99 protein-coding genes, 1 pseudogene and 1 riboswitch (2 of these 101 only partly in view) are annotated in these 114398 nt (G+C 64.8%); of the genes and pseudogenes, 43 read left to right on the top strand and 57 right to left on the bottom strand.

The annotated features are described in order from the left end of the window. From AC0YKC_RS00745 to AC0YKC_RS00730, 4 genes are all read left to right on the top strand, one after another. A protein-coding gene (locus AC0YKC_RS00745; RefSeq protein WP_488509198.1) for a sarcosine oxidase subunit alpha crosses the window boundary here: on the top strand, positions 1–1433 show its end. It extends 1549 nt beyond the left edge of the window; the window shows 1433 of its 2982 coding nt (coding positions 1550–2982); its start codon lies off the left edge, out of view; its stop codon occupies positions 1431–1433. Beyond that, complete coding sequence (locus AC0YKC_RS00740) at positions 1426–2052, top strand: sarcosine oxidase subunit gamma (RefSeq protein ID WP_488509196.1); 627 nt, start codon at positions 1426–1428, stop codon at positions 2050–2052. Before AC0YKC_RS00745 ends, AC0YKC_RS00740 begins: the two co-directional genes overlap by 8 nt. A gap of 257 nt (positions 2053–2309) precedes the next feature. Next, entirely contained in the window at positions 2310–4679 is a 2370-nt protein-coding gene (locus AC0YKC_RS00735) for a trimethylamine N-oxide demethylase (RefSeq protein ID WP_488509195.1), read from the top strand. 251 nt (positions 4680–4930) lie between these two features. After that, positions 4931–6640 carry a trimethylamine N-oxide permease gene (locus AC0YKC_RS00730; RefSeq protein ID WP_320294628.1) on the top strand — a complete coding sequence of 570 codons (1710 nt, stop codon included), beginning with the start codon at positions 4931–4933 and terminating at the stop codon, positions 6638–6640. Positions 6641–6692: 52 nt separating this feature from the next. On the opposite strand, the pseudogene AC0YKC_RS00725 reads toward AC0YKC_RS00730, so the two are convergent. The 5 genes and pseudogenes from AC0YKC_RS00725 to AC0YKC_RS00705 all read right to left on the bottom strand — a co-directional run bounded on the left by AC0YKC_RS00725 (position 6693) and on the right by AC0YKC_RS00705 (position 15593). Continuing rightward, positions 6693–8043 (bottom strand): annotated as a pseudogene (locus AC0YKC_RS00725) (LLM class flavin-dependent oxidoreductase). Positions 8044–8288: 245 nt separating this feature from the next. Next, complete coding sequence (locus tag AC0YKC_RS00720; protein WP_488509193.1) at positions 8289–11441, bottom strand: efflux RND transporter permease subunit; 3153 nt, start codon at positions 11439–11441, stop codon at positions 8289–8291. A gap of 308 nt (positions 11442–11749) precedes the next feature. Then, positions 11750–12910, bottom strand: coding sequence for an efflux RND transporter periplasmic adaptor subunit (locus AC0YKC_RS00715; RefSeq protein WP_488509191.1), 1161 nt, complete (start codon positions 12908–12910; stop codon positions 11750–11752). A 55-nt stretch (positions 12911–12965) separates the two neighbouring features. Then, positions 12966–13571 carry a TetR/AcrR family transcriptional regulator gene (locus AC0YKC_RS00710; protein ID WP_320294624.1) on the bottom strand — a complete coding sequence of 202 codons (606 nt, stop codon included), beginning with the start codon at positions 13569–13571 and terminating at the stop codon, positions 12966–12968. Between the two features lie 381 nt (positions 13572–13952). Beyond that, positions 13953–15593 carry an acyl-CoA synthetase gene (locus tag AC0YKC_RS00705; RefSeq protein ID WP_488509188.1) on the bottom strand — a complete coding sequence of 547 codons (1641 nt, stop codon included), beginning with the start codon at positions 15591–15593 and terminating at the stop codon, positions 13953–13955. A 204-nt stretch (positions 15594–15797) separates the two neighbouring features. On the opposite strand from AC0YKC_RS00705, the gene AC0YKC_RS00700 reads away from it, so the two are divergent. The 3 genes from AC0YKC_RS00700 (at position 15798) to AC0YKC_RS00690 (ending at position 20194) form a co-directional block, all read left to right on the top strand. After that, the gene (locus AC0YKC_RS00700; protein WP_488509186.1) at positions 15798–16763 is read left to right on the top strand and encodes a sugar-binding transcriptional regulator; all 966 of its coding nucleotides are present in this window, start codon (positions 15798–15800) and stop codon (positions 16761–16763) included. A gap of 83 nt (positions 16764–16846) precedes the next feature. Then, positions 16847–18901, top strand: a complete 2055-nt coding sequence (locus AC0YKC_RS00695; protein WP_488509607.1) for a bifunctional aldolase/short-chain dehydrogenase — start codon at positions 16847–16849, stop codon at positions 18899–18901. Between the two features lie 225 nt (positions 18902–19126). Continuing rightward, complete coding sequence (locus AC0YKC_RS00690; RefSeq protein ID WP_488509185.1) at positions 19127–20194, top strand: D-alanine--D-alanine ligase family protein; 1068 nt, start codon at positions 19127–19129, stop codon at positions 20192–20194. Positions 20195–20598: 404 nt separating this feature from the next. Here AC0YKC_RS00690 and AC0YKC_RS00685 read toward each other — a convergent pair whose 3' ends face one another. Further along, positions 20599–22113, bottom strand: a complete 1515-nt coding sequence (locus AC0YKC_RS00685) for a winged helix-turn-helix domain-containing tetratricopeptide repeat protein (RefSeq protein WP_434721595.1) — start codon at positions 22111–22113, stop codon at positions 20599–20601. Between the two features lie 125 nt (positions 22114–22238). On the opposite strand from AC0YKC_RS00685, the gene AC0YKC_RS00680 reads away from it, so the two are divergent. After that, positions 22239–22478 carry a DUF1127 domain-containing protein gene (locus AC0YKC_RS00680; RefSeq protein ID WP_434725673.1) on the top strand — a complete coding sequence of 80 codons (240 nt, stop codon included), beginning with the start codon at positions 22239–22241 and terminating at the stop codon, positions 22476–22478. 75 nt (positions 22479–22553) lie between these two features. Here the strand turns inward: AC0YKC_RS00680 and AC0YKC_RS00675 are convergent, their stop codons facing one another. The 3 genes from AC0YKC_RS00675 to AC0YKC_RS00665 form a co-directional block, all read right to left on the bottom strand. Next, positions 22554–23606 (bottom strand): substrate-binding domain-containing protein, encoded by a 1053-nt coding sequence (locus AC0YKC_RS00675; RefSeq protein ID WP_140705080.1) that lies wholly within the window; start codon positions 23604–23606, stop codon positions 22554–22556. Positions 23607–23645: 39 nt separating this feature from the next. Continuing rightward, positions 23646–24641, bottom strand: a complete 996-nt coding sequence (locus tag AC0YKC_RS00670) for an ABC transporter permease (protein WP_488509182.1) — start codon at positions 24639–24641, stop codon at positions 23646–23648. Between the two features lie 69 nt (positions 24642–24710). Next, positions 24711–26222 (bottom strand): sugar ABC transporter ATP-binding protein, encoded by a 1512-nt coding sequence (locus tag AC0YKC_RS00665; protein ID WP_488509180.1) that lies wholly within the window; start codon positions 26220–26222, stop codon positions 24711–24713. 138 nt (positions 26223–26360) lie between these two features. Between AC0YKC_RS00665 and mtnK the strand changes: the two genes are divergently transcribed. The 7 genes from mtnK to AC0YKC_RS00630 all read left to right on the top strand — a co-directional run bounded on the left by mtnK (position 26361) and on the right by AC0YKC_RS00630 (position 34094). Further along, on the top strand, positions 26361–27629 hold the full coding sequence (gene mtnK / locus AC0YKC_RS00660; RefSeq protein WP_488509177.1) for an S-methyl-5-thioribose kinase: 1269 nt from the start codon (positions 26361–26363) through the stop codon (positions 27627–27629). After that, the gene (gene mtnA, locus AC0YKC_RS00655; RefSeq protein ID WP_488509176.1) at positions 27626–28720 is read left to right on the top strand and encodes an S-methyl-5-thioribose-1-phosphate isomerase; all 1095 of its coding nucleotides are present in this window, start codon (positions 27626–27628) and stop codon (positions 28718–28720) included. The genes mtnK and mtnA overlap by 4 nt, the downstream gene beginning before the upstream one ends. A gap of 221 nt (positions 28721–28941) precedes the next feature. Then, a riboswitch (FMN riboswitch) is annotated at positions 28942–29088 on the top strand. 79 nt (positions 29089–29167) lie between these two features. Further along, positions 29168–29635 (top strand): 6,7-dimethyl-8-ribityllumazine synthase, encoded by a 468-nt coding sequence (locus AC0YKC_RS00650; RefSeq protein WP_488509173.1) that lies wholly within the window; start codon positions 29168–29170, stop codon positions 29633–29635. Positions 29636–29794: 159 nt separating this feature from the next. Further along, positions 29795–30859, top strand: a complete 1065-nt coding sequence (gene fba / locus AC0YKC_RS00645; RefSeq protein WP_140675387.1) for a class II fructose-bisphosphate aldolase — start codon at positions 29795–29797, stop codon at positions 30857–30859. Between the two features lie 132 nt (positions 30860–30991). Continuing rightward, positions 30992–31150: a peptide ABC transporter permease gene (locus tag AC0YKC_RS00640; protein WP_488509169.1), complete on the top strand. Its 159-nt coding sequence runs from the start codon at positions 30992–30994 to the stop codon at positions 31148–31150. A gap of 114 nt (positions 31151–31264) precedes the next feature. Further along, positions 31265–31990 carry an MgtC/SapB family protein gene (locus tag AC0YKC_RS00635; protein ID WP_320294613.1) on the top strand — a complete coding sequence of 242 codons (726 nt, stop codon included), beginning with the start codon at positions 31265–31267 and terminating at the stop codon, positions 31988–31990. A 103-nt stretch (positions 31991–32093) separates the two neighbouring features. Next, entirely contained in the window at positions 32094–34094 is a 2001-nt protein-coding gene (locus tag AC0YKC_RS00630; RefSeq protein WP_488509167.1) for a protein-L-isoaspartate(D-aspartate) O-methyltransferase, read from the top strand. A gap of 80 nt (positions 34095–34174) precedes the next feature. Here the strand turns inward: AC0YKC_RS00630 and AC0YKC_RS00625 are convergent, their stop codons facing one another. From AC0YKC_RS00625 to AC0YKC_RS00560, 14 genes are all read right to left on the bottom strand, one after another. Continuing rightward, positions 34175–35398 (bottom strand): VWA domain-containing protein, encoded by a 1224-nt coding sequence (locus AC0YKC_RS00625; protein WP_488509165.1) that lies wholly within the window; start codon positions 35396–35398, stop codon positions 34175–34177. Further along, complete coding sequence (locus tag AC0YKC_RS00620) at positions 35391–37649, bottom strand: DUF5682 family protein (protein ID WP_488509161.1); 2259 nt, start codon at positions 37647–37649, stop codon at positions 35391–35393. Before AC0YKC_RS00620 ends, AC0YKC_RS00625 begins: the two co-directional genes overlap by 8 nt. Positions 37650–37652: 3 nt before the next feature. Further along, a complete protein-coding gene (locus AC0YKC_RS00615; protein WP_488509159.1) occupies positions 37653–38732 on the bottom strand; it encodes an ATP-binding protein in 1080 nt (359 codons plus the stop codon). A 19-nt stretch (positions 38733–38751) separates the two neighbouring features. Beyond that, complete coding sequence (locus AC0YKC_RS00610) at positions 38752–40191, bottom strand: DUF5691 domain-containing protein (protein WP_488509157.1); 1440 nt, start codon at positions 40189–40191, stop codon at positions 38752–38754. After that, the gene (locus AC0YKC_RS00605; protein ID WP_488509155.1) at positions 40188–41588 is read right to left on the bottom strand and encodes an SWIM zinc finger family protein; all 1401 of its coding nucleotides are present in this window, start codon (positions 41586–41588) and stop codon (positions 40188–40190) included. Before AC0YKC_RS00605 ends, AC0YKC_RS00610 begins: the two co-directional genes overlap by 4 nt. 125 nt (positions 41589–41713) lie before the next feature. After that, positions 41714–42427 carry an ABC transporter ATP-binding protein gene (locus AC0YKC_RS00600; RefSeq protein WP_434721583.1) on the bottom strand — a complete coding sequence of 238 codons (714 nt, stop codon included), beginning with the start codon at positions 42425–42427 and terminating at the stop codon, positions 41714–41716. Further along, positions 42424–44142, bottom strand: a complete 1719-nt coding sequence (locus AC0YKC_RS00595) for a branched-chain amino acid ABC transporter ATP-binding protein/permease (RefSeq protein WP_488509152.1) — start codon at positions 44140–44142, stop codon at positions 42424–42426. The genes AC0YKC_RS00600 and AC0YKC_RS00595 overlap by 4 nt, the downstream gene beginning before the upstream one ends. Then, positions 44129–44998 carry a branched-chain amino acid ABC transporter permease gene (locus AC0YKC_RS00590; RefSeq protein WP_488509151.1) on the bottom strand — a complete coding sequence of 290 codons (870 nt, stop codon included), beginning with the start codon at positions 44996–44998 and terminating at the stop codon, positions 44129–44131. The genes AC0YKC_RS00595 and AC0YKC_RS00590 overlap by 14 nt, the downstream gene beginning before the upstream one ends. Positions 44999–45161: 163 nt before the next feature. Continuing rightward, entirely contained in the window at positions 45162–46346 is a 1185-nt protein-coding gene (locus tag AC0YKC_RS00585; RefSeq protein ID WP_488509149.1) for an ABC transporter substrate-binding protein, read from the bottom strand. Between the two features lie 37 nt (positions 46347–46383). Next, positions 46384–47472, bottom strand: a complete 1089-nt coding sequence (locus tag AC0YKC_RS00580) for a CobW family GTP-binding protein (protein WP_434721580.1) — start codon at positions 47470–47472, stop codon at positions 46384–46386. Next, positions 47459–49123: an amidohydrolase gene (locus AC0YKC_RS00575; RefSeq protein ID WP_488509147.1), complete on the bottom strand. Its 1665-nt coding sequence runs from the start codon at positions 49121–49123 to the stop codon at positions 47459–47461. The genes AC0YKC_RS00580 and AC0YKC_RS00575 overlap by 14 nt, the downstream gene beginning before the upstream one ends. Positions 49124–49189: 66 nt before the next feature. Further along, entirely contained in the window at positions 49190–49963 is a 774-nt protein-coding gene (locus AC0YKC_RS00570) for an SDR family NAD(P)-dependent oxidoreductase (protein ID WP_488509146.1), read from the bottom strand. Further along, positions 49960–50757: an SDR family oxidoreductase gene (locus AC0YKC_RS00565; protein ID WP_488509144.1), complete on the bottom strand. Its 798-nt coding sequence runs from the start codon at positions 50755–50757 to the stop codon at positions 49960–49962. Before AC0YKC_RS00565 ends, AC0YKC_RS00570 begins: the two co-directional genes overlap by 4 nt. Positions 50758–50760: 3 nt before the next feature. After that, entirely contained in the window at positions 50761–52152 is a 1392-nt protein-coding gene (locus AC0YKC_RS00560; protein ID WP_488509142.1) for a transaminase, read from the bottom strand. A 161-nt stretch (positions 52153–52313) separates the two neighbouring features. Between AC0YKC_RS00560 and AC0YKC_RS00555 the strand changes: the two genes are divergently transcribed. Then, a complete protein-coding gene (locus tag AC0YKC_RS00555; RefSeq protein WP_488509140.1) occupies positions 52314–53060 on the top strand; it encodes an IclR family transcriptional regulator in 747 nt (248 codons plus the stop codon). A 442-nt stretch (positions 53061–53502) separates the two neighbouring features. Beyond that, positions 53503–56907: an acyl-[ACP]--phospholipid O-acyltransferase gene (locus AC0YKC_RS00550; protein ID WP_488509138.1), complete on the top strand. Its 3405-nt coding sequence runs from the start codon at positions 53503–53505 to the stop codon at positions 56905–56907. 68 nt (positions 56908–56975) lie between these two features. Here the strand turns inward: AC0YKC_RS00550 and AC0YKC_RS00545 are convergent, their stop codons facing one another. After that, on the bottom strand, positions 56976–57878 hold the full coding sequence (locus tag AC0YKC_RS00545) for a LysR family transcriptional regulator (RefSeq protein WP_320294595.1): 903 nt from the start codon (positions 57876–57878) through the stop codon (positions 56976–56978). Positions 57879–57953: 75 nt separating this feature from the next. Here AC0YKC_RS00545 and AC0YKC_RS00540 point away from each other — a divergent pair, with 75 nt between their 5' ends. The 5 genes from AC0YKC_RS00540 to AC0YKC_RS00520 all read left to right on the top strand — a co-directional run bounded on the left by AC0YKC_RS00540 (position 57954) and on the right by AC0YKC_RS00520 (position 61496). After that, positions 57954–58340: a MoaF-related domain-containing protein gene (locus AC0YKC_RS00540; protein ID WP_488509136.1), complete on the top strand. Its 387-nt coding sequence runs from the start codon at positions 57954–57956 to the stop codon at positions 58338–58340. A 54-nt stretch (positions 58341–58394) separates the two neighbouring features. Then, complete coding sequence (locus tag AC0YKC_RS00535) at positions 58395–59291, top strand: MBL fold metallo-hydrolase (RefSeq protein ID WP_488509134.1); 897 nt, start codon at positions 58395–58397, stop codon at positions 59289–59291. A 1-nt stretch (position 59292) separates the two neighbouring features. Then, positions 59293–59682, top strand: coding sequence for a nuclear transport factor 2 family protein (locus AC0YKC_RS00530; protein WP_488509132.1), 390 nt, complete (start codon positions 59293–59295; stop codon positions 59680–59682). Positions 59683–59708: 26 nt separating this feature from the next. After that, positions 59709–60200, top strand: coding sequence for a nuclear transport factor 2 family protein (locus AC0YKC_RS00525; protein ID WP_488509130.1), 492 nt, complete (start codon positions 59709–59711; stop codon positions 60198–60200). A 336-nt stretch (positions 60201–60536) separates the two neighbouring features. After that, the gene (locus tag AC0YKC_RS00520; RefSeq protein WP_488509128.1) at positions 60537–61496 is read left to right on the top strand and encodes a helix-turn-helix domain-containing protein; all 960 of its coding nucleotides are present in this window, start codon (positions 60537–60539) and stop codon (positions 61494–61496) included. Positions 61497–61613: 117 nt separating this feature from the next. On the opposite strand, the gene AC0YKC_RS00515 is transcribed toward AC0YKC_RS00520, so the two are convergent. Together AC0YKC_RS00515 and AC0YKC_RS00510 are read right to left on the bottom strand one after the other, a co-directional pair. Continuing rightward, positions 61614–64118 carry a CoA transferase gene (locus AC0YKC_RS00515; protein ID WP_488509604.1) on the bottom strand — a complete coding sequence of 835 codons (2505 nt, stop codon included), beginning with the start codon at positions 64116–64118 and terminating at the stop codon, positions 61614–61616. A 38-nt stretch (positions 64119–64156) separates the two neighbouring features. Continuing rightward, the gene (locus AC0YKC_RS00510) at positions 64157–65857 is read right to left on the bottom strand and encodes a GMC family oxidoreductase (protein ID WP_434721567.1); all 1701 of its coding nucleotides are present in this window, start codon (positions 65855–65857) and stop codon (positions 64157–64159) included. Between the two features lie 178 nt (positions 65858–66035). Between AC0YKC_RS00510 and AC0YKC_RS00505 the strand changes: the two genes are divergently transcribed. Together AC0YKC_RS00505 and AC0YKC_RS00500 are read left to right on the top strand one after the other, a co-directional pair. Then, entirely contained in the window at positions 66036–66959 is a 924-nt protein-coding gene (locus tag AC0YKC_RS00505) for a LysR family transcriptional regulator (protein WP_488509126.1), read from the top strand. Further along, positions 66934–67209, top strand: coding sequence for a helix-turn-helix domain-containing protein (locus AC0YKC_RS00500; RefSeq protein ID WP_488509124.1), 276 nt, complete (start codon positions 66934–66936; stop codon positions 67207–67209). Before AC0YKC_RS00505 ends, AC0YKC_RS00500 begins: the two co-directional genes overlap by 26 nt. Before the next feature lie 79 nt (positions 67210–67288). On the opposite strand, the gene AC0YKC_RS00495 is transcribed toward AC0YKC_RS00500, so the two are convergent. The 11 genes from AC0YKC_RS00495 to AC0YKC_RS00445 all read right to left on the bottom strand — a co-directional run bounded on the left by AC0YKC_RS00495 (position 67289) and on the right by AC0YKC_RS00445 (position 76820). Next, the gene (locus tag AC0YKC_RS00495; RefSeq protein ID WP_488509122.1) at positions 67289–68248 is read right to left on the bottom strand and encodes a dihydrodipicolinate synthase family protein; all 960 of its coding nucleotides are present in this window, start codon (positions 68246–68248) and stop codon (positions 67289–67291) included. A 186-nt stretch (positions 68249–68434) separates the two neighbouring features. Next, a complete protein-coding gene (locus tag AC0YKC_RS00490) occupies positions 68435–69397 on the bottom strand; it encodes a branched-chain amino acid ABC transporter permease (protein WP_320294586.1) in 963 nt (320 codons plus the stop codon). Between the two features lie 17 nt (positions 69398–69414). After that, a complete protein-coding gene (locus tag AC0YKC_RS00485) occupies positions 69415–70308 on the bottom strand; it encodes a branched-chain amino acid ABC transporter permease (protein ID WP_434721563.1) in 894 nt (297 codons plus the stop codon). 3 nt (positions 70309–70311) lie between these two features. Then, positions 70312–71034, bottom strand: a complete 723-nt coding sequence (locus tag AC0YKC_RS00480; protein ID WP_488509119.1) for an ABC transporter ATP-binding protein — start codon at positions 71032–71034, stop codon at positions 70312–70314. Then, positions 71015–71752 carry an ABC transporter ATP-binding protein gene (locus tag AC0YKC_RS00475; protein ID WP_320294584.1) on the bottom strand — a complete coding sequence of 246 codons (738 nt, stop codon included), beginning with the start codon at positions 71750–71752 and terminating at the stop codon, positions 71015–71017. The genes AC0YKC_RS00480 and AC0YKC_RS00475 overlap by 20 nt, the downstream gene beginning before the upstream one ends. 81 nt (positions 71753–71833) lie before the next feature. Beyond that, on the bottom strand, positions 71834–73042 hold the full coding sequence (locus AC0YKC_RS00470; protein WP_320294583.1) for an amino acid ABC transporter substrate-binding protein: 1209 nt from the start codon (positions 73040–73042) through the stop codon (positions 71834–71836). 64 nt (positions 73043–73106) lie between these two features. After that, a complete protein-coding gene (locus AC0YKC_RS00465) occupies positions 73107–73499 on the bottom strand; it encodes a nuclear transport factor 2 family protein (protein WP_320294582.1) in 393 nt (130 codons plus the stop codon). 17 nt (positions 73500–73516) lie between these two features. Further along, complete coding sequence (locus tag AC0YKC_RS00460) at positions 73517–74311, bottom strand: MoaF C-terminal domain-containing protein (RefSeq protein ID WP_320294581.1); 795 nt, start codon at positions 74309–74311, stop codon at positions 73517–73519. Positions 74312–74324: 13 nt separating this feature from the next. Further along, positions 74325–75113, bottom strand: a complete 789-nt coding sequence (locus tag AC0YKC_RS00455; RefSeq protein WP_320294580.1) for an SDR family NAD(P)-dependent oxidoreductase — start codon at positions 75111–75113, stop codon at positions 74325–74327. 182 nt (positions 75114–75295) lie between these two features. Beyond that, positions 75296–75883: a YceI family protein gene (locus AC0YKC_RS00450; protein WP_488509115.1), complete on the bottom strand. Its 588-nt coding sequence runs from the start codon at positions 75881–75883 to the stop codon at positions 75296–75298. A gap of 40 nt (positions 75884–75923) precedes the next feature. Beyond that, the gene (locus AC0YKC_RS00445; RefSeq protein WP_488509114.1) at positions 75924–76820 is read right to left on the bottom strand and encodes a hypothetical protein; all 897 of its coding nucleotides are present in this window, start codon (positions 76818–76820) and stop codon (positions 75924–75926) included. Between the two features lie 205 nt (positions 76821–77025). Between AC0YKC_RS00445 and AC0YKC_RS00440 the strand changes: the two genes are divergently transcribed. Both AC0YKC_RS00440 and AC0YKC_RS00435 read left to right on the top strand, forming a co-directional pair. Next, on the top strand, positions 77026–78528 hold the full coding sequence (locus AC0YKC_RS00440; RefSeq protein ID WP_488509112.1) for an aldehyde dehydrogenase family protein: 1503 nt from the start codon (positions 77026–77028) through the stop codon (positions 78526–78528). A gap of 4 nt (positions 78529–78532) precedes the next feature. Further along, complete coding sequence (locus tag AC0YKC_RS00435; protein WP_488509110.1) at positions 78533–80122, top strand: GMC family oxidoreductase; 1590 nt, start codon at positions 78533–78535, stop codon at positions 80120–80122. 51 nt (positions 80123–80173) lie between these two features. On the opposite strand, the gene AC0YKC_RS00430 is transcribed toward AC0YKC_RS00435, so the two are convergent. From AC0YKC_RS00430 to AC0YKC_RS00415, 4 genes are all read right to left on the bottom strand, one after another. After that, positions 80174–80743 carry a YceI family protein gene (locus AC0YKC_RS00430; RefSeq protein WP_434721554.1) on the bottom strand — a complete coding sequence of 190 codons (570 nt, stop codon included), beginning with the start codon at positions 80741–80743 and terminating at the stop codon, positions 80174–80176. Between the two features lie 60 nt (positions 80744–80803). Beyond that, positions 80804–81682 (bottom strand): hypothetical protein, encoded by an 879-nt coding sequence (locus tag AC0YKC_RS00425; protein ID WP_488509108.1) that lies wholly within the window; start codon positions 81680–81682, stop codon positions 80804–80806. Between the two features lie 28 nt (positions 81683–81710). Then, complete coding sequence (locus AC0YKC_RS00420) at positions 81711–83201, bottom strand: aldehyde dehydrogenase (protein WP_488509107.1); 1491 nt, start codon at positions 83199–83201, stop codon at positions 81711–81713. 130 nt (positions 83202–83331) lie between these two features. Then, entirely contained in the window at positions 83332–84777 is a 1446-nt protein-coding gene (locus AC0YKC_RS00415; protein ID WP_434721551.1) for an APC family permease, read from the bottom strand. 178 nt (positions 84778–84955) lie between these two features. On the opposite strand from AC0YKC_RS00415, the gene AC0YKC_RS00410 reads away from it, so the two are divergent. From AC0YKC_RS00410 to AC0YKC_RS00395, 4 genes are read left to right on the top strand one after another with little or no spacing between them, the layout of a single operon-like run. Next, positions 84956–85720 (top strand): IclR family transcriptional regulator, encoded by a 765-nt coding sequence (locus AC0YKC_RS00410; protein ID WP_488509105.1) that lies wholly within the window; start codon positions 84956–84958, stop codon positions 85718–85720. 30 nt (positions 85721–85750) lie between these two features. Next, a complete protein-coding gene (locus AC0YKC_RS00405) occupies positions 85751–87010 on the top strand; it encodes a Tm-1-like ATP-binding domain-containing protein (protein WP_488509104.1) in 1260 nt (419 codons plus the stop codon). After that, complete coding sequence (locus tag AC0YKC_RS00400; RefSeq protein WP_488509102.1) at positions 87007–87672, top strand: HAD family hydrolase; 666 nt, start codon at positions 87007–87009, stop codon at positions 87670–87672. Before AC0YKC_RS00405 ends, AC0YKC_RS00400 begins: the two co-directional genes overlap by 4 nt. A 23-nt stretch (positions 87673–87695) precedes the next feature. Then, positions 87696–89051: an aminotransferase class III-fold pyridoxal phosphate-dependent enzyme gene (locus AC0YKC_RS00395; RefSeq protein WP_488509100.1), complete on the top strand. Its 1356-nt coding sequence runs from the start codon at positions 87696–87698 to the stop codon at positions 89049–89051. Positions 89052–89159: 108 nt separating this feature from the next. On the opposite strand, the gene AC0YKC_RS00390 is transcribed toward AC0YKC_RS00395, so the two are convergent. Beyond that, positions 89160–90029: a helix-turn-helix domain-containing protein gene (locus tag AC0YKC_RS00390; protein WP_488509099.1), complete on the bottom strand. Its 870-nt coding sequence runs from the start codon at positions 90027–90029 to the stop codon at positions 89160–89162. Between the two features lie 95 nt (positions 90030–90124). Between AC0YKC_RS00390 and AC0YKC_RS00385 the strand changes: the two genes are divergently transcribed. Both AC0YKC_RS00385 and AC0YKC_RS00380 read left to right on the top strand, forming a co-directional pair. Continuing rightward, positions 90125–91669, top strand: coding sequence for a 4-hydroxyphenylacetate 3-hydroxylase family protein (locus tag AC0YKC_RS00385; RefSeq protein ID WP_488509602.1), 1545 nt, complete (start codon positions 90125–90127; stop codon positions 91667–91669). 25 nt (positions 91670–91694) lie between these two features. After that, positions 91695–92204, top strand: coding sequence for a flavin reductase (locus tag AC0YKC_RS00380; protein WP_320294567.1), 510 nt, complete (start codon positions 91695–91697; stop codon positions 92202–92204). Positions 92205–92246: 42 nt separating this feature from the next. On the opposite strand, the gene hpaR is transcribed toward AC0YKC_RS00380, so the two are convergent. Continuing rightward, a complete protein-coding gene (gene hpaR, locus AC0YKC_RS00375; RefSeq protein ID WP_320294566.1) occupies positions 92247–92651 on the bottom strand; it encodes a homoprotocatechuate degradation operon regulator HpaR in 405 nt (134 codons plus the stop codon). 221 nt (positions 92652–92872) lie between these two features. On the opposite strand from hpaR, the gene AC0YKC_RS00370 reads away from it, so the two are divergent. The 5 genes from AC0YKC_RS00370 (at position 92873) to hpaH (ending at position 97710) form a co-directional block, all read left to right on the top strand. Next, positions 92873–93259 carry a 5-carboxymethyl-2-hydroxymuconate Delta-isomerase gene (locus tag AC0YKC_RS00370; RefSeq protein ID WP_278163235.1) on the top strand — a complete coding sequence of 129 codons (387 nt, stop codon included), beginning with the start codon at positions 92873–92875 and terminating at the stop codon, positions 93257–93259. Positions 93260–93279: 20 nt separating this feature from the next. Continuing rightward, positions 93280–94797: a 5-carboxymethyl-2-hydroxymuconate semialdehyde dehydrogenase gene (gene hpaE / locus AC0YKC_RS00365; protein ID WP_488509095.1), complete on the top strand. Its 1518-nt coding sequence runs from the start codon at positions 93280–93282 to the stop codon at positions 94795–94797. A gap of 12 nt (positions 94798–94809) precedes the next feature. Next, the gene (gene hpaD, locus AC0YKC_RS00360) at positions 94810–95790 is read left to right on the top strand and encodes a 3,4-dihydroxyphenylacetate 2,3-dioxygenase (protein WP_434721545.1); all 981 of its coding nucleotides are present in this window, start codon (positions 94810–94812) and stop codon (positions 95788–95790) included. 244 nt (positions 95791–96034) lie between these two features. Next, the gene (locus tag AC0YKC_RS00355; protein ID WP_488509093.1) at positions 96035–96910 is read left to right on the top strand and encodes a fumarylacetoacetate hydrolase family protein; all 876 of its coding nucleotides are present in this window, start codon (positions 96035–96037) and stop codon (positions 96908–96910) included. Beyond that, complete coding sequence (gene hpaH / locus AC0YKC_RS00350; RefSeq protein ID WP_488509091.1) at positions 96907–97710, top strand: 2-oxo-hept-4-ene-1,7-dioate hydratase; 804 nt, start codon at positions 96907–96909, stop codon at positions 97708–97710. Before AC0YKC_RS00355 ends, hpaH begins: the two co-directional genes overlap by 4 nt. 221 nt (positions 97711–97931) lie before the next feature. On the opposite strand, the gene AC0YKC_RS00345 is transcribed toward hpaH, so the two are convergent. The 8 genes from AC0YKC_RS00345 to AC0YKC_RS00310 all read right to left on the bottom strand — a co-directional run bounded on the left by AC0YKC_RS00345 (position 97932) and on the right by AC0YKC_RS00310 (position 105885). Further along, a complete protein-coding gene (locus AC0YKC_RS00345; protein ID WP_320294560.1) occupies positions 97932–98951 on the bottom strand; it encodes an isopenicillin N synthase family dioxygenase in 1020 nt (339 codons plus the stop codon). 170 nt (positions 98952–99121) lie between these two features. Beyond that, positions 99122–99778: a methionine ABC transporter permease gene (locus tag AC0YKC_RS00340; protein WP_434721542.1), complete on the bottom strand. Its 657-nt coding sequence runs from the start codon at positions 99776–99778 to the stop codon at positions 99122–99124. After that, positions 99759–100850 carry a methionine ABC transporter ATP-binding protein gene (locus tag AC0YKC_RS00335; protein ID WP_488509088.1) on the bottom strand — a complete coding sequence of 364 codons (1092 nt, stop codon included), beginning with the start codon at positions 100848–100850 and terminating at the stop codon, positions 99759–99761. The genes AC0YKC_RS00340 and AC0YKC_RS00335 overlap by 20 nt, the downstream gene beginning before the upstream one ends. Positions 100851–100930: 80 nt before the next feature. Next, positions 100931–101782 carry a MetQ/NlpA family ABC transporter substrate-binding protein gene (locus tag AC0YKC_RS00330; RefSeq protein ID WP_488509086.1) on the bottom strand — a complete coding sequence of 284 codons (852 nt, stop codon included), beginning with the start codon at positions 101780–101782 and terminating at the stop codon, positions 100931–100933. A gap of 209 nt (positions 101783–101991) precedes the next feature. Then, on the bottom strand, positions 101992–102789 hold the full coding sequence (cuyB, locus tag AC0YKC_RS00325) for a cysteate racemase (RefSeq protein ID WP_488509084.1): 798 nt from the start codon (positions 102787–102789) through the stop codon (positions 101992–101994). Further along, a complete protein-coding gene (locus tag AC0YKC_RS00320) occupies positions 102786–104150 on the bottom strand; it encodes a dicarboxylate/amino acid:cation symporter (protein WP_488509082.1) in 1365 nt (454 codons plus the stop codon). Before AC0YKC_RS00320 ends, cuyB begins: the two co-directional genes overlap by 4 nt. A 2-nt stretch (positions 104151–104152) precedes the next feature. Then, positions 104153–104992 (bottom strand): substrate-binding periplasmic protein, encoded by an 840-nt coding sequence (locus tag AC0YKC_RS00315; protein ID WP_488509080.1) that lies wholly within the window; start codon positions 104990–104992, stop codon positions 104153–104155. 203 nt (positions 104993–105195) lie between these two features. After that, on the bottom strand, positions 105196–105885 hold the full coding sequence (locus AC0YKC_RS00310; RefSeq protein ID WP_488509079.1) for an SDR family NAD(P)-dependent oxidoreductase: 690 nt from the start codon (positions 105883–105885) through the stop codon (positions 105196–105198). A 185-nt stretch (positions 105886–106070) separates the two neighbouring features. Here AC0YKC_RS00310 and AC0YKC_RS00305 point away from each other — a divergent pair, with 185 nt between their 5' ends. Then, positions 106071–107186 (top strand): anhydro-N-acetylmuramic acid kinase, encoded by a 1116-nt coding sequence (locus tag AC0YKC_RS00305; RefSeq protein WP_488509077.1) that lies wholly within the window; start codon positions 106071–106073, stop codon positions 107184–107186. Here the strand turns inward: AC0YKC_RS00305 and AC0YKC_RS00300 are convergent, their stop codons facing one another. Then, positions 107187–107612 carry a GNAT family N-acetyltransferase gene (locus tag AC0YKC_RS00300; RefSeq protein ID WP_488509075.1) on the bottom strand — a complete coding sequence of 142 codons (426 nt, stop codon included), beginning with the start codon at positions 107610–107612 and terminating at the stop codon, positions 107187–107189. 157 nt (positions 107613–107769) lie between these two features. Here AC0YKC_RS00300 and AC0YKC_RS00295 point away from each other — a divergent pair, with 157 nt between their 5' ends. The 3 genes from AC0YKC_RS00295 (at position 107770) to AC0YKC_RS00285 (ending at position 109826) form a co-directional block, all read left to right on the top strand. After that, complete coding sequence (locus AC0YKC_RS00295) at positions 107770–108309, top strand: dihydrofolate reductase family protein (protein WP_488509073.1); 540 nt, start codon at positions 107770–107772, stop codon at positions 108307–108309. Between the two features lie 130 nt (positions 108310–108439). Continuing rightward, positions 108440–108859: a GFA family protein gene (locus AC0YKC_RS00290; protein ID WP_488509071.1), complete on the top strand. Its 420-nt coding sequence runs from the start codon at positions 108440–108442 to the stop codon at positions 108857–108859. A 1-nt stretch (position 108860) separates the two neighbouring features. After that, the gene (locus AC0YKC_RS00285) at positions 108861–109826 is read left to right on the top strand and encodes a sigma-70 family RNA polymerase sigma factor (protein WP_488509069.1); all 966 of its coding nucleotides are present in this window, start codon (positions 108861–108863) and stop codon (positions 109824–109826) included. 30 nt (positions 109827–109856) lie between these two features. Here the strand turns inward: AC0YKC_RS00285 and AC0YKC_RS00280 are convergent, their stop codons facing one another. Further along, positions 109857–111035: an MFS transporter gene (locus AC0YKC_RS00280; RefSeq protein WP_488509068.1), complete on the bottom strand. Its 1179-nt coding sequence runs from the start codon at positions 111033–111035 to the stop codon at positions 109857–109859. A gap of 48 nt (positions 111036–111083) precedes the next feature. Here AC0YKC_RS00280 and AC0YKC_RS00275 point away from each other — a divergent pair, with 48 nt between their 5' ends. After that, positions 111084–111623 carry an Lrp/AsnC family transcriptional regulator gene (locus AC0YKC_RS00275; RefSeq protein WP_488509066.1) on the top strand — a complete coding sequence of 180 codons (540 nt, stop codon included), beginning with the start codon at positions 111084–111086 and terminating at the stop codon, positions 111621–111623. Here AC0YKC_RS00275 and AC0YKC_RS00270 read toward each other — a convergent pair. Continuing rightward, entirely contained in the window at positions 111620–112123 is a 504-nt protein-coding gene (locus AC0YKC_RS00270) for a hypothetical protein (protein ID WP_488509064.1), read from the bottom strand. The two genes, AC0YKC_RS00275 and AC0YKC_RS00270, sit on opposite strands and share 4 nt — an antisense overlap. Before the next feature lie 74 nt (positions 112124–112197). Further along, a complete protein-coding gene (locus AC0YKC_RS00265) occupies positions 112198–113043 on the bottom strand; it encodes a class I SAM-dependent methyltransferase (protein ID WP_488509062.1) in 846 nt (281 codons plus the stop codon). Positions 113044–113127: 84 nt separating this feature from the next. Between AC0YKC_RS00265 and AC0YKC_RS00260 the strand changes: the two genes are divergently transcribed. After that, positions 113128–114081: a LysR family transcriptional regulator gene (locus AC0YKC_RS00260; protein WP_488509060.1), complete on the top strand. Its 954-nt coding sequence runs from the start codon at positions 113128–113130 to the stop codon at positions 114079–114081. A gap of 79 nt (positions 114082–114160) precedes the next feature. Here the strand turns inward: AC0YKC_RS00260 and AC0YKC_RS00255 are convergent, their stop codons facing one another. Both AC0YKC_RS00255 and AC0YKC_RS00250 read right to left on the bottom strand, forming a co-directional pair. Beyond that, positions 114161–114352 (bottom strand): hypothetical protein, encoded by a 192-nt coding sequence (locus tag AC0YKC_RS00255; protein ID WP_320294545.1) that lies wholly within the window; start codon positions 114350–114352, stop codon positions 114161–114163. Continuing rightward, on the bottom strand, positions 114339–114398 hold the 3' end of the coding sequence (locus tag AC0YKC_RS00250) for a hypothetical protein (protein ID WP_320294544.1). Its footprint extends 276 nt past the window's final position; 60 of the gene's 336 nt are visible here — the last part of the coding sequence; its start codon lies beyond the right edge, outside the window; the stop codon is at positions 114339–114341. The genes AC0YKC_RS00255 and AC0YKC_RS00250 overlap by 14 nt, the downstream gene beginning before the upstream one ends.

Genomic DNA, 114398 nt, shown 5'->3' with positions numbered 1-114398 from the left:
ACGTCACCGCTTCCGATGTCGAGCTGGCGCAGCGCGAGGGTTTTCAATCGGTCGAGCATCTGAAGCGCTATACGACGCTCGGCATGGCGACCGACCAGGGTAAGACCTCGAATGTCGCCGGCCTCGCCATCATGGCGGCGGTCAGCGGCAAGTCGATCCCGGAGACGGGCACGACGATCTACCGGCCGCCTTACGTGCCGGTCGCCATCGGCGCCTTCGCCGGCCACCATCGCGACGAGAATTTCCATGCGACGCGGCTTACGCCGTCGCATCACTGGGCGGCCGAACAGGGCGCGATCTTCGTCGACACCGGCCTGTGGAAGCGCGCGCAGTGGTATCCGCGCGCCGGCGAGAAGGACTGGCTGGAATCGGTGACGCGCGAGGTCAAGGCGGTGCGCTCAGGCGTCGGCTTCTGCGATGTCTCGACGCTGGGCAAGATCGACGTGCACGGGCCCGATGCCGGCGCCTTCCTCGACCGCGTCTACATCAACGCCTTCTCCAGCCTCGCTGTCGGCAAGGCGCGCTACGGGCTGATGCTGCGCGAGGACGGCATCGTCTATGACGACGGCACCACCTCGCGCCTGGCCGAGGACCATTATTTCCTCACCACCACGACGGCCAAGGCCGGGTTGGTGATGCAGCATCTCGAATTCTGCCGGCAGGTGCTGTTCCCCGAACTCGACGTGCAGCTGACCTCGGTCTCCGATCAGTGGGCGCAGTTCTCGATCGCCGGGCCGAAGACCCGCGATCTCTTGAAGGAGATCGTCGATCCGACCGAGGACCTGTCGAACGAAGGTTTCCCGTTCATGGGCGCGCGCGAGGTCAAGCTGCGCGGCGGCATCAAGGCGAGGCTGTTCCGCATCTCCTTCTCCGGTGAGATGGCGTTCGAGATTTCGGTGCCGGCGCGCTATGGCGAGGCGATGGCGCGCAATCTGATGATTGCGGGAAAACCGTTCGGCGTGACGCCCTACGGCACGGAAGCGCTCGGCGTGATGCGCGTCGAAAAGGGCCATGTCGCCGGCCCGGAACTCAACGGCACCACGACCGCGGGCGATCTCGGCCTCGGCAAGATGATGTCGACCAAGAAGGATTTCATCGGCCGCGTCATGGCGGGCCGCGAGGCGCTGGTCGCACCGAACCGGCAGGTGGTCGTCGGCATCAAGCCGACCGACAAGGCGCGCCGCCTGCGCTCCGGCGCGCATATCATCCCGAAGGGCGAGACACCTGGCCCCGGCAACGACCAGGGCTATGTCACTTCGGTCTGCTTCTCGCCGGTGCTTGACCAATGGATCGGGCTGGCCTTGGTCGAGCGCGGGCGCGAGCGCATCGGCGAGATCGTGGGCGCGCATGATCCGCTGCGCGGCGAGGACTACGATGTCGAGCTCTGCAATTCCGTCTTCTACGATCCGGATGGAGGGCGCCAGCGTGGCTGATTTTTCCTGGGACATCCGCAGCCCGCTCGATCGTGCGCTGGTCGCCGGCTCTTACGGCGCGCAAGGCGACGCCGGCGTGGCGCTGACCGAGATCCGCAATTTCGACCTCGTCCAGGTAATGGCGCGGCGCGGCAAGGCAAGCGACATGGCGAAGGCCGCGCAGGCGCGCTTCGACGTCGCCGCGCCGGAAACGCCCAAGGCGGTAGGGACGGCCGATGCGACGCTGATATGGTCGGGACCGGACCAGTTCTTGGTGCTGTCGAGAGGCGGCAAGCATACGATGGATAGCCTTGCGCCCGTCTTTGCCGGATCGACCTCGCTTTCCGACCAATCGCATGCGCGGGCGCTGATCAGCGTTAGCGGCGACAAGGCGCGTGCGGTGCTCTCGAAGCTGTCGTCGATCGATCTGCACCCCGATGTGTTCGGCGTGGGTGCGGCGGCGGCGACCTCAATGGATCACACCAGCGTGACGCTGTGGCGCGGTGCGGACCGGGCCGCTGGGCAGGCTGTGTTCAATCTCCTAGTGTTCTCTACTTTCGCCGAGAGCCTGTGGCACACCATTCTCGATTCTGCAGCGGAATATGGTGCGACGATCGGTCATTCCGAGGAATTAATGTAGAGGCGCGCGCCCTCCTTCTCCCCTTGTGGGACAAGGTGTCGCCGAAGGCGACGGATGAGGGGTGCTCCAGGGAAAGCCAGCGTCTCACTCCGCTGGAACACCCCTCATCCGTCTCGGCGCTGCGCGCCGATCCACCTTCTCCCACAAGGGGAGAAGGGGAAGTCCCGCCTTGCCAAACCCATTCACCCTGCTATTCTCTCAGCGAAAATAATTTTACACACAGGCAAACTTGTTTCTCGCTCGGAGGAGGGTTTGAGATGAGCCAGTCGCCCTACCCTGCCGTCCAGTCCGGACCGCCGCGGCCGAGCCTGATCCTGCGGCCCGGCCAGATCGCGCTGCCGCCCGGTCTCGAGCGCTATACCGTGCAAGGCAACGGCGCGGTGCTGATCGACGTCGAGGCCGGCGACAGCGTCAGCGTGACCAATGTCGAGGGCGGCCAGCCTTGCGAATTGCTGGCCTGGGACACATCCGGCGCGACCGATCCCGGCATTTTCGGCGAGCGCTCGAACAGCAACGCCGCCGGCATCAAGGCGCTGCTCGCCGAAGGCGACGACAGTCTTGCAGCGCTGCGGCTCAGCCTCGAGCGACGCAAAGTGCAGCTCGACCAGCCGAAGGCGGTGCGCGTGTTCGGCGGCGCCACGCCGGCCGACACCGAGCAGAGTTTTTCCGTTCAACGCGACGGCGCGCTGCTGATCGCTGCGCCCGGCGGGCCGATGCTGGTCGACGGCCACAACACGGCGACGCCGCTGGCCGTGCTGGTCCGCCGCGCCACGATCCGGCTGAAGAACAGGTCGCAGCTTCCCGATCCGCTCGCCGATCCGGTGCTCGATCTTCGCGTGAAATCGGCGACGGCCGAATCCTATTTCGTCAAGGCAGGCGACTACCTGCAGATCATCGATGTCGACGGCCGGCAATGCACGGACTTCCAGTGTTTTTCGGCGCGCAAGCTGGACAAGGGACGCGACCTGCCGCTCGACGTGACCACCACTCGAACGCTGATGGGCGCGGCCTATCCGATGCCAGGCCTGCATTCGAAATATTACGACCAGGACATGGAGCCGCTGGTCGAGGTGGTGCAGGACACATGCGGGCGGCACGACGCCTTCGCGCTCGCCTGCGCCGCCAAATATTACGACGACATCGGCTATCCCGGCCACACCAACTGCTCGGAGAATTTCAACAAGGCGTTGTCCGACAAGGGTGTGACGCCCCGCGCCGGCTGGATGGCGATCAACTTCTTCTTCAACACGGCGATCGACGCGCATGGCGTGATGGTGTCGGACGAGCCGTGGTCGCGGCCGGGCGACTATGTGCTCTTGCGCGCGCTGACCGATATCGTCTGCGTCTCCTCCGCCTGCCCGGACGACACCACGCCATCCAATGGCTGGGACCTGACCGACATCCATGTGCGCGCCTATTCCGGCCAGCACAAATTCTCGCGAGCGATCGCCAGACGCATGAAGCCCGACTCGGAACCGAAAATGACCCGCGAGACAGCCTTTCATTCGAGCTTTGCCAAACACACGCGCGACTTCGTCGAATACAGGGGCTATTGGCTCGCCAATTCCTTCGCCAAGGAAGGGCCGATCGCCGAATACTGGGCCTGCCGGCGGGACGCCGTGATCATGGATCTGTCGCCATTGCGCAAGTTCGAGGTCACCGGGCCGGATGCCGAAGCGCTGCTGCAATACACGCTGACGCGCGATGTCAAGAAGCTCGGCGTCGGCCAGGTCGTCTATACGGCGATGTGTTACGAGCATGGCGGCATGATCGACGACGGCACGCTGCTCAGGCTCGGCAAGGACAATTTCCGCTGGGTCGGCGGCGACGATCTGTCCGGCGAATGGCTGCGCGAAACGGCGAAAAAACTCGGCCTCAACGTGCTGGTCCGCTCCTCCACCGACCAGATGCACAACATCGCCATCCAGGGGCCGAAGAGCCGTGACATATTGAAGGAAGTGGTGTGGACCTCGCCGGTGCAGCCCTCGATCGGCGAGCTCGAATGGTTCCGCTTCGCGGTCGCCCGGATCGGCGGCGGCAATGGTGTGCCGGTCGTGGTCTCGCGCACCGGCTATACCGGCGAGCTCGGGTACGAGATCTGGTGTCATCCGCGCGACGCCGAAAAGGTATTCGACGCCGTCTGGGAAGCCGGTCAGCCGCACGGGCTGAAGCCGATGGGTCTGCAGGCGCTCGACATGGTGCGCATCGAGGCCGGGCTGATCTTCGCCGGTTACGAATTCTCCGACCAGACCGATCCGTTCGAGGCCGGTATCGGCTTCACCGTGCCGCTCAAGACCAAGGCCGACGACTTCATCGGCCGCGACGCGCTGATCCGGCGCAAGGAGCATCCGCAGCACAAGCTCGTCGGGCTCGACATCGATGCCAATGTCGCCGTCGGCCATGGCGACTGCGTCCATGTCGGCCGCGCCCAGATTGGCGTCGTCACCTCCGGCATGCGCTCGCCGGTGCTCGGCAAGAACATCGCGCTAGCACGACTCGACGTCACCCACGCCGAGATCGGCACGGAGGTCGAGATCGGCAAGCTCGACGGCCATGCCAAGCGTTTGCCGGCGCGCGTCGTGGCCTTCGCCCATTACGATCCTCAGAAAACCAAACCACGTTCCTGATACGCCTCCCAAGGCGGATCCGACCCTCGCCGGCCGCCACCGGCGGCGGTCGGATCGATGTTTCGCAAGCGTGATGTGCATGACATTCACAAAACGCTTGACGCGAAAGCGCGCCGGATCAATCTTCACTCTTAAGAAAAAAATACGACTGAGTGGAAACACGACGGGTCGACGCTGATTTGCCGGGGAGCAAGCTTCGCGAGAGCCGAAGCGTCGCTGGCGGGGAACAACAAAAAGGGGAAGACAACCATATGAGCACGATAAGCACGGCCCTCGAGCAGCCTGCCGAAAGCAAGCTGCTCAGGCATATCGACTGGCGTGGCGCCTTCTGGGTGGCAAGCGGCGTTCCAGCACTGGTCCTGTTCTCGATCGGCGGCATTGCCGGCACGACCGGAAAACTCGCCTTCCTGATCTGGACGGTGTCCATGATCATGGGCTTCCTGCAATCCTTCACCTATGCGGAGATTGCAGGCCTGTTTCCAAACAAGTCTGGCGGCGCCTCGATCTACGGCGCTACCGCCTGGCTGCGTTATTCGAAATTCATCGCACCGCTGTCGGTGTGGTGCAACTGGTTCGCCTGGTCGCCGGTGCTGTCGCTCGGCTGCTCGATCGCCGCGGCCTATATCCTCAACGCGCTGGCGCCGATCCCGATCTTCAGCGAAACCTCGCCGGAGGTGGTCGCCTACATAGCGGCGCATGTCGGGACGGCGCCCGCCGACGCCATCACCGCGGTGACCGCCGCCGCGACGCCGGCGATCCGCAACTGGACGCTGTGGGGCCACACGCTCGGCCCGGTCTCCTTCACGCTCAACGCCACCTTCTTCATCGGCGCGGTTCTGATGCTGGTCATCTTCGCGATCCAGCATCGCGGCATCCTCGGCACCGCCAATGTGCAGAAATATATCGGCCTGCTCGTCATCATCCCTATGCTGATCGTCGGCGTCGTGCCGATCTTCACCGGCCAGATCGACTGGGCGAATTTCTCGCCGCTGGTGCCGCTGGCCGCCGCCTACGCGCCTGATCCCGGTTCGTGGAACATTGCCGGCTGGACGCTGGCGCTCGGCGGCATGTTCATCGCCGCATGGTCGACCTACGGCTTCGAGACCGCCGTCTGCTACACGTCGGAGTTCAAGAATCCCGGCACCGACACCTTCAAGGCGATCTTCTACTCAGGCCTGCTCTGCATGCTCCTGTTCATTCTGGTGCCCTTCACCTTCCAGGGCGTGCTCGGCTTGAACGGCATGCTGGCGACGCCGATCGTCGACGGCTCGGGCGTCGCCGACGCGCTGGCCGGCATGGTCGGCGGCGGTAAGATCATCCACAGCCTGCTGGTCATGCTGATGATCCTGGCGCTGGTGCTGTGCATCATGACGGCGATGGCCGGCTCCTCGCGCACGCTCTACCAGGGCTCGGTCGACGGCTGGCTGCCGCGCTATCTCAGCCACGTCAACGAGCATGGCGCGCCGACGCGGGCGATGTGGACCGACCTCTGCTTCAACCTGATCGTGCTGGCCATTGCCTCGGCCGACGCGACGAGCTTCTTCTTCATCCTCGCCGTGTCGAATTGCGGCTACATCATCTTCAACTTCCTCAACCTCAATGCAGGCTGGATCCACCGCATCGACAACGGCCATATCAACCGTCCATGGAAGGCCCCGAGCTGGCTGCTCGGCATCGGCGCGATCTTTGCCTATGTCAACGCGATCTTCATGGGCGCCGGCGCCAAGGTGTGGAACCCGATGGCGCTGTGGGCCGGCCTGATCACCGCCGCGTTGATCATCCCGGTGTTCTGCTTCCGCCACTACATCCAGGACGGAGGCAAGTTCCCGGAGCACATGCTGGCCGACCTCGGCATGGCGGGAGCCGACCTCTCGGTCAAGAAGGCGGGCATGCTGCCTTACCTGACGCTGATCGCCGGCGTGGCGGTGATGCTGATCGCCAACTGGGTGTTCGTCATCTGACATGGCAACCTGAAAGAGACGGGCGCGCCTCGGCGCGCCCGTTTCATTTTGATCAGCCTGCCTTGCGGACCGCCGACTCTTCGAAAAACCGGTTCTGTGGCCGCTTCAGGCCGAGATTCTCACGCAGCGTCGATCCTTCATATTCGCGCCGGAAGATTCCGCGCCGCTGCAGCTCGGGCACCACCTTCTCGGCGAAATCGTCCAGCCCCGCCGGCAGATAAGGGGAACATCACATTAAATCCGTCGCAGCCTTCAGTGAGGAGCCATTCCTCCATCTCGTCGGCGATGGTCCCGGGGGTGCCGACGAAAGCGAGACCTGAATAGCCGCCGAGCCGCTGGGCGAGCTGGCGGACCGTGAGGTTTTCCTTGCGCGCCAGTTCTATGACGCGCTCGCGGCTGCTTTTGCTGGCATTGGTGTCAGGAATGTCCGGCAACGGGCCGTCCGGCTCGAAACCCGACGCATCGTGGCCAAGGGCGATCGACAGCGAGGCGATGCCGCTCTCGTAGTAGACCAAGCTATCGAGCTTGGCTCGTTTGGCCCGCGCCTCCTCGACGCTGTCGCCGACGATGACGAAAGCGCCGGGCAGGATCTTGATATCGTCGCGCGAACGGCCAAGCTTTTCGGCACGACCCTTCACGTCGGCAAGGAAGCGTTGGCCGGATGCCAGGTCGGACGGCGCCGCGAAGATCAACTCCGCCGTCTCGGCGGCCAGCTGCCGCCCTGCATCCGAGGCGCCTGCTTGTACGATCACCGGCCAACCCTGGACGGGACGCGCGATGTTGAGCGGGCCGCGCACCGATAAATGCTCGCCCTTGTGGTCGAGCACATGCAGTTTCGATGTATCGAAGTAGAGCCCGCTCTCCGCATCGCGGATGAAGGCATCATCGGCAAAGCTGTCCCATAGCCCGGTGACGACGTCATAGAATTCGCGTGCCCGGTGGTAGCGCTCGTCATGCTCGACATGCTCGTCGAGGCCGAAATTCAGAGCCGCGTCCGGGTTGGACGTGGTGACGATGTTCCAGCCGGCGCGGCCGCCGCTGATATGGTCGAGCGACGCGAAACGCCGCGCGATATGATAGGGCGCATCGAAAGTGGTCGATGCGGTCGCGACCAGGCCGATGTGATCGGTGACGGCGGCGAGCGCCGACAAAAGCGTGAACGGCTCGAAAGAGGTCACCGTGTGGCTGCGCCGCAGCGCCTCGATCGGCATGTTGAGCACGGCCAGATGGTCGGCCATGAAGAAGGCGTCGAACTTCGCCGCCTCGAGCGTCTGCGCGAAGCGCTTCAGATGCGCGAAATTGAAGTTGGCATCCGCGTAGGCGCCAGGATAGCGCCAGGCGCCGGTGTGAAGACTGACGGGACGCATGAAGGCGCCGAGCCGTAAATGCCGTTTTTCGGACATGGGAATGATCCAGCGGTGACGAGCGTTGCCGCTCCGATATCGGCGCAGGATCGGCCTGCATCGCGCCGCTGAAAAGGAATTCTGTTTTGCGGAAGCCCTGCAGCGGAGCATTTTTCGCCCGGCTGGCCCCGGATGCGGATCATCCGCCACCGGCTTTCACCGATGGCGGATGATCTAAGGTTGCCACCTTACCGTTTCAGCATGATCTTTGCCAAAAACCGCTGCGCACTTTTTGGGATCATGCTCTATTCCGCAGCCAGGGCCAGCTGTGGCCTTTCGATACCTTCGATCTTCTCCGGCTCGGGCGCCTGCTCGTCGGTCTTGGCCTTCTTTGGCTCGCGGCCGAAGAACAGCGCGTAGCCGGCCGGCAGCACCAGGATGGTGAGCACGGTTGCTACCAGGATGCCGCCCATCATGGCGTAGGCCAGCGGCCCCCAGAACACGGCGCGCGAGATCGGGATAAGCGCGAGCACCGCAGTCAGCGCCGTCAGCATGATCGGCCTGAAACGGCGCACGGCCGCACCCACGATCGCTTCCGATCGCTCCATGCCGGCGGCGATATCCTGGTCTATCTGGTCGACCAGGATGATCGAGTTGCGCATGATGATGCCGAGCAGCGCGATGACGCCGAGGATAGCGACGAAGCCGAACGGCGCGCCGCTGATCAAGAGCGCCGCGGCGGCGCCGATGATGCCGAGCGGACCGGTCGCCAGCACCAGCATCGATTTGCCGAAATGCTGCAGCTGGACCATCAGCAGCACGACGATGATGGCGAGCATGACCGGCGCCTTGGCGGCGATCGAGGCCTGGCTCTCGGCCGAGTCTTCGGCGCCGCCCTGGATCTCGACCTTGTAGCCGGGCGCGAGGCCGGCGCGCAGGTCCTTCATGTCGTTGTACATCTTGGTGACGACGTCGTTCGACTGCACGCCGTCCGGCAGCGTGGCGCGCACGCTGATCGTCGGCAGGCGGTCGCGCCGCCACTCGACGCCCTGCTCCATCACCGGCACGACCTTGGCCACCTGCGATAGCGGCACCGAGCCGCCGAAGTCGGTCGGGATGTAGACCGAGTCGACCGAGGACAAGAGATGGCGGGTCGCCTCCGGTTCGCGGGCGACGATCGAGACCGTCTCCTCGCCGTCGCGGAAGTCGTCAAGCGGCGCGCCGGACATGGTGGCCTGCAGCATCTGGCGGATGCGCTGCGAGGTGACGCCAAGCGCGCGGGCGCGATCCTGGTCGATCACCAGCTTCATCGCCGGCACCGGCTCCAGCCAGTCGTCATGGATGGCGCCAAGCAGCGGGTTGGCCTGGAAGCGTGCCTTCACCTCGTCGGCAATGCGGCGTACCTCCTGGCGGTCCGGGCCCATGATGCGCATCTGCACCGGCCAGCCGGTCGGCGGACCGAGGAACAGGCGGTCGACCTTGCCGCGGATCGAGGGGAAGTCCTGCGCCAGGATCTTGCGCATCTTGACGATCAGCCGCTCGCGCGCCGGCTCGTCCTTGGCCATCACCAGGAGCTGGGCGAAGTTCGGATTCCTGAGCTGCTGGTCGAGCGGCAGGAAGAAGCGCGGCGCGCCTTCGCCGATATAGGTGGCGATGAAGCGCTTGTCGGGATCGTCCATCATCTTGGCTTCAAGCGCCTTGGCCTGCTTCTCGACCTCCTTGATCGAGGTGCCTTCCGGCAGCCAAAGATCGACCAGGATTTCCGGCCGCGAGGACTGCGGGAAGAAGTTCTGCGGGATGAACTGGAAAGCCCACAGGCTGGTGGCGAAAGTTACCAGCGTCATCACCAGGACGATGATGCGGTGGCGCACGGCCCAGGTGACCGTGGCGCGCAGGCGGCGGTAGAAGCCGGTGTCGAAGACATCGTGGTGGGTGCCGGCGTGCTTGCGCTGCTTGAGGATCATGTAGCCCAGCCACGGCGTGAAATAGACTGCGACGAACCACGACACGACCAGCGCGATGCCGACGACATAGAACAGCGTGCGCACATATTCGCCGGCGGTGGAAGCGGCGAAGCCGACCGGGATGAAGCCGGCCGTGGTGATCAGCGTGCCGGTGAGCATCGGGAAGGCGGTCGAGGTGTAGGCAAAACTCGCCGCCTCGATCTTGACCAGCCCCTCCTCGAGCTTTCGCTCCATCATCTCGACGACGATCATGGCGTCGTCGACCAACAGGCCGAGCGCGATGATGAGCGCGCCGAGCGAAATGCGCTGCAGGTCGATGCCGATCTCGTACATAATGGCGAAGGTGGCTGCCAGAACCAGCGGGATGGCGATCGCGATCACCAGGCCGGAGCGCCAGCCGATCGACAGGAGCGAGACGGCAAGCACAATCAGCAGCGCTTCGCCGAGCGCCTCCATGAATTCGCTGACCGCGTCCTTGACGACCTGCGGCTGGTCGGAGATCTGGTCGACCGCAACGCCATAAGGCAACCCGGTCTCGAAACGCTGGTAGGTCGCCTCGACATCCTTGCCGACATCCCTGACGTTAAAACCTTTGGCCATGACGACGCCGACCTGGACGCTCTCATGACCGTTGAAGCGGTATTTGCGCTCATAGGGGTCCTCGAGGCCGGAAGAGACGGTGGCGATGTCGCCGAGACGCGTCACCTGGTTGCCGGAGCGCAGCCGCAGCTCGCGGATATCCGCGGCCTTGGTGACGTCGCCCTCGACCGAGATGCGCACCGAACGCAGGCCGGTGTCGACGGAGCCCGCCGGATCGACGGCGTTCTGCCCTTTGACGGCGTTCTGCAGGTCGACGATGGTCAGGCCGCGCTCGGCCAGCGCCTTGGACGAGACGTCGATATAGATCTTCTCCGGCTGGTCGCCGATGATGACGGCCTTTTCGACGCCAGGCGTCGTCAACAGCATGTCGCGCGCCTGGATGGCGAATTTCTTCAGCTCCGGATAGGTGAAGCCGTCGCCGCTGATCGAATGCAGCGTGATGAAGGTGTCGCCGAACTCGTCGTTGAAATAGGGACCGAGCAGGCCCTGCGGCAGGTCGCTTGAAATGTCGCCGACCTTCTTGCGCACCTGGTAGAAGGCGTCCTTCACCTCCTCGGCATTGGTGTCGCCTTTCACCTGGAGCGTGATGATGGCGCTGCCGGCGCGGGTATAGGAGCGCACGAAATCGAGATGCGGCGTTTCCTGCAGCTTGCGCTCGATCTTGTTGACGACCTGGTCCTCCATGTCCTGGATAGAGGCGCCGGGCCAGATCGCCTGCACCACCATGACGCGGAAGGTGAAGTCGGGATCTTCCTTCTGGCCCATGCGCATCAGGCCGAGCGCGCCGGCCAGGATGATGAGGCCGAACAGGAAGCGCGCGATGCTCGGATGTCCGATCGCCCAGCGCGAAAGGTTGAAGGGCCGCTTTTCAGTGCTGCTGTCGGTGGTGGTCATGGCACAAGTCCAGTCCAATTGATCGGCAAGGCACGCCTGGCATGCCGCTTTTGAGTTCGGTGGGCTTCCGGACGGCGAGACCCCTCAAGCGGAGAGACTCGCAAATCGCGCTGGACGCGGCACTGCTGCGGGGGAGCCAACATGCCGGCATCTCACGATCGGGCGTTCGCCGCCCGGAACCCATGCCCTCCCCGGCTCGCGGCTCGATGCAGCGAGAGCGGGAACGGCGTCTGTTTCGCCTGACTTCAGGTCTTAGTTCGATGCATGTCGTTGTCCCAAAACCGCTTCGCACTTTTGGGCGACAAGCATCAGTGCAGGCTGCTGGTGGTCGCGACGTCCTCGGCCGAAGCGGACTGCTGGGCGTCGCCGGAAAGCTTGACCTTCAGGTTCTCGGTCATGAACTGGGTGCCGGCCGCGACCACGACGTCGCCCTGTTTCAGGCCGTCGGCCACGGCGACGCCGTCGGCGGTGAAGTTGGCGACCTTGATCGGACGCGGATGCACCGTGTCGGAGGCGCGATCGACCGTCCAGACGATCTGCTTGCCGTTCTTCTCGGTCATCGCGGTCAGCGGGATCGACACGAGCTGCGCCTTGCTGCCGACGGTCGCCTGGACATTGGCGGTCATGCCGAGCAGCACGCGCGAATCGTCGGGCAGCGAGACCCGGACAGCGAAGGTGCGCGACTGCGGATCGGCGCTGCCGGCGACCTCGCGGACCTTACCGTCAAGGGTAAGCCCTTCGTCCGACCAGAAGCTGGCCTTGACCTCCTTGCCGGGCTTGAAGCCGGCGATATCCATCTCCGGCACCGCTATCGACACTTCCTTCTCGCCGTCGACGGCAACGGTCATGACCGGCGTGCCGGCGGCGACCACCTGGCCGACATCAGCCGAAATCGCGGTGACGATGCCGTTCTTGCTGGCTTTCAGATCGGCGTATTGAACCTGGTTCTGCGCCTGGGCCAGCGTCGAGCGCGCGGCATCGCGCGTCGCCACCGCCTGGTCGTAGGTCAGCCGCGCCTGATCGAGCTGCGACTTCGGCGCGAAGTTCTTGGCATAGAGCTGCTCGGCGCGCTTCCTGGCGAGGTCGACGGTCTCGACCTGGCGCTCGGCGGCGTCGAGGCTGGCCGCGGCGCTCTTCACCGACAACTCGTAATCGGCTGGATCGACGCGGGCGAGCACATCGCCCTCGTTCACATGCTGGCCGATATCGACCAGGCGCTCGGTGACCTTGCCGGCGATGCGGAAGCCGAGATTCATCTCGGTGCGGGCGCGCACCGAACCGGAATAGTCGAGCTGACGGGTGGTTTGCGCCTCGCCGATCTCGACCACCTTGACCGGCCGGACGACTTCCTGGACGACCTCGGCCTTCTCCTGGCTGCAGCCGGCGAGGCCGAGCACTGCTGCGACGATGGCGACGGCTGGGAGGCCGGCGGCCGGCAGCTTGCGGAGGATGGAACTGGACAAAGACACCTTAGCACTCCTGAACTGGAGATGATTTGTCGAAACCGCGCCCGGCGGGCGGCGGCTATTTCAAGGCTCTGATGGCGTAGTCGATAAGTTCGTCGGGCATCGCCCGGTTGGTCTTGGCAAGGCACTGCGCCACCATCTGCGGATGGCAGAGAATGACGGTCGCGGCGCCGAAGCAGCGCGAGGCTGTCTCCGGATCCTGCTCCCTGAACTCGCCGGCCTCGATGCCCTCGCGGATCACCTCGGCGTAGAGGTCGTGGATGCTGTTGACATGCGCGTCGATGACGCCCCAGTCGCGCTCCAAGGCGACGATGACCATCTCATGCACCTTCTCCTGGTCGAGCATGACCTCCAGCGTCATCTTGTACTGGGCATGGATGTAGCGGCGCAGCCGTTCCTCGGCGCTGATCGGCAGGTGCATGATCTCGTAGGCCATCTTGTAGCTGGCACCGAGCATGCGGCCGCAGACCGCCTGGTGGATTTCAACCTTGGAGGCGAAGAAGCGGTAGATGTTGGCCGGCGACATGCCGAGCTCGCGGGCAATGTCGGCGACGTTGGTCTTGCCGTAGCCGTAGTGGCGGAACAGGCGCTCGGCGCAGTCGAGAATGCGGGTCACATTCTCTTGTCTGGCGGGGTCTGCCACGATGTTGGCGGCTTCGGACATGGCGCTTTCGTTTTGACGAGTGACGAATTTCAATTTTCATCAGTCGTAAAACGAAAGTGACGGGGAGTCAACGCGAAATCGACGTACGCGTATAATTTGGTGACAGATGGTGACAGGAACAAGGGAGCGTTGGCGATTGGAGCCATGACCTGTGTGGCCGTCATCCACGGGCGAAGCAAGGAGCGAAGCGACGCGCGCAGACCCGAGGATCCATTCCGTGACGCTCGCCGAAGAGTGAGGCGGATCAAGATGTTACGTCAATTTGCGCGGTGCCGCTGGTGGCTATCCTCGCCCGCATGAGTACGGCCGCAAGGTCACGGCATGGATCCTAGGGTTTCCGCGACGTCGCTTCGCGACTGCTCCACCCTAGGATGACGAAAGTTAGATACCCTTCGCCATTTCCCTCAACCTGAACTTCTGGATCTTGCCCGTCGATGTCTTCGGGATCTCGGCAAACAGTACCGCCTTCGGCACCTTGAAGCGCGCCAACAGCCCTCGGCAATGCTCGATGATCTCGGCCTCGGTCGCGCTCTTGCCCGGCTTCAGCTCGACATAGGCGACCGGCACCTCGCCCCATTTCTCGTCCGCGCGGGCAACCACGCCGCAGGATGCGACCGACGGATGCTTATAGAGCGCGTCCTCGACCTCGATAGAGGAGATGTTCTCGCCACCCGAGATGATGATGTCCTTGGAGCGGTCCTTGAGCTGGATGTAGCCGTCGGGATGCATGACGCCGAGATCGCCGGAATGGAACCAGCCGCCGGCAAAGGCCTCGTCGGTCGCCTTCCTGTTCTTCAGATAGCCCTTCATGACGATGTTGCCGCGGAACATGACCTCGCCGATGGTCTCGCCGTCGGCCGGCGTCTCCACCATGGTATCCGGGTTCATCACTGTCAGCCCCTCGAGCGCGGCATAGCGCACGCCTTGGCGCGCCTTCTTCGCCGTCCTCGGTCCCTTCTCCAGCGCATCCCACTCATTGTGCCATTCATTGACGACCGCCGGGCCATAGGTCTCGGTCAGGCCGTAGAGATGGGTGACGGCGAAGCCGGCGTCGGCCATGCCGGAAAGCACGGCCTCGGGCGGCGGCGCGGCCGCCGTGTTGAAGGTGACGATCTGCGGGAACTGGCGCTTGTCCACGTCCTTGGCATTGATCAGCACCGACATGACGATCGGCGCGCCGCACAGATGGGTGACGCCATGGTCGGCGATCGCGTCATACATCGGCTTCGGCCTTACCCAGCGCAGGCAGACATGCGTGCCGGCCTGAACGGCCAAAGTCCAGGGGAAACACCAGCCATTGCAATGGAACATCGGCAGCGTCCAGAGATAGACCGCGTGCTTGGCCATGCCGGCATGGATGGTGTTGGTGTAAGCCATCAGGGCGGCGCCGCGATGGTGGTAGACGACGCCCTTCGGATTGCCCGTCGTGCCGGACGTGTAGTTGAGCGAGATGGCGTCCCATTCGTCATCGGGCATCGACCAGGCGAAAGCCTCGTCGCCGCCGGCGACGAACTCTTCGTAGTCGGCCGAGCCGATGCGCTCGCCCTTCGGATAGGGAGCGTCGGCGGCATAGTCAGGGTCGTCATAGTCGATGACCAAGGGCTTGGCCTTGGCCAATGCCAGCGCTTGCCTGACGACGCCCGAGAACTCGCGGTCGACGATCAGCACCTTCGTGTCTGCATGGTCGAGCTGGAAGGCGATGACGGCGGCGTCGAGGCGGGTGTTCAGCGAATGCAGCACCGCCTTGGTCATCGGCACGCCGAAATGCGCTTCGAGCATCGGCGGGGTGTTGGAGAGCATGACCGTCACCGTGTCGCCCTTGCCGATGCCACGCTTGGCCAGCGCCGAGCCAAGCTTCAGCGAGCGGCGCCAGAAATCGCGGTAGGTGATGCGCTGGTTACCATGGATGATGGCGATGTGGTCTGGATAGGTCTTGGCCGCGCGCTCGAGATAGGTCAGCGGCGTCAGCGGCTGGTGGTTGGCGGCGTTCCTGTCGAGATCCTGTTCGTAGGGATTGGCCATCCCGTTCTCCCCAAAGTTCTTTTCGAATCTTCTAACCTTGCGCATGCCGTCACGCTATCCCCCTCCCTTGGCTGAAAATGCTATGCTGCGCCGGCTTGGTGGAATGGCGATCCGGCTTGAGCCGCGCCGTGAGACGATCGAGGCTCACGCGGGCAAATTTGACTTTTGTCGAGAGCCGTGACTAATGTCAGCCGAGGAGGCGGCATGGCGATCAGACCGGCAGAACAGCTCATCCACAAGGCCGCCTGGCTTTACTATGCCCACGGCCTTCGCCAGGATGAAGTGGCAAGCCAGCTCAACATTTCACGCGCCTCGGTCGCCATGTATCTGCGCAAGGCGCGCGAGACCGGCATCGTCAACATCTCGACCTCGACGCAGCTCTTCACCGACGACGTCACGGCGCGCCAGCTTGAAGACGCCTTCGGGCTCGACGCGGTCTGGATCGCGCCGGAAAATGCCTATCTCGCCGATCCCTCGACCGACATCGCCGTGCTGGCGGCGAGCGTCTTTCTCGAACTGGTGAAGAAAGGCGACCGCATCGGCGTCGCCTGGGGCCGCACCGTCTACACCATCGCCGACATCATGTCCTTTGCCGACCTGCAGGACGTCACCGTGGTGCAGCTCTGCGGCAATCTCGGCGCGCCCTATTCCTATCGGCCCGACCAGTGCACGATGGAGATCGCGCGGCGGCTGAACGCCAAGGGCCTGAACTTCTACGCACCACTGGTGCTGTCGACGGAAGAGCTGGCCAAGAGCCTGCGCGCAGAACCGGTGATCCGCGACCAGCTTGCCGGCATCGCCGACTGCGACTTGGCACTCTACTCCGTCGGCGCGGTCGATGCCGACAGCCATCTGGTGAAATGCGGCGCGCTGTCGCCGGCCGAGATGGAAGCGCTGCGCAGCCAAGGTGCCGCCGGCGTCATCGCCGGGCAGATCATCGACGCCAAGGGCGAGGTGCTCGACTGCAGCTACAACCGGCGCGTCATCTCCGCCGAGCTCGCCTCGCTGCGTGCCATCGAGAAGCGGCTGATGGTGGTGCAGGAAGACACCAAGTTCGAGCCGCTGCTTTCGGCCATCGCCGGCGGGCTCTGCACGCATCTGGTGGTCGGCGCGCATATGGCCGAGCGCCTGCTCAATCACGCGGGCGAAGCCGGCAAGAAAGCATCCTAGAAAAACCACCCTCGCCGCTTCTGTCATACAGGCGTCGCGGCTTTCTGTTCATGAGCAAAAAGACGAGTATCGGACGGATCGACATGAAGAACCTTTGGAACGACGCCGACGCGGAAAAGATGGTTGCCGACTATGCCAGGAAGGGCGTCGGCCGCGACCTTGCGCTGCGCGTCTACACGACCCGCCTGCTCGGCGGCGAGCCGCGGCTGGTGCTGCATGGCGGCGGCAACACGTCCTGCAAGACCAAGGCCACCGATCTGGTCGGCGACGAATGGGACGTGCTCTGCGTCAAGGGCAGCGGCTGGGACATGGCCGTCATCGAGCCGCAGGGCCTGCCGGCGGTGAAGATGGGCGCGCTGCTCAAGGCGCGCTCCCTGGAAACGCTAGCCGACGAGGACATGGTGGCGCTGCAGCGCTCCAACCTCATCGACCCCGCCTCCCCGAACCCATCGGTGGAAACGCTGCTGCACGCCTTCCTGCCGCACCGTTTCGTCGACCACACGCATTCGACGGCGATCCTCGCCATCGTAGACCAGGAAGACAGCAAGCCGCTGATCGAGGCCGTGTTCGGCGACAGACTAGGTTACGTGCCCTACATCAAGCCGGGCTTCGACCTCGCCAAGGTGGCGGCGGAAGTCTTCGACGCCGATCCGAGCGTCGAAGGCCTGATCCTCGACAAGCACGGCATCTTCACCTTCGGCGACGATGCCAAGCAGGCTTATGACCGCATGATCCACTACGTGAACGTGGCCGAGGACTATGTCGCCAAAAACGGCAAGCCGCAGGCGGCTAAGGCGGCGCTGCCGGCAAAGCTCGCCAAGCCCGGCGACATCGCGCCGACGCTGCGCGGCGCCGTCGCGGTGGCGCGCGGCGAAGGCCGCTTCGACCGCATGATCAGCGACTTCCGCACCTCGGATGCGATCGTCGATTTCATCAATTCGGCCAAGATCGCCGACTATGCCGGGCGCGGCGTGTCGACGCCCGACCTGTCGATCCGCATCAAGACCGGACCGATGGCCGTGCCCGCGCCCGACGCCGACAAGTTCGGCGACTACAAGGGCGTCGTGCGCAGCCATGTCGAGGCCTTCGTCAAGGACTACACCGCCTATTTCGAGACCAATGACGCGCTGGACGACGTCAAGCGCACCATGCTCGACCCGATGCCGCGCCTGACGCTGGTGCCGGGGCTGGGGATGTTCGGCCATGGCCGCACGCTGAAGGACGCCAAGATCGCCTCCGATGTCGGCGAGATGTGGATCGAGGCGGTGCGCGGCGCCGAAGCCGTGGGCAATTTCCATCCGCTCTCCAAGGCCGACCTCTTTCCGCTCGAATACTGGTCGCTGGAGCAGGCCAAGCTCGCCTCCAACAAGCCGAAGCCGCTGACCGGCCAGGTGGTGCTGATCACCGGCGGCGCCGGCGCGATCGGCGCCGCGACGGCAAAACTGTTCGCCGCCAACGGTGCGCATGCGGTGATCGTCGACCTCGATCCGGCCAAGGCGGCGGACGCGGCGAAGGCGGCCGGCAACAACTCGATCGGTGTCGGCGCCGACATCACCAACCCGGCCGAAATGCGCGCCGCCTTCGACAAGGCGGTTGCCGTCTATGGCGGCGTCGATATCCTGGTCTCGAATGCGGGCGCGGCCTGGGAAGGCCGCATCGGCGAGCTCGACGACGCCATGCTGCGCAAGAGCTTCGAGCTCAACTTCTTTGCCCACCAGTCGGCGGCGCAGAACGCGGTGCGCATCATGCTGGAACAGGGCACGGGCGGCGTGCTGCTCTTCAACACCTCCAAGCAGGCGATCAATCCCGGCCCGAAATTCGGCGCCTACGGCATCCCGAAGGCGGCGACGTTGTTCCTGTCCAGGCAGTACGCGCTTGACTACGGCGCCCATGGCATCCGTTCCAATGCGGTCAACGCCGACCGCATCCGCTCCGGCCTTCTGACCGACGCCATGATCGCCAGCCGCTCCGGCGCGCGCGGCGTGTCGGAGAAGGAATACATGTCCGGCAATCTGCTGGGGCAGGAAGTGACGGCCGACGACGTGGCGCAGGCCTTCCTGCACCAGGCGCTGGCCGAACGCACCACGGCGAACGTGACGACGGTGGACGGCGGCAACATCGCGGCGGCGCTACGCTGAGGACGTAACAACACAGCCTTGGAGCGGTTCATCGTTTCATAAACGGATGAACCGCTCCTCGTCTTGACGCGGTTCCGAACGGAAGGCCTTTCGCGCTTCTGCTGAAAAACTGCTTCAACCGGTCAAAGTCCCACTCCAATCCTTCGGTTACTACTCGGGGAGTTGAAGGGGGATGTCTGGTGTTTCGCGTACGAGCTCCAACCCCGATCATTGGTGGAGTTGTCGATGCCCGCGAAAAGACTGCGTATCGGTGTGCTGTTCGGCGGGCGCTCCGCCGAGCATGAGGTGTCGCTGCTTTCGGCGGCCAATGTCATGGCCGCGCTCGATCCGGCGAAATACGACGCCGTGCCGATCTTCGTCACGCGCGAAGGGCAGTGGCTGCTGAGCGGTTTCGAGAACGGCGCGCTGGCGACGCCATCGGTCGGCACGCAGCTTTGCCTGGTGCCGGGCGGGCATGGGCGGATGCTGGCAATCCCTGCCAGCGGCGCGCCCCACGACCTGCCCGCCCTCGACATCCTGTTTCCGGTGCTGCACGGCTTGCACGGCGAGGACGGCGCGGTGCAGGGATTGGCGGAAGTGGCGCGCGTGCCGCTCGCCGGCTGCGGCATCCTCGGCTCGGCCACCGCCCTCGACAAGGACATCGCCAAGCGGCTGCTGAAGGCGGCCGGCGCGCCTGTCGCGCGCTCGGTGACGATCGACGAGGGTGCCTCGCCGCCGTCGCTTGCCGAACTGGAAGACAAGCTCGGCTTGCCGTTGTTCATCAAGCCGGCACGGCAAGGCTCGTCGGTCGGCGTGGCAAAGGTCAATGGCAGCCAGGAATTCGATCGCGCGCTGTCGGAAGCGTTCCAGCACGACAGCAAGCTGCTGGCGGAGGAATTCGTTCGCGGCCGCGAGATAGAGTTCAGCGTGCTGGAGAGCCCAGCGGGCGAGCTCTTCGTCTCGCGGCCGGGCGAGATCGTGCCTGCCGAAAGCCACGGCTTCTATAACTACAACGCCAAATATATCGACGAGAATGGCGCGGCCCTGACCGTGCCGGCCGAGCTGCCGTTGGAAGTCGAGGACGCCATGCGCCGCACGGCGGCAAAAGCGTTCCGGGCGCTCGGCTGCGACGGCATGGCCCGTGTCGATTTCTTCCTGATGCCGGACATGACATTCCTGATCAACGAGCTCAACACCATTCCGGGCTTCACCAACATCAGCATGTACGCCAAGGCGATGGCGGCCAGCGGCGTCGGCTATCCAGAGGTCATCGACCGTCTGGTGGCGCATGGGTTGGCGCGCGCCGGCCGGTGAAAAAATCTGAGGAATTGGACGCGGGGTTGCCGTTTGTCTTGGTACAAGATTTTCCGCTCATTATCGTGAAATCAGCGCGAACACCGGAGATTGGTTGAAGCCGCCCCAAGTCGTCATTCTATGGCGGAGCAAGGAGCGAAGCGACGCGGCGCAGACCATAGAATCCATTCCGTGATGTTGAGGCGTTGCCACGATGCAGAATTCTGCTCCGTTGCACTCCTTGGCGAAGGTAACGGCATGGATTCTAGGGTCTTCGCGACGGAGCTTCGCTCCTGCTCCGCCCTAGAATGACGACGGCGTGGGCGTTTCGGCCAATCCCCAAGGCATGCCACCTGCCAACGCAAACAGAGCCGACCAGTCAAATCCCTGTGCTGGAGCGACTAGCCCCATCATCGTGGCCGGCTTCACTCGGGCAGGCCGGCCTTGCGGAAGCCGTCGACGAAATGCTCCAGCACCGCGTCGTCGCGGAACGGCTCTGTGTCGACCCAGCGCCGCGTGGAAAAATGCGGATTGCCGACCAGGAACAGCGCAACCTCGGTGCGCGCCTCGTCGAGGCGGCCGAGCTGAGCAAGGGCTGCCGCCAGGAAGCGGCGTGAGCTGGTGCGATAGGTCTCGTCGCGCCGCAGCGTCTCGACAGCGGCCTCATAGTCGCGGGCCGCATATTGCGCCTGGCCGAGCGTGAGATAATACCAGCTCGGCGGGAACGGATTGAGGCGGAACGCCTTGCGGATGTGTTCGAGACTCAAGTCTATCTGCCCGGCCAGAACCTCGATGTCGGACAGGGTCGCCCAGATATCGGCCTCGTTCGGATCGAGCTCGATCGCCTTGGCGAATTCGGCCTCGGACCGCTCGAAATCGCGTTCATAGGCAAGAAGGTTCGCCAGCACCCAGCGGCAACCGGCATCGTTGGGATCGATCGCCACGGCCTTGCGCGCCAGTTCGAGGGACGTGCTGCGGGCAGGCTCGAACGGATCGCCCCAATGCACCCAACCCATCCAGTGGTTCATGGCGAGCCAGCGATAGGCCTCGGCGTAGTCGGGGTCGAGCGTGATGGCGCGCGTCAGCATCAGATGCGCTTCGCGCGCCATCTGCGGCGACTCGTCGAACATCTTTCGCGCCCGCACGACGAGATCATAGGCTTCGAGGTTCTTCGGCCGGTTGCGTACCGGCGGCGCGCGCAATCGACCGAGCAGCGCCTCGACGATCTTGGCGGTCGCCTCATCCTGGACGGCGAAAATGTCTTCCAGGCCGCGATCGAAACGCTCCGCCCACAGATGCTCGCCGCTCAGCGCGTCGATCAGCTGCGCGTTGATGCGCACGCGCCCGGCGGCACGCCTCGCACTGCCCTCAAGCAGATAACGCACGCCGAGTTCGCCGGCGATGGCGCGCACATCCATGGCCTTGCCCTTATAGGCAAACACCGAGTTGCGCGCGATGACGAACAGGCCCGGGATCCGCGAGAGATCGGTGATCAGGTCTTCGGTCAGGCCGTCGGCAAAAGAATCCTGCTCGGGATCGTTGCTCAGATTGACGAAGGGCAGCACGGCGATCGATGGCTTGTCGGGTAGCGGCAAGGGTTTGCGCCTGGCGTCGGCCTGTTCGACGGCGCCGGCGAAGCGATAGCCGACGCGCGGCACCGTGGCGATCCATTCGCCGCCACCGGCCGCCGGACCGAGCAGCTTCCTGAGTTGGGCAATCTGCACGGTGAGATTGCCTTCCTCGACGGCCGTGCCCGGCCAGGCCGCGTCCATCAACTCGGCCTTGGCCAGGATTTCGCCGGGGCGCGCAATGAGCGCTTCCAAAAGCTTCAGCCCGCGGTGACCTGCGGCAACGGGAACATCGCCCCGAAGCAGCGTTCCCGCGCCAGGATCAAACACGAACGGTCCAAAAGCGAAGCGCGATCCCTGCATGCGGGGCATCTATAGCCGATTTGGAAGTTTTGAGAACTATTTGGGAGGGCTTAATTACGCCGCCGGGCGCCTGCGGCACACTGCAATCTCAATCAGATCACGGGTTTCCGAACCCGCACCGCATGGAGGTTGCCATGAACGATATTCTTGCGCCTTGCGCACCGTTGGCGACGTGCCCAGCCGAGATCAAGGGCCGCCGGCGTTACAGCCTCTCAGCCTTGCGCAGCTTTTTCGCCGAGCGACGGAAGCAGGCCTATTTTCGCTTCGAGCTCAAGCGCATGGTGACGGACAATCCGCATCTGATCGACGACATCGGACTGACGAAAAAGGAGGTTGAAGCGGAGATCGCGAAACTGCCCTTCTGGCAAAGATGAGGTCGCAACGGTCCCCTGAAAAAGACAGAGAGCGGCCCATTGGGCCGCTCTCCACATCAGCGACAAGCAGAACCCTTATTTGGCGTTCGGGTTCGGCATCCAGGCAGGCATCGCGACATCGGCATGGGCGAACTGCGGCAGCTTGGCCGACAGGTCTTCCATGTTCTTGATGTCCTTGTCGATCAGCTCCTTCTGGGTGATCAGCGTCGGCGGCACGATGACGTTGTGGCCGGGGTCCTCACCGGCGAGCAACTGCGCCAAAGCGCGCACCGAGACCTGACCGACGACGGCCGGGTTGGTGGCGGCAGTGGCCGCCCAAGCGCTGTCCGGCTCCCGCATCGCGGCGATGTCCGAGGTCGAGATGTCGGCCGAGTAGATCTTGATGCCCTTGTTCAGGCCGGCCTCGTCGACGGCGATCTTCACGCCCTTGGCGAACTCGTCATAGGGCGCGAACATCACCTTGATGTCGGGATGCGCCTGCAGCACCGAGCGCGCCTGGTTGGCGACCGAGTTGGCGATCGGGTTGTCGAGCGTGCCGAACTGCGCGACCTCGCTGATGCCCGAATACTTCTTCTTCACGTCCACCCAGGTCTCGTTGCGGCGGTCGAGCGGAGCGATGCCGGCGACATAGACATAGCCGGCCTTCCAGCTTTCGCCATTGTCCTTGACCGCCTGCTCGAGCGCGAGCTTGGCGAGATCCTTGTCCGACTGCTCGATCTGCGGGATCTTTGGGTTCTCGACATTGACGTCGAAGGCAACCACCTTGATGCCGGCGTCGACCGCGCGCTGGGCGGCATCCTTCATCGATTCCGTCAGGCCGTGCTGGATGATGATGCCCTGCACGCCGAGCGCAATCGCCTGGTCGACCATGTCGGCCTGGAGGGCGGCGTCCTGGCGGCTGTCCAGCACGCGCAGGTCGACGCCGAGCGCCTTGGCCTGCGCCTCGACGCCCGAGAGATAGGCCTGGAAGAAGTCACCGGTCGAAAGATAGCGCACCAGCGCGATCTTCACGCCCGGCTTGTCGAACGGCGCCGGCTTGTCCGCCGCCAAAGCCGTGCCCTGCATCAGCAGCGCCGCGCCGGCGAGGCCGAGTGCTGCCTTCCCCAAAAGTCTTCTTGTGATGCTCACTTCGTTTTCCTCCGTTTTGTCTCAATGCCCCGGTCGAAACTATCTCTTGCCCCTGCCGGAAAGGGCGAAGGTGAAGACAAGGGCGACGACAAGCACCGCGCCCTTGACGAAATCCTGCGTGTAGTAGGGAGCGTTCATCATCGTCAGGCCTTGCAGCAGGACGCCGACGAACACCGCGCCGACGGCCGTGCCGAAGGCGTTGGGCTTGGCGGCGCCGAGCACCGCGTAGCCGATGAGCGCCGCGGCGACAGCGTCAAGCAAGAGATTATTACCCGAGGCGATGTCGCCGCGTCCAAGCCGGGCGGCGAGCAAAATCCCGCCGATCGAGGCAAAAACTCCCGAAATCACATAAGCCCAGATTTTGTATGCCTTGACAGGCGCGCCGGCGAGTTCAGCCGCCCTCTCGTTGGAGCCGACCGCATACATCATGCGGCCGAAGCGGGTGTATTCGAGGAAGAACCAGATCAGCAGCGCGAGCACCACCAGCACCACCACCGAAACCGGGATCAGGTTCGGGATGAAGAAGTCGATGCGGTGGCGACCGAGCGCCAGGAAGGCTTCCGAGAACTTGCCATTGGCAACCGAGCCGTCGGGCATGGTCATGCCGGTGGCGATCGAGCGCCCTTCCGTCGGGATGCGCTGCAGGCCGAGCAGCAGGAACATCATGCCGAGCGTGGCCAGCAGATCGGGCACGCGCATATAGACGATCAGCCAGCCATTGATCAGGCCGACGATGACGCCGATGACGAGGCAGGCGATGACGGCAACGATCGCATTCTGCTCCAGCACGACCATGGCGTAGGAAGCCGCCATCATGGCGCTGGTGGCGACCGAGCCGATCGAGAGGTCGAAGCCGCCGACGACCAGCGTCGCGGTGACGCCGAGCGCCAGCACGCCGGTGATGGCTACCGACTGGAAGATGAAGACGGCACTTTGCGGCGAAGCGAAACCGTCGGCGGCGATCGCGAAATATGCGATCAAGCCGACCAGCAGGACGATGAAGCCGTAGCGGATGGCGTAGTCGCGCAACATCACTCAGCGCCCCGCCGCGCCGCATTCGAAGTCAAACGCATTCCAAGTCCACTCCATGCAAATTACTCGACCTCACACCGCGCTGTGAAGCGGTCCGCCGGCCACTTCCGCCAGCAGCCGGTCGAGGTCGATGTCGGCGTTGCGGTGCTCGCCGACGATCGTGTGTTCCGACATCACCAGGATACGGTCGGCGGTCTCCAGCGCCTCGTCGATCTCGGTGACGAAAATGAGCGTCGCGCGGCCGTCGGCGCTGGCCCTCAGCTTGGCCGCGATGTCGCGGCGCGCCGAGATGTCGACGCCCTGGAAGGGCTCGTCGAGGATGAAGAGCCGCGAGGCCTGAGACATCCAGCGCGCCACCATGACCTTCTGCTGGTTGCCGCCGGAAAGCGCCGACAGCTCGTCCTTCTCCGAGCGGCAGACGATGCCGAGCTCGTCGATCTGGCGGCGTGCGACGGCGCGCTCGGCGCGCTTCTTCATGACGCCCAGGCCCGACATGCGCTTGAGGAACGGCAGGCTGATGTTGCGCTCGATGTTGAAGCCGCCGACGATGCCGCTCGCGGCGCGATCCTTGGCGACCAGGAAGACGCCGGCTGCGATCGCCTCGCGCGCCGAGCCCGGCGTGTAGGGCTTGCCGTCCATATGCATGGTGCCGGCAAGTGGCTTGCGCACGCCGAACAGCGTTTCCGCCAAAGCCGTCTTGCCGACGCCGACCAGACCGGTGATCGCCACCACCTCGCCGGTGCCGAGCGTCATCGAGATCGGTTTTGCACCATGCGCGATCTGCAAGCTTTCTGCCGCGAAGACGGCGCGTGCGGAGCTTCTGGCGACAACCCTGTCGAGATGGATCTTGCGGCCGAGCATGGCGTTGACGGCGCCCTCATAGTCGAGCGGCTTCTTCTCGAAGAGGCCGGAGACGACGCCGTCGCGCATCGACACGATGCGATCGGCGAGCCGCCGGATGTCGGACATGCGGTGCGAGATATAGAGGATGGCGACGCCCTGCCCGCGTAGCCGGTCGATCAGCAAAAACAGGCGGTCGGCTTCGGCGCTCGACAGCGAGGAGGTCGGCTCGTCGAGGATCAGGACCTTGGGCTGGTGCGCCATGGCGCGCGCAATGGCCACCATCTGCCGATCCGCCAACGACAGGTCGCTGACGCGCGCCTTGAGGTCGATGGTCAGCTCCATGCGGTCGGCGACGGCCCTCGCTTCGGCCCGGACATTGGCCGGCTTGAAAAGCAACGACGCGCCTTTGCCGCTCAGCCGGTCGAGCGTCAGGTTGGTGGCGACATCGAGATCGGCCACCACGCCGTCATTGATGTTCTGATGCACGGTGACGACGCCGGCGCGGATGGCTTCGGCGGGGGTCTGCGGGTCGAAGGCCTTGCCGGCGAGCTGCATCGAGCCGGCGCCGCGCGCATAAACGCCGCTGACGATCTTGACCAGGGTGGACTTGCCGGCGCCGTTGGCGCCCATCAGCACGGTCACCTCGCCCGCAAAGAGATCGAGCGAGATGCCGCCAAGCACCTCGTTCTGGCCGAAGGATTTCCTCAGGCCCTCCACATGGAACACGGCATCTGCGCCCATCCGTTCCTCCCGGCTGGTGACGCTATGGGCTCATTCGGCAATTGTCAACACGATTGACATTTGCCAAAGCGCTTCCTAGCTTGGCCCCGCCGCCGTGGCTCCGCTATCGTCGGAAACCGCGCGCAGGAGGGGGAGAGCATGACCGGGAAGTTCGAAGCATTGTCGGTAGAAACGCTGCCGAAGCGCCTTGGCGAGACCACGGCGCTGACCGAGCGCATCGGCAAGGACGCCGGCCAGTGGAAGGTACGCGAGGTCGGCGACGGCAATCTCAACCTCGTCTTCATCGTCGAGGGCGACCAGGGCGCCGCGGTGGTCAAGCAGGCGCTGCCCTATGTGCGGCTGGTCGGCGACAGCTGGCCGCTGCCGCTCAAGCGCTCCTTCTTCGAATATCATGCGCTGACCAGGCAGGAGGCACGCGCGCCCGGCTCGGTGCCGGCGATCTACCATTTCGACGAGACCCAGGCGCTGATCGTCATGGAATATCTGGCGCCGCCGCACATCATCTTGCGGCGCGCGCTGATCGACGGCCGCGAACTGCCGAACATCGCGCGCGACATCGGCCTGTTCATGGCCCGCACGCTGTTCCGCGGCTCGGACCTGTCGATGGTGACGAAAGAGCGCAAGGCCGACCTGGCGCTGTTCGCCGACAATGTCGAGCTCTGCGACATCACCGAGAACCTGGTGTTTTCCGATCCCTATTTCGACGCCAAGATGAACCGGCACACCTCGCCGCAGCTCGACGGCCTGGTGGCGGAGCTGCGCGCCGACCGCGACCTCAAGGTCGAAGCGCAGCGGCTGAAGCATCTCTTTGCCGCCAATGCCGAGACGCTGCTGCATGGCGATCTTCATTCCGGCTCGATCATGGTGACCGACACGGAGACCCGGATGATCGATCCGGAATTCGCCTTCTATGGCCCGATCGCCTTCGATGTCGGCATGCTGCTCGCCAATTTCTGGATGGCCTTCTTTTCGCAGCACGGCCATGAGGAGAAAGGCAGCAGGAACTCGATGCGCGCCTATCTGCTCGGTGTCACAGCGGAGACTTGGGCTACCTTCCGCGCGGAGTTCTCAAATCTGTGGCGCACCGAGCGCACCGGCCTGCTCTATCAGAAGAGCCTGTTCGAGGATCAGGGCGACCTGCTCGGCTCCGAACAGGCGCTCGATCACATGCTGCATTCCATCTGGACCGACCTGCTCGGCTTTGCCGGCATCGAGGTGCACCGGCGCATCCTCGGGCTGGCCCACAATGCCGATTTCGAGACCATTGCCGATCAAGACCGGCGCGCCACATGTGAGGCCAAGGCTTTGCGCTTCGGCCGCCACATCGCCGTCAACCGGCGCCAGATCCACAGCATCGACGAGGTCAACAATCTCGCCGCGCTGATCGAACAGGAGAACAGAATTTGAACGTCGGCGAACGCCACTACCGCACCATCTGGCTCAGCGACGACAAGCGTTCGGTCGAGATCATCGACCAGCGCTGGCTGCCGCATGAGTTCCGTATCGAAAAGATCGGAACCGTCGCCGGCATCGCCACCGCGATCCGCGACATGTGGGTGCGCGGCGCGCCGCTGATCGGCGTCACCGCCGCCTATGGCGTCGCCATCCAGATGAAAGACGATCCGTCGGACGAAGCGCTCGACGCGGTATGGGAGACGCTGCACAAAACGCGGCCTACGGCGATCAACCTGCGCTGGGCGTTGGACGAGATGCGCAGGCATCTCAAGCCATTCGCGCCCGGGGAGCGGGCCGAAGCGGCCTATAAGCGCGCCGTCGAGATCGCCGACGAGGATGTCGGGTTGAACCGCGCCATCGGCGAGAACGGGCTTGCCATCATCAAGGAGATCGCGGCGAAGAAGAAGCCGGGCGAGACGGTCAACATCCTCACCCATTGCAATGCCGGCTGGCTGGCGACCGTCGACTACGGCACCGCCACCGCGCCGATCTATCTGGCGACCGAGGCCGGCATTCCGGTGCATGTCTATGTCGACGAGACCAGGCCGCGCAACCAGGGCGCCCAGCTCACCGCCTGGGAGATGGCCGGACACGGCGTGCCGCACACGCTGATCGTCGACAATGCCGGCGGCCATCTGATGCAGCATGGCGACATCGACATGGTGATCGTCGGCACCGACCGCACCACGGCCAATGGCGACGTCTGCAACAAGATCGGCACCTACCTGAAGGCTTTGGCCGCCGCCGACAATGACGTGCCGTTCTACGTGGCGCTGCCCTCGCCCACCATCGACTGGACGGTCGCGGACGGGCTCGCCGAAATCCCGATCGAGGAACGCTCCGGCGACGAGGTTTCGCTTGTCTGGGGCAAGACGGCGGACGGCAAGATCGCGCAGGTGCGGGTCTCGCCGGATGCGACACCGGCGGCGAACCCTGCCTTCGACGTGACGCCGGCGCGGCTGGTGACAGGGCTTATCACCGAGCGCGGCGTGGCGAAGGCCTCGCGCGAGGGGCTGAAGGCGATGTTTCCGGAGCGTGGGTGATTGGCTGATCTCCCCCAGCACGTCATTCTCGGGCTTGACCCGAGAATCCATGCCGTGACCTCCGCCATCGAGCGCAGCGGTGCAGAATTCTGTAGCCGTTGCAACATGTTAGCGTCACGGAATGGATTCTAGGGTCTGCGCGCGTCGCTTCGCTCCTTGCTCCGCCCTAGAATGACGACCGCCATTGACAGCACCTTGCCACCCCTCCATACCTACCCGCGTTAAGTTCTCAGGGCGGGGTGAAAGTCCCCACCGGCGGTAAGGGTCTCGACCCCAAGCCCGCGAGCGCCTTCGACCTATCGGAAGGGTCAGCAGATCCGGTGCGATTCCGGAGCCGACGGTTACAGTCCGGATGGAAGAGAACGTACGCAGAAGACGGTCCACTCGCGCGGGCCGCGTTTTTGCGTCGTGCGTCCTGATTCTGGTTCGAAACGGAAGGAAGGACCCATGAATCAGCATTTCTCCAAAGACCATACTACCCGTCGTGTCGCCGTCATCCGGGCGCGTTGGCATGCCGATATCGTCGACCAATGCGTCACTGCCTTCGAGGCGGAGCTTGCCGCGCTTGGCGGCTTTGCCGTCGACGTCTTCGACGTGCCGGGAGCCTATGAAATCCCGCTGCACGCCAAGACGCTCGCCCAGACCGGCCGCTATGCCGTGATCCTCGGCACCGCCTTTGTCGTCAATGGCGGCATCTATCGCCACGATTTCGTGGCAGGCGCCGTTCTGGACGGCATGATGACTGTGCAGCTTGCGACCGGCGTGCCGGTGCTGTCGGCCGTGCTGACGCCTCACAACTACCATGATAGCGCCGAGCACCACCGCTTCTTCCACGAGCATTTCATCGTGAAGGGCAAGGAAGCCGCGAGGGCCTGCGTCGAGATCCTCGCCGCGCGTGAGCAGATCGCCGCCTGACCGCTTCGCGCACGGCGCATCGGAACTAAACCGATTTGGATTTCAGGACCGCGCCTTGAGTGGGTTGCGGTCCGTCGGAAATCCAGCCAGAAGCAGTTGGGCCGGGCTTCGGCCCAACCTGCCAAATCGCGCCTGCAACCAGATACGGGAGACTATTCGTTGGCTCGCATCACATTGAGACAATTGCTCGACCATGCCGCCGAACACGGCTATGGCGTGCCTGCCTTCAACATGAACAATATGGAACAGGGGCTCGCCATCATGGAGGCGGCCGAGGAGACCAAGTCGCCGGTCATCCTGCAGGCCAGCCGCGGCGCGCGCGCCTATGCCAATGATGTGGTGCTGGCCAAGCTGATCGACGCGCTTGTCGAGATCCATCCCGACATCCCGGTCTGCATGCATCTCGACCACGGCAACAACGAAGCGACCTGCGTCACCGCGATCCAGTACGGTTTCACCTCGGTGATGATGGACGGCTCGCTGAAGGAGGACGGCAAGTCGCCGGCCGACTACGCCTATAATTCCGGCATCACGCGGCGCGTCGTCGACATGGCGCATTGGGGCGGTGTGTCTGTGGAAGGCGAGATCGGCGTGCTGGGCTCGTTGGAGAGCGGCGGCGGCGAGCAGGAAGACGGCCACGGCGTCGAAGGCGCGATCAGCCACGACCAGCTTTTGACCGACCCGGTGCAGGCCGAGCAGTTCGTGCGCGACACGCATGTCGACGCGCTGGCTGTCGCGATGGGCACCAGCCACGGCGCCTATAAATTCTCGCGCAAGCCCGACGGCGCGGTGCTGGCGATGAACGTGATCGAGGAGATCCACCGCCGCCTGCCCAACATGCATCTGGTCATGCACGGCTCGTCCTCGGTGCCCGAGGACCTGCAGGAGATCATCAACAAATATGGCGGCCAGATGAAGCCGACTTGGGGCGTGCCGGTGGAAGAGATCCAGCGCGGCATCAAGCATGGCGTGCGCAAGATCAACATCGACACCGACAACCGCATGGCGCTGACCGGCGCGATCCGCAAGGTGCTGACCGAGAACCCGTCGGAATTCGATCCGCGCAAATATCTGACGCCGGCGATGGCGGCGATGAAGAAGCTCTGCAAGGAGCGGTTCGAGCAGTTCGGCACAGCCGGCAACGCGCCGAAGATCAAGCCGATCCCGCTTGCCGACATGGCCAAGCGCTACAAGTCGGGCAGCTTGGATCCGAAATTCGGCTGAGCCAACTATGGCCCGCGACCGGTCGCAATCCGATCGCGGGCATTCGCCTCGCCGAAACGGGGCGGAACTTCACGCCGACAAATTGGTTCCTGCTCAGACACCTTCCGCACCGTTCGAGGGAAGGAGCAAATCATGAGCAAGGATCGCGATGGCAAAGGGCCGGTTTTTTCCGGCCAAGACGCACGGCAGGGCGAGATCATCCTGCGCACGCGCATGCAGCGCATCATCTTCATCGCCGGGTTGGTGGGCATCGTGGTGCTGGCGCTGATGGTCAGCCTCGCCGCCCACTGAAGCTTGCGCATCACGGATGCTCCCGGGCACCGCCAAGGAACCATCCTCGGCTCTGCCTAGTTGATCGTCGCAGACGAAATTGAGGCGCGGCGAATTTCAGCGCCCTGACAGTCGATGCTTGAGACGCTTTGCTGCGACATGCCGCTTCATCCGACCTGGCCGGACCTTGTCGGGCGACTGTTGCTGACCTTGCTCGCCGGCTTCCTCATCGGCCTGAATCGCGAGGCCCGGGGTCATTCCGCCGGGCTGCGCACGACAATCCTGGTCGGTCTGGCGGCATGTGTGGCCATGGTCCAGGCCAACATGCTGCTCGACGTCGCCGGCAAGGCTCCGGACTCCTTCGTGCGCATGGATGTGATGCGCTTCGCGCTCGGCGTGCTTACCGGTGTCGGCTTCATTGGTGGCGGCGCCATTCTGCGGCGCGGCGATCTGGTCACCGGCGTCACCACCGCCGCGACGATGTGGATCATGACCATGATCGGCCTTGCCTTCGGCGGCGGCCAGTACGGCCTCGGCGGCATCGCGACGGTGCTGACCTTGGTTACGCTGCAGGCGCTGAAATGGGTCGACCTCAAGATCCCGCGCGACCATAGGGCGATCCTGTCGGTCTCATGGCCGAAGAGTTCGCCGCCCGATCTGCAGGAGATGGTGCGACCTCTGGGCTACGATGCGCGTTTCGTCGGCATGGAGCATGATGGCGACCGCGACCGTTTCGTGTTTTCCTTCAATATTCAATGGAAGCAGCCCGACGCAAAAGCGCCTTCAACCGACGTGCTGGCGCTCGTCGGCGAGCACTGCGCAGTCGAGCGTTTCGAGGTGATCGGCGAGAAACCATTCTGAGTCTCGTAACGGAGGATGGTTGAAATTGTCCGGGCCCATGAAACTTTCCTGCCTGCAGATGGTTTTGGGCAAGACGTTACTTATCCATGATGGGTAGGCATTGATGGCCGAACTTTCTCTGACGCGCGGCCGGATGGTCGATGTCCAGATCGCCCAGCGTGGAATTCGCGACCGCCGCGTCCTGCAGGCGATGCGGGAGGTTCCACGCGAGGCCTTTGTCGATCCCGATTTCGAAGAATTCGCCTATGAGGACACCCCCCTGCCGATCGGCAAGGGCCAGACGATCTCGCAGCCCTTTATGGTCGCCTACATGGTCGAAGCCGCCGAGATCGATCCTGGCGACCGCGTTCTCGAGGTCGGAACCGGGTCGGGCTACGCGGCGGCAGTGATGAGCCGCATCGCGGGTCGCGTCTACACGATCGAGCGCCATGCGACGCTCGCCGAAGTCGCCCGCCAGCGGTTCGACCGCCTTGGCTACGACAATATCGAGGTCCGCGCCGGCGACGGCACCAAGGGGTGGGGCGGCGCCGCTCCGTTCGACGCCATAGTGGTGGCCGCGGCCGGTCCCGGCGCACCGCTGGCGCTTCAGGAACAGCTCGATGTCGGTGGCCGCCTGGTGATCCCGGTCGGCAACGACCCCGACGACCAGCGCCTGCTGAAGGTCACACGCACCGGCGCGACGACCTACGCGGAGGAAGACCTCGGTGGCGTGCAATTCGTTCCACTCATCGGCGAAGAAGGATGGGCGGAAAGGCCTAAATCCGATGATGATCTGCCGAGAACGGTCACGCCGCCGGCGCGCGGACAAAGCCTGCCGGAGATGATCGCAGTCGCCGCCGAGCCGCTGCCCGATTTCCGAGACCCGGCCTTCGGCGACCTATTCGACCGCTTCGCCGACCGGCGTCTTGTCCTTCTCGGCGAGGCCAGTCACGGCACCTCAGAGTTCTACAAGGCGCGCGCCGCAATCACGCGTAGGCTCATCGAAAAGCATGGCTTCGTGATCGTCGCGGTTGAAGCGGATTGGCCGGATGCGGCGGCCATCGACCGCTACATCCGCCATCGGCCGGCGCGCACGGCCGCCGAGCCACCGTTCCAGCGCTTTCCCACATGGATGTGGCGCAACACCGACGTCGAAGCGTTCGTCGGCTGGATGCGAGGTCACAATGCGAATCTCGACGATGCGAATCGCATGGTCGGCTTTTACGGTCTCGACATCTACAATATGAGCGCCTCGATCGCGGCCGTGCTTCGCTATCTCGACCACGTCGATCCGGAAGCGGCTGCTGCCGCGCGGCAACGCTACGGCTGCCTGACGCCTTGGCAGAATGAGCCGTCCACATACGGACGCGCCGTGCTCACCTCTGGCTATCGAAAATGTGAACAAGCAGTGTTGGAGCAGTGTCAGGAACTGCTTGCGAGGCAGCTCGACTACGCCCGACAGGACGGCGCTGACTTTCTCGATGCCGCGCAGAATGCAAGGCTGATCGCAGCCGCCGAACGCTACTATCGGATCATGTATTACGGCGGTGCCGATTCATGGAACCTGCGCGACAGGCATATGTTCGAAACGCTCGAACATCTGCTCGAGGCACGTGGCTCCGAGGCGAAAGCCGTCGTCTGGGCACATAATTCCCACATCGGCGATGCCCGCCACACCGAGATGGGGACGATCAGGCAGGAGCTGAACATCGGCCAGCTCTGCCGCGAGCGCTTCGGCAACCAGGCGGCGCTGATCGGTTTTGGCACCGACAGCGGCACGGTGGCAGCGGCATCGGACTGGGACGTTCCGATGGAGGTTATGCGAGTGCGGCCGTCGCACGCCGACAGCTACGAACGACTTTGCCATGATAGCGGTGTGCCGCGATTTCTGCTCGATTTCGACCGCGACGGCGCGTTGAGAAATCGCTTGCTGGAGCGTCGGCTCGAACGCTTCATCGGCGTGATCTACCGGCCGGAGACGGAATTGCGCAGCCACTATGCCGACGCCTCTTTGCCGAGGCAATTCGACGCCTTTGTCTGGTTCAACAAGACGAAAGCGGTCACGCCGCTCGGACCAGAGCACGCCGGAAAGGACGTCCCCGAGACCTATCCGTTCGGGCTTTGAGCTGCTGAACAAGGACACCTGCCGGGCAGCCAAGCAGTCTGGCGCATATTCGCGGGTTGTGAACGCGCCGGTCACAAGTGCTACGCGTTTGGCGTCTCGACGTCCGCTCGGACAAGTTTGATGTCGGCACTTGCCGCCCAAGCGGCGATGTCCTCGCGACGCAACGCCGCCGCCATCATGTCGGGAAAATGGTCGGGCGTGCAGGCAAAGACCGGAATGCCGAGCGCGGCGACCGAACCGGCCATCGAGGGATCGTAGCCGGGCCGGCCCTGGTCGGTGAGCGCCAAGAGCACGACGACGTTGACGCCTGAACGGACAAGTGCCGCCAGCCTTTGCAGAAGCTCCTTGCCGTTGCCGCCTTCGTAGAGATCGGTGATCAAGATGAAATGCGCCTTGGTCGGCCGCTCGATGCGCTCGGCGCAATAGGCGACCGCCTGATTGATGTCGGTGCCGCCGCCGAGCTGGACGCCGAACAGCACCTCGACCGGATCGCTGAGTTCTTCGGTCAGGTCGACGATCGCGGTGTCGAAGCAAACCAGCTTGGTCCGCACCACCGGCAGCGAGGCCATCACCGCGGCGAAGATCGAGGCGTAGATGACCGAGCTTGCCATCGAGCCGGACTGGTCGACGCAGAGCGTCACCTCGTCGAGGTCGACCAGGCGGCGCTGGCGACGCATGAAGCCGACCAGCTTTTCCGGCACCACGGTCTTATGGTCCGGCTGGTAGTGGCGAAGGTTTGCCGAGATGGTGCGCGGCCAGTCGATATCGCGTTGACGCGGCCGGTTGGTGCGCCGCGACTTATCAAGCGCGCCGCGGATCGCCTCGGCGGTCTTCTGCTCCAGGCGCTGCATCAGCTTGGCGACGATATCGGAAATGATGGAGCGGGCGATGTCCTTGGTCTTGTCCGGCATCGCCGAGCGCAGCGAGACGAGGTCGGCGACGAGATTGACGTCGGCCTCGATCGCCTTGAGGAATTCCGGCTCCATCAGCATCTGCTTCAGGTTAAGCCGCTCGAAGGCGTCCTTCTGCACGACCTGGACGACCTGCTCGGGGAAGAACGAGCGGATGTCGCCCATCCACTGCGCGACGCGCGGCGCCGAACGGCCGAGCCCGCCGCGCCGCTTGCGAGGATCGCCGGCGCTATCGCCGCTGCCATAGAGCGCATCGAGCGCCGCCGAAAGCTTGCGGTCTTCAGTGGACAGCGCCGAAGAGGACTCGTCGTCGGCGCCGATCGCCAGCCGCCAGCGGCGCTCCCTGCTGTCTTCGGTCGGATCGACGTCCGGCCCGTTCGCTTCATCAGCCATTGCTGGGCTCTCCTGCAAGCAGCTTGGCGAGCAGACCAAAATGCCTGCGCCAGGCCTCGCCGCCATCCGGGGCAGGCGTCAGCCCGGCAGGCAAGCTTGCTCTCCTGCCGAGCACGGCCTCGATAAGGCGCCGGCGCTCCATGTTGTCGAGGTTGGAAAAGACGCGGCGCAGCAGCGGCAGATGCGCCACGAAAGATTCCTCGTCGAGCGATGCCAGCCAGGCATCGACGGCGCCGCGCAGCCCGTCGTCATAGATCAGCCGCTGGCCGGCGCCGCTAAAGAAGCCTTCGAAAAAGGCGGCGGCATCGGCGACCGGCGTTCCCGGCGACAGGCGCTTTGCCAACAGGTCACCGGTCGCTTCGGCGGAGAGGCGGCCAGCCTCATAGAGCAGATGCGCGGCGCAGCCGGCCACCAGCGGCGTCGAGCGTGAGGAGTCGAGCACGGCCGCGAGCCCGTTGCGCCAAGCCTCCAGGACAGGCTCGCCCGGCTCGACCAGCTTGATCGCTTCGTCGGCCTTGCGCAGTGCGCCCATCAGCGCGCCGGCAGCCTGCGCGTCGAGGTCGCGCGCGGCGTAAGGCAGTGCGATCGAGCCTTCGATGATCAGTCGTTCCAGCAGGCCGGCAAGGCGCTCGGTCTCGGTCTTGCGCGCTTCGCCATAGCGGATGATGTCGGCGAGCGGCGGCACCGAGGCCAAGAGCTCAAGGCACTCGCTGCTATGCGCCGCCTTTTCCTCCAGCGCGGCAAGGCCGGCTGCTGACGCTTCGCTCAACGCCGCCGTGATCGCGCTTTGCACCAGCGTGGCCAGAGCATCGAGTGTCGCGGCAGCGCCGATCATCTGGATCAACCGGCCATTGGCGGCCTTCTCGATCGTCGGCCCATAGACGAGGTTCTCGACCAGGCGCACCGCATATTCCGGCTGCCAGGCCAGCATCCAGCGCTCGCGGAACGTGCCCCGGCTGCGCCCGACATCGGTCAGCCTGCCCCAGCCGACGCCGAGCACGTTCAGCCGGTGCAGCAACGTCGAGCGGAACAGCCCGCTCTCGCTGCGCAGGTCGACGGAGAGTTCCCGCTCGAGCGCTTCCGGCTTCAGCCGGGCGGCCTTCTGGTTGCGCTGCAGGTCGTCGATCAGCGGCGCCAGCGGCGTGTCGGCTGGAATCTCGCCGACATCGGCACCAAGCAGCAGCTCGGCCTCGACCATCTTCCACAGCAGGGCTTCGCCGTTGAAGAGGGCTGAAACCGAAGCGTCGCGCAATTCCTCGAAGCCCGGCTTCGGCCGTTCGCGGATGGCGGCGAGCGCGCGCGCCAGACGCTCCGCCTCGATCAGCGACGCCGTCGAAATCATGTGGCCCTTGGCGCGGAGGACCGAGGCGATGCGCGCAAGCCACAGGACCGAGGCGTCGTCCTGCCCACGCGTCTGCCACAGATGCTTGCACCAGCCGGGTGCGACGACGCCGGCGCCGTAGCCATAGCCCAGCGCCAGGCGCGGCCCGGTCCAGGGCGCATAGGTCATCGTGGTCTTGCGCCGGCCGATGCCCTTGAGCAGAGCCTGGTCGCTCTTTTGCGTGTGTGCCGCTTGCAAGGCCGGCACGTGCCAGGCGCCGCAGACGACCGCCAGCGGCCCCACGAATTCCTTGCGTGCAGCCGCGATTTCCAACCGCATATGCGCCTCGCGCATCGCCTCGAACTTGCCGATCGCGCCTTCGCCGTCACGCAGCGTCGTCATCGCATCGGCGATCGCCGCGAAGATCGGGCCGGGCGCGGGATTCTGCTCGATGATGTCCGACCACCAGCTTTCGCCATCCTCGTAGCCGGCAGCGCGCGCTAAAGTGCCGATCGGATCCTGGATGCGGGTGGGTTCTTCATTGTGCTCTTCCGTGACTTCCGTCTCGGCGGCATCGGCGTCTGTCGGGCCTTCAGGCCCCTTCTCGGCAAACCGTGCTGCCGATGGCAGATCGATGAAGCGCAACGCCGCCTTGTTGGCGACAGCCCAAAGTGCGGCCTGATATTCCGGCGAGAACTCCGCGAAAGGCCAAAAGCTGGTCGCGGCGGGATCGTCCTCCGGGTAGCAAAGCAACGCCACCGGCGGCTTCATGTCGGGGCTGGCAAGCAGCGGCAGCAGCGGCGTGGCATCCACTGGCCCTTCGATCAGCACGGCGACGGGCTGCAATTCCTGCAACGCCTTGACCAGGCTGCCGGCGGAGCCCGGCCCATGGTGGCGAATGCCGAAATAGCTGATGCCGTCCCGCGCCATGGTTCAGATGGCCGCGTTGAGCGCCGCATAATAGCCGGCATAGTCGGGCCGCTTCTTCAGCACCGTCTCCAGATATTCCTCCAGCACCACCTTGTCCTGCACAGGGTCCTTGACGATGGCGCCGACCAGGCTTGGTGCCAGCCCTTCGGCATGGAGCTTGCCGTCATCGAACCACGCCGCCTGGCTGAGGCCACTGACCATCGTAGCGATCGCCTCGGCGGTCGACAGCGAGCCCGACGGCGTCTTCAGCGTCACCTTGCCGTCGGCGGTCGCGCCCGAGCGCAATTCGCGGAAGATGGTGAGCACGCGAGCGATCTCCTCGCCGACATTTTTCGGCACCGGAAGGTCCAGCCCGCCGGCCATCTCGCCGACGCGCCTGGAGACGATCGAGACTTCCTCCGCCATGTCGTCCGGCAAAGGGAGCACCACGACGTTGAAGCGGCGCTTCAGCGCCGAGGAAAGCTCGTTGACGCCCTTGTCGCGGTTGTTGGCGGTGGCGATGATGTTGAAGCCGCGCTGCGCATAGATCGAGGTGTTCAATTCCGGCACCGGCATCATCTTTTCCGACAGCACGGTGATCAGCGTGTCCTGAACGTCGGAGCCCATGCGGGTAAGCTCTTCCAGGCGGCACAGCTTGCCGTCCTGCATGGCGCGGTAGAGCGGCGTCGGCACCAGCGCCTCCTGGCTCGGGCCCTTTGCCAGGAGCTGTGCATAGTTCCAGCCGTAGCGGATCTGGTTCTCGTCGGTGCCGGCGGTGCATTGCACGACCAGGGTCGAATTGCCCATGATGGCGCCGGCGAGATGTTCCGACACCCAGGATTTCGCGGTTCCCGGAACGCCGAGCAGAAGCAGCGCCCGGTCTGTCGCGAGCGTGGCGACCGCCGTTTCCATCAGCTGCCGACGACCGACATATTTCGGCGAAATCACCGTGCCGTCGTTCGCCTTGCCGCCCATCAGATAGGTCAGCACGGCTTTCGGCGACAGGCTCCAGCCGGCAGGCTTCTGGCGGTCATCGCCCTGCGCGAGCGCGTGCAGTTCGGCGGCGTAGACCTGTTCGGCCGGGAGGCGGATGGCTGCGTTCATGCGATCTTCTCCGGATTGATCATTTGGCGGATTGGTTTTCGGTCAGTGCTGCGTTGAGCCGCAGCAGACTGAGCGATGGCGAGGCCGGCGGAAGCCCGGCGGCAACGATGTCGCCGATCAGTTTTTCCGCCGTCGCCGCCGAGGCGAGAAAGCCTATGGTTTCGAGATACTGCTCGGTGTTTCGTTTCGTGACGTCATTATCACCCGAGACGGCGGCCCTCAGCGCCGAAAGCGTCTTGCCGTTTGCGAGGTCGCCCCATTCGAGCCAGCCTGCTTCCGCGCCTTCGACCAGATTGAGCGCGGCCAGGTTTTGCGCATCATTCAGGATCTGCCTGATCAAGGCACGCTTTCTGCCGCCGTCCAGACGCAACATGAGCTGGAGGACGAGAAGCGCCAGCCTGCCGCCAGCGGCGACCAGCAGATCCGCCAGACAGGCCACCGCCGCATCGCTGCCGGACACCGCGATCATTCGGACGAGAAAGAGATCGGCACCGTCATCGACGCCGAACTGCCATGCGCCGATGAAATCCGGCTCCGTCTTGCCGAAGCGGACAACGAGATCGCCGAAGTAACAGGACGCGAACAAGTCGGCGCGACGTCCCTGTTGCGCCTGTGACTTGGGCTTTATCGGCGCGTAGGTGGTGCGGCGACGGATGAAGCCGGATTTGCCTTCCTCGATGAAAGCGGCGAGCTCGGCTATCGGGTCTTCCGACCCGCCTTCAGTTGGATTGCCATGCTCACCTAATCTCGCTAGGAGCCGGCCCGCCATGTCGCGCACGTTGCCCGAGCGATCGGCGGACAGGCTCTTCAGAAATGGCACATCGTCCGCGCTCAGACCGAAGCGCATGAGTTCGATGAGCGCAAGCCTGACTTCCGCGGGCTCGCTTGCCCCTTTTGTCTCGATAAGGGTTCGCGCCAAGGCGGGTGTGGAGCGCCGCAAATCGACCAGCGCGCTACGGCGCGCGGCGGGATAAAAATCGTCCCAGGTTTCCGCCGTCAGGTGCTCGCGTCGGGATTGTTTTTCGCTGTCCGCACCTGCCTGCCAGTCGATCCAGGGAGCATAGACGTCCGGGCTTTCCTGATCCGTCGCAGCAGGCATCCAATCCATCGGATGCAGCACGAAGCCTCGGCTGGCGACGAGCGCGGCCACGCGGGTCTTGAGCCGCATATCGGCGGCATATTTCAGCGCAGCGCGCAGCAACGGGCGGAGCCGTTCAGGCAGCATCGGCAAGGCCAGCACCGGCAGCGGCGGACGCCGCTTCAAGGTTTTCGGCGCCGCAGGGCGAAGCGCGACATCGAGCGCTTGCGCTGCGATGGCCAGCAGCCGACGCTCCTGCTCGTCGGCACTGGAAGCGGCAGCGACTTCCTTCCACTCGGCAGGCGCAAGCTCGAAAGCCGCCCCACCTGAAATCCAGCCGTCGCGCAATCGTGCCAGCCCTGCCTGATCGTGCTCGTTCATGATAGATCGAGCCTCCCGATGTTGCTTTGCGAGGCCAGCAACTCGAGCCTGGCGCCGTTCCAGAGCGCAGCCGTCGCCGTGAGATCGAGGCCGAGCAAGGTCTGGCTGACGGAGCCTGCGACTGGCAGGGCGATGCCGTGCGGATCGTTCGCCGCCTGCCACCAGGCGCCTTCCCTGTCGTCCAGCGCGATTGCGCCGGCGGGCAGGATGACCGGGCAATCGGCCAGCCATGGCGCGCCGTCCTGAAAGGCGGTGTAGGCAGCCAGCGGATCGCCGGCCGCGTCCATAGCAAATGACGGCCAAGCTCCTGGCGCCACATCGCCCAACCGTTCCGCGACCAGCGCCCGCAGCGGGTTTCCAGACGGATAGAACACCAGCCTGGCCTTGAAACGATCCCCAGGAGCGAAGGCGGCGGAGCGCCGTCCCGCCGATGCCGGGAAGAAATCGAGCAGGAGTGCAAATCGTGGGATTGGACTCCCGAGATCGAGCAGCCAGGTCGCGTGGCTGACGAGGCCGTCCCGGCGGGTCTCGATCTTCTCGCCGAGCACCTCCCAGTCGCTCTCCACCTGAACTGCATCGGGATTGGTGAGGATCTGGTCGCGGGTCTCGGACGTCGACACGAGACGCTTCAGCTCGGCATCGTCGGGCGCGGCACGCCAGGCCTTGGCGAGCAGCACCAGCTTGCCCAGCTCGCGGATCGCAGCGTCCGGCCTCTCCTCGCTGCGCAGCGCCATCAGCCGCGCCGGCAGCTCGTCGATGCGCCCGGCCAGCGCCGTCGCCTTGAGATCGACAAGCCTTGCCGCGATACGGCGACAGCGCTCGCTCGAGGCGTCGACAAAGCCGGCAAGGCCGAGCCGCAACTGATCGGCGATCCACTGGTCGAGCTCATCGAGCGCGGCCGAAACGGCGCTTCGCGTATCTTCCGCCCGCTTGCGCTGCGCCGCCTCGCGGCGTTCGGCGGCAGCGGCGTCCTCAACAGGGGCGGCCTCTTCCGGCCGCGATGCCTCGTCGATGCTTTTGCCTTCCGCGCGCGCAGGCGCCTGGGCCGGCGGCTGCCCGGGCTTGCGGCGACGGCCGAGCCAGTCATTCACCCAGTCGGGCGTCTGGTCGACGCGCGCGAAACTGTCGGGGGTCGTGGCGCCGATCCACGCCAGCGCCAGTATGTGCTTGCACGGAAACTTTCGCGACGGACAGGTGCATTTATAGCCGTGATCGGAGGTGTCGAACGCCACCCGGTATGGGTTGGATCCAGAACCTTGGCATTCGCCCCAGATCAGCGGCAGCTGTTCATGTGCTTCGAGCCGGGGCCAGTTCGACCGCTTGGTCAGCTTGGCGGCGGCGCCAAGCGAGGCCTGATCGGGCGCCAAAGCCTCGATTGTCTTCAAATCCAGCTGCAAGCCGCGCGCCCCCCGAAGCATGACGTCGCGACGATTGATAGCCGTTTGCGGCGCGCTGGTTAAGCTCCAGCCGCCGTAAAATCGAGACCTTGTCTAATGTTCCGTTGCTCTCCTGACAGTACCGATCAAACAGGCGCGGCGGCTTCAGCCCCGCCGAGATAAAGCCGGTGCAGTTCGTCCGGCGATTGCCGCAGCTTCGCGCAGTCGCCGTCATAGACAACGCGGCCGCGGCGCATGACATAGGCGCGGTTGCCGATCGACAGCGCAAGGGCCGCGAACTGCTCGACCAGCACGACGGCCAGGCCGTCATCGGCGAGCTTGCGCACGGCTGTCATCAGCCGCGTGACGATGACCGGCGCCAGGCCGGCCGACATCTCGTCGATCAAAAGCACCTTCGGGCGGGTGAGAAGCGCACGCGCGATGACCAGCATCTGCTGTTCGCCGCCCGACAGCAGGCTCGCCTTCACCGACCGGCGCTGCACCAGCTCGGGAAAAAGCGCATAGGCTTCCGCGATATCGGCGCCCGGATGCAGGCTGACGCGCAAATTCTCTTCCGTCGTCAGTTGGCGGAAGACGGTGCGGCCCTGCTCGACATGGGCAAGCCCCTCGCGCGAGCGGGCACCCGGCCGTGCCTTCTGCAGCTCGCGGCCGTCGATGGCGATGGTGCCGCCGGCGACCGGGATGATGCCGGACAGTCCCTCGAGCAGCGTCGTCTTGCCGGCGCCATTGGCGCCGAGCACGACGCTGATCGCACCGCTCTCGGAGACGAGATCGACCGACGAGACCACCGGCAATTCGGCGCGGTCGATCGACAGGTTGGAAACGACGAGCCTGCTCATGCCGCGACGCTCTCTTCCTCGATGCCGAGATAGGCCTTCTTGACCGCCTGCTCGCTGAGGACCTTCGCCGGCGGGCCAGAAGCGATGACCTGGCCGAAATCGAGCACGGTTACCTCCGAGCAGACCGCCCGCACGAGGTCCATGTCATGCTCGACCAGCAGCACGGCCGAGCCGAACAGTTTCGGGATCTCGGCGATGCGCTGGCCAAGCCGCAGCGTTTCCTCATGCGACTGGCCGGCGGCCGGCTCGTCAAGCAGCACCACGGCCGGGCGCGCGGCGACGACGCCCGCGACATCGAGCAGCCGCCTCGTGCCGGCATCGACCGAGGCGACCAGCGTGTCGGGATGCGGACAGTCGAGCCAGTCGAGCACGGCTTTGGTCTCGCTCGTCGACAGGCCCTTGGCGGCCAAAGCCAGGTAACCGCCGACGGTGAGCTCCGGCGCGATGCGGTTGGTCTGCCAGGTGCGACGCACGCCCTCGCGGGCGCGCAGATGCGCCGGCACGCCTTCGAGCGGCTTGCCTTCCAGGCGGACACTGCCCTGATAGGACGACAGGAAGCCCGCCACCGCGTCGATGAAGGTCGACTTGCCGGCACCGTTCGGGCCGATCAGACCGGCCACCGTGCCGGCCGCCACCGTGAGGCTGACATTGTTCAGCGCGACCACGCTGCCATAGCGGACCGTCAAACCGTCGATGCTCAATGCCGGGCCGGCGGCACGCTCGACTGCTGCCGGCAGGTCCGAAGCAAACGCGGCGGCGGCTTTCGGTGCGCGCACCGGCAGCAGCTTGCGGAACTGGCGCCGGAACGTCTCGCTCATCGTCTCGCCGGACGCCAGCGCCTGGGTGGCGCCGATGGCGAAGAGCACATTGCCTATGTCCTGCGGCCAGTCCAGCCGGCGCAGGAGTTCGGGGAACATGACGACGAGCAGACCGCCGATGATCGCGCCCTCGGCAAAATGCGCGCCGGCCATCACCGACACCGCATAGAGCGAGAGCGACTGCATCATGCTGAAATTCTCGGCGACCAGCGTGCCGAGATAACCGGCGAGCAGACCGCCGGAAACGCCGGCGACAAAGGCGCTGAGCGCAAAGGCCGAGAGCTTGGCGGTCGCGATGCTGACGCCGTGCGCGGCAGCGGCGCGCTCGGAGTGGCGCACCGCCAGCCAGGACGCGCCGAGCCGCGAGCGGCTGATGAATTCGAGCGCCACGGCGATCGCCACATAAAACAGCAGCACGAAGACGAAATAGCCCTCGTCGCTGTCGAACAGCTCCGGCCTCGGCACCTGGAGGAAGTCGGTTTGGCCCGGATAGGTCATGGTGGCCAGGATGGTGTCGAAGGCAGTGGCGAAGGAGAGCGTGACGATGGCGAGGTTGATGCCGCGCAGCCGCAGAGCCGGCAGGCCGATGGCGACGCCGAACGGCACGGCCGCGAGACCGCCGACCAGGATCCACGCCGCGAGGCCTCCCGGCGCCTCGGCGAGGTTGAGATAACCGACCGTCCAGGCGCCGACGCCGGCAAAGGACATCTGACAGAGCGCGATCATGCCGGTGCGGCCGGCGACGAGACCGAGACTCTGCAAGGCGACGCCGGTGATCAGCACCGAGGTTGCAAGGAACACCCAATAGGAGGGCAACAGGCCGGCATAGGCGGCCCCGCCAGCGACGAGCGCCACGACGATGATGGCGAACGAGGCTCTCGAACTAGCGCGCTTCATCCCAGCGGGCCTCCCGCTGCGACCACAGAAGAACGGCGAGCACCACCAGGAAGGGGATGGCGCTGCGATACTGGCTGACGCTGTCGAGGGAGCTTGCCAGCCCTTCGACGATGCCGAGCGCAATGCCACCGGCAAGCGTCCACCAGAAGCTGCGGAAGACGCCGATAAGCGCCGCGGCCAACGCCGGCACGACAAGCAGGCTGAGCGTCATGAAGTTCGGCGAGCGCTGCGGCGCGATGATCATCAGCGCGAAAGTGGTGAAGGCGCCGGTCATGTCCCACACCAGCAAAGACAACAATTGCACGCGCACGCCGAGCAGTTCAGCCGCCATCGGCCGGTCGGCCAGCGCGCGCAGATTGAGGCCGATTTTGGTACGGTTGAGAAAGAGGTCGGAAAGGACGGTGAACAGCACCGCAAGCCCGATGGTGAGCACCGAGGCGATGGTCACCTCGACGCCGGCGAGACGGAAGGCCGAGCCCGGGAACAGCTCCGGCATGTTGTGCGGATGCTGGCCACCGGTCAACCGCAACCCGACCGCGATCAGGCCGACGAGCAGCGCCACCGTCACCGCCGCTTTAGTCGAAGCGCTCGCCTCGCCGAACCACCTGGTCATTATGTAGCCAATTGCGACGCCGGTCAGCGTGCCGGCCGCTATGCCCGCCAGCACTGAGGGCCAGATCGGGAAACCGGCCTCGAAGAGCGCGATCAGCACGAAGGTGCCGGCGGTGCCGATCGCGGCCCCAGTGAAGTTCACCACGGCGACAAGCCGGTAGGTGAAGACGGCGCAGACACCTAGCAGGGCATAGGTGCCCCCGGCCGTCAGTCCCGCCACGGCGGATGTGAGCAATGCGTTCATTTTTTTCCAATCTGGAAAGCGGGTTGGGCATCGGACCCGAGTATTGCCGAGGCCGGCGCCGCCTCTCATTGTCCTGCCCATCCTCCGCAGCAGCTGCGCTGCAGCTTCGGAGGGTGAACCGGACATTTCAAGGCGAAAGGCAGCGCCGGCACCCGGGAGGATCTCACTTGGCCTGCGGCAGCACGACCCAGTCCGGCGTCTCGACCTTCCAGGCGCCGGCGTCGAGCTTCATCACCTTGGTGGCCTGCATCGGCGAATGCGTCTTGGCCTTGCCGAACACGTAAGGCGAACCGGCGAGCGGGTTGGTGAGCGGCTGCATGTCGTGCAGCGCCTTCGCCACGCTTTCGCGCGTCACCTCGCCGTCGATCGAGGCGACCACCTTCAGGAACAGCTCGGCGGCGAGGTAGCCGCCCTGCGAGAAGGCGGTGAGCGGCCGGTTCGCCTTCTGCATGTCGGCAATCCATTGCGCGTTGGCGGCCGAGTTCTTCTCGGTGAAGGGCTCCCACTCGGTGCCGACATAGATCGGCTGTTTGGTGTCGGCCAGCGCCTTGGCGACCTGCTCGGTGTAGCCGGGGGCCAGGAAGAGCCAGTTGATGCCGGTGATCTTCTGGGCATCGACGGTCTTGATCAGCTGCACCACCTGCGGCTCGACCTGGTTGGTCAGCACCGCGTCGCAGCCGGCGTCGCGCGCCTTGATGACGTAAGGCGTCAGGTCGCCCTGGAAGGGCAGCGTCAGGTCGATCAGGTGGATCTTCTGGCCGCTGATCTTCTCCCAGTTCTCGATCGCCTTCTTGTAGGCCTCCTGGGTGCCGCCGATGATGATGAAGAAGGCGCAGAGCTTCTTCGTCTTCAATTCGTTGGTGGCGTAATAGGCCATCGCCGTCGACAGCGTGTAAGGCCCGACATTGACTGGCGCGACGTTGGGCGAGGAGAAGCAGGCGGCGTCGACGCCGAGACCCTGCACCGAAAGGATCTTCTTGCGGCTGTAGGTGGCGGAGTTGACGGCGCAGTCGAGAAGGCTGGCGGAGCCGACCAGTGCCACGGCCTCCTTGTTGTCGATCAGGTCGCGCGCGGCTTGTGCCGCGACTGCCGGATCGGCCTTGTCGTCGGCGATGGTGTAGTCGATCTTGCAGCCATTGATGCCGCCGGCGGCGTTGACCGCATCGAAGGCGGCCTGCGTTGCCTTCGGCACTTCCGAGAAATCGGCAGGGCCGGTGACGGTCGACACGGCGCCGACCTTGATGGCGCCGTCCTTGCAGGTCGGGCCGGCGGCGGAGGCCGTGCCGGCCATGGCGGCAAGCCCAACCCCGGCAATTGCCGCTGCGAGCAGTCTCGATTTCCAATGCATGTTCATTCTCCCATTTTTGTCATCATGTTATTCGGTTTCAGGCGGCGGCGAGCGCCGGCGTGGCGATGCTCGCGGCATCGATGGCGGCGAATTTCACCAGCGTGCGGGCGATGGTCTCGCGCTCGATGTCGCGGACGATGAACACCAGCCGGGTGCGACGGTCCGCTGACGGCCAGCGGTCGAGCCGCGCCGGCGGGTGGAAGACATGCTGCACGCCATGCAGCACCAGCGGCCGCTCGGGATCGTCCGTTGTGCGCACGATGGCCTTGAAGCGCAGCAGGTTCTCGCCCTTCAGCGCCGCGACATAGTCAAGCCAGCGGGCGAAAGCGCTCCACTCGACCGGCTTGTCGATGATGAAGCTGAAGGACCGGATGCCGTGATGGGTGTCGTGATGATGATCGTGGCCATGGTGGCAATCAGGTCCGCATGCATGGTCGTGATGATCCGCCGCTTCGAGCCGCCCGGCGATGCGGGCCACATCCGACGCGGCATCAGCGGGCAAGCTCGCCAGCAGATCGAGTTCGACTTCGCCGTTGCGGGCAATGGTTTGCTCGACGGCCGGCGCCAGATGCTCAAGGTGGTGCTGCAAGTCGCCAAGCGCTTCGTTCGAAACGAGATCGGTCTTGGTGATCAGCAGCCGGTCGGCGACGGCGACCTGCTTGGCGGCCTCGGAATGGCGGGCGAGCGTCGCCGCGCCATTCACCACATCGACGGTGGTGACGACACCGCCGATGCGAAAGCGAGTCATAAGCTCGGCTTCGGCCATCAGCGTGTGCAGGATCGGCGCCGGATCTGCGAGCCCTGTGGTTTCGACGATCACCTGAGAAAGCGGCCTCGTTTCGCCGGCCTGACTCTTGCGGTCGAGCTCCTTCAGCGTGGCGACGAGATCGCCGCGCACGGTGCAGCAGACGCAGCCATTGTCGAGCAGCGTGAACTGCTCCTCGCTCGCCTCGATCAGCAGATGGTCGAGTCCAACTGCGCCGAATTCGTTGACGATGACGGCAGCACCTGCAAGCGACGGCTGGCGCAGCAGGCGGTTGAGCACCGTCGTCTTGCCGCTGCCGAGAAAGCCGGTGAGGATTGTCACCGGGATCCTCGCGTCGCTGGTGGGATCAGGCGCGCTCATAGACCACCCTCCCCTCGAACCAGGTCGTCAGCACTTTGGTGTCGGCGAGGTCCTCGGCCGGCGTCTCCAGCACGTTGCGGTCGAGCACGATGAGATCGGCCGATTTGCCGATCTCGATCGAGCCGACGGTGTCGGCGAGGCCGATCGCGCGAGCCGAGTTGATGGTGAAGATTTCCAGCGCTGTCGCGACGTCGATCGCCTGCTCCGGCCAGAGCGCGGCGCCCGGAAACTCGCCGCTCGGGTTGCGGCGCGTCACCAGCCCTTCGATGCCGTCCCACGGATCGGGGTTCGGCATCACCGGCCAATCGGAGCCGCCGGCCAGCAGTGCGCCGGCCGCAAGCAGGTCCCTGTTCGGCCAGAAGCGCAGCGCGCGTGCCTCGCCCATGGTCTGCTTGTGGCCTTCGAGGAAGCTCGTCGGATACCAGAGGAACGGCGACAGGTCGGCGACGACGCCGAGCTCGGCGAAACGCGCGATATCGTCCGGCGCGATGTAGCTTGCATGCGCGATGTGGTGCATCACCTTCGTCGAACCGTTGAAGGAGCGAACGACGTCGATGGCATCCAGCGCCTGGCTGACGGCGGCATCGCCGGCGCAATGGATCTTCACGCCGAGGCCGAGCTTCTCGCATTTGCCTACCCAGCGGATCAGCTCCGGTACGGTGACGATGGTCGAGCCGCGGAAACAGCAGCCGAGCACCGGGTCCTTGGTGTAGGGCTCGTGGAAGGCGGCGGTGCGGGCGCCCGGCACGCCGTCGAGGAAGATTTTCACGAAATCCGGCTTGGCGTGGACGCCGCGATACTGCTCGCGCAGCGCGATCAGCTCGTCGCCGGCAATGCCGAACATGAAGGAAGGCTCGACCGCCGGCATCGCCGAGACCGACCATGCGGTCAGCTCGCCGCGATCGTCGAGGCCTTTCAGCGCCGCGAGGATCGGCTGCATGGCGGCGGCGTCGAGGAATGCGGTGACGCCGTAGGAGTTGAGCGTCGCGATCGAGCGCGCCATCGCGGCGCGGTCCATCTCTTCGGTGTAATGGCCGGATTGCGCGATGGTGCGCTCGACGATGCCGGCGGCGGATTCGATCATCATGCCGGTCAGCGCACCGGTCGCCGGATCGCGGCCGATCGAACCCTTCTCCGGATCGGGCGACGAAGCGGAAAGGCCAGCGAGAACAAGCGCCTGCGAATTGACCCAGCGGTTGTGATAGGTGTCGTCGCGCAGCATCACCGGCCGGCCCTGGCTGACCCGGTCGAGCGCCGCCAGCGCTTCCAGCCGGTTGAGCTTCGGCAAGAGATCGCTGCCCCATTGGCCGCCGATGATCCAGGAGCCTTCCGGCGCCTTGGCCGCCGCCTCGCCGACGCGCGCGATCAGCGTCTCGAAGCTTGCCGTCGGCGGGAAACGCAGCTCGAAGAGCTCGGCCTGGCCGCCCATCATCAGATGCGCATGCACGTCGACGATGCCCGGCATCATCATCGCGCCCTCGAGGTCGACGACGCGGGTGGCAGCGCCGGTCAGCGCGGCGACATCAGCGGCCTCGCCGACCGCGACGATGCGGCCGCCCTTGACGGCGACGGCCGAGGCCCAGGGCCGCTTGCGGTCGAGCGTGTAGATGCGGCCATTGGTGAAAACCAGGTCGGCACTTCTGTCGGGCATTTTTTCTCCTCCTCTCCCACCGGCCTGCGCCTCCACGCTGCTCGGTGAGCAAAACCTCAATTCACGTCACACCGCCCTGTTCTGTGTCGGGGCGCGACCGCCGCCATCCGCCACCAGCACCGCGCCGGTGACGAAGGACGCTTCGTCGGAGGCGAGGAACAGGCAGCAGGAGGCGATCTCTTCGGGTTCGGCGACGCGGCGCAGCGCGATGCGATTGGTCAGCGCCTTGAACTCCGCGTCGGGCGTCGAGCCGTTGGCGGCGGCAGCTACCTTCATCTCGTAGACGCTCATCGGCGTGCGCACCCAGCCAGGCGCCACCGCATTGGCGCGGATGCCGTCGACGCCATGCGCGAAGGCAAGCGAGCGGGTGTAGGAGACGAGCGCCGCCTTGCTCGCCGAATAGGCGGCGTTCTGGCCGCTGGCGTTGAAGGCGCCGACCGAGGCGATGTTGACGATGGCGCCGCCGCGCGCCTTGAGCAGCGGCAGCGCCGCGCGGCAGACCATCATCGAACCGGTGACGTTGACGGCGAAGCTCTTGGCCCAGGTCTCGTCGCTCAGCGTCTCCGGCTCGTCGAGGATCATGATGCCGGCGGCGTTGACGACGATGTCGAGACGTCCGTCACAGGCATCGATGGCCTGAGCGATGTCGCCGGCATCGGTGATGTCACCGCGCACGGCGGTGCCGCCGCTGGCCTTGGCCGCTTCGTCCAGTACGTCCCCGCCATGCCCGAAGGCGACGACCTTGGCGCCCTCACGCCCGAACAGCTCGGCGGTGGCGCGCCCCATGCCGGTGGCGGCACCTGTCACCAGAGCCGTGCGGCCTTCGAGGCGGCGGGTCATGCGAGCCCCCAGTGCCGTTCGACGGCATAGCCGGTCTCAGGCAAGGTTGAACCGCCGTCGACGACGATGGTCTGACCGGTGGTGTATTTCGCCTGCTCGGAGGCAAGGTAGAGCATGGCGTAGGCGATGTCGTCGGCTTCGCCGAGACGGCCCATCGGAATGAATTGCCCGAGCCTGTCCGCCACCTCGGGCTTGCTCATCGTGCCGCGCCCGGGCTTGGCGATGAAGCCCGGCTCGACGCCATTGACGGTGATGCCGTCGCGGGCGAGCTCGAAGGCCGCGCCGCGGATGAAGGCATTGACGCCGGCCTTGGCTGCCGAATAGTGCGCCCCGCCGGCCATGGCGACCCGCGCCGACACCGAGGACGTCACCAGGATGCGACCAAAACGGTTGGCGCGCATTGCGGGCGCCGCCGCCTGCGCCAGCCAGAAACAGGCTTTCAGGTTGATAGACAGCGCTTCTTCCAGCTTGTCCTCGTCGAGTTCCTCGACCGATGCCCAGGGACAGCCGCCGGCGTTGTGGACGACGATGTCGATGCGGCCGACCTCCCGCACGACATCGCCGACGAGTGCGTGCAGCGCCCCGCGGTCCAGCCCGGCAAGCGCGACGGCGCGGGCGGAGAGGCCGCGCGCCTTCAGGTCGATGGCAAGCGCCTCGGCGACATCCAGCGTTCGATTGGCAATGACCACCGAGGCGCCTGCCTCGGCAAAGCGCGCGACGATTGCCGCGCCGATACCGCGCCCGCCGCCGGTCACCAGCGCCACCTTGCCCGTGAGGTCGAACGGGTTCGCCATCGTTCAGACGACGCCCGCGCTGCGAACGAGATCGACGAAGCGGCCGAAGACTTGCGTGTGGCGATCGACATCGGCCGGCTCGGTCGCCGGGCACATCAGGAACATGGTGTGGAAGGGCGTCACCAGTATGCCTTCGTTCATGTAGAAGGCATGCAAAAGCGTCTCGAGGTCGCCGCGCCGACCGGCGATGACGTCGGCGCCGCTCAGCGGCGGGTTCGGCATGAACATGATCTCGGCGCGGGCGCCCGTCTGCGTCACATGCCAGGGCAATTTGTTGCCGGCGATGATCTTCCGCGGGGCTTCGGCAAGGTGCGTGGCGTTGGCAATCATCCGTTCGAAATTGGCCGGCGTCAGCACCTCTTCCAGCACGGCGCGCATGGTGGCGACGGTGAGCGCGTTGCCGGCCAGCGTGCCGCCGATGCCGAGATGCGCCGACTGGCGCACGCGCGGATTGACCATCGGCACGATTTTCCAAAGCCGCTCGGCGATCTCTTGCGAGGTGCCGAAGATGCCGGCCGGAATGCCGCCGGCGATCGCCTTGCCGGCGACCAGCATGTCCGGCTCCAGGCCGTGCAGCGCGGTGTAGCCGCCGGGGCCGCTGGAGATGGTGTGCGTCTCGTCGATGATCAGCACGGTTCCGGTGCGGCGCGTGATCTCGCGCAGCGCTGCATGAAAGCCCTCGGCGACCGGGATCATGCCGAAATTTGTCATCAGCGGCTCGGTCAGCACGCAGGCGACGTCGCCATGCGACAGCGCTTCCTCGAGCGCCGCGACGTCGTTGAACTCGACCACCCGGGAGACGGCCGAATGGTCGACGCCGTTCGGGTGGATCATGTTGCGCATGCCGATCTTGCCGTCGCGGATCTCGACATGCGCCTCCTCGACGCCGCCGTGATAACAGCCGGAAAAGACCAGCACCTTGGGACGGCCGGTGATCATGCGGGCAATGCGGATGGCGCCGCGATTGGCATCTGTGGCCGAAGTGGTCAGCGTCCAGTAAGGCAGGCCGAAGCGGCGCGTGAGCTCGGCGCCGACCCAGAGGCTGTCCTCGGTGGGCAGCATCATCGTCGTGCCGTTCTGCAACTGGTGAAGCGCCGCCCGCGTTACCGCCTCCGGCGCGTGGCCGCACATGCCGCCGGTGTCGCCAAGCGCGAAGTCGACATAGTCATGGCCGTCGATGTCGCGGATATGCGCGCCGCGCGCCGAAGCGGCATAGACCGGGAAGCCGCCGGCCCAACGGCGCATCCAATGCGACGGTCCGCCATAGAGGAAATGCGTCTTGCCCTCCTCCCAGGCCGCTGCCGAGCGGGGATGCGTGTCGAGGAACCGCGCCTGCTCGCGGTCGAGCAGGCCGTCGATCGTTGCGGGTTGCAAAGCAGTCTTGCTGGCGGCCATCACGGCGCTGAACTCTCCCTGGCGCGCAAGATTCCGGAGCGCTAAATTGTTCCCAAACGGTTCACTATTTGAACCATTGTTTTGTATGTTATAGACACACTGAAGGCAGCAAGAGCGCCTGTCAAGTTAATTCACATGCGAAGTATCTCGGAGAGCGGACAATGAGCACGGTGGGCAAGGCAGTGTCGCTGCTGGAGCTGTTCACGCTGCACGAACCCGAGATCGGCCTCTCCGAGCTTGCCCGCCGCGCCGGCCTCGACAAGGCCACCGCCAGGCGGCTTCTGATGGCGCTTGCCGCGCACCGGCTGATCGAGCAGGAGCCGCGGAGTCGTCGCTACCGGCTGGGCGCCGGCCTGTCGCGGCTCGCCCGCATCCGCGACGCGCATTTCCCCTTTCTGCGCCTGGCCGCGCCGGTCATTCGCGAGCTGTCGCTGGAAACCGGCGAGACAGTGCATCTGTCCGAGTTCAGCGCCGGCGCGCTGCTTACGCTGCATGTGGAGCTGTCGGCCAAGGCCAACCGCGTCAATGTCGATGTCGGCCAGGTGCTGCCGCTGCACGGCACCGCCTCAGGCATCGCGTTCCTCGCTGCCTCGCGCCTGGAAGCGGTCGGCGCCTATCTGGAAAAGCCGCTGCAGGCCTTCACCTCGTTCACGATGACGCAGCCGGACGATCTGGTGAAAGCCATCGCGCTTGCCGCTTCGCGCGGCTATTCGCGCAGCGCCCAGGGCTATGAGGAAGGCGTGCACAGCATCGGCGCGGCCATCCTCGGCACCGACGGTCAGCCGATCGGCACGCTGGCCGTCGCCTCCCCCGTCTCGCGCGTCGACGACGCGACGGCGGCCGGACAAGGCGAGGCGGCGGTCAGGGCGGCCCGGCTGATCTCGGCGCGGTTGACCGGCGAGGCGTGAGACGCCCCACCGGCGGCCGAAGCCACGGACCACTGCCTTGAGGCATTTTTTAACCTACGCTTTCCGTTGGTGAACACCGTTCATTTTTCTCTTGAACGCTGTTCACGATGTGCTATGGTGCATCCGTGAACGACGTTCAAAGCAATGTATCCGGCCTGAAACAGACCGGCGCCGATCCGGCTTAACGCTGAAACGAAAGGATCATATCGATGCTCGCCGACAGCCAAGCCCGCAAACGGTCAATTGCCTGGAAGGCCTGGAGACCGGTCATGGACGACAGATTCCAGGCGCCAAGAACAAGAAACAAATGGATTGGCCAAATGGATTGGATTGAATCGCAGTAACGAAGTTTAACCGCTTCCCGATAAACAAGGCTCAAACCGCGCAAGTGTCCGCTCAGTCCAATCGGATTGCCAGCCGGACTTGCCCAATGGAAATTGCCATGAACTCCCATCTGATGATGTCGCGGCGCTTCGCGCCTCTCTTCTGGACGCAATTCCTCTCGGCCTTCAACGACAATTTCCTGAAGAACACGCTGGTGTTCCTCATTCTCTTCACGCTGGCGAAGGATCAGGCCGCGTCGCTGGTGACGCTGGCCGGCGCCGTTTTCATGGCCCCCTTCCTGCTGCTTTCGGCATTGGGCGGCGAGATCGCCGATCGTTTCGACAAGGCGCTGATCGCGAAGCGGCTGAAATTCACCGAGATCGCCGCGGCCGCGGTTTCCGTCGCCGGCATCGCGCTGTCGTCGATCCCCGTGCTGATGACGGCGCTGTTGATGTTCGGCGTCATCTCGGCGCTGTTCGGGCCGATCAAATACGGCATCCTCCCCGATCATCTCGAGCGCAAGGAACTGCCCAAGGCCAATGCCTGGATCGAGTCGGCCACCTTCGCCGCGATCCTCGGCGGCACCATCGCCGGCGGCGTCGTCTCCGCCGACGGCATCGGCGTCGCGGTGTTCGGGCCGATCATGATGGCGCTGGCCGTCGGTTGCTGGTTGGTCAGCCGCTACATCCCCGCCACCGGTTCGGCGGCGCCCAACCTCGTCATCGACAAGAACATCTTCCGCTCGACCTGGCGGCAAGTCACCGAATTGCGCACCGACACGCGCATCTGGCGCGCCGGCCTGATGACCTCGTGGTTCTGGCTGGTCGGCGCCATCGTGCTTTCGATCCTGCCGGCGATGATCAAGGATTCGCTCGGCGGCAACGAGATCGCCGTCACCGCCTATCTTGCGGTGTTCGCCGTCTCCATCGCCATCGGCTCGGCGATCGCCGCCTGGATGTCGCAAGGGCGCATGGTGCTGCTGCCGGCGCCGGTCGGCACCGCGCTGCTGGCGCTGTTCGGCCTGCATCTTGCGTGGACCATCGGCAGCATGCAGCCCTCGCCCAAGGCCGAGACGCTTGCCGCCTTCTTCGCCGGCCCCAACACCATCCGTGTCGCCATCGACCTCGCCGGCATGGCCATTGCCGCTGCCTTCCTGGTGGTGCCGACCTTCGCCGCCGTGCAGGCCTGGTCGCCCGAGGCGCGCCGCGCCCGCGTCGTCGCCGCGGTGAGCATCGTCAATGCCGGCTTCATGACCGTGGGCGGCATCCTCGTCGCCGCCATCCAGGCCGCCGGCGTCTCCATCGCGGGCATCCTGTTCGGCCTCGTCGTCGCCAATGCCATCGCCGCCTGGCTGATGCTGAAATACCTGCCGACCAATCCGTTCCGGGATTTCGTCTCGATCCTGTTCCGCGCCTTCCTGCGCCTGGAGGTCGAGGGCATCGAGAATCTCAAGGAGGCCGGCAAGGCGCCGATCCTGGCGCTCAACCATGTCAGCTTCCTCGACGGCCCGCTGGCGCTGACGCTGACCGACGAGGAACCGGTCTTCGCCATCGACTACACGATCGCCCAGGCCTGGTGGATGAAGCCGTTCATGAAGCTTGCCCGCGCCTTGCCACTCAACCCGGCAAAGCCGATGTCAACCCGCACGCTGATCAAGATCGTGCAGGGCGGCGATCCGCTGGTCATCTTCCCGGAAGGCCGCATCACCGTCACCGGCGGCCTGATGAAGGTCTATGACGGCGCCGCTATGGTTGCCGACAAGACCGGCTCGATGGTAGTGCCGGTGCGCATCGACGGGCTGGAAAAGAGCTATTTCTCGCGACTCTCCTCGCAGCATGTGCGCCGCCGCCTGTTCCCGAAGGTCAAGGTGACCATACTGGAGCCGGTGAAGCTCGACGTGCCGCAGGAACTGAAGGGCCGCCAGCGCCGCGCCGCGGCGGGCGCAGCACTCTACCAGGTGATGTCGGACCTCGTCTTCCGCACGCAGGACATCGACAAGACAGTGCTGGAGAAGATCATCGAGACGGCCAACGAGCGCGGCATGAAGGAGCTTGCCGTACAGGATCCGGTCACCGGTTCGCTGAGCTACGGCAAGCTGCTGACGGCCGCCGCCGTGCTCGGCGAGAAGTTCGAGCATCTCTATGCCGGACAAAAGACGCTGGGCATCATGCTGCCCAACGCCAACGGCGCCTGCGCGGCCCTGCTCGGCGTCATGTCGTCCGGCAAGGTGCCGGCGATGATCAACTTCACCGCGGGTGCCGCGAACATCCTGTCGGCCTGCAAAGCGGCCGAGGTGCGCACCGTGCTCACCTCCCGCGCCTTCGTCGAGCAGGCAAAGCTCGGCCCGATGGTCGAGGAGATCGGCCGCTCGGTCGACATCGTCTGGCTCGACGATCTGCGCGCCACGATCGGCCTCAAGGACAAGCTGCTCGGACTGTTGCGCAAGGCGACGCCGCGAGTGGCGCGCAAGGCTGACGACCCGGCGGCGATCTTGTTCACCTCGGGCTCGGAGGGCACGCCCAAGGGCGTGGTGCTGACCCACCGCAACATCCTGGCCAATGCCGCCCAGGCCGCCTCGCGCATCGACTTCCACTCGGGCGACAAGGTGTTCAACGTGCTGCCGATCTTCCACTCCTTCGGCATGACGGCGGGCACGGTGCTACCGCTTATCTCCGGCGTGCCGGTCTATTTCTACCCCTCGCCGCTGCACTACCGCATCGTGCCGGAACTGATCTATGCGTCGAACGCGACGATCATCTTCGGCACCGATACGTTCCTCGCCGGCTACGCCCGCACGGCGCATCCTTACGACTTCCGCTCGGTGCGCTACTGCTTCGCCGGCGCCGAGCCGGTCAAGGCCGCCACGCGCACGACCTACATGGAAAAGTTCGGCCTGCGCATCCTGGAAGGCTACGGCGTGACCGAGGCCGCGCCGGTGATCGCCATCAACACGCCGATGTACAACAAGTCGGGCAGCGTCGGCAAAATCATGCCCGGGATGGAGTACCGGCTGGAGCCGGTGCCCGGCGTCGACGAAGGCGGGCGGCTTTACGTGCGCGGCCCCAACGTCATGGCCGGCTATCTGCGCGCCGAGAACCCGGGCGTGCTGGAGACGCTGGAAGACGGCTGGCACGACACCGGCGACGTCGTCACGGTAGACGACGCGGGCTTCATCTCGATCCGCGGCCGCGCCAAGCGCTTCGCCAAGATCGCCGGCGAGATGGTCTCTCTTGCCGCGATCGAGGCGCTGGCCGGCGAACTGTGGAAAGGCTCGCTCTCGGCTGTCGCCACGGTGCCGGACGCGCGCAAGGGCGAGAAGCTGATCCTGATCACGGAGGCTTCCGGCGCGACGCGCGCGGACTTCCTGGCCTTTGCCAAGGCGAACGGCGCCATGGACCTGATGGTGCCGGCCGAGGTGCGCGTCGTGCCGAAGGTGCCGGTGCTCGGTTCCGGCAAGCTCGACTTCGCCGGCGTGACCCGGATGGTGCGCGGCGCGGAAGAGCTGAAGGTCAAGGCCGCCTGATCCTGCAGACTCGCATCGAGCATGCCTTTGACGCAATTAAGCCGCGGCGCACTTTTGGGCGACATACATCAGGTGCCGACATCGGCCTTGCCGGCTTGGGCGAGCATCTCCACAAATCTCGTCACCTTGGGCGGACGGAAGCGGGCAGCCGGATAGACGGCATGGATGCCGCCGGAGGGCAAGGCCCAGCCGGGTAGAACGGGCACCAGCCGGCCGGCCGCCATATGGCCGCCCAAAGCGAAGTCTGGAAGGATGGACATGCCGGCGCCGGCCAAGGTAGCCTCCAGAACGGCCGGCGTGGCGTTGATTGTCAGCCCGAGCTTCATCCGCACTGTACGCCGATCGTGCTCACCTCGCGCAAAACGCCAAACGAGCGGCTCTTTCAACGCGGCATTCGCGATGAAGGGCAAGTCGGACAGGTCCTCAGGCTCGGCGGGCGAAAGACTCCGCGCCAGATCAGGCGCGGCCACGAGAAACTGCTTGAAGGAACCGATCCGGCGTGCCTGAAGACTTGAGTCCGCTAGCCACCCTGCACGGATCGACAGATCAATCTGGTTCGCGATCAGATCGATCCTGGTGTCCGAAAGCATCAGGTCAACGCGACATGCCGGATAGGCACGACAGAACCGGGCTGCAAGCGGCGCTATGGTGGCGGTGCCATAATCATTCGGCGCGGTGACGCGCAGAACGCCCACCGGCTGGGCGTTTGTCTGGGCGAGCTCGTCGAAGGCCGCCTCGGCCTCCCGCAGAATCGTCATGCATCGCGCGTGAAGCTGCCGCCCCGCCTCGGTCGGCTCAACGCGCCTGGTCGTGCGAAGCAGGAGGCTTGTCTTCACGTCCTGTTCAAGTCGCGCCACCTGCTGGCTCACGACAGTCTTGGTGATGCCGAGACGTTCAGCCGCCCGCGTGAAGGAACCTGCCTCCACCACGGCGGCGAAGTAGGCCAGCCTATTGAGGTTGATCGCTTCCATGGTGGTCGCTCCGCAAGATTGTGTGCCTTCAGCTTACATTGAATTCAATTCATTGGGATTTATCGATCAATACGAATGGCGCATTTTTTGTGCGTCGAGTTCAGCCACCGCCTGATCCGCCCAACGTTCGAAGGCCCCCGCATGACGGCAAACATCTTTCCCGCAATCGGCCAGATGTACGAGGCTCGCCTGGGCGAACTCGCGTTTCATTTGAAGTTCGACAGCGACGGGCAAAGCATGCGGTTTGCCCCCGCGCAAGCGGACGACTTCGGCAAGGCGGAGGCGGTGACCTATCGGGCAGTCGCCATTCGTCAGGGCGTGTTCATGGTGACCTGGATTGAGGCTGACGGCACGACCGTGGCCCACATCGAGGATTTCGAGAACGGGGTCGTCCACACAAACATCACACGGCCCGACCGCAGCTTCCTCAATTTGTCCGGCACTTGGACCCGGTTGACCTAGCCCCGGCTTCGGGCGCGCAGACAGATTTCTTTGCCATCACATAAGGAGTTTCAAATGTTCACCAGGAGACAGATCATGAAAACTTCCGTTGCCATCGCCGCAGCCGCTTTTGCTTCCGCCGATATCGGCCGTGCCGCCGGAACCGGGCTCGTCTGGAAGCACTTTCCCGCCGGTCCGAACGGCTTCTTCCGTGCCCCGGTCGTGCTTTCCGGGGCCACCGAGGCGCTGCTGATCGACGGCGGCTTCACCTATCCGGACGGCCGCGCGCTGGTCGAGGCAGTCAAGGCCAGCGGCAAGAAGCTGACCACGATCTATGTCAGCCAGTCGGACCCGGACTATTATTTCAGCCTCAAACCGGTGCGTGAAGCTTTCCCGGAGGCCAAGGTCATCGCCGCATCGGAAACGGTGGCTGCGATCAAGGCCTCGGTCGAGAAGAAGCTCGCCGTCTGGGGGCCCCAGCTCAAGGAAAACGGACCGCAGGCCCTGGCCGACATCGTCCTGCCGGAAGCCTTTGACGGTCCGTCGCTGACGGTGGACGGCGATACGGTGGAGATCGTTACCGCCGAGGGCCTCGCCAACCGCCGCTACCTCTGGGCGTCATCGCTGAACGCGGTGTTCGGTGGCGTCCTGGTCTTCGCCGGTGTGCACGTCTGGACCGCCGACACGCCCACGAAGGAAGAACGCGCGGCCTGGGTTGCCAATCTCGACAAGATCGCAGCGCGCAAGCCGGCTATCGTCGTGCCGGGGCACATGACGCCGGAGGCGCCGGTCGACATCTCGGCTGTCGAGCACACCAAGACCTATCTGCTGGCCTTCGAGGAAGAACTCGCCAAGGCCACCGACGCCGCCGCGCTGAAGGCCGCGATGGAGGCTCGCTTCCCGAACCTCGGCATGGGTGTCGCCCTCGACATCGGCTCGAAGGTCGCCAAGGGCGAGATGAAGTGGGGCTGAGATGATCAGCAATCTCGAACTGATCCGCAGGACCTATGAAGGCTCCTCCGAGGAGAACGGCGGCAATCTGCTCGCCGTTCTCTCGCCCGATGTCGAATGGACAGAGGCCGAAGGCTTTCCTTATGCCGGCACTTACGTCGGCGTGGAAGCCCTGATGAAAGGCGTTTTCCAGCGCTTGGCCACCGAATGGACCGGCTATCGCGCGAATGTGCATAGCTATCTTGCCGATGGCGACCGGGTCGCCGCCTTCGGCGTGTATTCGGGCACCTACAATGCCACGGGCAAAGCGATGACCGCTCCCTTCGCCCACCTCTATGAATTGAGGGACGGCCGGATCATTCGCATGCGGCAATATGTGGACACCGTCCTGGTCGCCCGCGCACTCAGCTGACATCCGATTTCAAGGAAAGAGACTAAATGAAAAACCTCAGAATCTTTGGCGCCGCCCTCTTCGCCGCGGCCGCCCTGGCGACTTCCGCGAGTGGGGAAACGGCAAAACCAGCCAAGAAGGTCATCATGCAGCAACATGAGCTCACTCAGAAAAACAAGACGATTGTCCTTCAGGCCTATCAGGAGCTTTTCGGCGATCACGATCTGACCGCGCTGGATCGCTATTGGGCCGCAAACTATATCCAGCACAATCCGACGATGACGGATGGTCGCGACGCTGTGAAACAATTGCTTGAGAAGATGGGCGTTTCCCATTGGCCGAAGCAGAAGGTCGACTTCAAGCGCGTCATCGCGGAGGGCGACCTCGTTATGACCCAGGTCGTACAGCCGAAATTCGGCGACAGCCCAGAAACGGTCATTGTTGACATTTTCCGTGTAGAAAATGGCAAAATCGCCGAGCATTGGGATGTAATGCAGCCTGTCCCTGCGGATGCCGTCAACAAAAGGTCGATGTACTGACCTGGATTTTCTCAACGGAAAATCTGGCACCGAGGGCCCCTGCTTGGCGCCTCCCTATCGTCCGCAATGAATTCGCTCCAGGTGCGCAAGTTGGGAGCATCCATGACGCTCGGCGTCGAGCTGAGGTTCAATATCGAGCGGCCGGGAAATGTGAGGCGTCCCGGCCGCTCGCTAGCGCCTTCTTGCCTGCTCTGTGCACTTCCTTGGTCAACGAGCGGTGAGTGAACGATTTCCGCCGTTGCGGCGGAGATGATTAGCATGTTAAGTTATTTGTCGGTTGCATCGGCGCTGCCGTTGCTTCTCAAAATCCCGCATCAAGACGGGAGACGGAACGAAATGGAGGAAACGATGCACGGCCACCATGTGAGCGTCGCCGACGGCGAAGCCTTCCTGTCCGCCTCGCGGATGCTGTTCGGCCCGATCACCCAGCGCTTCTCTCGCGGCGAGGCGCCGTCGCTGCCGAAGCTGGTCTCGGTCAATCTCGGCGCCTGCCGCCTGTCCGAGATCAGGGCCAAGTCGCATCTGGTTCTCAACGACCGCGCCTTCTGGCGCAGCTTCGATCCCGACGCGATCAAGATCCTGATGCAGCGCAAGGGCCGCAGCCGCTTCGAGCAGCAGCAGGTTGCCGTCGATCTCGGGCCGCGCGCGGCGATCATCTACGACCCGGTGCGCAGCTATTCGCTGCAAAACCTTTCCGATGTCGACCAACTCATCCTGCAGGTGCCGCGCTCGACTTTCGGCGACGAGACGCTGGCGCGGCTTTCGGCGCCGCTGCCGCTGCCGGGCGAGGACGACAGCCTGACCCATATCGTGTCGGGCCTGATGCAGATGGCGATCGGCGAGGCACACAAGCTCGACGAAGCCGGCTGCCGCCGCGTCGGCGAGAGCCTGATCCAGCTCGTCAACGGCCTGATCCAGGCCAAACCCATGGCGCCGGAATTCCGCCGCTCGCCGCTGGAAGCGCTGCGCGAGCGCATCGTCGCCTATATCGACGCCAACCTTTCGCGCAGCAATCTCTCGGCCGAGGACATCGCCCGCCACATGGGCTGCTCGCGCCGCTACCTCCACCGCGCTTTCGAGGGCGAAGGCATGACCCTGGAACGCTTCGTCTGGGACCGGCGGCTGGAGCGCAGCAAGGAGGAGTTGCTCTCCCCCGCCCGTGGCTCGGCCTCGATCTCGGAAATCGCCTTCGCCTGCGGCTTCAATTCCAGCGCGCATTTTTCACGAGCGTTCAAGAGCAAGTATGATGTCGCGCCAAGGGAGTTGAGGGAGAGGGTGCGGACGATGGTGCATTGAGGGTAACGCCGGCTGCTCTGAGCGGCCCAGGTTCACCGGTTCGGTCATCAGAGAAGCCTTTTGACCCTCGGTTTGCGCAGCCAACTTGGCCGTCGAACCACAATAATTCGTCGGCTCTCAACTAGGTAGATATTCACGGCTCCAGCACTCGCTGATTGCTCCTCCGGATAAAAGGCCTTCGATCTGAGCCTCGCTGTATCCAAGCGACATAAGAACCGAGCGCGTCGAAGCGCCGTACTTCTCCGCCGGCGGCATGGCGTAGACCTTTGCGACCGTTGGGCGGATCGCGTACGGGTCAAGCTGCGTCACCACATGCCCGCTCGGGTGATCGTGATAGATCGAGAATGAATAGCTACCGTTGCGCGTCCCCGGAGCGGCGTCCGCCGGTCGCGAATTCCTTGATCTGATCGTCTCGATGTTTTCGCAGATAGCCGCTCCAACATCGGCCGCCCTGAGACGGGTCAGCCATGTCTCGGCAGAGCCTTTCATCAGCGCTCCCGTCAGATAGTGCACGCGGTCTTCCTTCGGGGATCGAGCGATGCCCTCGAGGCCCTCCACTTTGGCCAAGCGCGGTATATCCGCCTCCAAAGCACTCAGCAGAACGCTTTGTCCGGACGCTGTATCGTAGACATGAGTGAGGGCGTCGTTGCCTTTGACCCGAGGCCCGGCCGCTTCGCTGAATAGCTGGCGACCCTGGTAGTCGTAGCAGAACGGCATCTGCGCGAGGCCGCTCAGCGCGGACAGCGAGGTCCGCGCTCGACCGATCCGCCCGGTTCTGGACTTCTGATAGAGGGCTGCGGCGATGCCGAGCGCCGCGCCGAAGCCGCACATGACGTCGATGGTGCCGACATGGGCGTGCTCCTCGGGTGTGTCCATGGACCCGCCGAATCGCTGCATGATGCCCGTGGCCGCCTGCACCAGGTCGTCATAGCCGAGATAGTCGGTGCGTGGCCCGCGACGCACGCCGCCGAAGCAATCGAGCTGGCAAAAGATCGCTTTCGGATTGAGCTCGCGCAGACCATCGAGATCGAGCCCCTTGTCCTTGACCTGGCGCTCAGTCGCATTCCAGACGATGACATCGACCGACTTGACCAGCGCTTCGAAAACAGCGCGGCCGTCCGGCGACCCTAAATCGGCAAGCACCGAGCGCTTGCCGCGCATGTGGGTCATGCCGAAAATCACTGTGTTCCAGCAATCGTAAAGCGGCTTCGCCGGATCGACCTTGATGACCTCCGCCCCGAAGCGGGCGAGATAGGAAGCCGAATGCGGGCCGGCAATGACGTTGCAGAGATCGAGGACCCGCACGCCGTCCAGCCATCCTGCTTGCGCGCCGGTGGACGGTACCGAACGCGGTTCTGTCGGATGTTCGGACAGGGCCGCCATTGCAACGTCGAAACCGACCCAATACCGGGGCGTCGGGCTCAGCATGACCTCGCCACTCTCTTCAAGCCAGGCCATAGGGCCAGGCTGGATCATGTGTCCGTAAACGGGGTCGTCGACCTCGATCATCAGGCCGGCGCATTCGGCGTGATCGTCACTGATCCATTCTTGCAGCCAACGCTGCGGCGCGCCAGGAAACTGCCCCTTGCCAAAGATACGTTCCCATTCCTTGGCGGTTCGGGTCAGGAACACCGCCTTCATGCGCGCCGCAATCTTGTCGGCCCAGTATTTCGGCAAGGGGTAGACGCCAAGCGAGACATCGGAGGTCCATTCACTGACCGGCAGATAGGTGTCGGCTTCCTCCCTCAATCCTTCCGCAACGAGCTCGTCATAGAGGCCGAGAGCCTTCAGGCAGCGCTTGGCGTGATTTTTGTGACTCGGACAGACCACATAGAACATGCGCCCATCCTTGCATTTGTAGCTGCGATAGAACGGGTCGAGCAACTCCTGCAGGGCCTCGTAGGAGAGGTCCATCGGCAAGCCTTCGGCACGTCTGCGTTCGATCTCGCTTTCCCGCTGGGTCTTGTAGCGAAGCGGATAGTTGTCGATCTTGATCGAGTTGTAGGCGAGACCTTTCATGACCGCGCAGGCGAGCGGCACTTCGATTTGGTCGCCCGTTCCGGTACGTTCGCGCGCCTGAAGTGCCAGAACGGTTGCCGAGGCAGCCAGCATCGTGCCGTAGGCGGAGGCCAGCGGGAGTGGCGAGAAGGAGGGGTTGACGCCCATCAAGACGCGGTTGAGCCCCATATCCGTGAAGACACCCGAGGACGCGGCGATGACGGCTTCGAAAGCCCGCCATTCGCGACGGAGTTGATCGTTGGACGCAAAGCCGGGGATAGAGACGGTGATCAACTCCGGCCGCGCCCGACGAAGTTCGGCGAAATCGATGCCGAGGCGGCTGAGCACGCTCGGGCGAAAATTCTCGACGACGATGTCGGCTTGCTCGACCAGGGATCGTGCTTGCGCGAGTCCCGCCTTGGTCTTCAAATCGATGGAAACGATCAGCTTGTTCCGGTTGAGCGTGGCGTTGGCTGGGCTGTCCCACAGGGGACCCGATGGCGGATCCACATGCACGACCGTGGCGCCGAGATCGCCAAGGATCATCGCCACGGCCGGTCCCGCGATGTACTGGCCGAAATCGACGACCTTGATGCCGTGCAGCGGAAGGGTTGAACGATGCATCTTTTTCGCCTGGTCAATTGATGGGTCGGAAGCAGCTGTCATGCGTGACCTCGCGCCCGCGCCTCTCGAATGATCAGGCGCGCTGCCTTTTCGGCGATCATAAGCGTCGGCGCGTTGGTGTTTCCGCTGGTGATACTCGGCATGATACCGGCGTCCACGACGCGCAGACCTTGTATACCCCTGACGCGCAAATGGCTGTCGACGACAGCCATCGCGTCGCCGTCGTGCCCCATTTTCGTCGTGCCGACCGGATGAAAAATGGTGTTGGCGATGTCGCCCGCAAGCTTCGCGAGTTCCGCATCGCTCTGGAACTCGACGCCAGGTTTCCATTCGACGGGTTTGTACTTTGCAAGCGCTGGCTGCGACACGATGGTGCGAATCTGCCGGATACTGTCGGCGGCGATCTGGCGGTCTTCCGCCGTGCTGAGATAGTTCGGCGCGATCGCCGGAGCGTCGCTGCCGCGTTTCGAGCGGACGCGCACGCTGCCACGACTGGTCGGGTTGAGATTGCACACGCTGGCCGTGATTGCCGGCACCGTGTGGAGAGGTTCGCCGAACGCGTCAAGACTGAGCGGTTGAACATGATATTCCAAGTTCGCGTAGGGCTGGCCCTTGTCGGAACGCGCGAAGGCGCCCAGTTGTGACGGCGACATGCTCATAGGTCCGCTGCGGCGCAACGCATATTCGAGACCGATCTTGGCCTTGCCGAAAAGGCTGTTGGCCAGCGTGTTGAGTGTTTTGACGCCACTGACCTTGAACACGGCCCGTATCTGCAGGTGGTCTTGCAGGTTTTCGCCGACGCCCGGCAAGTTCAGTTCAACGGGGATCCCGTGCCGCTGAAGCAGCCCCGCCGGGCCGATTCCGGACAATTGTAGAATCTGCGGTGAGCCGATTGCGCCGGCCGAGAGTATGACCTCCCCATCAACTCGGACGGTCACCTCCCGCCCGCCGCGCTGCATGACGACGCCGACGCAGCGCTTTCGTCCTTGCGGACCAGACTCGATGAGCAGCCTTTCAGCCTGGGCTTCGGTCCAGATGACGAGATTGGTCCGGTTGCGGGCCGGACGTAGAAAGGCCTTGGAGGTGTTCCACCGCCAACCGGATTTCTGATTGACCTCGAAATACCCCACGCCTTCATTGTCGCCGCTGTTGAAGTCGGTTGATCGCGGAATACCTGCCTCCACTGCCGCCTCCGCGAAGGCCTCAAGGATCTCCCAACTTAGGCGTTGCTTCTCTATTCGCCACTCGCCACCGTGCCCATGCATGTCGGAAAATCGGCTATTGCCACCCGTTGGGGGATCTTCGCCTGCATCGAGGCGGTAATGATCTTCATGAGCCTTGAAGTCCGGCAGGACGTTTGCCCATGCCCAGGCATCGTCGCCGGTCTGCGCGGCCCAATTGGCATAGTCGCGCGCTTGGCCGCGCATATAGATCATGCCGTTGATCGAGGAGCAGCCGCCTAGCGTCTTGCCACGCGGGTAACGCAAGGACCGCCCGTTCAATCCGGCGTCGGGCTCGGTCTTGTACAGCCAATCCGTCCGCGGATTGCCGATGCAGTATAGATAGCCGACCGGAATATGAATCCAGGGATAGTTGTCGTTCTTGCCGGCCTCCAGCAAAAGGATGCGCTTGGATGGATCGCGGCTCAGCCGGTTGGCAAGCAGGCAACCGGCCGAACCGGCGCCGACGACGACATAGTCGAACGTATGATTGGTTGGCGAAGAAACACGGGATCTCATTAGGGAGCGACCCTGTTCAGGCGGCGGCTGCATGGTATTCGTGGCGAAGCATTATAAGGTGCGTTCGCTTGAAGCGTCATTTGTGGCGCACTCCTCCCTCATCCGGATAACCGATAGTGCGGGATGAGTGGGAAAATCCAATGACAAATAGCTCTTACAATTATAACGTCGATTGATAATGCATCGCCCGCTTGATTTGAGAACGTTGAGGGCCTTTGTCACCGTCGCCCGCGAGGGAAACGTAACCCGCGCGGCCGACCAGCTGCACCTCACTCAGCCGGCGATCAGCCTGCAGTTGAAGCGATTGGCGCAAGATACAGGCATCACGCTTTTCCGTCGCACCGCCACCGGGTTGGAACTCACCCGGGACGGCGCCCTGCTTGCGGCCAAGGCCGAGCAGGTGCTCGCCTCGCTGGTGGATTTCAGCCAGACCGCCCGACACCTGACCACGCAGCTGCGCGGCAGGCTGAGGATCGGCACAATCATCGATCCGGAATTTACCCGGCTGGGTGCCTTTCTGAAGGCGCTGGTCGAGAGCGGGCCTGGAATTGAAACGGAGCTTCGCCACGGCATGAGCGGCGAGGTGCCCGAGATGCTGAAAAAGGACGAGTTGGACGCCGGATTCTTCCTTGGCGACATCAAGGATTTCGATGCCGTCGCGGGCCTCGCGGCTGGGGCTCAGGAGCAGCTCTTCCATGTCAAGGAATTGGCGCGGTTGACTTACCATGTTGTCGGGCCACCGTCGCTCGGAGGTGTTATACGAGGCCAGGATTGGACCGGCCTTGCCACTCTGCCGTGGATCGGCACCCCACATGCGTCGGTGCATAACCGGCTGCTGTCGCGACTGTTTGCCAGGCTCGGCGTACGCCAGAACGTGGTCGCATCCGTTGATCAGGAAGCCTCAATGCTGGCGATGGTACGCACCGGCGTCGGCCTCAGCCTTTGCCGTGAATCCATCGCCCTGCATGAACAACAGGCCAATGGATTGGTCATCGCCGACGTCAAAGTGGAAACAACGCTCAGCTTCGTTTGCCTGAACGCGCGCATTCTCGATCCAAGCATCGCCCACGCCTTCGATGCCATTCAACGAGTGTGGGGATAAGCGGCAAACGGTGCGCTTCGACGCTGGTCAGTCTCCACGCGTTCGACCTGGACCTTATAGTCGCAGTTGCGAACGAGCGCGGCGAAGGCTGATGCTTGCCGACGGGGCCAACGCCGGCACGGCAGGATACGCGGTCGGCTATGACAGCCCCTCGCAGTTCAGCCGCGAATATCGGCGCCTGTTCGGCGCCCCGCCCCGTCAGGACATCGAGCGCCTTCAGGCCATACCCGGCTCGGCCGCGGCCTATTGAGGTTTTGGCTGAGCGGCGGTGCAGCTTGTCCAACGGGCCAGCTTGCACCGCCGAAGGTTTCGTCAGCGCGACCGCCAGCTCAGGCGGCGTATCTCGCCATGACGGGCTGCCTCGACCACTGGGCGTACCAGGTGTCGAACAGCTTGAGCTGCTGCTCGGCATAGCCGCGCTGGCTGTCGCTCAGCGCATCCGTCTCGTTGAAGTGCAGCCTGTATTCGGGGCCACCCTTCAGCACCATCATGTGCTTGAAATAAAGCACAAGGTCCGGGCCCTCGTCGAAAGAGGACAGCACGGCCAGCGCCGCGTCCAGTTCCTGCGCCAGCCGGCGCGCTTCGGCATCGCCCTTCGCCGCCGCCTGGCTCAGGCCGACGAGATGCAGCACTTCCTTGGGCAGGACATTGCCGATGCCGGTGATGGCCCCGGACGCGCCGCAATTGACGAAACCGTGGACGACGGCGGTGTCGACGCCGATCATCAGCGCAACCTCATCGTCGCGGCTGGTGATGTTTTCCGCGGCGTAGCGCAGATCCGACGGGCCGCCGAACTCCTTGAAGCCGACCAAGTTCGGATGCTCGGCGCGCAACGCGAAGAAAAGATCGGCGCGCGTGGCAAAGCCGTAGTAGGGACTGTTGTAGATGACGGCCGGCAGGTCGGGGGCGGCGGCAAGGATCGCCTTGAAGTGGTGGCGCTGCGCCGTCACCGACGGCCCGCGCGACAGAACGCGCGGGATGACCATCAGGCCCCGGGCGCCGACCTTTTGCGCGTGGGCGGCATGCGCCACGGCGCTTGCGGTGTTGACCGCGCCTGTGCCGACGATCACCGGAACGCCAGCCTTCACCAGGCGCTCGACGCCTTCCATGCGCTGCGCGTCGGTCAACAGCGGCCAGTCGCCCATGGAGCCGCAATAGACGACGGCCGACATGCCGGCGCCGATCAGCTCGCGTCCCTTGCGCACCAGCGCGTCGAAGTCGGGAAGGCGGTCATCGGTGCAAGGCGTCATCAGCGCCGGCATGCAGCCGGAAAAAACATTGGCGGTCATTTTCGGAGTCTCCTTGAGGCGTCACGCGGATGGCTCAGTTTGTCCCGACCGGCACCGCTTGCCAAGCGGATAGTCGCGTTGCGGCGCGAAGCGCGCCTCAAACCACCACCCCGATCTTGCCGAACTGCTCGCCCGCCTCGATAAAACGATGCGCCTCGACGATCTGAGGCCTCCCAATCTCCCCCGTCAGGCCGACTTCAGTCGCCGCGCCTTGCGCCCCAGCCGCATCATCCCCTTCGGCAGGAACAGCATCGCCAGGATGATCGTCAGCCCCGAAATCACCGGGTGGTAGTCCGGCACGACGATGCGGGCAAGATCGAAGACGGCGTACATCACCAGCGCGCCGAGGATTGGGCCGAGCAGCGTGCCGGTGCCGCCGACCACCGTCATCATCAGCGGCAGCAGCATCCAGTCAAGGTCGAACACCGAGTCCGGCCCGACATGGAAAATGTAGAAGGTGTAGAGGCTGCCGGCGATGCCGGCGATGAAGGCGCTTCCGGCGAAGGCTGCGACCTTGACCTTGAGCGTGTCGATGCCGTTGGCGGACGCCGCCATCTCGTCGTCGCGCACGGCGATCAGCGCCAGGCCGTAGCGCGAGCGCATCAGCGCGCGGATGGCCAAAGCGGTGGCGACCGTCAGGCCGAGCCCGACCCAGTAATGCGGCCGCAGCGTGTCGAAGCTGCTCGCGGGAGCGACGATGCCGAAGGCGCCGCCGGTGAAGTCACCGCCATTGACGAACAGCACCTTGACGATCTCGCCAAAGCCGAGCGTGCCGAGCGCGAAATAATCGCCATGCAGTTTCGACAGAAGCGGCAGACCGATGATGACCGCGGCAATCGCCGCGACAATGCCACCCAGCAGCATCGTCACCGGATCGAAATAGTAGATGTTTGGATGGCTGTCATAGAGCGAGCCCCAGAGATAGTTGCCGCTCCACAGGATGGCGGTGGTGTAGGCGCCGAGCCCGAAAAAGGCGTGGCTGCCGAGGCTGATCTGGCCGCCATAACCGGCGACCAGGTTCCAGCTCTGCGCCATGATGGCGTAGAGGAAGACGAAGAACAGGAAGGAGAAGTAATAGGCGTCGACGGCGCCCGGCAGGAAGGGTAGCAGCGCGAGCGCCGCGACGACGACGATTGCAATCCATTGCAAGGCCCGGCTCATCGCTCTCATGCCTTCTTGTAAGGACGGCTGAACAGGCCTTCCGGCTTGAACATCAGCACCAGGAGAAAGACGCCGTAGGCGATGGCGTTCGTCCAGCCGCCCGAGATGAAGAACTGGACATAGGCTTCGATCAGGCCGAGCAGGATGCCGCCGGCCAAGGCGCCGGTGACATTGCCGATGCCGCCCAGCGCTAGCGCCACCAGCGCCTTCAGGCTGAAGATGAAGCCGGCGAACGGATTGAACGGAAAGGTCGTCGCAACCGCCACGCCGGCCGCGCCCGCCAGCGAAATGCCGATGGCGAAGGCAATCGCATTGACGCGGTGCGGGCTGATGCCCATCAGGGTCGCGGCGTCCATGTCCTCCGAAGCGGCGCGCACCGCTTTGCCGACGATCGTCTTGCGCAGGAAAAGCATCACCAGCCCGGTGCCGGCGAGCGCGATCAGGAAACCCATGGAGCGGGTAAACGAGGTGCGCACGCCCAGGAGCTCGATGCCGCTCGCCGTATAGCTCGTCACCACGCCGGCGGTGTTGCCGCCCCAGATCACCGTCATCAGGTTCTGGACCAGGAACATCAGGCCGACGGCGATGAGCAGCGAGACGTTGCGGTCTTCCTCGGCGGCCGCCTTGCGGAACAGGCCCTGATAGATCAGCCAGCCGACGCCGAGCCCGACCGGCACGACGATCAACAGCGACAGGAACGGGTCGATGCCGAGGCCGTAGAACAGTGCCCGCACGAAATAGGCGGCCAAAATGATCATCGCGCCCTGGGCGAGGAAGATCAGCCGCATGGTGCCGAAGATGAGGCTCAAGCCGACGGCGGCGACGCCATACATGGCGCCGCCGAGCGCGCCGTTGAGCGAAAGCTGGAGCAGGATGTCGGGAGGCGGGAGGTTGAACATCGATTACTCCAACACGCCCATATAGGCCTTCTGGATTTCGGGATCGGCGATGAGGTCGTCGCCGGTGCCCTGCATGGCGAGCGAGCCCGTCTGCAGCACGAAGGCGTAGTCGGCCACTTTAAGCGCCTGGTGGATGTTCTGCTCGACGAGCAGGATGGTGACGCCCTGGCCGTGCAAGGTCTGGATGAGCGAAAACATCTGCTGCACGACGAGCGGGCTGAGGCCCAACGACGGCTCGTCGAGGATGAGCAGCGACGGCTCCGACATGGTGGCCCGCGCGATCGCCAGCATCTGCTGCTCGCCGCCGGAGAGCGAACCGGCTTTCTGGTGCGCGCGTTCCTTCAGGCGCGGAAAGTGCGTGTAGGCTTTCTCCAGGAGTTCCTTCGTGCGCGGGCGAGCCTTGGGCTGGAAAGCGCCGAGCTCGAGATTCTCCAGCACCGTCATCTGGCGGAACAGGCCGCGCCCTTCCGGCACATGGGCGATGCCCATGCGGGCGATCGCTTCAGGCGCTTTGCCTGTGATCGGCTGGCCCGACAGGCGGATGTCGCCGGCCTTCGGCTTGAGCAGGCCTGAAACGGTTCTAAGCAGCGTCGTCTTGCCGGCGCCGTTGGCGCCGACCAGCGCGACGATCGTGCCAGGGTCGACATGAAGCGACACGCCCCACAGCGCGCCGACGTCGCCATAGGCTACTTCGAGATCGCTTATTTCAAGCAGCCGGTTCGCCAAGATAGGCCTCGATGACTTTGCGGTTCTGGGTGACTTCGCGCGGCGTGCCGTCGGCGATCTTCTCGCCGTGGTCGAGCACGATCACCCGGCTGCACACTTTCATGATGGCGTCGACCTTGTGCTCGACCCACAGCATCGAGATGCCTTTCTCGCTACGCACACGCCGGATGACGTCGACCATGCGCTGGATCTCGGTCGGGTTGAGGCCGGCCATCGGTTCGTCAAGCAGAAGCAGCGCCGGATCGGAGGCGACGGCGCGCGCGATCTCCAGCATGCGGCGATCGGAGAGCGTCATATGGGCGGTGCGCATGTCGCGCCGCGCCGTCAGGCCGACCAGTTCGAGCGCGGAGTTCGCTGTCTCTGTCGCATGCTTGACCCGCCCCCCTGCCCCGTAGACGGCGCCGACCATGACATTCTCGAAGGCGGTCATGGTGAGGAAGGTGCGCACCAGCTGGAAAGTGCGGGCGATACCCAGCCGCGCGATGCGGTGCGGCGCGATGCCGGTGATGTCCTTGCCGCGAAACCGTACCCGCCCCTCGGTCGGCGCATAGATGGCGGTGATGACGTTGAAGAGCGTCGACTTGCCGGCGCCGTTCGGCCCGATCAGGCCGATCAGCTCGTTGGAGCCGACGGCGATGTCGATGTCGTTGAGCACGACAAGCCCGCCGAAGCGCTTCTTGACCGCCTCGAGGCGCAGCATGGTTCCGTCAGGCTGCATCGTGTTCCCATTCCCCTTAGTGACGATACCGGGGCGGGTCGCGTTGGCGACCGGCCCCGCCCGCCCGCCTCTCTGATTTTATCAGCGCTTGTCCCAGGCCGGGGCCGGCTTGTAGGTCCAGTTGCCGTCCGGATAGATGAGCTGGTGCTTGCCCTGCCACCATTGCGTGGCGACGCTGGGGATCAGCGCGAAGCCGGTCTCGTCGAATTTCAGGTCACCGACCACGGTGTCCTTGAACTCCTGGCCGAAGATCGCGTCATGGATTGCCGTGGCATCGGTGCTGCCGGCCTTCTCGATCGCCTGCGCCAGCACCTGCGCGTTGGCGTAGAAGGCGCCGACGGTGACGGAGTCCTTCTTGAACTCGGCCTCGTAGCGATCGCCGAGCTCCTTCGCGCCCTTGTAGGGATAGCTCGCCGACCAGAAGCCGTCGGTGAGGATGTAGTCGGAGTCCGGCCCCAGCGCCTCATGGAACTCGCCGGTCCAGGTGCCCTTCCAGCCATGCAGGTAAGGCACGGAGAAGCCGAGCTCCTTCATTTGCCTTAGCAGCGTGACGGTGTCTGCAGGCGAGCCGAAGACCAGCATGGCGTCGACATCCGCCGCCTTGAGCTTGGTGATCAGCGCCGAATAGTCGGTGGCGCCGATCGCCCAGGGATCGTCGACGGCGAAGCTATAGCCGTATTTCTTGGCCGCCGCCTCGAAGGCGCCGCCGAACCCCTTGCCGTCAGGCGAGTCTTCCGAGACCAGCGCCGGATGCTTCGGCTTCTCGCCGGCCGGCAGCTTGTCCCAGATCTGGAACGGCACTTCGGCGCCGGGTCCCGGATGGAAGAAGAACAGCGCCGAATATTTCAGCTTCAACGGCTGCCACTCGAAGGGGAAGGCCGTCGTGATCATATAGAATTTCTTGTATTTCTCAGCGACGATGGCGCCGGCGATGTTCATCGGACCGGAATGGGTCGACAGCAGCGCGTCGACCTTCTGCACCTTGATCAGGTTCTCCAGCGCCGAAGCGACCTTGCCCTCGGAGCTCTCATCATCGGCGACGACGAGCCGGACCGGCAGCTTCTTGCCGGCCGACTTCACCATGATGCCGCCTGATTTGTTGATGTCGGCGACCGCCTGCTCGTAGGCCCATTTCTGCTCCTTGCCGTCGCCGGCAAGCGGCCCAGTCAGCGAAATCGGCGCGCCGATGACGATCTCGTCGCCCGCAGCATTGGCGACGACCGTGCCGCCGGCAGTCAGCGCTGTGGACAGCAAAAGGCCCGCCAGCATTCCCTTTAGACTGATTTCCATTTCCATCCTCCCAGGTTTTCCATCGGGCCGATCCTCCCAAGGCGAGGCCCGCATTCGCTGCGCCTCAGCTCATCGCATCGGCGACCAGCTTGGTGTCGGTGAACTGCTCGAAACTGACGGCCTTGCCGTCGCGCATTTCCCAGACATGGACGACGCGCGCCGTCATCGGCTTGCCGGTCTTCCTGCAGGTGCCCGAATAGGTGCCGATGCCGATAATGGTGGCGCCGCCGTCGACCAGTTTCTCGAGCGCGAAAGTGTAACCGTCCCACTCCTCGCCGATGCGCTTGAAGACGCCGGCGATGACCGCATCGGGGCCGATATAGGTGCCGGCATAGGGAAAGCCGGCCATCTCGGTCCAGGCCGTGCTTTCGGTGATCGGCGCCATCATCGCCGCAAGGTCCTTGGCGTCGGAGCCGGCGTAGTGGGCCTTGATGGCGTCGTAGTTCCTGTTGCTCATGATGCTGATCCCGACGCTCAGACAGGTTCCTGGCCCGGGTCGTAGACGGCCCGGGATTTCTTCTCGATGAAGGCGCCGGCGGGCTTGTTCTCGACCTTGCCCTGGCTCGTCACGCCGAGGAACTTGCCGGTCGAGCGCATCGTGTCCCAGTTGTAGAAGAACAGCGAGGCGACCGGGATGATGAACTCGCGGAAGCCGAAGACATAAAGGTTGTCGGCGAACTTCCAGGTGGTGGCCAGATCGACGTCGCCGTGACCGCGCTGGACGCCGACGAGGTTCTGCCAGGCGTAGCGCTGCGAGCTGAGATAAATGTGCTCGTAAACATGGTTGGGGCTGTAGGTGTAGTGCGCGGTCAACCCGATCAGGTCGCGCGTCGGCGCCGGCTCGCGGCCGGTCGGCGGCACGGCGGGATCGCCCAGAACACCGGCAGCATAGGTCTGCGCCACGCGCGGTTCGCCCTGCGCCTCGCCGGGCTCGCGCACCCGCTCGCGCACCGACAGCACCCGCCGCGTTTTGGTCTCGACGATGAAGGCTTCGTCCTCGACCGGCCTCGCGGCAAAGGTCATGTTGATGAAGAAGACTTGCGGCGCGACTTCCAGCGCCTCGTACCAGTCGGCGCCGGCCTCGTTGCCTTCGCTCCATGCCACCGTGTCCGCGGCGGTGAAGGCGAGATCGATGACGCGGCCGGTTTTCAGCGTGATCTTGAAGGTCCGGCCGCGCAACGCATCGGTTGTCGGCAGCCGGTTGGTGGCGATGCCGGCGGCAAAGTCGTCAAAATGCTTCCAGTCGGCGGGTCTGTTCTGGTCGTTCATCGCCATCTCCAAATCAATCGACAAAAGCAAGCGTCGGCAGGTCGACGACGGTGGCGCCGCCATCGACGGTCAGGATCGAACCGTTCATCATCGCCGCCTCGGCGGAAGCGACGAAGCAGATGACGTTGGACACCTCCTCCGGCGTCGCCGGTCGGCCGAGCGGCACGTCCCTGGTGACAAGCCTGTAGGCTTCCTCGATCGAGCCAAGCCCGTGCTTGTCGACGATTACCTGCATCTGCTCGTCGGCCATGGCGGTCGCCACCCAGCCGGGGCAGATGATGTTGGTGCGAACGCCCTGGCGGCCATAGTCGCGCGCCAGCGATTTGCCGAAGCCGACACAGGCGTGCTTCATGGTGACGTAGCCCGCCGCCGCCGGTCCTGCGAACAGGCCGGCGATCGAGGCGACGACGACGATGTTGCCCTTGCGCGCGATGAGATCAGGCAGGCATTCGCGGGCGCAGACGAAGGCGGTGTCGAGGTTGGTGCGCGTCGCCAGCGCCCAGGTCTCGTCGCTCATCGTCACCGTCGGGCCGACACCATGACCGCCGGCATTGGCGACGAGGATATCGACCGGGCCGATCTTTTCGTGAACCTCGGCAAGAGCGGCGCGCACAGCCTTGGCATCGGCGGCGTCGCCCTGCACGACCAGCCCGCCAATGTCCCTGGTCACGGCCTCGAGGGGCTCGCGCCGCCGGCCCATCAGCACCACCCTGGCGCCGTCGGCGGCCATGCGCCGGGCGACAGCCGCGCCGATACCGGTGCCGCCGCCGGTGATGAATGCCGTCTTGCCGGAAAATCTCATGCTGCGGTCCTTGCGGGCACGACGCCCAAATGCTGCCGATCGTTGACCTGGAGTGTGCGACGAGAGTTCTCCGCCGTCTTGTCCGAGCGGGAACTTTGTTTTGACTGAGCGCGCACTTCTCCGCTCCTCTTGGGTGCCGCGCGAACTAGCCGCGCGGCATCATGCGATTGGCTTGCGGCGGCCTATTTCTTGATCGCCTCGAGATCGATGGCGATCTCCACCTCAGGTCCAAGGCCGAACCCATCGGCCGCCTTGGCCATCGGGAAGTCGGCCGTGCTCACCTTGCCGGTGGCGCTGAAAGCGGCCTTGGTCAGCGTCGCGTCCCACGGGGCCTGCGCCTCGTTGAGCAGCTTGACGTCGAGCGTGACCTCCTTGCTGACGCCGCTGATGGTGAGATTGCCGGTGACCTTGCCGGTCTTGTCGTCGACCTTCTCGACCTTGGTGCTTTCGAAGGTGATTTTCGGGAACTCGGCGGCATTGAAGAAGTCCGGTCCCTTCAAATCGCTGTCGCGCTGATCGAAAGCCGTATGGACCGAGCCGACGTCGAGCTCCGCCTTGACGCTGCTCTTGGTGACATCGGCCTTGTCCAACGTGATCGCGCCTTTGACGTCGTCGAACTGGCCATGCGCGATGCCATAGATGCCGTGCTTGATGGTGAAGGTGACCCAGGCGTGCTGGCCGTCGATCTCGTAGTTGTCGGCATGGGCAGACACGGCCAGCATGGATGCGCCGGCGAAAGCGAGCGCGGCAATCAGTTTTCTCGTTCTCACATGTTTCTCCCTGTTGTTGGTTGTTGTGTTTGGACCCGGCTCATGAGAAGCCGAGGGCTGCCCCGTGCGGCGCCCAGACGATCGCCGTCACGATGGCCAGCATCGCCGGAATGGCGATCAGGATGCCGGCGACGAGCGGCCGCAAAGGCCGCGCGCCGGGAAGCAGGCCTTGCAACCGGCCGCGCACGAGCACGGCGCCGATCGGCGGCAAGGACGACAGGATGAGCGCGGCGGGATTGGCCTTGGGCGCGAGCAGCGCCACCTGGACCAGCACCGTGGCGGCAGCGTAGAGCAGCAGGAATTCGACGCCCTTGCTCCACCAGACGGCAGCGCCGCCGCGCAGCGTCACGACATACTGCACGAGGCACCAGCCGCCGATCAGCGCGGCGAGCGAACCAAGCAATTGCCCGGTGACGATCGATGCGCCGAGCACCGAGACGATGGCGGCGGAGAGCGACAGGGCGAGCACCGCTGCCGGCGCCAGGAACGGCTCTTCGGGTGACGGCATTGGCGAGGGTTGCCGTGCGGCGAGCAGCGCGGCGCCGATCAGCGTCAACAGCCCTACAGCAAGTGCTGCGATCATCTGCGGGTCGAGCGAGCCGCCGGCCAGGCGCCGCCAACCGAGCCAGAGGAAGGCCGCCGCAAAAGCGATGACGGCGACAAAACTCGTTGCGCGGCCCAGCATTCGCTCGGGCAGCAGACTGATGACGATGCCGGCGAAAGCGAGATAGATCAGCTTCTGGCTGGCGGCGATCGGCGGCACGGCCGGTGGACCAAGCGTGTCCCAGTAGAAGAACAGGAGTAGCGCTGCCCAGAACAGCGTCAACACCGGCGATGCGGCCGGCAGGGCAAAGCGCGCAGCGAGCGCCAGCACGATGCCAAGCAGCAGCGGCAGCGCGGCGGTGGTGACCATCGGATTGCCGAGAATTGCGCTCAACCGCCGCCGCCCTCCAACACTGATTGAGACCATCCGGCGTGGCTGATCTCGTCATTCAATCTTGATTGGCCTTGAGCGAAGCGTCTTGTCCGAGCGGGAACTTTGTTTTGACTGAGAGCGCACTCGCGCCCGCGCCGGCTTGAACGTCCCCGGCGCGCTCCATAACCCTCGGCAAAAATGTTCATCAGCATTCGAGGAGGATGGCGTGAACGAGAGAACCGTGCCGCCGATCAGCGTGGCTGCCGCGGCGTTCCTGTCGCGGCCGCATCGGCCCTTCATCAATGGACGTTTCGTCGACGGTCTCGCCGGCGACGGGCTGGCGGTCGACGATTCCGCTTCAGGCGAGATCGTGGCGTATGTGCCGGAGAGCGGACCGGAACTGGTGGACCAGGCGGTGCGCGCGGCACGCGCGGCGCTCGAAGGACCGTGGGCCTCGATGCGGCCGGTCGACCGGCAGAACCTGATGCTGAGGCTTGCCGATGCGATCGAGGCCGACGCCGATCTGCTCGCCGAGATCGAAAGCGTCGAGAACGGCAAATCGCAGGACGTCGCGCGCATGTTGAGCGCCGGCGGCACCGTCGACTGGCTGCGCTACTATGCCGGCTGGGCGACGAAGATCGAAGGCTCGACCTTCCAAGTGTCGATCCCGGTGCCGCCAGGCGCGAAGCATCATGCGATGACGGTGATGGAGCCGGTCGGCGTGGTCGGCGCCATCGTGCCGTGGAATTTTCCGCTGCTGATCGGCATGTGGAAGATCGCGCCGGCGCTCGCCTGCGGCTGCACGATCGTGCTGAAGCCGCCGCAGGAAACGCCGCTCGGCCTGCTGAGGCTCGCCGAACTGATCGAGGAGTCAGGTTTCCCGCCTGGCGTCATCAACATCGTCACCGGCAGCGGCACTGTGACCGGAGAGGCGCTGATCCGCCACCCGGGCATCGACAAGCTGACCTTCACCGGTTCGACCGAGGTGGGCAAACGCATCGGTCACGCCGCCGTCGACCGAGTTGCCCGCTTCACGCTGGAGCTCGGCTCCAAGTCGCCGATGATCCTGCTCACCGACATGGAGGACGGTATCGAGCCGCTGCTTGCGGGGCTCGGCATGTTCTTCAACCAGGGCCAGGTCTGTACTTCGGCGTCGCGGCTCTTGATCGAGAAGCCGATCTACGACCGCACGCTGGCGCGGCTCGCCGAAATCGCCGACGGCATGACGATGGGCGCCGGCCGCGACGCGGAAGCGCAGATCAATCCGTTGGTCTCGGCCAAGCACCGCAACAGCGTGCAGGGTTTCGTCGAGCGCAGCCTTGCGGCCGGCGTCGAACGTGTCAGCGGCGCGCGGCCGGTGCCGGCGAAGGGCCACTATGTGGCGCCGACCATCCTGCATCATGTGAAGCCGGAGATGGAGATCGTGCGCGAGGAAGTGTTCGGGCCGGTGGTGGCGGCGATGCCCGTCGCCGATCTCGACGAGGCGATCCGCATCGCCAACGATACGCGCTACGGCCTGTCGGCCTCGATCTGGACGCGTGACATGGGCAAGGCGATGACGGCGATCCATGGCCTCAAGGCGGGCACGGTGTGGGTGAACTCGCACAACACGCTCGACCCAGCGGCGCCCTTCGGCGGCTTCAAGCAGTCCGGCATCGGCCGCGAGCACGGCCGCGCGGCGATCGAGGGTTACCTCGAGACCAAGACCGCCATCATGCGCTACGCCTGACCAGATGACGGAGGCTTACGACTACATCATCGCCGGCGCAGGCTCGGCCGGCTGCACGCTGGCGAGCCGGCTTGTCGCGGCCGGCAAGCGCGTGCTGGTCGTCGAAGCGGGGCCGGCCGACAACACACGTTTCATCGACATGCCCGCCACCTTCGCCAGGGTGATCGGCACGGCGCGCAGCTGGATCTACCAGTCGGATCCGGAGCCGAGCGTCGGCGGCCGCTCGCTGCCGATCCCGCAAGGCCGCACGCTGGGCGGCGGCTCGTCGATCAACGCCATGCTCTACGTTCGAGGGCAAGCTGAAGACTATGACGGCTGGCGCGATCTCGGCTGCCCCGGCTGGAGCTGGGACGACGTGCTGCCGGTCTACAGGCGGCTGGAGCGCAACGAGCGGCTGGCAGGCGAACGGCATGGCACCGAAGGTCCGCTGCCGGTCTCCGACCCGCGCTACCGGCATCCGTTGTCGCTTGCCTATGTCAAGGCCGCGCAACAGGCCGGCTATCGCTTCAATGACGACTTCAATGGCGAGCGGCAGGAGGGCGTCGGCTTCTACCAGACGACGACCGCAGACGGTGAGCGACAGTCGGCGGCCAAGGTGTTCTTGCGGCCGCTCGCCGGCAACGCCAATCTCAAGATCCTCACCGATGCGCTGGTGACGGCGCTGACGCTGGAGAACGGCGCCGCGACCGGCCTGTCCTACCGGACGCCGGACGGCCACGACCATGCGGCCTCGGCGAAGGCCGAAGTTATACTTGCCGCCGGCGCGCTGGCGACGCCGAAGCTGATGATGCTGTCCGGCCTCGGCCCGGCCGCACATCTTGCCGAGATGGGCATTCCCGTCATCCGTGACATGCCTTCGGTCGGCCAGGACCTGCAGGATCATGTCGCCGCTCCGCTCTATGCTCTGACCCGCAAGCCGGTCTCGCTGCTCGGCGAGGACCGCGGGTTGAAGGCGCTGCGGCACGGCATCGAATATCTCATGTTCCGTCGCGGGCTGCTCGCGTCCAATGTGGTCGAGAGCGGCGGCTTCTTCGACACCGACGGCGATGGCCGGCCCGACATTCAGTTCCACGTGCTGCCGGTGATGATCGAAAATGCCGAGCATGGTTCGGTCGAGCGCCACGGCATGGAGCTGAACCCGTGCGTGCTGCGGCCCAAGTCTCGCGGCTCCGTGCGGCTGCGCTCGGCCGATGCAAGCGACCCTATCCGCTTCACCACCGGCTTCCTGTCGCATGCCGACGACCTTGCCTTGCTTCTTGCCGGTATGAAGGTCGCGCGCGCCATTGTGCGTCAGCCGGCGTTGCGCGAGGTCGTCGCCGAGGAGCTTGCGCCAGGCAGGGCGGACGATCTCGGCGACCAGGCGATAACCGACCACATCATCCGCCACGCCAAGACCGTCTACCACCCCTGCGGCACATGCCGGATGGGAACGGATGACCTAGCGGTGGTCGACCCGCAGCTCCGCGTGCGCGGCGTGCCGCGCCTGCGCATCGCGGACGCCTCGATCATGCCGCGGCTCACCAGCGGCAACACCAACGCGCCGGCTATCATGATCGGCGACCGCTGCGCCGATTTCATCCTGGGCGCGAAATAGCGAGCCAACCGCGCGACCTTGCAGGCCGCGCGGCGTCCTCCTGCTGGTGGCTTACTTCTTGATCGCCTCGAGATCGATGACGATGTCGACGTCCGGACCAAGGCCAAACCCGTCAGCCGCCTTGGCCATCGGGAAATCGGCTGTGCTGACCTTGCCGGAGGCGCTGAAGGCCGCCTTGGTCAGCGTCGCGTCCCAAGGCGCCTGCGCCTCGTTGAGCAGCTTGACGTCGAGCGTGACCTCCTTACTGACGCCGCTGATGGTGAGGTTGCCGGTCACCTTGCCGGTCTTTTCGTCGACCTTCTCGACCTTGGTGCTCTCGAAGCTGATCGTCGGGAATTCCGCCGCGTTGAAGAAGTCGGGGCCTTTGAGATCGCTGTCCCGCTGATCGAAGGCGGTGTGAACCGAACCGACATCGATCTCGGCCTTGACGCTGCTCTTGGAGGGATCAGCTTTGTCGATCACGATCGCGCCCTTGACAGCATCGAACTGGCCGTGGGCGACGCCGTAGATGCCGTGCTTGATAGTGAAGGTAACCCAGGCGTGCTGGCCGTCGATCTCGTAGTTCTCGGCTTGCGCGGCCGAGGCCAGCGCCGAAGCCCCGACGAAAACAAGGGCAGCCATAAGGTTTCTCGTCGTCACATAACTCTCCCATTTATCCGATGTTGGTTGTCGTTCATTGGCTCAGGAAAAGCCGAGTGCGGCCCCGTGCGGCGCCCAGACGATCGCCGCAAGAACCGCAAGCATCGCCGGAATGGCGGTCAGGAGACCGGCCACCAGCGGCCGCAGGGGCCGGGCGCCGGGAAGCAGGCTTTGCAGCGGACCCCGCGCAAGCGCCGCCACCATCGGCGGCAGGGGTGAAAGCGCCAGTGCTGCGAGGTTCACCTTGGGCGCCAGCAGCGCCACCTGGATCAGCACGGTGCCCGTTGCATAGAAGGTGAGAAATCCGACACCCTTGCTCCAGCCGGGGCCGGCAGTCCGACCGCCGAGCACTGCAAGGTACTCGACCAGGCACCAGCCGCCGATCAGCGCGGCGAGCGAGCCGAGCAACTGGCCGGTGACGATGGACGCGCCGAGAACCGAAACGATGGCGCCGGCGATCGACATTGCAAGCACCGCTGCCGGCGCTAGAAATTGCTGCTCGGCCGACGGCGAAGGCGCGCCCGGCAACGACACCAACACGGTCGCACCCACCGCGACCAGCAGGCCGACGATGCAGGCGGCGATCATCTGAAGGTCGAGCGGACCAGCCTCGACGCGACGCCAGCCGAGCCAAAGGAATGCGGCGACAACCACGGCAGCCGGGAGAAGACCGGCCGCCCGGCCGCTCAGCATTCGCCCCGGCAACAGGCCTATGGCGATGCCGGCAACGGCGAGATAGACGAGCTTCTGGCTCGCGGCAATCGGCGGCAGGACCGGCGCGCCAAGCGTGTCGAGATAGAAAAACAGCACCAATGCGGCCCACGACAGCGTGGCGATCGGCAATGCGCCAAGCCTGGCAAATCGAACCAGCAGCGCGAGCGCAATGCCGAGCAGCAACGGCAGCGCGGCTGTGGTGACCATCGGATTGCCCAGTAGCGCGCTCAAACGATCACCCCAGCGCAATCCAGGCCGTCTTGAGGTCGGTGTATTTCTCGATGGCGTGGAGTGACTTGTCGCGGCCGAAGCCGGACTGCTTGACGCCGCCGAGCGGCACGGTGATGTCGGCGCCGCCATAGGTGTTGACGTGAACGACACCGGCATTGATGGCGCGCACCATGCGATGCGCGGTCGACAGGTTCGACGTCCACACCGCCGAGGCAAGGCCATAGACGGTGGCGTTGGCGAGCCGCACCGCTTCCTCCTCGGTTTCGAAGCGCATGACGCCGAGCACCGGGCCGAACACTTCCTCGCGGGCAAGCTGCATCTTCTCGGTCACGTTCTCGAAGATGGTCGGCGCCATATAGCTGCCGCCGGTCTCCGCCAGGATGCGTTCGCCGCCGGTGACGAGACGGGCGCCCTCCTCCGCGGCCTTGGCGACGAAGCCGAGATTCTTGGTCAGTTGCTCAGCGCTCGACACCGCGCCGACATCGGAGCCGAGATCGAGCGGATCGCCGACCTTCAGCTTGGTGGTTGCCTTGAGCAGCTCGTCCATGAAGCGGTCATAGACCGAGGCCTGGACCAGCAGCCGCGACCCGGCGACGCAGACCTGCCCGGAATTGCGGAAGATGCCGTTGGCCGAGACGACCGCCGCCTGCTTCAAATCGGGCGCATCGGCAAAGACGATGTTCGGCGACTTGCCGCCAAGCTCCAGGAAGACGCGCTTGAGGTTCGAGCGCGCCGAATATTCAAGCAGGCGGCGGCCGACAGGGCCGGAGCCGGTGAAGGCGATGGCGTCGACATCCATGTGCAGGCCGAGCGCCTCGCCGGCGACCGAGCCACGGCCGGTGACGACGTTGAAGACGCCCTCCGGCAGTCCGGCCTCGGCGGCAAGCTCCGCCAGGCGCAGCAATGTCAGCGAGGCGATCTCCGGCGGCTTGACGACGATGGCGTTGCCGGCAGCGAGCGCCGGCGCGATCTTCCAGGCGCCGATCATCAGCGGGAAATTCCACGGCACGATCACGCCGACGACGCCGAGCGGTTCCTTGTGAATGAGGCCCAGCACATTGTCGGCCGTCGGCGCGATCTCGCCATAGACCTTGTCGATCGCCTCGGCATAGTAGCGGATGGTGCCGGCGGCCGACAGCGGCTCGGCCTTGTAAGCCATGCCGATCTCGGTGCCATTGTCGCGCACGCCGAGCACCGCAAGCTCCAGCGCGTGCTTTTCGACCAGCTCGGCGAATTTCGTCAGCACCTTCTTGCGGAGGGCGGGAGCCGCACGCGACCAGGAGCCCTTCGCGAACGCCTTGCGCGCCGAAGCGACGGCGCGGTCGATATCGGCGGCGGCACCGTCGGCGATGCTGGCGAAGGGACGACCGTCGATCGGCGAGATCACCTGCAGGCTGGCGCCGCTTTCGGCATCCGCATGGGCGCCATCGATGAACAGACGCCGCGCGCCGACCTCCGCCTTGCGCAGCGCGTCGATGGTGTCCTGGTTGATCATTCTCAATTTGCTCCAAATTCTACATGAAGTGTCGCCGGCGCACGGAACTCCCAGCCGCAGATCGGCAAGCTCATGCCGCTGCTCCCGCTGCGTTAAGATGGCGCGGCGCGGATGCCGCCCCATCTGTCCATCAATCCGCCAGCGGTTGGCCGAGCCTTTCGAAGGCGACGGGATCCCGGCCCCTCAAAGCGCCCGCCAGCAGCAGGCCGACCACGGCCGCGATCAGCACCAGCGCCGGCAGGAACACGCCGAGGAAGCCGCCGGCTCCCGACAGGCTGCCGAAATTGATGACGATCAGGTAGATGATGATGGCGAAGGCGATGAAGGTCAGCGCCGGCAGGATCGTGGTCTTCAGCCCGTTCTCCTGGTTGGACGGATTGGCGCGGAAGTACATCACGACGGCGAGCGAGGCCACCGCCATCATGACGATGACGCCGAGCGTGGCGACGTTGGTAAGCCACGAGAACAGCGCCAGCACCGGGTCGAGGCCGAGCACCGCGAACAGCCCGACGACGACGGCCGCGAGGACGGTCTGGATCACCGAGGCGACATGCGGGCTTTGATGCGCCGAATGCGTCACGCCGATCGACTGCGGCAGGAGCTTCTCGCGGCCGGAGACGTAGATGTAGCGGGCGACCGCATTGTGGAACGCGAGCACGCCGGCGAACAGGCTGGAGACAAAGAGGATGCTCATGGCGTGGGTGAGCGCCGTTCCGGCGTAGCGGTCGGAGAGGCCGAACAGGAAGGTGGTCGGGTCCTGCAAGGCCTGCAGCGATGGCAGGAGCTTGTCGACGCCGGCGCCGACCGCCATCAGCCAGGCGGTGATCATGTAGAACAGGCCGATCAGGATGACGGAGAAATAGGTCGCGCGCGGAATGGTCACCTTCGGGTCGCGCGCCTCCTCGGCATAGATCGTGGTCGCCTCGAAGCCGATGAAGGCGGCGAAGCAGAACAGGATGGCGATGGCCGGCGCGCCGCTGGTGATCTGGCTCCAGCTGAAGGGCGCGGCGGACAGGCCGCTGTCGCCGCCGGTCTTGAGGATGGTGAGGTCGAGGATCAGCACGACCACATACTCGGCAAGCACCAGCACCGTCAGGATCTTGGCCGACAGGTCGACCTGGCGGTAGCCGAGCACTGCGACGATGGCGATGGCGATGAAGCTCCACACCCACCAGGGCAGATTGATGCCCCAACCGGCGAAAAGCCCGGCGGTGGCCGCGCCCAGCAGGCCCATGACGCCGATCTGCATGGCGTTGTAGGAGAGGATCGCGATCAGCGCGACGGCGCCGCCGGCAAGACCGCCCAGCCCACGCGCGGCATAGGCGTAGAAGGCGCCGGCATTGCCGATGTGGCGCGACATGGCGACATAGCCAACCGCGAACAGGAGCAGTAACAGCGTCACGATCAGATAGGTGCCGGCAAAGCCGGCGCCGTTGCCCATCAGCATGCCGAGCGGCGTGCCGCCCGCAACGGCCGTGAGCGGGGCGGCAGCCGAAATCACCATGAAGGTGATGGCGCCGACGCCAAGGCTGTTCTTCCTCAACCGGTTCACTACCCCGGCTTCAACTGTGGTCATTTTTCCCTCCATTCCGCGTTGCGGAAACCAAGTGTCCCTGAGATGCCGGGGGCCTTCTGAGAGGGCCAATGTGCATTTCATTATTTGCAACGGCATTTCGATATTAGACTTGCAAAGGAATCGACTTGCTGTCAAGTTAATTCGCACGTTAAGTATCTGACGGAGGATCGGACACGCGATGAGCACGGTGGCCAAAGCCATTTCGCTGCTGGAACTGCTGGGCGGCGGCGCGCCCGAGGCGGCGCTGGCCGACCTTGCCAGGGCCGCCGGCTTCGACAAGGCGACGACGCGCCGGCTGCTGGTTTCGCTCATCGCGCAAGGGCTGGTCGAACAGGATGAGACGACGCGGCTCTACCGGCTCGGCGCCGGCCTGACGCGGCTGGCGCTGATGCGTGAGGCACAGTTTCCGTTCCTGCGCATGGCAGTGCCGGTGGTCGAGGCGCTGGCCGCCGAGACCGGCGAGACCGTGCATCTCTCCGAATATTCGAAGCGCGGCCTGATCACCGTCCAGGTCATCGAATCGGCCAAGGCCAATCGTGTCAGCGTGCAACTCGGCGACGTGCTGCCGATGCATGCCACGGCGTCCGGCATCGCGTTCCTGGCTTTCGCCGAGGAACGCATCCGCGAGGCCATTCTTGCCGGTCCGATGCCGGCCTTCACGCCCTTCACCATAGGCGATGCGGCGACGCTCGCCGACCATGTCACTGCGGCCCGCGCGCGCGGCCATTCCATCGGCGCGCAGGGCTTCGAAGAAGGCGTGATGAGCGTCGCGGCACCCATCCTCGGCGCCGACGGCTACGCCATAGGTGCCATTGCGGTCGCCGCGCCAAGAGTGCGCACGCAAAAGGCCGACATCGAACGGCTCGGCATCGGCGTGACCGCCGCGGGTCGCGAGATTGGCGAGCGGCTGTTCGGCCGGCTGCCAGGCCAGAAGCGGGCCTGACAACCAACAAGAGACTACAGGGAGATTGACGTGGAGGAGAAACGCCGAATCCTGGTTATCGGCACCGGCGACACCAAGGCCGACGAGCTTCTGTTCATGCGCGAGCGCATCGAGGCCGTCGGCGGCGTCGCCGTGATGATGGACGTGAGTGTGCTTGGCGACCCGCCCTACAGGCCGGAGCACGACAAGCATGCGGTGGCGCGCGCGGCGGATGCGACCATCGAGGCGATCATCGCCAGCGGCGACGAGAATACCGCGATGACGCTGATGGCGCTGGGTGCTGCGCGGCTGGCGCGCTCGCTGCACGACAAAAGCGAGATCGACGGCTTCATTGCGCTGGGCGGCTCGATGGGCACCGACCTTGCGCTCGATGTGGCGCTGGCGCTGCCGCTCGGCGTGCCTAAATTCGTCGTCTCGACGATCGCCTATTCGCATCTCGTGCCGCCCGAGCGCATCGCCACCGACCTGATGATGATCCTTTGGGCCGGCGGCCTCTACGGGCTCAACAGCGCCTGCAAGGCGGTGCTGTCGCAGGCCAGCGGCGCCGTGGTCGGCGCCGCGCGGGCCGTCGTCAAACCCGATATGTCGCGGCCGAAGGTCGGCATGAGCTCGCTGGGCAAAAGCTGCCTGCAATATATGGTGACGCTGAAGCCGGAGCTGGAAAAGCGCGGCTACGAGGTCATCGTCTTCCACACTACCGGCATGGGCGGACGGGCGCTGGAGGCGATCGCGGCGCAGAAGGGTTTCGTCGCGGTGCTCGATTTCAGCCTGCAGGAGCTCGCCAACCAGCTCACCGGCTCGGTGGTGAATTCGGGCACGGACCGGCTGGAGAATGCCGGGCGGCAAGGCATCCCGCAGATCGTTGCGCCCGGCGCCATCGACATGGTGGATTTCCCGACCTGGCAGGCAGTGCCGTCGCGCTTCACCGAGCGGCCATACCACGCACATAACCGGCTGCTGGCGTCGGTCACCTCCGACGGCGCGACGCGCCGGGAGATCGCGCGCGCCATCGGCGACAAGCTCGCCGCGGCGACCGGGCCGACCGCCTTCATCCTGCCGGCCGGCGGCATCCAGCAATGGGACCAGAAAGGCGAGCCGCTCTACGAGCCGGAGGCGCTGTCAGCCTTTGTCGAGGAGATGAGGGCGCGCGTGCCGGACAATGCCGAGCTGCATGAGATCGCTGGGCACATCAACGATGCCGCCTTCAGCGCCAAAGCACTGGAGATCTTCGATCGCTGGGTGGCCGAAGGCGTCGTTCCGCCCGGCGTGACCGGCAGGCGCGTGGCATGAGCCCGTTGAAGCTGCAGGCGCTGGTGCTCGATTTCGGCGGCGTGGTCACGCGCACGCTATTCGAGACGCATGCGCTGACCGAGCAGGCGCTCGGCTTGCCTGCCGGCAAGCTGCGCTGGAAGGGTCCGTTCGATCCTGGCGGCGATCCGCTTTGGCGATCGATGCAACGCGACGAAATCAGCGAGCGCGACTATTGGACGGAACGAACGCGCGAGGTCGGCGCTCTGGTCGGCGAAAACTGGACATCGATGCAGACCTTCGTGCAGCGGGCGCGTGGAGCGGAGCCTGAAAAAGTGGTGCGACCGGAGGCCGACCAAGCCATCCGCACGGCGCATGCCGCCGGTGTCCGCCTCGCCATCCTGTCGAACGAGCTCGACCTGTTCTACGGCGCCGATTTTCGCCAGCGCCTGCCGCTGCTTTCGCTTTTCGAGACGATCGTCGATGCGACCTATACAAAGATCCTCAAGCCCGACGCCCGCGCCTATGCGATGGTCGGCGAGGCGCTGCGCCTGCCGCTTTCGGCCTGCGTCTTCGTCGACGACCAGAAGCGCAATGTCGACGGTGCGATTGCCGCCGGCATGCCAACCGTTCATTTCGACGTCGCCCGACCGGCGCAAAGCTATGCCGAGGCGCTCAGCCATTTCGGCCTGACGCTCTCCTGATTGGAAAACCGGAGTTCCTCCCGATGCGTGACATCAACTTCCTCACCGAAAACAACGCCAAGCCGATCTGGCATCCGATGGCGCATCCGGCCGAAATGCGGGCGAGCCCGCCGAAGATCATCATGAAGGGCGAAGGCGTTTCGGTGACCGATGCCGAGGGCCGCACCGTGCTCGATGCCGTCGGCGGCCTGTGGAACGTCAATCTCGGCTACAGCTGCGATCCGATCAAGCAGGCGATGGCCGCGCAGCTCGACGCTCTGCCCTATTATTCAGGCTTTCGCGGCACCTCGACCGGACCGTCGATCGAGCTCGCCTATGAGCTCACCGAATGGTTCGCGCCGGAAGGCATGGTGCGCGCCTTCTTCACCTCGGGCGGCTCGGATTCGGTCGAGACGGCGCTCCGGCTCGCCAGGCAGTATTGGAAGATCCGCGGCCAAGGCGACCGGACGAAATTCCTGGCGCTGAAGAAGGGCTATCACGGCACCCATTTCGGTGGCGCCTCGGTCAACGGCAACGCCAATTTCCGCCGCAACTACGAGCCGCTTTTGCCCGGCGTCTTCCACACGCCGGCGCCCATGACCTACCGCAACCCGTTCGACGAGACCGATCCGGCAAAGCTGGCGAAACTCTGCGCGCGGGCGATCGAGGAAGAGATCGCCTTCCAGGGCGCCGACACGATCGCCGCCTTCATCATGGAGCCGGTGCTCGGCGCCGGCGGCGTGATCGTTCCGCATGAGAGCTTCATGCCGATGGTGCGGGCGATCTGCGACCGCCACGACATCCTGTTGATCGCCGACGAGGTGGTGACGGGCTTCGGCCGCACCGGCGCCTGGTCGGGCTCGCGGCTCTCCAATACGAAGCCGGATTTCATGACCATCGCCAAGGCGATCACATCGGGATACTTCCCGCTCGGCGCGACGATGATCGGCGCCAAGGTCGCCGAAATCTTCGAGACCGACAAGACCAGCTTCGGCGCGATCGGCCATGGCTATACCTATTCCGGCCATCCGGTCGGCTGCGCGGCCGGTCTGGCGGCGCTCGCCGAAACGAAACGGCTGGCCGTCAACGAGAATGCCGCAGCGCGCGGCGTCGAGCTCGGCAAGGCGCTGGAGGCGCTGAAGGCCAAGCACCAGCTGGTCGGCGATGTCCGCTACCAGGGTCTGATGGCGGCGCTCGAGCTGGTCTCGGACCGCGCCGCGAAGAAGCCGTTCGACAAGAAGACGATGGCCGCCGTCGCGGACGGCGCTTACGAGGCGGGCGTCATGCTGCGCGTCTCGGGCAACAACATCATCCTGTCGCCGCCGCTGATCATCACCGCGGCCGATGTGGCGAAGATTGCCGAGGGGCTGGATGCGGGGTTGACCGCTGCGTCAGCGTGAATGGTGAATGGTGAATGGTGAATGGTGAATGGTGAATGGTCGGAAATTCCTTCGGGCGCCGCCAGTCAAGCAGCACTGATCTCCTTGCCATTCACTATTCACTATTCACTATTCACTATTCACCCTCTCCTTCCGCCACGCCGCCGGCGACACGCCAACGGCCTGGCGGAAGAAGCGCGAGAAGTATGCCGGATCGTTGAAGCCGGTCTCGTAGGCGATGTCCTCGACCGTGCGTATGGTGAAGAGCAGCAGGCGCTTGGCCTCGACCAGGCGCCTGTCGCCGATCGCCTGGCGCACGCCCGAGCCCAGCACCTGATGCGCCGCCTTGTCGAGTAGGTGCCTGGTGGTGCCGAGCTCCTCGACATAGCGCTCCACCGGCCAGTCGTCGCGGAAGTGGCGGTCGATCAGCCGCCTGAGTCGGCCACCCAGCGCCACCGCCGCCGGCACGGTCACCGCATGCGACTGGGCGTCGAGACGGGCGATGTGCGACAATGCCACCGCGATCAGCGGCGGCAGGATCTTTTCCGCGCCGGCTTGGGCCTCGGCATATTCGGCCTGGATCATCCTGACGGTGTCGCCCAGCCTTTGCCAAAGCGCTCCATCACCCCGCGCGGTGATGAAAACCGGTTGATCGAGCGGCAGCGCCGAATGTTCCGCGATTGCCGCGAGCGCCGCATCCGCAACCGAGACGACGATGGCGTCGGTGCCCGGCTCGATGTCGAAGCCATGCACCACGCCGCTCGGCATGTAGCTCACCGTCGGCGCCGAAAAACTCCAGGTTTTGTCCTCGATCCGATAGAGGCCCTGCCCGCTCGTCCAATAGGTGATCTGGGCCATTTGCGGATGTTTGTGCGCCAGAACGTGGCCGCGATGCACCGAAGCGCGGGCCTGCACGGTCTCGACATGCAGGAATCCGATCTCGAGCGCCCGAGCCGGCTCGCCGTAGACGAAGAATTCCAAAATGGCGGTCTGGCTCATAGGCAGCCGGAAAAAGTCCAAGCGGTTTTGCGCTTTCGTCCATAAACCATTGTGACGTATCCGGCTACTCTCTACCAATCCAAGGGAGGATCATGATGCGATCGGAAGATTTCCGGGCCGACAATTCGCGGCCGTTCACGGGCGCCGAATATCTGGCGAGCCTGCGCGACGGGCGCGAGGTCTATATCAACGGCGAACGTGTGGCGGACGTCACCAGCCACCCGGCGATGCGCAATTCGGTGCGCTCGCTGGCGCGTCTCTACGACGCGCTGCATGATCCCAACCAGCAGGCGGTGCTGACCTCGCCGACCGATACCGGCTCGGGCGGCTTTACGCACAAGTATTTCCGCGTCGCGCACTCCTCCGCCGAGCTTGTCGCGCAGCAGGGCGCGATCGCGCATTGGGCGCGCATGACCTATGGCTGGATGGGCCGCACCGCCGACTACAAGGCCGCGCTGATGAACACGCTCGGCGCCAACGCCGAGTGGTATGGGCCGTTCAAGGACAATGCGCGCGCCTGGCATAAACGCGCGCAGGAAGCGGTCCTGTTCATGAACCACGCCATCGTCAATCCGCCGATCGACCGCCACAAGCCGGCCGAGCAGGTGAAGGACGTGTTCGTGCACATCACCAAGGAAAACGACGCCGGCATCTGGGTGTCCGGCGCCAAGGTCGTGGCGACGTCGTCGGCGCTCACCCACTACAATTTCCTGGCGCAGAGCTCGGCGACGGTGACGGAGGATCCGTCGCTGTCGGTGATGTTCATCGTGCCGATGAACGCGCCGGGCATAAAGATGTTCTGCCGCGTCTCCTACGAGCAGACGGCCAACACCGTCGGCCATCCCTTCGACTATCCGTTGTCGTCGCGTTTCGACGAGAACGACGCCATCCTGGTGCTCGACAACGTGTTTATCCCCTGGGAGGACGTGCTGGTGCTGCGCGACGCGCAAAAAATCCTGTCCTTCCATCCCGCGTCGGGCTTCATGCATGGCTATTGCTTCCAGGGCTGCACGCGCTTTGCGGTGAAACTCGACTTCCTCGCCGGGCTGCTGGCCAAGGCGCTGCGGGCCACAGGCGGCGACGCCTTCCGCGGCAATCAGGCGGCGCTCGGCGAGGTGATTGCGCTGCGCCACATGTTCTGGAGCTTTTCCAATGCCATGGCGCACAACCCCATACCATGGGCGAACGGCGCGGTGCTGCCCAATCTCGAGGCCGCGCTCGCCTACCGCACCTTCATGTCGGAAGCGTATCCGCGCGTCATCGACACGGTGCGCCGGGTGGTCGCCTCGGGGCTGATCTACCTGCCCTCCTCGGCGCGCGACTTCGACAATCCTGAGATCGACCGCTACCTCGCGCAATATGTGCGCGGCTCCAACGACATGGGCCATGTCGAGCGCATCAAGATCATGAAGCTGCTGTGGGACGCGACCGGCACCGAATTCGGCGGCCGCCACGCGCTCTACGAGCTCAACTATGCCGGCGCGCCGGAAGAGGTGCGGCTGCAGGTTCTGAAGGGCGCCGAGCGCGGCGGCCGGCTGAAGCAGATGGAGGAACTCGTCGACCAATGCATGGCCGATTATGACGAAAAGGGCTGGACCGGCGACACCTGGCTGCCGCCGCTGTCGGCCCAGGCCAACTGACGGGAGGCCGGCCATGGAGACGCCCATGGAAACACAAGTCGCAAGGCTGGAATTCCGCGAGGCCATGGCGCGGGTCTGCGCGCCGGTCAACATCGTCACCACCGACGGCCCGGCCGGGCGCGGCGGCTTCACCGCAACCGCCATGTGCAGCGTCTCCGACGACCCACCGACCCTGCTTGTGTGCATGAACGAGCGCTCGGCGCAGACCGGCATGTTCCTCGCCAACCAGCGCTTCTGCATCAATGTGCTGACCCAGTCGCACATGCACCTGGCGGCGAAATTCGCCGGCGCGATCCGCGACATGGCCGAGCGCTATCAAGCCGCGCGCTGGCAGACGATGCCATCCGGCATGCCGGCGCTGCTTGACGCCATCGTCAGCTTCGACTGCGAGATCGGCGCGGTGAACAAGGTCGGCACGCACAATGTGATGTTCGGCCGCGTCGTCGACATCCGCCACGGCAGCGACGAGGCGGCGCTGCTCTATGTCGGGCGCAACTACATGCAGCCGAGCGCGCTGGGGAGCTTTGGAGGGTGAGCGCGACTTCGCCTTCTCCCCTTGTGGGAGAAGGAAAAGGCGTCACCCCTCCACCGTCTCCGACTGGATCAGGCTCTCCAGCATGTCGAGCAGGCGCTCATGCTCTTCGGCGCCGTAGCGCTTTTCAATGGCGTCGTAGATGGCGACCCGCTCAGGGGCCAGCTCCTCGATCAGCGCCACGCCGGTGGGGCTGATGGCGAGCAGGGCACGGCGGCCGTCATCCTTGACCTTGTTGCGGGAGATGAACTCGCGCTCTTCCAACGCCTTGATGATGCGGGTCAGGCTCGGCGGCAGGATCGAGGCGCGGTTGGCGAGCTCTGTCGCTTCCAGCGGGCCGGCTTCGGCGAGAACGCGCAGCACGCGCCACTGCTGCTCGGTGATGTCGTGGCGGGCGAGCATCGGCCGGAAATGCGCCATGATCACTTCGCGGGCGCGAAGCAGAGCCATGGGCAAGGAGCGGCGGGTGCTGGGCGGTAGCAAAATCAGGTCTCCGAAAATTCCAGTCCAGTACGACTCGCAACAAGGATTAAGGCCCGGATCGCAGCTATATCCGCGATTTTGCCGGGAGCGGCAATCCCACCCCGGAAGCTGCATCCACAGAGAGAACGACGCTTGACATTCCGGCGTCAAGATGTAATTCACATGTTAACTACAAGGTGGAGGAAACCTTGCCCCATATGGCGATCGAATATTCGGCGAATCTCGACGCGAAGGTCGACATGGGCGAGCTTTGCGCGCTGGTCTCGCGCACCATCCTCGAAACAGGACTGTTCGAACCGGGCGCGGTCAGGGTGCGCGCCTTCCGCGCCGAAGCCTATGCCATCGCAGACCGGCTTCCGGAAAACGGCTTCATCGACATGAATTTCCGCATCGGCAAGGGCCGCAGCGCGGCGGAAAAGAAGAGCGCCGGCGAGGCGATCTTCGCAGCCGTGACCGATCATCTGGCATCGCTGTTCGCCACGCCGCATTTCGCGCTGTCGCTGGAGATCCGCGAGATCGACGCCGAGCTGAGCTGGAAGAAGAACGCCATCCATCCGCGCCTGCGCGGCAAGTGATCTAGAACGGGAAAGAAATCATGGCGGCACTGGACGACAATCTGCGGAAGGCCGAGGCCTATCTGGAACGATTCCGGAAAAACGGCGTGCTGAACCAGATCGGCGGCGAAGCGGTGCCTGCCGCGGACGGCTCGACCTTCGAGACGCTTTCGCCCGTCGACCTCAAGCCGATCGCCAAGGTTGCGCGTGGCAAGGCGGCCGACATCGACAGCGCGGCAAAAGCGGCCAAGGCCGCCTTCAAGGACTGGGCGGCGATTTCCGGCGACGCGCGCAAGAAGCTGCTGCACAGAATAGCCGACGCTATCGTGGCGCGGGCGGAAGAGATCGCCTTCGTCGAATGCATGGACACTGGCCAGTCGCTGAAATTCATGGCCAAGGCGGCGCTGCGCGGCGCCGAGAACTTCCGCTTCTACGCCGACCGCGCGCCGGAAGCGCGTGACGGCCGGACGATCCGCGCGCCGAACCAGGTCAACATGACGACGCGCGCGCCGATCGGCCCGGTCGGCGTGATCACGCCGTGGAATACGCCCTTCATGCTGTCGACCTGGAAGATCGCGCCGGCTTTGGCGGCCGGCTGCACGGTGGTGCACAAGCCGGCCGAGCTGTCGCCGCTCACCGCCCGGCTGCTGGTCGAGATCGCCGAGGAGGCGGGCCTGCCCAAGGGCGTGTGGAATCTCGTCAACGGTTTCGGCGAGGATGCCGGCCGGGCGCTGACCGAACACCCCGACATCAAGGCGATCGGCTTCGTCGGCGAAAGCCGCACCGGCTCGATGATCATGAAGCAAGGGGCGGAGACGCTGAAGCGCGTGCATTTCGAGCTCGGCGGCAAGAACCCGGTCATCGTCTTCGCCGACGCCGACCTGGAGCGGGCGGCGGATGCCGCCGTCTTCATGATCTATTCGCTGAATGGCGAGCGCTGCACGTCGTCCTCGCGCCTGCTGGTCGAGGCTTCCGTCCACGACAAGTTCACCGACCTGGTGGCTGAGAAGGCGAGGCGCATCAGGATAGGCCATCCGCTCGATCCCGACACAGTGGTCGGGCCGCTGATCCATCCGGTGCATGAGGAAAAGGTGCTCTCCTATATCGAGATCGGCAAATCGGAAGGCGCGGTCGTCGCCGCCGGCGGCGGCAAGTTCGCCGGTCCGGGCGGCGGCTGCTATGTCAGCCCGACGCTGTTCGTCGGCGCCACCAACAAGATGCGCATCGCCCAGGAGGAAATCTTCGGGCCGGTGCTGACGGCGATCCCGTTCAACGACGAGGCCGAGGCGCTGGCTCTCGCCAACGACACGCAATACGGCCTGACCGGCTATCTATGGACCTCCGACGTCACCCGCGCGCTGCGCTTCACCGACGCGCTCGATGCAGGCATGATCTGGGTGAATTCGGAAAATGTCCGGCACCTGCCGACGCCGTTCGGCGGCGTCAAGAGCTCGGGCATCGGCCGCGACGGCGGCGACTGGTCGTTCGACTTCTACATGGAAACCAAGAACATCGCATTCGCCACGGCGCCGCATTCGATCCAGAAGCTCGGCGGCTGACCGGAGACAACCATGGCCCTGCCCCAACCCAACCTCTACCCCGCCTTCAACATCGTGCGGCTCTCCCATGTCGAGCTCGCCGTCACCGACCTTGCCAAGTCACGTGCCTTCTATGTCGACACGCTCGGCCTGCAGGTGACCGACGAGACCAGCGGCGCGATCTATCTGCGCGCCATGGAGGAACGCGGCCACCACTGCATCGTGCTGCGCAAGGCGGCGACACCAGAAGCGCGCGAGCTCGGCTTCAAGGTTTTTTCCGACGAGGATCTCGACAAGGCCGAGCACTTCTTCAAGGGAAAAGGCCTGCCGGTGGAATGGGTCGAGCGGCCTTATCAGTCACGCACCTTCCGCACCCGCGATCCGCATGGCATCCCGCTCGAATTCTATTCGAAGATGGAGCGGCTGCCGCCGATCCACCAGAAATACGCGCTCTATAAGGGCGTGAAGCCGCTGCGCATCGACCACTTCAACTGCTTCTCGCCGAATGTCGATGAATCGGTGTCCTTCTACAACGAGCTCGGCTTCCGCGTGACCGAATACACGCAGGACGCCGAGACCGGTAAGCTGTGGGCGGCCTGGACGCACCGCAAGGGCGGCGTGCACGACATCGCCTTCACCAACGGCCTCGGCCCGCGACTGCACCATGTCGCCTTCTGGGTGCCGACCCCGCTCAACATCATCGACCTGCTCGACCTGATGGCGACCACCGGCTATGTCGGCAACATCGAGCGCGGCCCGGGGCGGCATGGCATCTCCAACGCCTTCTTCCTCTACATCCGCGACCCCGACAACCATCGCATCGAGATCTACTGCTCGGACTACCAGACGGTCGATCCGGATCTCGAGCCGATCAAGTGGGATCTCAAGGACCCGCAGCGCCAGACATTGTGGGGCGCGCCGGCGCCGCGAAGCTGGTTCGAGGAAGGCAGCGTGTTTGCGGGTGTGGAACCGCGCAAGTCCGATCTCGCGGCCTCGCCGATCGTGGCGCCTTGATGGGCTATTGGGAGATGTTCGCGTTCTGCCGCGCCCCCCTCTGTCCTGCCGGACATCTCCCCCTCAAGGGGGGAGATTGGATGTCATCTTCGACTTCGCCAATTTTCAACACCGCAAGAAAAGCGCCGGCCGCGAATTCTGCCAATCTCCCCCCTAGAGGGGGAGATGTCCGGCAGGACAGAGGGGGGCGCCGTAGAACTCGACGCTTCCGGTTGGCCGATAGAACCCACCGTGGAGCATCAGCATGAGCGCGGGACGCCTCGCCACCTTCACCGTCGGCGGCAAGACGCGCTACGGCGCGATCACCGACAAGGGCGTCGTCGATTTGTCGGCGCGGCACGTGGAATGGCCGACGCTGCGCGAGGCGATCGAGGCCGGCGCGCTGGTGAAACTAGCCGAGGAGGCCGACGGCCTCGCGGCCGATTTCCGGATTGAGGACATCGCCTACGAAATACCGATCCCCTCGCCGGAAAAGATCATCTGCGTTGGCGTCAACTATCCGGATCGCAACGAGGAGTACAAGGACGGGCAGGCGGCGCCTTCGAACCCGTCGCTGTTCATCCGCTTCCCACGCTCCTTTGTCGGCCATGGCGCGCCGCTGGTGCGGCCGCCGGAATCGACCCAGCTCGACTATGAGGGCGAGGTCGTCATCGTCATCGGCAAGAGCGGGCGACGCATCGCCGAGGCCGATGCGCTTGGCCATATCGCGGCGCTGTCGCTGTGCAACGAAGGCACGATCCGCGACTGGGTGCGCCACGCCAAGTTCAACGTCACGCAGGGCAAGAATTTCGACCGCACAGGCTCCATCGGGCCGTGGCTGGTGCCGTTCACCGACGAGGCGCAGATCGCCGATATTTCGCTGACCACGCGCGTCAATGGCGAGGTCCGCCAGCACGATCGCACCGGCCGCATGATCTTTTCCTTCCGCAAGATCATCAACTACATCTCGACCTTCACCACGCTGGTGCCGGGCGACGTCATCGTCACCGGCACGCCGACGGGCGCAGGCGCCCGATTCGACCCGCCGATCTGGCTGAAGCCGGGCGATGTGATCGAGGTCGAGGCCGACGGCATCGGCCTGCTCCGAAACGGCGTGGTCGACGAAGGAGCCGGCCAATGATGACGGAGATGGAAGTCGAGGACGCCGCGCAGCGGCTGTTCGAAGCCGAGCGCGACCGCCGCCAGATCAGGCTGCTCAGCTTCGACTTTCCGCAAGCGACGATGGACGACGCCTACCGCGTGCAGGCGGCGCTGGTGAAGCGCAAGGCCGCATCGGGACTGACGATCAAGGGCTGGAAGATCGGCCTGACCTCGAAAGCGATGCAGTCGGCGCTCAGCATCGACATCCCGGATTCCGGCATCCTGTTCGACGACATGTTCTTCGAAGACGGCGGCATCGTGCCGGCCGATCGTTTCATCCAGCCGCGCATCGAGGCCGAGATCGCCTTCGTCATGAAGGCGCCTTTAGCCGGCCCGGACATTTCGATCGACGACGTGCTCGCCGCCACCGACCACATCACGCCGGCGCTTGAAATCCTCGACACCCGTATCGAGCGGATGAACAAGGAGACCGGCAAGATCCGCACCTTCTTCGACACGATCTCGGACAATGCCGCCAATGCCGGCATCGTCGTCGGTGGCCGCAAGGCTGGTCCGCGCGAGGCGGATCTGCGCTGGATCGGCGCCATCGTGTCGCGCAACGGCGAAGTCGAGGAGACCGGGCTCGGTGCCGGCGTGCTCGATCATCCGGCGAAAGGCATCGTCTGGCTCGCCAGCCGGCTGCATCAATACGGCATGCAGATCGAGGCCGGACAGGTCGTGCTGTCGGGCTCCTTCATCCGGCCGGTCGAATGCCGGCATGGCGACCGGATCGTCTCGGATTTCGGCCCGTTTGGTGGGATCCGCATCGCCTTCGCCTGATCGGCGCATTTCTCGGCATCTGAAAAGAAAAAGGCCGGGCGCGAAAGCGGCCCGGCCAAGCATGAAGGTCATAACCTTCAGAGGGGAACATCGCCCGGCGCAATGGGAGGAAAACACCGAGCGATGACGTGTATTTGGGGTCTGAACGGAGGATTTTCCACGAACGAAATTCCAAAAAAGATCGAAGTCGCGAAAAATTCTCACTCAATCACGACGAATCGTCAGCCGGCGGCCGATGCTTTTTCCAGAAGGTCGGCATAATGCCGCCGGGCCACGTCGGGATGCGACCTCAGCCTGCTTTTCAGCACATTGGTTCCGACATTGCGGAAGAGCGGATTGTCAGGGTCGCTGGCCGGGCCGCGCGCTTCGGCAGCGAGTTCCTCCGGCAGGTCGAGCAGCGGGATCGTCGCGTCGAGACGTGCGCTGAAGAAGAACGGAACCGAAATCCGTTCGACGCCGGCGGGCGGCGTGACGACGCGGTGCACGGTAGCCCTGAGATAGCCGTTCGAGGCGAGTTCGAGCAGCTCGCCGATGTTGACCACGAGCGTTCGCGGGATCGGGTCGACATCGACCCAACTGCCGTCATATTCGACCTGCAGGCCCTTGTTCTCGTCCTGCAGCAGGAGGGTCAGAAAACCGCCATCCTTGTGCGCGCCGACGCCCTGGTCGTCGCCGGTGGCGTCGCGGCCGGGATAGCGCACGATCTTCATGCGATGGTTCGGCTCGCCGCGATAGATCGGATCGAAAGCGTCCTCCGGCTGGTCGAGCGACAGCGCGAAAGCCTTGAGCAGCCGGATCGCCACGTCAGTCGCCTTGGCCTGCCAGGCAAGCAGCGCGGGCTTGAGCTCGGGAAGTGCTGTGGGCCACTGGTTCGGGCCCTGCAGCCGCGTCCAGGCGGGAACGCCCGGCCCTTGCGCAATGGTCGCGCGCTCGACGCCGATGTCGAGCTGCTCACGCCAGTCGGCCTTGCCCCTGGTCAGCTCGCCGCCGGCGCGCGTATAGCCTCGAAACTGCGGCGACTTCACCATTTCGATGCCGAGCTTGTCGGGTTCCGGCAAGGCGAAGAAGCGGCGCGCCGCGCCGAGCACGGCATCGATTTCCGGCTGGGTGATGCCGTGACCGCTCAGATAGAAGAAGCCGACGTCGCGGGCTGCTGTGCGCAGGTCGAACAGGAAAGTTCGAAGTTCCGACGGACCCTGCTCCAAGCGATCGAGATCGAGCACCGGAATTATTCTGGGCATGGACAGGCTCCTCTCGGCGGTAACTTTTTGTTTTAGCTCCCCGCCCGCACGATGACATGGGCGCCATTGCCGGTGAAGAAACACACCGACCAATCTCATTGCAAACGGCGCAAGCCGGCGCTCAATTCCCGGCATTTGCGGCAAATTGCGTTCGCGTCCGGTGCCCGCCCCTATCCGCGACGGTCCAGCCGCGCGACCAGCCGGTCGCCGATCCACTGGATGCCGCAGACCAGCACGATAAGCACGACAACCACGGCGACCATCACGCTGGTCTCGAAGCGCTGATAGCCGTAGCGAATGGCGAGATCGCCGAGACCGCCGGCGCCGATGGCGCCAGCCATGGCCGAAGCGCCGACGAGCGTCACCAGCGTCACCGTGAAGCCGGCGACGATGCCCGCCAGCGCTTCCGGCACCAGCACCTCGCGAATGATCGTCCAGCGATTGCCGCCCATGGCGCGCGCCGCCTCGATCAGCCCGTGATCGACCTCGCGCAGCGACACTTCGGCAATGCGGGCATAGTAGGGCGTCGCCGCGATCGACAGCGGTACGATCGCTGCCCAGGTACCGATCGAGGTGCCGACGATCAGCCGCGTCACCGGGATCAGCGCCACCAGAAGGATGATGAAAGGCACCGAGCGGAAGCCGTTGATGATGGCGCCGAGAATGCGGTTGACCCAAAGGCTCTCGGCAATACCGCCGCGGTCGGTGGCGACCAGCGCGAGGCCGAGCGGCAGGCCGAAGACCAGCGAGATGAGACCGGACGCTCCGGTCATCAGCACCGTTTCCCAGATCGAGCGGATGAGGAGTTCAAACAGGACCGGCGACATGGCCAAGCACCTCCACCCGCGCGCCGCGGTCTTTCAGGAATGCGACAACCGCCGCCAGATGCGCGGCATCGGCTCCGGGAATGGACAGGAACAGCGTGCCGACAGGCTGGCGCTGCACGTGGTCGATGCCGCCGTGCACAAGGCGGAACGGTCCGGGCACGCCGGCGCTCAGCTCAGACAACAACGGGCGACGCGCCGCCTCGCCGGCGACGTCGATCCTGAGGATCGTTTCCACGCCTTCGCCCGCGACGAGCCGAGCAGCGATCTCCGGCGGCAATTGCGGCCGGATGCCGCCGAGCAGGCTGCGTGTGATCTCGGATTTCGGATCGGCAAAGACCTGCCACACGGCGCCCTCCTCGACGATCCGGCCGGCATCGATCACCGCGATGCGATCGGCAATCGAACGGATCACCTCCATCTCATGCGTGATCAGCAGGATGGTGAGCCCGAGTCTCGCATTGATGTCTTTCAGCAGAGCGAGGATCGAGCGCGTCGTCTCCGGATCGAGGGCCGAGGTCGCTTCGTCGGATAAAAGCAGCGCCGGTCGCGCGGCCAAAGCCCTGGCGATGCCGACGCGCTGTTTCTGGCCGCCCGAGAGCGATGCGGGGTAGGCGCTGGCCTTCTCAGACAAGCCGACGAGTTGCAGAAGCTCGGCCGCACGCGCCATGCGCTCGGCGCGCGGCCGCCCTTCGATCTTGAGCGGCAGCGCGACATTGTCCTCGACGGTCTTCGCCGACAGAAGGTTGAAGTGCTGGAAGACCATGCCGATACGGCGGCGCAGCGGCTGCAGCTCGCGCTCGCCCAGACGGGCGATCTCGCGGCCTTCGATGAAGACCTCGCCGGAATCGGGTCGTTCCAGGCCGTTCAGGCAGCGGATCAGCGTTGACTTGCCGGCGCCGCTGCGGCCGATAATGCCGAGGATCTCGCCCTTGCGCACCGTGAGCGAAACGCCGTCGAGGGCGGCTGTCGCGCCGAAGCGACGCTTCAGGCCGACGAGGCGGACAACGTCTTCCTGCCCGACCGGCTGGACGTGGACCGTATCGGCGAGTCCGGCCGTGACATGCTGGTTCATCTCTATTTCCGTTTCAGTGCGAAAATACGATGGCGGCCCGCTCAAAAGCGGACCGCCTGTTCCCGACAACTAGGCCTCGGTCAATAGGCGCTGATCCCGGTGCCCTTGTAGACCTTGTCGAACTCGGCCTTGACCGCCTCGTTCTGGTAGGAGGCGACCAGCGTCTTCACCCAGGGCTCGTTCTCGGTTCCGGCCTTCACCGCGATGAAGTTGCGGTACGGATTGTCGGCCACCGGCTCCTGCGCGATGCGGTTTTCAGGGCCGAGGCCGCTCTTCAGCGCCCAGTCGGTGTTGACGACCGCGGCGTCGAGATCGTCGACAGAGCGGCCGACGATGCCGGCGTCGAGCTCCTTGATCTCGAGCTTCTTGGGGTTGTCGGCAATGTCGGCGGTCGTCGCCAGGATGCCAGTGCCCTCCTTGAGCTTGATCAGCCCCTCATGCTCCAGGACGTGCAGCGCGCGGCCTTCGTTGGAGGGATCGTTGGGCAGGCCGATGACGGCACCTTCAGGCAGATCGGCGACCTTGGTGTGCTTCTTCGAATAGAGCCCGATCGGCCAGACGCCGGTATAGCCGACCGGTACGATGTGGTAGCCTTGCGTCTTGATCTGATTGTCCAGATAGGGCTTGTGCTGGAAGGCGTTGGCGTCGATCTCGCCGCGTTCCAATGCCTCGTTGGGCTGGGTGTAGTCGTTGAAGACGACGGTCTCGATCGTCAGCCCTTTCTTGGCCGCCTCGGCGGTGACGACGCGCCAGACATCCTCATCCTCGCCGCTGATGATCCCGACCTTGATCGCCTTCTTGTCCTTGGCGAAGGATGGCGACGGTCCGGCGGAGCCGACAACGGCCAGTGTCGTGGCGAAAAGCGCGGCAAGTCCGGCGCGCCGGGTGATTGACGTGACGAGAGAATTTGAAGCGTTGCCGCGTTCGGCCATGATGCGTTCCTTGCGATCCTGAAATCATTTCGGCCCGGCGGGATGCGAAGCCTTGATCTCAGGATCATCGATGCTGCCTCATTGGGCAAAGAAGCGCTTTTCCTCTCGAAGGGAGTGCGGAAAATATTCTCTCAAAGATTTTGTGACTTGGAGAACACCGGTTGTTGGCAAGCCGATTTTGACCCGGCGCAGGTCGAAGCGGTAAACGCCTAGGAGGCCCGCTGCGCGGCGCGCCAGGTCGACCGGCCATTCCCCCGCAAGCGAGGCACCGTCGGCAGGCCCCGGGCTTCCTGAACGCTGAAGCCCAATCGCGTCAGGCTTGCCCGCGCCAGGGCCGCATTGCTGTCGATGACGATCAATCCGTTCGTGTCGCCGAGGCTGGCCGCCACCACCGACAGTTCGGTGCAGCCAAGAAGCGCTGCATCGGCGCCAGCCAGTTGCGCGAGGTGAAGCGCCTGCTCGGTCTCGGCCGCGGCTTCTCCGATCGAGCCGGCCTTGACGAACGCAATTGCGTTGTCGACCCGCTCTTGAAATTCCGTGTCCTGCGGAAGGCAGAGGTCGAAACCCGCCGCCGAAATCCTGTCCTGGTAGAAGCCGGAGGCCAGCGTGCCCCGGGTTGCGAGATTCGCGACCCTGCCGCGCTCCAGGCCACGGCGGATTTCTGCCACCACCGCGTCGCCGATGTGGATGATCTCGGCCTGCGAGTTCGCCGCCAGCTTATCGTACCAATGATGGGCGGTGTTGCAGGGCATGGCGATGCAGGCGACGCCGAGCGCGTTGAGCGTCGAGACCGCAGCCGTCAGCGGCGCCAGCGGCCCGTCATGGCCGGCTAGGATCGCCTCGGTCCTGTCGGGCAATTGCGGCACGCTGAGGATGACCACAGGCACATGCTCGTTGTCGCGGAGCGCGTCGGTCATCCGGGTCAGCTTGAAGTAGAAGTCGGCCGATGCCAGCGGCCCAAGACCGCCGATGATGCCGAGCTGGGGACGGATGCTGTCGTCGATCATCGAACGGGCTCGGCTTCGAGCTCGCCCGCGACGATTTCATCGGACTGCGCCGTCTCCCTGTGACTGGGCGCGATCATTGCCGTGCTCGCCGCCACGGTGCAGACGCTGGATAGCGTCATGAACGTATCCACGGCCGCATCCACCGCGACGAAAAGGGCAAACGCCGCCTCGAAGGGGAGCTTCAGGTAGCCGCAGACGATGGACATCTGCGACAGGATGAGCAGGCTGCCCATGCCGCCGGTCGTCAGCGCCAGAAGCGCCGAGACGATGCCCACGAGCAAGAGGTCCGGGATCGCCAGCTGATGGCCGTAGAGCTGGGCGATGAACAGGGCGCCCGAAGTGTAGACCAGCGCCGGACCCGTTCGCAGCAGTGCGGCCTGCAGCGGCACGAGCAGTTCGACGACCACCAGGTTGAAGCGCAGGCGCTCGCTCAACAAGTTGATGACCCAGGGAAGCGAGGCGACCGAGGAACGGGTGGTGATGGCCACCATCAGGAGCGGCTGGCAGGTCTTGATCGTGGCCCAGTAGCTTCGCCGCGACCTGATCGAGATAATCGCAAAGGCGCCAGCGAGAAATGTGAGGCAGGAAAGACCCATCACCAGCAGATAGCCGCCCATCAGCATCAGCGGCTTGGTGCCCGTCGACGCGGTCTGGTCGGCGATCAGGATGAAGGTCGCGAAGGGCAATCCCCAGACGAACCAGTTGGTGAGGACCGTGCAGGCCCGGTACACCGCGTTGAGCGCCTGCGACAGGCTGAGCGACGAGGGCTGCGGGATCTTGCCCATCGCCAATCCGAAAAGCAGGCAGAACAACAGGACCTGGATGGTCTGGCCCGAGGCCAGCGCGTTGAAGACGTTGTTCGGCACCAGATCCATGAAGATCGAATGCCCGCCGTTCGGATCCCCGGTCGGCGGCGGCGGCTGGAATGGGAATGCGAGATCGGTGGACACGCTGCCTTGCGAATTGATGAACTCGCCGAGCTCGATGCGCGACTGCGGGTTCTCGATCTGGCCGGGCTTGAGGATCAGCGAATACGTCCCGCTCACCAGCACAGCGAGGAACGACACGACTAGCACGGCGATGCCCACCTTGCCGAGGTAGCGGACCGATTTCGGGTCCTGGACCATCGCGGTGATGGAGAAGATGACGGACGAGACCAGATAGGGCAGGACGACCATCTTGAGGAAATTCAGGTAGGTCTGCGCGACAGGACTGATCGCGTGGGCGAAGGCCGGGTAATAGAGGCCGCACAGGATCCCGGCCAGGATCATGATCATCGTCGTCAACGGCGAGCGCAGGATGCGCTTTGCCGCCAGGCGCCAGTCTAAAGGCAGGGGTGCGGCTACGTCCGAGACAGCCATTGTCAGGCTTTGCTCCCCTGGCGATAGCGCGCGATGATCTCGTCGGTGCTGAGGACCTGCTGGCCCTTTGCCAGGTCGAGATAGAGATCGACGAAGGCCGCGAGATGCGGGTTGTCCGGACTGACGCCGACCGCGATCGTGTCGACCTTGTCCGTCAGCGTGATCGAGCGCGCGACCACCGTCATCGAGGGATCGTCGACCATCAGCTTCTTGATCTCGAAATCGTCGCGATAAGCCAGGTCGATCGCGCCGTTGCGGATCGCATCGACAACGGTATTCCAGCCCGCGAAGCGGCGGATCCGCGCGTGCGGGAAAGTCGCCGCCGCATAAGTGGCGAAGGACGAGCCTTCGATAACGCCGAGGTCGCCGGAGAAATCGCGGATGATCTGTTCGGGCGGCTTGCCTTGCGCGATCCGCGCCAGGTTCACGCGGTTGGCGAGCAGCCCCTGGTGCAGCATGGCGTAGGGCCGGGAATAGAGGATCGAGCGACCGCGCTGAAGGGTACGGCTCAACTTGCCGATCGCCAGGTCCGCCTCACCGAAGGTCAGCTTTTGCACCATGGCGTCGAAAGTCACGGCGGACCGGTCGAACACAGGCTCGACGCCAAGCTCCGCGGCTATGCCGCGCGCCAGGTCCATATCGACGCCCTTGTCCCCCGAGCCGTCGGCCGGAAAGAAGGGATCGGAAGCGAAAGCCGGCATGGCGATGCGCAGCTTGTTGTCGCTCACGATAGGCTTGGCTGGGTTCTCGGTCTGTTGTCCTTGCGCGGCCGCGGCTTGCGCCTGCGCGATCAGCAGCCCTCCGCCTCCGGCTGCAAACAGCGTGCGACGTGTAAGCGGCATGCGCGTTCTCAATTCGTGCAGGAGAGCCGGACAACAAATCTGACCAATCCGCAGTATGCACACCGAAGTTAAGTAAAGGTATCTTTTACACCTCACCTTTTTATATAGTAGATCACTAAAATGGCATTATGAATATGCAGAACTCCTAAAATAACAGGAGCCCGCGAAGAGGCGTGTTACTGCGAGCCTCGGGCAATTGATCGTCAGAACGTCTCGACCCAAGGCCTGAGATCGACCTCGAAGCTCCAGGCGCTGCGATGCTGGCGATGGGTAGCCAGATAAGTCTCGGCGATCGCGTCGGGCGACAGGCGGCGATCCGGCCGGTCAGGCTCAGGCGCCTGTCCGGCCGGCTCGATCTGGCCATCGATGATGAAATGCGCGACGTGGATGTTCTTCGGGCCGAGCTCGCGCGCCATCGATTGCGCCAAGCCGCGCAGACCGAATTTCGGCATGGCGAAACCGGCGGAACCGGAAAAGCCCTTGAGGCTTGCGCTGGCGCCGGTGAACAGGATCGAGCCGGAGCCGCGCGCAAGAAGCCGGCGCGCTGCTTGCTGACCAACCAGGAAACCGCCATAGGCGCCGACGAGCAGGGCTTGCTTGACCGCCTCGGGATCGAGCTCGGCGATCGGGCCGCGCGTGCGACCGCTGGCGTTGAAGACGGCAATTTCGAGCGGACCCGCCTTGTCGGCCGCCTCGAACAACCGCTCGACGGAGGCCGCGTCAGACACGTCGGTTTCCATGGCTTGCGCACCGGTTTCCTTGACCAGCGCGGCCAGCTTGTCGACGTTGCGGGCAGCAAGGACGACGCGCAAGCCTTCCTTGGAGAGGAGCCGTGCCAGCGAGGCGCTTAGCCCGGACCCGGCGCCCGCGATCACTGCAACATTGGCTGCCATGCCGTTTCCTCCTTTGGGATCGATGTCGGACCCGCAGGCTCGCGCCTTTGGCGGCGAGAGGCAAGAACGTGGTTGCTCGATTTTCACCATTTGGCGCAAAAGGCGCCCGCAGGGGCGCGGCGGAAGACTTGCCTGCCGGACCGATCCGTCCGACACGTGGATGAATGGCGATTCGAGGAACGACCATGGAACCAATCTGGGCCGTCGGCCTGATGACCGGCACGGTGCTCGACGGCAATATCGACGTGGCGCTGATCAAGACGGACGGCGAGCGCATCGCCGACACCGGCACCTACACGCTGGCCCCCTACCCGCAGTCGATCCGCGCCCTGCTCGAAGAGACACTGCGCCAGGCGCGCGCGTGGAATTTCGAGGGGCCGGAACCGGCGATTTTTCGCGAAGCCGAGGAGGCGCTGACGCGCGCGCAGTCTGCGGCGGTCAGGGATCTGGTCGAGAGCCAGGGCATGAGCATGGCCGATATCGGCGTCGTCGGCTTCCACGGCCAGACCGTGCTGCACCGCGCGCCGCAGCCGGGACGGATCGGCCGTACGCGCCAGCTCGGCGACGGCGAGCTCATGGCTTCGCTGCTCGGTACCAAGGTCGCCTATGATTTCCGCTCGGCCGATGTCGCGGCCGGCGGGCAAGGCGCGCCTCTGGCCGCCGCCTATCACGCGGCGCTGCTCAAGCAGGCGGACGTCAGCGGCGACACCGCCGTGCTCAATCTCGGCGGCGTCGGCAACATCACCTGGTGGGACGGCAAGGGCGATATCGTCGCCTTCGACACCGGGCCGGCCAACGCGCCGGTCAACGACTTCATCAAGTTGAAGGGCCTCGGCGAGATGGACCGCGACGGCAGGCTGGCTGCCGCCGGCAAGGTCGACGAGGAACGGCTCGCCCGGCTGCTCAAGCATCCCTATCTCACCAAACCCTATCCCAAATCGCTCGACCGCTTCGACTTCACCGCGGCGATGGCCGAAGGGCTGAATGCCGAGGACGGCGCGGCGACGCTGACGGCCTTCACCGTGTCGGCCGTCGGCAAGGCGCTCGACCTGTTGCCGCGCCGGCCGAAGCGGCTCGCGGTCAGCGGCGGCGGCCGCCACAACCCGACGATGATGGCGATGCTCGAAAGCCGCGCCGGCGTCGAAGTGGTGCAGGCCGAAACGCTCGGGTGGAAGGGCGACGCGGTCGAAGCGGAGTGTTTTGCTTTCCTCGCCGTGCGCGTGCTGCGCGGCCTGCCGATCAGCTTTCCGAGCACCACCGGCGCGCCCGAGCCGATGCGCGGCGGAAAGCTGGCTGGCTGATCAGGGCGACAATTTCTTCTGCAGGAAGATGCGGCTGCGGCCGACCGGGAAATCGGGCAGCGTGCCGAATGGCTGGTAGCCCTGGCGCTGATAAACCTTCTCAGCGGTGGGATTGAAAGTGTCGATCCAGGCGCCGTGGCAGCCGCGCGCGATGGCTTCCCGTTCGGCGGCGTCGAGCATGCCGGCGGCCATGCGGCGGCCGCGCAGCCGTTCATCGACCCACAGCCATTGCACGTAGAGCCAACCCCAGGCGGTATAACCCGAAATGCCGGCGACGATGGCGCCGTGTTCATCGCGCGCGAAGACCGCCAGCGGCTTGCGGCCCGACGCGCCGACATCGGCATCGTTGAAGGCGGTGAGGCTCCCGCTCAGGAAAGCGAGGTCCTGCGGCAAGGGCTCGGCGGTGATTTCGAGGCTCGTCTTCATCGCGCTTTTCGCTCCGGCCGATACTGCGCCAAGCCATATCGAAGGACCCAAGGTCTCGGCAAGCCAGCCACGGCCCGAAAAAATTCCTCGTACCACGTATCCCGGAGCGCATCTCGAACGTCCTTGGGACGTCGTCCACGCTGCAGGAGAATTTGTGGTGAGAAAATTAATCGTCGGCAGCTTCGTTTCACTCGACGGCGTTATCGAGGCGCCCATGAACTGGGCATCGCCGTTCTTTGTCGCAGATGCGCTCGAACATTCCTATGAAAAGGCCGGCGAAGCAGAGTATTTCCTGCTCGGCCGCGTGACCTACGAGCTGTTTTCCAGCCGGTGGCCGCAGATCCAGGGCAAGTATATGGACCGCATGAACGGGCTGAAGAAGCTGGTCGCGTCGCGGACCCTGACAGAGGTCGGCTGGAACGCTTCGCTGATCGAAGGCGACGTTGCGGAGGGTCTCGCCGCGATCAAGGCGCAAGGCGGCGGCGACATACTGAAATACGGGGTGAGCAATCTCGACCAGACCCTGCTCGCCAGCAAGCTCGTCGACGAATACCAGCTGTCGATCGTGCCGACGCGTGTGGGTTATGGAAAACGCACCTTCCACGATGTCGACCCATCGCTGGTCAGGTTGGAGCTCACGGACACACGCCGGTTCGAGAGCGGTGTCGTAACGCTGACCTATCGCGTGCTGAAATGACCTTGTCGCAAGTCGACCATGCTGGATGCCACGCGTATCTGTCAGACGGCACGTATCTTTTCCTGGCGGCCATCCGTCTTGGAGCCAGCCGGCGATCATGCCGGCCGGCCAGCTCGGAGACCATTGGGCTATGTTGAAAACCTACGCAGGAAGCTGCCATTGCGGCAAGGTGCGGTTCGAGGCGGATATCGATCTCAGCCGGGGAACCGTCAAATGCAATTGCTCGACATGCACCAAGACGCGCTCCTGGGTGGGCTTCGTCGGTCCTCAGCACTATCGCCTGATGTCGGGGGCCGAAGCGCAGACCGAATATCAATGGATCCCGCCGGGCCGAGAGGCACCCAGCATCCAGTATCATTTCTGCGCGACCTGCGGCGTGCGCATGCCGGCGCGCGGCGACGTCCCGGCGCTTGGCGGCATCGTCTACGCCATTCCGATGGCGGCTCTCGACGGGATAGAGCCGGAGGAACTGGCGGCGGCGCCGGTGATGCATGTCGACGGCAGGCATGATCGCTTCGATCGGACTCCGGATGAAATCAGGACGATGTAACATGGCGGACCTTGCCTCGCGGGAAGCGCATAACGGTGTTCGTGTTGCCATGACGATGCAGCCAAGACTTGAGCCTAGCGGGCTCTTCGACATTCGCTACGCCGCGTTCCTGGAAACGGTTGCGCATCTGCGGGAACGGTTGCACCGCTATTGCACGCGCATGACGGGCTCGGCGCTCGACGGCGAGGACGTCATGCAGGAAACGCTGTTCGAGATCTATCGTAAGATCGAGAAGATCGACGATCCTGGCGCGCTTCGCTCATGGCTGTTTCGCACCGCGCATAACCGCTGCATCGACTTCCTGCGCAACCGGCAAACGCGCCAGCGCGCCGAAGCCAATTTCGCGGTCGATGAGATCGTTCTGCCGAGCGAACCCGCGGGCCAGGGCGCCGATCGCGCCATCGAGCGGCTGGTGATCCACCTGCCGCCGAAGGAGCGAGCCTGTATTTTGTTGAAGGACGTCTTCGACCATTCGCTGGAAGAGACGGCCGACCTTGTCGGCTCGACGGTCGGCGGCGTCAAGGCCGCCTTGAGCCGTGGCCGCGCCAAGCTGGCCGCGCTGCCGGGCCAGCCTGTCGTTCGTTCCGAATCCTCGCCGGATCCGCAGCTTTCAAGACTGCTGACGCGCTATGTCGAACTCTTCAACCGCCGGGATTGGGACGGCGTGCGGGCATTGACCAGCGCCGACGCGCAATTGCGAGTGTCGGACTGCTTCAGGGGGCCATTGTCTGAGTCGATCTACTTCGTCGAATACGAAAAGGGCAAAGCCAACTGGCGGATGGCGATCGGCGCCGTCGACGGCGAGACCGTGCTGCTCGTGCTCCACCGCGGCGAAGCGGGCTGGGAACCGGCCTATCCGGTTCGGATCGAAACCACCTACGGGACCGTAAATCGGATCAGCGACTATTATGCGTGCCCGTGGCTGCTGGGAGCAGCGCGCATGGTTGCCCTCGCGAACCCAAACTGACAAGTCAGTTCGCCGAGCGAACTGACCGGGTCAGCCGGCTGAGCGCCACGCCGCTGCGCCCGCCGCCACCAGCATCAGCCCGGCGGCGATCAAGGCGCAATTGGCGAAGCCGAGGCTCGTATAGAGCGGGCCGAAGCCTGCGGTGCCGACAGTGACGGCGAGATAGGTGACCGCGCTGTTCAGGCCCATGATGGTGCCGCGGCGCGACGGGTCGAGCGCGGTGAGGCGCATGACCAGCACGTTCAGCCCGAAATGGTTGGCCAGGCCCCAGGCGGCGATCGTCGCGATCAGCAGGCTGAAGCCGGTGCTGGCCAGGGCGATCGCGACATAGACGGCGGCGACCAGCAGATAGGCGAAAGGCATGACACGACGCGCGCCGAGGCGATCGATGACGCCATCGAGCAAGGCGGCCGCGCCGAAGCCGAGGCCGTAGGCAACCGCCGCCAGGCCGTTGGCGCTGACCGGCTCGCCGAGGGCTTCATGGAGATGATCGCCGAGATAGCCGTAGACACCATAGAAGGCGGTCATGAAGGCACCGCAGGCAATAAGCAGCGGCACGATACCGGGAACGGCGAGCGCGCCGAGCGGCGACGGCGCCGGACCGCTTTTCCTGGTGTCGTGAAGCGAGCTCATCGCCAGGCCGCCAACGGCCGCTCCCGCCAGCAGCGCCACGGCGGCGAAGACGGCGCGCCAGTGGATGAGATCGGCAATCACGGCGGACAGCGAAACGCCGGCGACCATCGAAAGCGTCCAGCCCGTCAGCACCACCCCGATGGTGCCGCTCTCGCGGCCGGGCGGCGCGATCGCGGCCGAGCTGGCATAGATCGCCGGCATGGCGATACCGGCGGCAATGCCGGCTATGAGTTGGGCGGCCACCAACGCCATTACCGTCGGCGCGAGGGCACTGGCGACCAGCGCGATGGCCAGCAGCAGCAATGCGCCCTGCAGCATGCGGCGCGCGCCGATCCGGTCGATGTAGCGGGCAAGGAAGAGTGCGCTGGCCGACGTGCCTAGGCCGAAGGCGGCGGCAGCCGTCATCACCGCCGGCACGCTGGCGCCGAACGATGCCGCGACGGCCGGCGCGATGGGTCCCAGAACCAGCGAATTGGAGCCGATGACGGCGACGCAGCCCGTCAGCAGATAGGCGGTGGCCGGGATCGGCGCACGCGGCACCGCAGTCAAAATTGCTGATTGATCACTGTTCGACATATCATCATAATGGCCGAACTAAATTCCGCATCAATGGAGAATTTCCATATGGGCGCAGAAACAGATGACATTCAGCGGAACAAGCATCCGACCCGTGAGGTCGACCCAATCGACCGAAAGATATTAGGCGTTCTCGTCGAGGACGCGACCATCAGCTATGCCGACCTCGGCGAGCGCGTCGGCCTGTCGCCGCCAGCGGCGCATGAGCGGGTCAAGCGGCTGAAGCGCAGCGGCGCCATCCGAGCCACATCGGCGATCATCGATCCGCGAGCGGTGAAGAAGCCGCTGCTTGCCTTCGTGCATATCGACACCAGGGGCTGGGGCAAGACGCCGGAGCTGATGGCGGTCTCCAAATATCCGGAGGTCGAGGAGATCCACACGGTCGCCGGCGACACCTGCATGCTGCTCAAGGTGCGCACCGAGGACACTCGGGCACTGGAAGGATTGCTGGCCCGCCTCTATGACACGCCCGGCGTGACCTCGACGCGCAGCTATGTGGTGCTGTCGACCTATCTCGAGCGTCCGGTGCAGCCGGAGATCACGAGTGAATGGCCGGCACCGAAGCACATGGCAAACCCAATGTATTAGGTCGCCGCCAACTGATGGCGCCTGGAACGCGCCAGCAGGTAGAACGCCGCGACATGCGTGATCATCAAAAGCGGCACGTAGAGGATCGGGATCGCGTAGGTCGCGCCCAACTGCCCGGCATGGCCGGGGAGGTCGAGCACGGTGCCGTGATAATAGTCGCCGACAAGGTCGACCACGCCAACAAGGTTGAAAGCGACGACAAGCGGCCAGAAAATCGCGGGCCTCGCCACCGCAAGCAGCGCCAGCATGGCGAGCAAGCCGGTCGCGAAATCGCCATAGGCGGCAAAACCGGCAAAGCCGGCGGGCAGGTCCGGTCCCACGACGCCCGGGATGAGGAAGACGAGCCCGAAGAAGCGGAAGCTATGCAGCGTAGCGATGGCGCGCTGCGCTTCTATCGGCTCCATCGACCTCAGCCTTGGCCAGATATAGACGGCGAAGCAAAGCAGCCATGGCACGTAGCCCAGCCCGAGATGGATGTTAAGGATCATCGCTGGTGACATTTTCGCCTCCTAATTGTCAGTTCCTTGCGCAATTCCGGACGGAAGGCTACGGCGAAGTCGCCGAGCGTGACCGCTCACACTTTTCCTGGAATTGCTCCGTTGACAGGGACGGCTTCGAACACCGCGGTGAGGATGCCGAGCCGGTCTTGCATCAGATTGCGCCCGAGATTGGTTGTGGGTTCGGCGAACCCCTGCCCCATGATCACGCCGAGATTGAGCGGCGGCGGGCCCGAGGCACGGAGCTCGGCGAACCAGGCCTTGGCGGCGGCCGTGTCGTCACGGCGGACGAGCGTGCCGAAGCCGGCGGCTTCGATTGCCGCGCAGGTCGCGTCGGCCGGCAGCAAAAAACTTTCGCCGGGCGTCTTCGCCCACGGAACAGGATAGAGCGGATCGCCGCCGTTGAGCACGACGTCGAAGGTCGCGAATTTTCCGCCCGGCTTCAGCACGCGCCTGATCTCGCGATAGAGCAGCGAACGATCGGCGATGTTCATCGCCACATGCTGCAAAAGCGCGGCGTCGAAACTGGCGTCTTCGAAAGGCAGCGCCAGCGCGCTGCCGGTTTCGAACGACACTTTGCCGCCCTGCCCGGTTCGTGTGGTCAGGTAGCGCGCGGCCTCGACGAAGGGTTCGCTGAGGTCGACGCCGGTTACCTTGCAGCCATAGGTCGCCTCGAGGAAGCGAGCCGGCCCGCCGACGCCAGATCCGACGTCCAGCACCGACATGTCGGCGTCGATGACGGCCAGATTGGCGAGCTCGGCCGTCGCGGCCAGCCCACGGGTGTGGAACTGGTCGAGCGTAGCCAGTTGCTCGGGCTTCAGACGCCGTTCTTCCGATCCAAAGACCGCCAGCGCGGTCTTCAACCGATCGGTCAGGCCGGTCGCGCGGTAGTGATCGCGCACGCGATCGAGTTCATCGGTCATTGCCACTTCCTTTCAGGCTTCCGGGTCACAGCAGAGATACGACCGCTTTCAGCCGGAAACTATCCGCGATAATGTCGATGGGTCATGAAGCAGAACTTCACAGTCAGGCACGGCGCGCTCGATGGTGTCGAGGCGTTCTTGAGCGTGGCCAGGCACCGCAATTTCCGCAAGGCGGCGGCCGAGCTCGCGGTTACCCCGTCAGCGATCAGTCAGGCGATACGCACGCTTGAGGCGCGCATCGGCGCGGCGCTCTTCATCCGCACCACGCGCAGCGTCGGCCTGACCGAAGCCGGCGAGCGTTTTTTCGCGCGCGCCCGACCGGCCTTCGAGGAACTGATCGCCGCGAGCGAGATCGCGCGCGGCATGGGCCAGCGGCCGGCCGGGCAGTTGCGCCTTTCGGTGCCGCCGGCCGTTGTGCCGGTGCTGCTGGAGCCGATGATCGCCTCCTTCTGCCAGGCCTATCCCGAGATCGAGTTGGAGATCGTCGCCAGCGGCGAACTGGCCGACCTCGCCGCCGAAGGGTTCGACGCCGGCATCCGCATGGTCGACCTGGTCGCGCCCGACATGGTCGCGGTCCGGCTGACACCGTCCTTCCCGATGGCGGTCGTCGGCAGTCCCGACTATCTGCGCCGGCGCGCGGCACCTGAGCGCATCGAGGATCTGCGCGACCATGCCTGCCTGCGCATGCGCCGCTCGAACGGCTCGGTCGCGCCCTGGTCCTTTGTCGATGGCAACAAGACCGTCGAGGCGATCGTCTCGGGACCACTGATTGCGCACGACTATCCGTCGCTTCTCGGCGCGGCGATCCAGGGTGTCGGGCTGGCGCAGGTGCCAGGCCCTATTGCCGAAACGCCCATCGCCGACGGGCGCCTGCAGGCGCTGCTAGTCCGCTTCGCGGTGACCACGCCGGGCGTATTTCTCTACTACCCCGAACGGCACCAGGTGCTGCCCAAGCTGAGGGCTTTCATCGACCACATCAGGCAACCGGGCGGCGTTGATGCTTCCCCGAAGCGATCGGGCAAACGGCCGCAAAGCTGACGCTTCACATCTGGCGCTTCACTGGGCTGGATGCATCTGCGGATATTCGAGCTGCATGGCGACGAAATCCGTGGTGCGGCTACGGCTCGAAGCCGCGCGAATGGCGGTGGGGACCAGCAACGCGCCGCTCGACCATATCGCCGAGCACAGCGGTTTCGGCGATGCCGGGCGCATGCGCCGTGCTTTCGTGCGGGAGCTTCAGCCAGCCGCTGCAGGCGCTGAGGCGCGCGGCGACACGGAGGTAGTTCTCGCGCGCGCTATTCTCTCGCATGCCAGGAAAGGAACCTGCTTATCTCTTCCCGTTTGTCTTGCGACAA

The sequence above is a fragment of the Mesorhizobium sp. CNPSo 4661 genome, assembly GCF_057784215.1.
This window is presented reverse-complemented; position numbering and strand designations above follow the sequence as displayed.

Bases quoted from the DNA above. Each gene is read 5' to 3' on its own strand.
- AC0YKC_RS00385 (WP_488509602.1), top strand. From the start codon at position 90,125: ATGCGATCGGAAGATTTCCGGGCCGACAATTCGCGGCCGTTCACGGGC.
- AC0YKC_RS00270 (WP_488509064.1), bottom strand. From the start codon at position 112,123: ATGTCACCAGCGATGATCCTTAACATCCATCTCGGGCTGGGCTACGTG.
- mtnK (WP_488509177.1), top strand. From the start codon at position 26,361: ATGACCGGGAAGTTCGAAGCATTGTCGGTAGAAACGCTGCCGAAGCGC.
- AC0YKC_RS00555 (WP_488509140.1), top strand. From the start codon at position 52,314: ATGAGCACGGTGGGCAAGGCAGTGTCGCTGCTGGAGCTGTTCACGCTG.
- AC0YKC_RS00640 (WP_488509169.1), top strand. From the start codon at position 30,992: ATGAGCAAGGATCGCGATGGCAAAGGGCCGGTTTTTTCCGGCCAAGAC.
- hpaE (WP_488509095.1), top strand. From the start codon at position 93,280: ATGGCGGCACTGGACGACAATCTGCGGAAGGCCGAGGCCTATCTGGAA.
- AC0YKC_RS00410 (WP_488509105.1), top strand. From the start codon at position 84,956: ATGAGCACGGTGGCCAAAGCCATTTCGCTGCTGGAACTGCTGGGCGGC.
- AC0YKC_RS00515 (WP_488509604.1), bottom strand. From the start codon at position 64,118: ATGCATCGTTCAACCCTTCCGCTGCACGGCATCAAGGTCGTCGATTTC.
- AC0YKC_RS00525 (WP_488509130.1), top strand. From the start codon at position 59,709: ATGAAAAACCTCAGAATCTTTGGCGCCGCCCTCTTCGCCGCGGCCGCC.
- AC0YKC_RS00560 (WP_488509142.1), bottom strand. From the start codon at position 52,152: ATGGCCGCCAGCAAGACTGCTTTGCAACCCGCAACGATCGACGGCCTG.
- AC0YKC_RS00590 (WP_488509151.1), bottom strand. From the start codon at position 44,998: ATGAACGCATTGCTCACATCCGCCGTGGCGGGACTGACGGCCGGGGGC.
- AC0YKC_RS00550 (WP_488509138.1), top strand. From the start codon at position 53,503: ATGAACTCCCATCTGATGATGTCGCGGCGCTTCGCGCCTCTCTTCTGG.
- AC0YKC_RS00615 (WP_488509159.1), bottom strand. From the start codon at position 38,732: ATGAACGCAGCCATCCGCCTCCCGGCCGAACAGGTCTACGCCGCCGAA.
- AC0YKC_RS00575 (WP_488509147.1), bottom strand. From the start codon at position 49,123: ATGCCCGACAGAAGTGCCGACCTGGTTTTCACCAATGGCCGCATCTAC.
- AC0YKC_RS00625 (WP_488509165.1), bottom strand. From the start codon at position 35,398: ATGGCTGATGAAGCGAACGGGCCGGACGTCGATCCGACCGAAGACAGC.
- AC0YKC_RS00465 (WP_320294582.1), bottom strand. From the start codon at position 73,499: ATGAGCAACAGGAACTACGACGCCATCAAGGCCCACTACGCCGGCTCC.
- AC0YKC_RS00290 (WP_488509071.1), top strand. From the start codon at position 108,440: ATGTTGAAAACCTACGCAGGAAGCTGCCATTGCGGCAAGGTGCGGTTC.
- AC0YKC_RS00415 (WP_434721551.1), bottom strand. From the start codon at position 84,777: ATGACCACAGTTGAAGCCGGGGTAGTGAACCGGTTGAGGAAGAACAGC.
- AC0YKC_RS00265 (WP_488509062.1), bottom strand. From the start codon at position 113,043: ATGACCGATGAACTCGATCGCGTGCGCGATCACTACCGCGCGACCGGC.
- AC0YKC_RS00475 (WP_320294584.1), bottom strand. From the start codon at position 71,752: ATGCAGCCTGACGGAACCATGCTGCGCCTCGAGGCGGTCAAGAAGCGC.
- AC0YKC_RS00510 (WP_434721567.1), bottom strand. From the start codon at position 65,857: ATGAGATCCCGTGTTTCTTCGCCAACCAATCATACGTTCGACTATGTC.
- AC0YKC_RS00460 (WP_320294581.1), bottom strand. From the start codon at position 74,311: ATGAACGACCAGAACAGACCCGCCGACTGGAAGCATTTTGACGACTTT.
- AC0YKC_RS00285 (WP_488509069.1), top strand. From the start codon at position 108,861: ATGGCGGACCTTGCCTCGCGGGAAGCGCATAACGGTGTTCGTGTTGCC.
- AC0YKC_RS00680 (WP_434725673.1), top strand. From the start codon at position 22,239: ATGAACGATATTCTTGCGCCTTGCGCACCGTTGGCGACGTGCCCAGCC.
- AC0YKC_RS00455 (WP_320294580.1), bottom strand. From the start codon at position 75,113: ATGAGATTTTCCGGCAAGACGGCATTCATCACCGGCGGCGGCACCGGT.
- AC0YKC_RS00275 (WP_488509066.1), top strand. From the start codon at position 111,084: ATGGGCGCAGAAACAGATGACATTCAGCGGAACAAGCATCCGACCCGT.
- AC0YKC_RS00320 (WP_488509082.1), bottom strand. From the start codon at position 104,150: ATGGCTGTCTCGGACGTAGCCGCACCCCTGCCTTTAGACTGGCGCCTG.
- AC0YKC_RS00580 (WP_434721580.1), bottom strand. From the start codon at position 47,472: ATGAGCGCGCCTGATCCCACCAGCGACGCGAGGATCCCGGTGACAATC.
- AC0YKC_RS00495 (WP_488509122.1), bottom strand. From the start codon at position 68,248: ATGACCGCCAATGTTTTTTCCGGCTGCATGCCGGCGCTGATGACGCCT.
- AC0YKC_RS00595 (WP_488509152.1), bottom strand. From the start codon at position 44,142: ATGAAGCGCGCTAGTTCGAGAGCCTCGTTCGCCATCATCGTCGTGGCG.
- AC0YKC_RS00280 (WP_488509068.1), bottom strand. From the start codon at position 111,035: ATGTCGAACAGTGATCAATCAGCAATTTTGACTGCGGTGCCGCGTGCG.
- AC0YKC_RS00690 (WP_488509185.1), top strand. From the start codon at position 19,127: ATGCCCGCGAAAAGACTGCGTATCGGTGTGCTGTTCGGCGGGCGCTCC.
- AC0YKC_RS00355 (WP_488509093.1), top strand. From the start codon at position 96,035: ATGAGCGCGGGACGCCTCGCCACCTTCACCGTCGGCGGCAAGACGCGC.
- AC0YKC_RS00420 (WP_488509107.1), bottom strand. From the start codon at position 83,201: ATGATCAACCAGGACACCATCGACGCGCTGCGCAAGGCGGAGGTCGGC.
- AC0YKC_RS00570 (WP_488509146.1), bottom strand. From the start codon at position 49,963: ATGACCCGCCGCCTCGAAGGCCGCACGGCTCTGGTGACAGGTGCCGCC.
- cuyB (WP_488509084.1), bottom strand. From the start codon at position 102,789: ATGATCGACGACAGCATCCGTCCCCAGCTCGGCATCATCGGCGGTCTT.
- AC0YKC_RS00710 (WP_320294624.1), bottom strand. From the start codon at position 13,571: ATGTCCGAAGCCGCCAACATCGTGGCAGACCCCGCCAGACAAGAGAAT.
- AC0YKC_RS00315 (WP_488509080.1), bottom strand. From the start codon at position 104,992: ATGCCGCTTACACGTCGCACGCTGTTTGCAGCCGGAGGCGGAGGGCTG.
- AC0YKC_RS00470 (WP_320294583.1), bottom strand. From the start codon at position 73,042: ATGGAAATCAGTCTAAAGGGAATGCTGGCGGGCCTTTTGCTGTCCACA.
- AC0YKC_RS00530 (WP_488509132.1), top strand. From the start codon at position 59,293: ATGATCAGCAATCTCGAACTGATCCGCAGGACCTATGAAGGCTCCTCC.
- hpaD (WP_434721545.1), top strand. From the start codon at position 94,810: ATGGCCCTGCCCCAACCCAACCTCTACCCCGCCTTCAACATCGTGCGG.
- AC0YKC_RS00505 (WP_488509126.1), top strand. From the start codon at position 66,036: ATGCATCGCCCGCTTGATTTGAGAACGTTGAGGGCCTTTGTCACCGTC.
- AC0YKC_RS00705 (WP_488509188.1), bottom strand. From the start codon at position 15,593: ATGGCCAATCCCTACGAACAGGATCTCGACAGGAACGCCGCCAACCAC.
- AC0YKC_RS00540 (WP_488509136.1), top strand. From the start codon at position 57,954: ATGGCGCATTTTTTGTGCGTCGAGTTCAGCCACCGCCTGATCCGCCCA.
- AC0YKC_RS00305 (WP_488509077.1), top strand. From the start codon at position 106,071: ATGGAACCAATCTGGGCCGTCGGCCTGATGACCGGCACGGTGCTCGAC.
- AC0YKC_RS00260 (WP_488509060.1), top strand. From the start codon at position 113,128: ATGAAGCAGAACTTCACAGTCAGGCACGGCGCGCTCGATGGTGTCGAG.
- AC0YKC_RS00685 (WP_434721595.1), bottom strand. From the start codon at position 22,113: ATGCCCCGCATGCAGGGATCGCGCTTCGCTTTTGGACCGTTCGTGTTT.
- AC0YKC_RS00330 (WP_488509086.1), bottom strand. From the start codon at position 101,782: ATGGCCGAACGCGGCAACGCTTCAAATTCTCTCGTCACGTCAATCACC.
- AC0YKC_RS00430 (WP_434721554.1), bottom strand. From the start codon at position 80,743: ATGGCTGCCCTTGTTTTCGTCGGGGCTTCGGCGCTGGCCTCGGCCGCG.
- AC0YKC_RS00700 (WP_488509186.1), top strand. From the start codon at position 15,798: ATGGCGATCAGACCGGCAGAACAGCTCATCCACAAGGCCGCCTGGCTT.
- hpaH (WP_488509091.1), top strand. From the start codon at position 96,907: ATGATGACGGAGATGGAAGTCGAGGACGCCGCGCAGCGGCTGTTCGAA.
- AC0YKC_RS00425 (WP_488509108.1), bottom strand. From the start codon at position 81,682: ATGGTCACCACAGCCGCGCTGCCGTTGCTGCTCGGCATTGCGCTCGCG.
- AC0YKC_RS00255 (WP_320294545.1), bottom strand. From the start codon at position 114,352: ATGCGAGAGAATAGCGCGCGCGAGAACTACCTCCGTGTCGCCGCGCGC.
- AC0YKC_RS00380 (WP_320294567.1), top strand. From the start codon at position 91,695: ATGGAAACACAAGTCGCAAGGCTGGAATTCCGCGAGGCCATGGCGCGG.
- AC0YKC_RS00730 (WP_320294628.1), top strand. From the start codon at position 4,931: ATGAGCACGATAAGCACGGCCCTCGAGCAGCCTGCCGAAAGCAAGCTG.
- AC0YKC_RS00620 (WP_488509161.1), bottom strand. From the start codon at position 37,649: ATGGCGCGGGACGGCATCAGCTATTTCGGCATTCGCCACCATGGGCCG.
- AC0YKC_RS00310 (WP_488509079.1), bottom strand. From the start codon at position 105,885: ATGGCAGCCAATGTTGCAGTGATCGCGGGCGCCGGGTCCGGGCTAAGC.
- AC0YKC_RS00650 (WP_488509173.1), top strand. From the start codon at position 29,168: ATGAATCAGCATTTCTCCAAAGACCATACTACCCGTCGTGTCGCCGTC.
- AC0YKC_RS00720 (WP_488509193.1), bottom strand. From the start codon at position 11,441: ATGACCACCACCGACAGCAGCACTGAAAAGCGGCCCTTCAACCTTTCG.
- AC0YKC_RS00600 (WP_434721583.1), bottom strand. From the start codon at position 42,427: ATGAGCAGGCTCGTCGTTTCCAACCTGTCGATCGACCGCGCCGAATTG.
- AC0YKC_RS00695 (WP_488509607.1), top strand. From the start codon at position 16,847: ATGAAGAACCTTTGGAACGACGCCGACGCGGAAAAGATGGTTGCCGAC.
- AC0YKC_RS00300 (WP_488509075.1), bottom strand. From the start codon at position 107,612: ATGAAGACGAGCCTCGAAATCACCGCCGAGCCCTTGCCGCAGGACCTC.
- AC0YKC_RS00610 (WP_488509157.1), bottom strand. From the start codon at position 40,191: ATGAACGAGCACGATCAGGCAGGGCTGGCACGATTGCGCGACGGCTGG.
- AC0YKC_RS00335 (WP_488509088.1), bottom strand. From the start codon at position 100,850: ATGAACCAGCATGTCACGGCCGGACTCGCCGATACGGTCCACGTCCAG.
- AC0YKC_RS00585 (WP_488509149.1), bottom strand. From the start codon at position 46,346: ATGCATTGGAAATCGAGACTGCTCGCAGCGGCAATTGCCGGGGTTGGG.
- AC0YKC_RS00565 (WP_488509144.1), bottom strand. From the start codon at position 50,757: ATGGCGAACCCGTTCGACCTCACGGGCAAGGTGGCGCTGGTGACCGGC.
- AC0YKC_RS00400 (WP_488509102.1), top strand. From the start codon at position 87,007: ATGAGCCCGTTGAAGCTGCAGGCGCTGGTGCTCGATTTCGGCGGCGTG.
- AC0YKC_RS00435 (WP_488509110.1), top strand. From the start codon at position 78,533: ATGACGGAGGCTTACGACTACATCATCGCCGGCGCAGGCTCGGCCGGC.
- AC0YKC_RS00390 (WP_488509099.1), bottom strand. From the start codon at position 90,029: ATGAGCCAGACCGCCATTTTGGAATTCTTCGTCTACGGCGAGCCGGCT.
- hpaR (WP_320294566.1), bottom strand. From the start codon at position 92,651: ATGGCTCTGCTTCGCGCCCGCGAAGTGATCATGGCGCATTTCCGGCCG.
- AC0YKC_RS00735 (WP_488509195.1), top strand. From the start codon at position 2,310: ATGAGCCAGTCGCCCTACCCTGCCGTCCAGTCCGGACCGCCGCGGCCG.
- AC0YKC_RS00535 (WP_488509134.1), top strand. From the start codon at position 58,395: ATGTTCACCAGGAGACAGATCATGAAAACTTCCGTTGCCATCGCCGCA.
- AC0YKC_RS00545 (WP_320294595.1), bottom strand. From the start codon at position 57,878: ATGGAAGCGATCAACCTCAATAGGCTGGCCTACTTCGCCGCCGTGGTG.
- AC0YKC_RS00665 (WP_488509180.1), bottom strand. From the start codon at position 26,222: ATGGGCGCAGATGCCGTGTTCCATGTGGAGGGCCTGAGGAAATCCTTC.
- AC0YKC_RS00340 (WP_434721542.1), bottom strand. From the start codon at position 99,778: ATGTCGCCGGTCCTGTTTGAACTCCTCATCCGCTCGATCTGGGAAACG.
- AC0YKC_RS00500 (WP_488509124.1), top strand. From the start codon at position 66,934: ATGCCATTCAACGAGTGTGGGGATAAGCGGCAAACGGTGCGCTTCGAC.
- AC0YKC_RS00395 (WP_488509100.1), top strand. From the start codon at position 87,696: ATGCGTGACATCAACTTCCTCACCGAAAACAACGCCAAGCCGATCTGG.
- AC0YKC_RS00485 (WP_434721563.1), bottom strand. From the start codon at position 70,308: ATGTTCAACCTCCCGCCTCCCGACATCCTGCTCCAGCTTTCGCTCAAC.
- AC0YKC_RS00520 (WP_488509128.1), top strand. From the start codon at position 60,537: ATGGAGGAAACGATGCACGGCCACCATGTGAGCGTCGCCGACGGCGAA.
- AC0YKC_RS00345 (WP_320294560.1), bottom strand. From the start codon at position 98,951: ATGCCCAGAATAATTCCGGTGCTCGATCTCGATCGCTTGGAGCAGGGT.
- AC0YKC_RS00635 (WP_320294613.1), top strand. From the start codon at position 31,265: ATGCTTGAGACGCTTTGCTGCGACATGCCGCTTCATCCGACCTGGCCG.
- AC0YKC_RS00630 (WP_488509167.1), top strand. From the start codon at position 32,094: ATGGCCGAACTTTCTCTGACGCGCGGCCGGATGGTCGATGTCCAGATC.